Origin of the sequence: Micromonospora profundi, assembly GCF_011927785.1 — a bacterium.
GTDB lineage: Bacteria > Actinomycetota > Actinomycetes > Mycobacteriales > Micromonosporaceae > Micromonospora > Micromonospora profundi.
In genome coordinates this window covers 1,494,350-1,609,692 of the sequence record NZ_JAATJK010000001.1, presented here as the reverse complement: position 1 = coordinate 1,609,692, position 115,343 = coordinate 1,494,350, and the positions used below count along the sequence as shown (strand labels likewise).

The window sequence follows — 115,343 nt, the reverse complement described above, 5'->3', positions numbered from 1 at the left end:
ACACGACGAAGTTGCGGCTGCCGTTGTTGATCGCTGTCGACCAGTCCTGGCCGCAGCCGATGCAGAGGTCCGTGGCGATGATCCAGTACCTGTCGCCGCCGGGCGAGCGGACCAGGACAGGGTCGCGGACACCGCGGGTGCCGATGGGGGAACGCAGGACGAGGCCACCGTTGTTGAGGTCCGTCCAGCGAAGGCCGTCGGCGCTGTGGGCGAGGTAGATCTGTTGGTCGGTCGACGACTCTCCGGTGAAGTGCGCCATCAGGTATCCGACGGTCGGGTCGAGCGCGGACGCCTCCTTCGGGGTCGCCGCCGACCATGTGGTGAACAGCAGACACGCGGCGACCGCCACCGCACACAGCCGGGAGAGGGCTCTCGACATGGTGTTTCTCCTTCGCGGATGGCCATACGAGTCAGCTGGAGGAGCGCACGAGCATCCCGTCTCGGATGATCATCAATGTTAGCGTTAACAAGATCAACCTGTTCGAGGTCGAGGACCATCGGGATCTGGAACCATGACGACCGATGCGGAGCGGTTGCCGTTTCGCACATCACGCGAAATGCGGCGCAATGTTTTGTGCTTGTTACCCTCGCGTTGCGAACAGTGTTAGCGATCGCATCGGTGAGTGTCAAGGAATCGACATGCCGGCATGGAGCAGGGCCGCGAGGCCGCTGCTGGAGGCCACCGACACCCCTCGGCCGCATCGCCCCGGGGCACCGAGCGCGCCGGGACGCATCGACCCGCAACCCGCCGGACACAGCATTGACACACTTCTCTGCCTGATCTAGCGTCTGGCCGAACCGATTCGACCACCGACTGGTCCCGCGTGGGCGGCGAGACCGGTGGCGGGATCTGGTGCCGATGAGCCGGCCGGACGCCGTGCACAACGCGTCTTCTCGGGCTCCGCTGCGGCGAGTGGTCAGCGGGGGCACCCGGACGCGACGCCGCGCGGTCGCCGCGCTTCTTCTACCTGTGGATCGATCCGTGCCGAGTGGCGGGAGCCCCATCATGACAAAACGTAGACCCCTCCTTCGTTCTCTCGCGACGGCCGCGGCTGTCGTCGTGGCCGTGGGCGCGACCGCACTGGCCGGCGGTGTGGGCGGCACCGCGTCGGCCGCGAACGTCGCGGTGGCCGCCGCCACCGCCGGGTGCGGCAAGGCACCCACGTTGACAAGCGGGCAACGGTCCATCCAGAGCAGCGGCCAGAACCGCAGTTTCATCCTGAGGATCCCCGACAACTACGACCGCAACCACGCCTACCGATTGATCTTCGGATTCCACTGGAACGGCGGCACCGCCAACGACGTCGATTCCGGTGGGTCGGACGGGGCTGCCTGGTCCTACTACGGGCTGCGGCAGCAGGCGAACAACAGCACCATTTTCGTCGCCCCCCAGGGCAACGGCAACGGCTGGGCCAACCCCGGAGGCCAGGACGTCACCTTCGTCGACGACATGATCAGGCTGATCGACGCAGACCTCTGTGTCGACACGACGCAGCGCTTCGCGCTCGGCTTCAGCTACGGCGGAGGCATGAGCTTCTCGCTCGCCTGTTCCCGAGCCGGTGTCTTCCGCGCTGTCGCGGTCTACTCGGGCGGGCAGCTCAGCGGGTGCAGCGGCGGCACCGAGCCGATCGCGTACATGGGAATCCACGGCCTTGGGGACTCGGTGCTCAACATCTCCGCCGGACGTTCTCTCCGGGACAGGTTCGTGCGGAACAACGGGTGCACCGCACAGAACCCACCCGAGCCGAGGGCGGGCAGCCTGACCCACATCACCACCACCTACTCCGGTTGCCGGGCCGGCTATCCGGTGGTGTGGGCCGCCTTCGACGGCGGGCACACCCCCGGCCCGGTGGACGGCGGTGGGGACAGCGGAGCCAGGACCTGGACCAAGGGCGAGGTGTGGAGGTTCTTCACCCAGTTCGGCAGCACCGACCCCACGCCGGGCCCGACCACCCCGCCCCCGACCACCCCGCCCCCGAGCGGCACGTCGATCCTGCGCAACACGTCCTCCGGACGGTGCCTGGACGTCAACGGCGCCTCGCAGACCAACGGGACCACGGCGATCATCTGGGACTGCCACGGCCAGACCAACCAGAGCTGGACCTCGACCGCCTCGCAGGAGCTGCGGGTCTTCGGCGGCAAGTGCCTCGACGTCAGCGGCGCCGGCACCGCGAACGGCAGCCCGGTGATCATCTGGGACTGCAACGGCCAGTCCAACCAGAAGTGGCGGCTCAATGCTGACGGCTCAATCACCGGAGTTGGTTCGGGCCGGTGCCTGGACGTCGTCAGCGGCGGCACTGCCAACGGGACACGAATCCAGATCTGGGACTGCACCGGCGCGGCCAGCCAACGATGGAGCCGAGGCTGACCCCTGCCGAGCGCCTCGGTAGGGCAACGATCCCGCGGAGTTTTCTTCGCCCCATAGGGAGGCTCAACTGTGTTAGTTCGCAAACTCTCCACCCCCTGGATAGGGGCAGCACTGGCGCTCATGACGCTGGTCGCCGTCGGAGCGTACGTCCTCACGACCGCCGCGTCGGCGGCCGCGGCCACCACTGCCGGCTGCGGCAGGGCGCCCGGGCTGAACAGCGGCACCCACACCATCCAGAGCAGTGGGAAGAGCCGCAGCTTCATCCTTCGGCTGCCCGACAACTACAACAACACCTATGCCCACCGGCTGGCCTTCGGGTTCCACTGGTTGGGAGGCACGGCCGAGCAGGTGGCGTCGGGCGGAACCGACGGAGCAGCGTGGGCCTACTACGGCATGCAGTCGCAGGCGAACAACACCACGATCTTCGTCGCCCCGCAGGGCATCGGTAACGGCTGGGGCAATTCCAATGGTGAGGACGTGACCTTCACCGACGACATGATCCGCCTGATCGACAACGCGCTCTGCGTCGATACCACACAACGTTTCTCGGTCGGTTTCAGCTACGGCGGCGCGATGAGCTACTCGTTGGCGTGTTCCCGACCCACTGTGTTCCGGGCGGTCGCGGCAATCGCGGCTCCCGGGCCGATCAGCGGGTGCAGCGGCGGCACGCAGCCGGTGGCGTACCTGGGGATCCACGGCATCAACGACAACATCTCCAGCGGACGGGCTCTGCGCGACAGGTTCGTCCGGAACAACGGCTGCGCCGCGCAGAACCCACCCGAGCCCGCACCGGGCAGCCGGACCCACATCACCACCGCCTACTCGTGCCAGAGCGGTTATCCGGTGGTCTGGGCCGCGTTCGACGGCGGCCACCAGCAGGGCCCGGTGGACGGGTGCGCCGGCTGTGAGAGCGGCGCGCGGAGCTGGGTCAAGCAGGAGGTGTGGCGGTTCTTCACCCAGTTCGGGTCCACTCCGCCGCCCACCACTCCCCCGCCGTCGACCCCGCCATCGAGCCCGCCACCAGCCCGGCAGAACGTGCTGATCGCGGGCAGCCAGTCCGGCCGGTGCATCGACATCCCCAATTCCAGCACCAGCAACGGCGCGCGGGCGCAGTTGTGGGACTGTCACGGCGGGACCAACCAGCGCTGGACCCATACCGCCAACCGCACCCTTACCGTGTACGGCAACAAATGCCTGGACGCCAGCGGAGCCGGCAGCGCCAACGGCACCGCGGTCATCATCTGGGACTGCAACGGCCAGGCGAACCAGCAGTGGAACCTGAACTCCAACGGCACCATCACCGCGGCGCAGTCGGGGCTCTGCCTCGATGCCGTCGGCGCCGGCACTGCCAACGGGACGCAACTTCACCTCTGGGCCTGCCACGGTGGCGCCAACCAGCAGTGGAGCACGCGCACCTAGCACCGCATCAGGCAGCGCCGACCACGCGCTGCCCGGCCTCTGTGCTGGGCGGCGCGTGGTCGTCAGGCCACGTCGTCGATCGCGAACTGCCACCCCGGCCGCCGCCCGTCGACCGGGATGAGGAATTCGGTAGTGCGTTGCCTCAGAACGGAGGCGCGTCCTCGCCCATCAGCGCCAGCACGGTGCCGCCCTTGCCCTGTTTGAGGCTCTGGACCACGACAGTGCCGGTGCTGCCGTCGGGCAACTCCAGACTGAAGGTCTTTCCGACTGCGTTCTTGGGGCCGTTACCGGCGCTGTTGGCAGGCCGGAAGTCGCCTGCCCACGGCGCGATCCCACCCCTGCGGGCAGGCTCGGCGAAGAGCGCGACGGTGCCGGGGGTCCTGGTGCCGTCCGACGAGAGAAGCACTGAGGTGCTGCGATAGGTAGCCATATACGGTAAGGCTATCCCGGACTGCGCTCGTTTGCGCCATGACATCCGCGCCGCCGTGCGGACGGCAGCGGAGAGCGGCCCCGCGGCGCCATCCGCCGACAGCCCGTCACCACTCGGGATGCCGGCGTCAGGTAACGAGGGCCGTGCTCCGCGGAGGGGCGGCACCCCTGACCAGGCACAACCGGCCAGGGGTGCCACCTGCGGTCAGTGCGGGCAGAGGCTGGGTACGCACCTCTGCCCGACCTGGCGCAGGACGGGCGTCACCGTCTCGCCGGCGCTTTGCCTGCGCGTCGCGAACTGACGTGCTGGTGTGTCGACCGGTTGCTCGACTCCCCCACCTGCTCGGCCTCGTGATGTGAGGTGTCCGGAGCGGTCATCCGGGCAGCGTCGCTTGTCGTTCCCCGCGACCGGTGTGACCCCGACGGCTCTGGTGCGGACGTCTCGTGCGACCCGCGCTCGCCGCCGACGTCGGTGGGCGTGGCCGCAGCTCTCCGATTCTCCATACCGGCCAGATAGGAACCTGCCCCGTACGCGGCAACGGACGTAAAGTTCAGGTAGCCCGCCGCTCGGATATTGGGCCTGTTGATCGCCAGGTAGTCGTCCGTTGACGCTTGCCGGTTCACACCCGAGACCACTGTGTAACCGGCCGCGACTCCGGCGGCGAGACCGGCGATGTCGGCGACGTCTCGGCCCAGTCGCGGAAGGTTGACCGGTGGGTTGGTGAGGTTCTCGTAGATGCTCTGCCCTCTGTTGTAGATGTCGGCACCGAGAATCGTCGCGTTGCCTGTCGCGATGGCCATCGAGACCGCAGCGGTCCGCCCGATCCCCTCGAGTGTGCTGCCGAGCGCATACAAGATCCGGGTCCGGATCTCCTCGTCTCGGCCGACCTCCCGCCAACCACCACCGGTGTTCTGCGCGACCCCCAGTTCCCCTCGATCCGTCTCGGTGATCCGGAACGAATCCGCCCGCCCCGGCTCCCGGCCGTCCCCGTCGCGGATCGAACCGGTCGGGGAACCGCCCCGGGAGTGGCCGGGGCTGGCGAGCGGGGAGCCGTTGGAGACGATCAGTTCGCTCGGGATCCCCTGGTGGGTTCCGAGCTGGAACTCCGCCCCCGACGCGGCATCGTTGACACCGCGGAGGATCTCCTCAGCGGCGCTCTGCCACGCGGCCGTGCTCTCGTCCATCTCGCCGAAGGTAGGCGGCGGCGCCACCGGGACCGCCGCGGACGCCCAGTAATCAGCGGCCGACGAGGCGAACGCGTCCTGCGCCTCCAGCACGTCCTGCTGGAGGGGGCCGTAGTCGTCGGAGAGGTGCTGACGCTGCATCAGAGTGGTGAGGTCATCGACCTCACCACTCTGCGCCCACTCGGTCGGGTGGGAGTAACTCACCGGCATCGAGGAGGACGCAACAGCCGCGAGCGGCTGCGGTGCGACGTCGACACCGCTGTTCGCATACTGCGAGGTGTTCGCGTAGTACAGCGATGTGTCCGCGTAGTACTGCGACGTGTCTGGGACGGGGGCGGTTTCCGCCCACGGGCTTACGTCGTACGTCGAGCCGTTGTCGTAGGCGTAGGGATAGGGGTTGTCGTAGGTGTAGGCGTTGTCGTCGCCCTGGTCGCTGGCGCTGCGGCTGGAGCCCTGGTAGCCGCTTCCGTGGTCGTAGGGTTGTCTGGAGTTCTGACTACGTTCCATTTCATCGTCTCCTGACGACGGCGGACGTGGATTCCCGCTCTACGCGGCACCCGGCGCGCCGGTTCAGTCCGGATCGGAGATCTTTTTTGGATGGCCCGCCGACCGTGACCAGCCGTACCCAGAACAGACCACGGCCTGCACGCGAGCGCGGCGGCACCGTGCTCGTCGCACGCCCTCTGTCGCCAGCACTACTGTGGAGGACAGTGCGCGGTGCACCTCGTAACGGGAGATTTGATCGCGTCCCGATGAGGCTGCCGAATCCCTACGACCACCCCGTGCCGAGCTTGGCGGTGGCCCGCTCGGTAATGGCCGCGACCTCCTGCTTGGCGAGCGCCGAGATCCGTCCCGCGTCCGGCTCCTTGTACCAGGGGCGCAATTTGATCACCGCCGGTCGGACGCCGGTGGCCAGCAACAGGGCTGTCCCCTTCGGCAGGGCGCGGATCCGGTCGGCAGGCAGGACGTGCTCCTGCCGGTACGAGACCGACCGCGACGAGCCGTCCCGGCTGCGCGAGACGCTGACGGTGCTCACGTCGTGCTGACCGACCAGCTTGGAGATCTTCTCCACGAAGTCGGCGTCGTCGAGCCCCGCGCCGAGCAGCTTGATTGTGGCCGCGCCCCACATCGCGTCCATGCCCGCCTCGCCCCAGACCCGGGACCCCTGCCGATAGCTCTGCAACAGGGTCACCACGTTGATCCCGCGCGAGCCGAGGTGCGAGTAGAGGTCGGGCAGGTCCGAGATCCGGCACACGTTCGCCGCCTCGTCGAGCACCGCCGTCATCGGCGGGTCCAACCGCCCGCCCATCCGCTCGGCGGCGACCACCCCGGCCCGCAGCGTCGCGTCGGCGAGTCCGGCGATCACCCCTGCGGCGGAGCCGCCGCCGTCCTTGGAGAGCAGGTAGAGGGTGTCCCGGCCGAGCACGTGCCGGTCCGGACGGAACTGCGGCAGGTACGGGTCCGGGCTTACCCACGCCAGGATGTCCGGGTCGAGCAGGCACGCCACACACTGCCGGGCGGTCTCGTAGATGCCGTCGCGGGTCTCCACGGCCCCGCGTACGGTGCCCTGCAACTGCTCGGCCATCGCCTGCATGTTCGCGTCGCGCAGCAGGTCGATCGGAGTGCGGTCGGCCGGGTCGGCCAGCCAGCCGAGCAGATCGGTGACCGAGGCCCGCCCCCGGGCGGCGGCCAGGAAGAGCGCGGTCAGGGTGTTCTGCGCCGCCGAGATCCAGAAGTCCTTCTTCGAGCTGTCGTCGTTGACCGAGGCGACGAAGTGCCCGGCCAGTCGCCGCGCGCCCTCGATCGTGACGCAGTCGGCGAGGATGTCCCACCACATCTCCCGAGGCGCGTGCGCGATGCCCTGCGGGTCGAACGTCCAGACGGTGCCGACGCGTTCCCGTTCGGCGCGGGTCACCGCGTACACGTCGGACTTGTTTGACGTCAGCAGGACCGCGCCGCGGGCACGCAGCACCCGGGGTATGGCGATGCCCGTGGATTTGCCGGCCCGGGGCGCCATCAGGTCCAGCTCCACGTCCTCGTAGGAGGAGCGCAGCTCCGGGCCGTTCGGGGACAGGTCGCCGAGCAGGTTGCCGGTCTCGTCCGGCGGCAGGTGCTTCATCCCGGCCAGCGAGGGACGCAGTTCCCGGGCGCGGGCGGCGATGCCGGCCGGGGCCAACGACGCGAGGTCGCTGCGGCGGGCCAGCCCGACGCCCTGGTTGCGCCTGTCGAGCAGCCAGCGCCCGGCCACCACTACCGGCACGACGAGGAGCGCGGCCACCACGACCATCCCGCCGTAGACCGCGTACGGGGACGCGCCGGGCCAGAGCGTGTCGAGGTCGCCGGAGACCAGGGCAAAGTACGAGCCCATTGTGAACGGCGGCGGCCGCCAGCCGTGCCCGGTCACGCCGGCGCCGAGCGTGCCGCCGGTCCAGGCGACGATGAAGAGCCCGAGGTTGGCGAGGACCACCAGGCTGAAGGCCCAGAAGAACAGGTCCGCCCCGCGTGGCGGACCGGAGGACATCTTTCCGCTCACGCCTGAAACCTCCGGCCGGCTTCGTCGCTCACCTGGGCGTACTCCGGTCGGGTGGCCAGGTTGCCCAACTCGGCCTCGGCCTCGAATACCGCCTTGCGGGCAGCCGCCCGCTCGGCGGCCTGCTGTTCGGCGTACCCGTTCTGCACCCAGCGCAGGTTGGTGTCGTGCAGGCGGCGCTCGGTGTCGGTGATGGACACCCGGATCGGGATGCCGGGCCGACCACCCACCTTGATCAGGAACCGGCCCCGGCCGGGTGGCTCCTCGTTGCTGCCGCTGCTCGCCCAGCCCGGCGGGGACGACCAGGAGGAGACCAGCTCGATCTCTCGCCGGGACAGGCCGATCACCCGGCCCAGCTCGGTCATCTCGGCGGCCGGCAGTCCGGCGCAGGCGACGATCCCGGCCCGCTCCACGAAACCGCGCGCCTTGGCCCGGTCGGCATCGGTGCCGAGTGCCTCGGCGTCCTTGAGGGTGTGGGTGATCTTCGCGTCGCCGAGGCCGAGTGAACGGTTGAGCCGGGTCAGCGCGTCGATCCGGTCGACGATGCCGGAGGCCGCCCGCAGCGGGCGCCACAACTCGTCAAGGATCGTGAAGAACCAGCGGCGCGGTGCCATGCCGGCGTCGGCCAGGGCGTGCGCGGCTGCGACCGTACCCAGCCCGTCAGACCAGGCGGCGAGCATCGCCGCCGCGGTGAGCTGGGTGTCCGACTCGCCGATCCGGGAGATGTCGATGCAGACGGCGGGGGCGTCCAGGTTGATCCGGGTCGAGGTGGCCGAGCCGAACGTGTCACCGAGCGCGCCGTCGAGGATGCCGAGCAGCGAGCGGTGCAGCGGGTCCACCGCGTCGCGGTACCGGGTCTCCTGCCCCCGGTCCAGGGTCACCGCCCGGACCCGGTCCGGGCCCTCCTCCAACACCCGCAGCAGATCCGGAAGGACCGGGGCACGACCGTTCGGGGTACGTTCCCGCAGGTGCCGCAGGCAGGCGGAGAGCACCGCCTGCTCGTGATCGTCCAGGGGCCGGCCCCGCACGATTGTCAGCAGCGCCGCCACCATGTTGAGCACCCGGCCGTGGGTCTCGGCCGCCAGCGCCTGACCGGCCTTGCCACCGATCCGTTCGGCGGCAAGCCCCATCGCTCCCGGGTCCAGCACGTTTATGCCACCGACCCCGCGACCGATCGAGATGACCTGCCCACCGAGGGCGCGGACCGTGTCTGCGTAGTCAGGCTTCAGGTCGCCGAGGACCAGCGGCACCACACCGGTGGCGGCCAGCCCCACCGCCATCCGGTTGATCAGGGTCGACTTGCCCAGGCCGGGCATGCCGAGCATGAACAGCGACGGGTTGGAGATGTACTTCGCCCGGGTGAACCACGAGATCGGGTCGCCGCACACCGTCGCGCCGGTGAAGAGATGCTGACCGAGCGGCACCCCCGACATCGGCGCGCCGGAGCCCGCCGAAAATGGCCAGAGCCCGCACGCCTGCACGGTGGTGGCCCGCCACATCGTCGGGGCGTCGAGGTAGCCGACCTTGCCGCCGCCCGGTCCGTCCCAGCCCCGTGCCGAGACCGGGACATCCCGGCGGGGCTTCGGTGGCGTGGCCTTGGCCGGCTTCGGGGCCTCGTCGTCCGGCTCACCGACCAGGCCCGTGAGCGCCGTGGACGCCCCGGCGTGCCCGACCGGCCAGCCGGCCCCGAGTTGGGTACTCACATCGCCTCCTGGAGTTCGTGCGGCAGCATGGTCTGTTCCCAGGGCAGAATTCCGGTCGGCAGGGTGCAGCTGAACGCGGCGGCCTGCATCCGGTTGGCCGGCCGCATGGAGATCCGGGCGGCACCGGTCAGGTTGCGCACCACCACCGACGCGTCGTCGAGCTGGTCGGGGCGGTCGACGGTGATGGTGAGCATCAGGGAGAACTCGACGAGCCCGGCGCCGGTGGCCTCCTCGGAGGCGGCCTGTTCGGCGGCGCGTACCTCGGCGGCGGCCCGCGCCTGCACCATGCCGCGACCCGAGGTCGCCATGAACTGGGCGGTCCGCCGGTCCGCCTCGACGATCCGGGCGGAGGTGGCCGGGTCGATCGGCCGGTAGAGCAGCGCCACGCGCTTGCGGCGGGTGCCGGCGGAGGCGTCAAGCATGGTCCGCAGCACACTGGAGCGGACCGTGCCCCGAGGTGCCAGGGTGAGCAGCCAGGTCCGCGACACCCCGGAGTCATGCTGGTACGCGTCGACCGTCTCCATGGCCGCCACCGGCCCCGCGTCGATCCACTCCAACCCGGTGCGGCCGTGCTCCGCGCGCACGCTGAGCACGTCGGCGGCGCACGCCGGGTCGTACGCGACTCGGACCACCTCGGCGATCTGCTCGACGTCGAGCGGCTCGGCCACCCCACCGCCTGCGCTGACAAGCCCGGTCAGCAGGCTCGGCACCCGGATGGCCAGGTCGGTGACGACGTCCTCCGGGTCGCGGCGAGGTCCACCCACAGGCGCGTACGTCAGGGTGATGTACGAGTTCATCTCCGACGACGCCGACGGGTAGTCGTCGACCACCTCCTGCATCACCGCGCGGGCGGCGGGCGGGGCGTCGGCGTCGAGCCGGGGAAGCACCTCGGTCGCCAGTCGAGTGCCCGGGTCGGGCGCGGTCTCCACCACCACCGACGCCCCGCGCAGCCCCGGCTCGTGGGCGAGGCGGGACAGCCACTCGCCCCAGAGCGCCACCCAGGTGTCGACCTGGTCCGGGTCGACAAGCGACCCGCCGTCGGGCTCACAGCGCAGCACGATCGTGTAGAGGTTGCGACGGCGGTGGTGCAGCACCCCGAACGGCCTGTCGTAGGCGTCCCGCCCTTCCAGGGCAACCACCCCGCTGAGCATGCCGGGCGGGGCGAACCGACCCTCGGGACGGGCCGACAGCGGCCCCGAGACGTACAGGTGCTCGCCGCGGGCCCGGCGCCGGGACCAGCCGATCCGCAGCGTCACGAGCTGATACAGGTTGCGGCCGTCCGGGGTGCGCACGGCCATGGGAACAAGGCCCAGCACGAACGGCGTACCGATCACCATCGCCGCCTGGAGCGATGCCAGGGACGCCAGCAGCACCACCACCAGCCCGCCGAAGACCCCGACAGTGCCGAGCAGGCCGAACGGTCCCAGCCCGGCGCGGCGTGGCCGGCGCCAGTTCCCGTACGTCGGTTCGATGGCGGCTTCCGTCGACATGGACCTCTCCCTCGTCTCTTCTGGTCGGCGGTCGACCGCCGACCCACTGTCAGTTGTGGCCCGCGTCGCCGTCAGCGCGCTCCACCGCGCCGGACACCATGCGCCGGCCGACCTGAGCCGCCTGGTACGTCGCGCCGATCACGGCGGCGGCGGGCCCGGCGGCGGCCGCTGCTGCGCCGGAGGCGCTCGTCGCGGCACCGGCCTGGCTCGGGGCGGGCCGTGCGCCAGCGCCGTCGCGGCCAGGCGCACCGTCGCGGCCTCCACTCCCGGAACCCCCTCCCTGGCCGTCTCTGCCGGCAGGGCCGGAGGCACCGCTGGGTGCCCGTGACCCGGACGGCCCGACACTGCCGCCGGACGACGACGCGGCGGAACTGACGACCTTCTTCGCACCTGAGGCGATCGCGCCACCGGCCGCGGAGATGGCGGTGCCGGCCGGGTCACCGGTGCCTAGCGCCGCCGTGGCCGGGACCACGAGCTTGAGCAGGGCGGGGAGCGCGATCGCCGACAGCAGCAGTACGCCGACCCCGGCTATTCGGCTGTGGATGCCGTTCTCGTAGTTGTTCCCCTGGGCGATCATCTGCGAGCCGGCGTACATGATCAGGCCGACCGCCGGTTTGTAGAGCAGCCAGGCGACCGTCCAGCCGATGTGCTTGCGCCACCAGCCGGCACCCCAGCTCGTCATGGATGCGGCGGCGGCCAGCGGAAGGGTGCCGAGCAGGAGGATCATCACGCCGAGGCGGACGTAGAGCAGCAGGACGTGCACGATGGCCGAGATCAGCAGCAGGAAGGCCAGGACCAGGAGGAGGAACGCCTCCATCCCGGAGCCGTCGTCGATGCACGGCACGCTCTTGATGATGTTCAGGGAAGCCGTGGAGAAGAGGTGCCGGGTGTAGTCGTCCGAGATGGCGGCGGCCTTGATCGCTATCCACGAGCCAGCCCCGGCCACCAGGATCACCCGGAGGAAACCGCGCAGCGCCACCTTGCCGGCCTCGGCGCGCCGATCCATCGCCATCTTGGCGGCGGCGAAGAGGATCGAGCCGATCGCCAGGTAGACGATGAGCCACTCGATCTGGTCGCTGATCATCCCGGGGACGGCCATGGAGGGCTCGCCGTCCGCCTCCGCCGAGAGGGTGGGCACCTCGTCGGTCAACTCACCGAAGATCGAGATCGCCCCGGCGAGGATCAGGTTGGCGATGATCCGGACGAACATTCCGACCGGGTTGATGATGAGCTCGAAGATGTCCTTCAGGCTGTTCAGCGGATTCGTGTCACACACGTCTCACTGCCTCCACACACTGAAGCCACGGCTGCTGGCGATCGTGCCGATCGACTCGAACACCACGCCGACCCGCGACGGCGCGAGCTTCCAGTCGCCGTCGTCCCAGCGCAGCTCGATCCGGCTCGCCATGTACGACCCGGCGCCGTGCACGAGCAGCTGCACGGTGGCAGCCTCCGGCGTGTACGCGTCGACCGCGTAGCCGGCGTAGTTGCCCCCGCCCCGGCGGTTGTTGTTGACCACCCGGTCGAGCCGGGCGGTCAACACCTCCCGGCCCTGGCCTGGCAGAACCTGGAGGTCGGCCACGGTCCGCCAGTCGGGACCGTCCAACTTCACAGGGATGATGTGCGCCGCCAGCACCGCACCGATCGGAGTGTGCGCGAAGCAACGCAGCACACCGCCCTCGATGCGCAGCGGTCCCTGGCTGGCCGAAACCGGCACCTGGTAGCCGATGTCGACGGCCCGCCAGGACACGTCAGTGGGTGGTTTCGTCGGGGCCGACGCCACAGTGGAGGTTCCCGGGCAGGGCGTGACCGGTTGCCTCGCGGACTCCGCTGCCGCCCGATCGCTCCGGCTGGACCTGTCGTCCCCACCCAGCCCGGCGATCCAGACCATCCCGGAGAGCAGTACCGCTCCGGCGAGGAAGACCGCCGAGACGATCCACCCCCGTTCCGTCCAGAAGGGCGGTTTGCCGCCCTCGGACCACCCTCGGTCGGCGCCGGTCACTGGGCTCCACCCTGGGTGGCGCCCCCACCGCCGCCGCTGCCGAGGAAGTAGTTCGCGACCGGACCGGCGACGGCGATGAGGATGCATCCGCCGAGGACGAGGCCGAGCCGGGACATGTGCTCGGAACTCTCGCCGCGCTTCACCGAGATCGCCATCATCGTGCCGGTGATCAGCACTCCGGCCACCCCGGCGGCGGTACCGCCCCAGGCGATCAACCCGAGCAGCTTGTTGACCAGGTTGGAGAGTGCGGTGGGGGCGGCAGGCGTCGGGTTGACCACGCCACCGCCTCCGGGCGCCGGCTCCATCGGCAGCCGGGTGAGCACGTGAACGGCGACGGACTGGGCGAGGCTGGTGATCGACATCGGAACAACTCCTTGTGGAGAACTAGCGGATCAGGACGATCGGCGATCCGGGAACTCCCGGTCGACCGGCGGCGACTGGTCAGAGACCGAGGTCGCCGAAGAACGAGACGAGCGGACCGGCCGAGGCGCCGAGTACGCAGGCGAGCGCGACGACGGCCAGGCCACGGAAGTGCTCGGCGCCTTCGCCCGGCGTACCCCGGTTGAGCTGCAAGGCCATCTGGATGCCGACGATGATGAGACCTGCGATCGCGGCCGCCGTCACACACCAGGCGAGCAGGCCGAGCAGGTCGTTCGCCTCGGTGACCGGGGTGTAGCCGGGCGGCGGCACGAACGGGCTCGGATCCGCCGCGCGGATAGATTCGAAATCGAGGTTCACGACGGTCTCCCCCGCGTGTCCGAACGGAGACCGGCCGCCGCGGCCAGCCGCAGCACCGCCTTCGGCGTCGTACGCGCCTGGCGGCCCAGACGCCATTCCGGCACCCACGGCACCCTGTGCACCGGGGCGACCGAGCGCAGCACCCGGATTCGGCGGGACAGCGCCATCGGAAGCCGGCCCGGGGCGTCGGCGAGCAGCACCAGGCCCGTCAACCGCATGCCCGGTGGGTGCCGACCCTCGCGCAGCGCGTTGAGGGCCCGCGAGAGGGCCCGGATCCCCTCCGCGTTGGTCCTGCCGACGAGCATGACCGTGGCGGGTTCGGCCAACGCCGCGTCCGGCCATCGACAGCCGAGGTCGGTGCCACCGAGGAGCCGGGCCAGTGTCGTCGTGCCGGCGCCTCCGTGCGCCGCGATCCAGCCGATCCCCTCGTCGGACAGGTAGCGGCGGGGCTGCGGCTCGGGGCTGTGACCGGGTGTGCGCGCGGACACCGATCCCGGTGGCACACGCGATGCCGGCCCGGCCATCGTCGCGGGCATCATGCCATCCACCTCCTCCTCGTGAATCCCGATCTGATCTGTCGCGACCGGGGTTGAACCGATCAGCCCTCGGCCCCGTTGTGCGGCCGTCCGGCTCGTTGACGGACGCCTCTACGGGGCGCCCGACGCCCCGGTTCAAGAGGAGTTCCAGATTTTTCAAGCGATCCGAGGACGGGAGGCGACGTGAGTGGTTCCAGTGCGGGTGGGGAGAGCAGCGGCACCCGGATCGCCCTGATCAGCGCGGCAATCGGTGGCGGCATGGCGTTGATGTCCAGCCCGATCGCGCTGGCCCTCGGCGGCGCCCTGGTCGTCGTGGTCGGCGCGCTCTACATCCTGCTGCTCCCGTTGATCCTGCTCATCTGGCTCTTCGGTGGGTTCAGCGGAAGCGGCGGCGGGCCGGACATCGACGTCCAGGACGCCGCCCGACAGTCCATCGAGGCGGGACGGGGAGACGGCAAGGGCGAACTGGACACTGAGCAGGTGCCGGCGTCCCTGTCGGAGACCATCGAGGACGCCGGCAAGGAGTGCACCCAGATCGGTCCGGTGGTCATCGCCGCCCAGATCCAGGTGGGTTCCGGGTGGTACACGGCGAAGGTCGGCGAGGACGGGAAGGTGGGCATCTCCCAGCTCGACCCCGAGATCTTCGAGAAGTACGGCGAGGACACCGACGACAACGACAAGGCCCGCCCGGAGGACCCGAAAGACTCGATCATGGCGCAGGCGAAGTACATGTGCGCGCTCGCCAAGGAGGTGCAGACCCTGCTGGACGAGGGGAAGGTGATCGGCAACATTCTCGACCTGACCCTGTCCGCGTACCAGGACGGAATCGACGCGGTACGCGAGGCCGGCGGGGTCAGCCCGAGCACGAACACCCGGGCCTACGTCGCCAAGGTACGAGCGTACTTCGGCCAGTACATGGGGCTCCTCGGCGAGCCGTACAGCACGCCGCAGACCACCGGCCCCAGTCCGGAGGCGACCACCGACGAGGACGACGACTCAGGCGACGCGGACGACGACGCCGATGACGACTCCGACGGTGCGGGCGGTGGCGACAGCGCCGCCGCCGCGGGCCGGGTCCTCGAACTCGTCAACGCCCGGCGGGCAGAGGCCGGCTGCGCGCCGGTCCAGAGCGATCCGGAGCTGACAACCGCGGCGCAGCGGCACAGCCAGGACCAGGCCGAGCACCGGAGCATGTCGCACACCGGCAGCGACGGCAGCGACGTGGGCCAGCGGCTGGACCGGGCCGGCTACGCGTGGCGCACCTACGGGGAGAACGTCGCGTACAACCAGTCGACGCCGGAGGCGGTGATGACTGCCTGGATGGACAGCCCGGGCCACCGGGCGAACATCCTCAACTGCGCGTTCACCGAGATCGGGATCGGTCGGGCCGACACCGGGGACGGCCCGTACTGGACGCAGAACTTCGCCGCGCCGAGCTGACAGTGAGCACACCGACCAACCGAGAAGGAGAGGACATGCTGTCACCACAGGAGCAGCAGCGGGTCGCCGAGCCCGCGCAGCCGGCCGGGCAACCGGGTCCGCCGGACACTGACACGTCAGGCCCACCCGCGCCGAGGAAGCCGCCGTTCATCCTCTACCTGGAAGGGGACGAGTACGCCGAGGCGCTGCGCATGCTGACGATGTGGGTACGGCACCTGCTCGTGCCGGTCTACGCCCGGGAGGTCGCCTCCACAGCACCTTGGTGTTCCCGGTGGTGGCTGCACCCCGAGGCGATCGCCCAGCTGTACGGGTTGTGGTTGGCGTGGCAGGAACTCACCGGCCCGAACGCCGGGCTGAGTGGGCCGGCGAACTGGCACCGGGACCACCTCGGTCCGGTGATGAGCACGCTGCGCGACCCGTCCGGCCCGTTCGCCGGGTGTAAGCCGGGCGCCCACCGGGCCAAGGAGATCCCGCACGTCGAGCCGTACTGAGTCCCGCCGGTGGCCTCCCGGCCGAGGGGGACGGGAGGCCGCAGGACGGCGTGGGCAGTGCCCCGACAAGAGCGTGTCAACAAACACCGTGCACGGTTGTGGTCAGGCACTAGATCATGCGGCGCCGTACCCGCCACACCACCACGCCGATCAGGACCGCCGCGACGGCGACGAACAGGGCCGTCTCGATGAGCTGGAACGTCCAGAACCTGTCGGCCGGGTGGTAGACCCCGAACTGCTGGATGCCCCGCGCATGCAGGAACTGGTTGACGTTGGTGCCGGCCCGGTTGGCAGCGTCCTCCAGCTCGTAGTACTCGGTCCCGCTCAGCCTGCGCCCGGTGGCGTCCGCGTAGCCGCGTTCGATCACCCAGTCGGCGAAGCTGTGCACGGGCCGGTGCCCCGCCTGGTCCGTCGAGCCGCCGACGGGGACCGGCTCCATTGTGGTGAGCGGCGTGGCATACGCGGGACGGGCCAACAACGCCACCGACATCCGGGCGGCGAGGAACGCCCCGAACGCGACGCCGAACGCGGGCAGGCTGCGCCGCAGGATCGCCCCGGCCACGGTGGCGACGCCGAACGCGAACAGCGCGTACGCCACCGGAACAAGTCCCTCCAGGTCGAAGGCGTCGTACTGGAACCGCCCTTCCCACGCGTCGAATGGCTGACGGAACCAGGTGAGCACAGCGGTGAACATCCCGGTGAGCGTGACGGTGACGCCGGCCAGTGCCGCGAGCTTGGCCGCCAGCCAGCGCATCCGCGGCACGGCCTGCGTCCAGGCGAGCTGCCAGGTGCCGTCCTCCAGTTCGCGCGCGAGCAGCGGCGCACCGAGGAACGCACCGATGACGACGGGGACCAGATAGAAGGCCGCCAGGAGGTTCTCGACGTACCCGTACTCCTCGTCGAGACGTCGGAAGGAGGCCGCGCAGGCCTCGTTGATGCCGGCCTCTCCCGCACACCGGGCGGGACCGCCGGGGAACAGGTCGTGGGCCTGCGTCCCGAGCACGAGCAGGACAATGCCGAACATGCCGACGAGCAGACCCAGGACGCAGACCTCGGTCCGGTGCTGGCGCCAGATCAACCACGTCATACCGCCACCCCCGACTTGACCGCGACGCTCGGCTCGGACGGCCGGCGCAGGTACGCCAACACCAGGTCCTCCAGCGCGACCGGCTGGGCCTGCCACCCGGGCGCGGCCGGTAGCGCGCCGTCGCGTACCAGCACTGTTGTGTGCCGGTCGCTGTGGACGGCCTGGACGACGGTGCCGGCCCGGTCGAGGTCGGTGGCCGTGCGCGGGCCGACGAGCAGCCGATGCTCGGCGAGGAGGGTGTCGATGTCACCGGTGAGTGTGACCCGGCCCTGGTTCAGCACGACCAGGTGGTCGCAGACGCGCTCCAACTCGTGCACGACGTGGGAAGAAAACAGGACCGTCACCCCGCCTTCGGCCACCGCGCCCATGAGGACCTGCATGAACTCGTGCCGGGCCAGCGGGTCGAGGCTGGCCACCGGCTCGTCGAGGACAAGCAGGTCCGGCCGCTTCGCCAGGGCCAGCGCCAGCGCGACCTGGGCCTGCTGCCCGCCGGAGAGCGTGCCGACCCTGCTGTCGAGCGGGATGCCCAGCTTCGCCAGCCGGCGCTCGGCCAGCCCCTTGTCGAACCGCAGGTTGCAGGCCCGGCCGAAGCGGAGCATCTCGGCGACTGTGAAGCGCTTGTACAGCGGGTGGTCCTGGGCCAGGAACCCGACCCGGGACAACGTTTGCGGGGTGCTGGCGGTGACGTCGTGGCCGAGGACCTCCACCGTGCCGGTGCTCGGTGCCAGCAACCCGACGGCCAGGCGCAGCAGCGTGGTCTTGCCCGCGCCATTGGGCCCGACCAGGGCGATCACGCCGCCCGCCGGCAGGGACAGCGTGCAGTCGCGCAGCGCCCAGCCCTTCCGGTACCGCTTGCCCACACCGTCGGTGCGCAGCGCGAACTCGGTCTCTGTCACGCCACGTCCTCGTTCCTCGTCTGCTGGTGGACGGAGGTAAACAGCGCGTTGACCGCCTGCTCGTCGAGGCCTGCCGCGTAGGCGCGGCGCAGCCACGTCGCCAGGCCGCGGCGCAGCGACGTGTACGTCGATGCCGACATCGCGGCCGACTGCTGTTCGTTGACGAACGTGCCCTGGCCGGGCCGCCCGGTGACGAGGTTCTCCTGCTCCATCTGCCGGTACGCCTTGGCGACGGTGTTCGGATTGATCGCCAGGTCCTCGACCACCTCGCGGATGAGCGGGAGGCGATCACCGGGTTGGAGGAAGCCCAGCAGCACCGCCTGGCGGACCTGCTGGACGAGTTGCAGGTACGGCGGCACGCCGGAGTGGGTGTCGAGCCGGAAGACGAACACGGTTGCCCCTTACTGCTTTACTAGGACCCTAGTAAAGCAGTAATTTGCCGGTCAAGGGAGCCGCGACGTCCGCAGGTATCGGTACAGCGTGTCAACGAACAGCCTGCACGTTCGCGGTCAGGGCACTAGCCACGCGCCAGGCGCCGGCCCGGCGTGGCGATGCTCGGCTGCCGGCTGCTCGGCGAGACCGCAGGCGTTGCCCGCGTGATGTCCGGGGACGACCGGAGAGAGGCCACACTCGCGACCGACACCTCCGACCCACTCCGGGAGGAGTGCGACCGGCCGAGGTTCGGGCTGGTGAGCGCTGCCATGTCGGCGACCGTCGGCTCGGCCGGCGTCCGGTCGAGCCCTGTCTCGGCCCGCTCCGGCGTCGCCTCGACCCCGTCCGCGCGGCCCTTGAGGAGTTGGGACACAGTGGGCAGGTCGACCCGGTCGTACAGCTCGCGCAGCGCGGGGCTCTCCTTCAGCATCGAGTCGACCGCTTCGGTGAGCTGGCTGCGCAGCATCGCCTCGTCGAGTTCGGACGTGAGTTGCCCGCCGATCGGCGAATCGTGCAGAGGCAGTCCGTACGGCGTAGCGGTCGGGACCGGAGCCGGTGCCGCCTGCCACGGCCCCGGTGCCGCCTGCCATGGTCCGGGGGTCGCCTGTGGTGGACCCTGCCACGCCGGCTGGGTCGCCGTCCGGTCCACTGACGACCCGTCGATCAGCTGCCACAGCTCCCGTATGAGCCTTCCGAAGCTGCTCTCCACGCCCTGGTGGTGGGCGGGCTCCGGCTGCCACTGCGCCTGCGACGGGTCCAGGTCGTCATCCGGTGCCGGCTCCCGGTCGCGCCGCCTCCCCCCGCCGGGCGGGAGCGGGCCTCCACGGTCGAGCTTGCGCTGTTTGTCGTCGACGAAGATCCTCGCGTCGCTCCACTTGTCGGCCAGGTGGGGCGAGCGGGCGTGAGCCTCCCGCGCGATCCGGTTCAGGTCCTGTTCGACGATCTTCAGCGCCAGCCGCTCGACGTGTGGGTTGGTCGCTCGCTTCTGCTCGGGCACGGACACCTCCGGTGGGCCTCGGTCATCGCCGTCGGAGGCCCTACGGCTGCCACCGGCGTTCGGTTCAGCCCGATCCGTGGAGCCGCCCCGAACGCCGGTCAGCGGGAGATCGGGGCGGTGACGATCGCCGTGCCGTCGGCAAGCCCCACCGTGACGAACGCGAGGTCGTTCACGGGCAGCGACAGCTCGGCGCTCACCTCCTGCGGCCCGGACGACGCCGTCCAGTCACGTATCACGTGGGTGGCGCCGTCCCGGGTCACGCCGAAGAGGCGGTACCGCAGACCCTGACGCAGACCGATGGCGGTGACCTTGATGCTCGACCTGTCCTCGTCGGTGGTGATCGTGACGGCGAGACTCACACCCTGGGCGGGCGCCTCCCCGTTCGCGGTGAGCACCACGTCGCTGTTCGTGAGGCCCAGGCCGGCCACGACACCACCGCCGGCAAGGACGACGGCCAGCACCGCGGCGGCCACCCCGGCCCAGAGCTTGAGCCGGCGACGCCGTGGGTCGCCCGGCGGCCGACCCGGGCGGCTGTCGGACCCCGCCGGCGGCCCCGGTCGGCTCCCGGACGGCCGGTCCGATCCGACGGTACGTGGACCGGCGCCGCCGCGGTTGCCCCTACGGCGGGCCACGTCAGCCCCGCCGCTGGCCTGCGTCGAAACTGTCACCCCTGCCGGAGGGCCGTCCGAAGGCGGCTCAGCCGGGACGGCTGGGGCCTCGACCGGGTCGACGACGGCGCGGGCCGAGTCGGCTGCGGCATCGGCCGGGTCAGCTGCGGCGCCGACCGGGTCAGCTCCGGCGCCGACCGCTAGGCCATCGGGCGGCAGGGCCGAACCGGTGGCCGGCGGCACGACCATTGACGTAGCGGGCTCGGTCGGGAGCACGGCCTCCGGCGGCAGGGCAGCGAACGCCTCCCAGTCGGCGGCATCCAACTCGGGGAGGGCGCTGGTCACGCTCCCCATGTCCCCCGCCGCGGACAGACACTCCCAGCAGCCCGCGAGGTGCGCCTCGAACGCGACGCGCTCGGGCTCGTCCAGGGCACCGAGCAGATAGCGGGCAAGCGTGGCGTGCTCGGCGGTCGGGTTCTCCTCGCCGGTTCGCATCACGCCCCCCATCTCGGACCCAGAGCACCGCGAACGGCGGAATGCCACACGCGACAACCTCCGTGCCGGAGGTCTGGCGAGGACACGGGGCGACGAGGCATCAGGAGAGATGACATCAGGACGACTCGATCGGACCAATTGCCGCGTGCAGCGCGCGCACCGCATAGTACGTCCTGGACTTTACCGTACCCTCCGGAATTCCTAGTCTCTCCGCGGCTTCGGCGACCGAAGCGCCCTTGTAGTACATCTCGATCAGCACCGCGCGATGCTCCGGGGAGATCCGCTGTATCGCCAGCCGGACGGTGTGTGCGGACGCCACCCGGTCCATGTCGTCGGTCGCGACGGAGAGCCGGTTCAGGTCGGGGATGGCGACCTCGGGCGGACGGGCCTGCCGGGCACGCATCGCGTCGATCGCCACGTGTCGGGCGACGGTGTAGAGCCACGGGGCGATCCGCCGCGGATCGGCGGCCAGCGTCTCCAAATTGCGCCAGGTGCGCAGAAATGTCTCCTGCACCAGATCCTCGGCCAGCTCGTGCTGGCCGAGGACGAGCCGGGTGAGAAACCGCAGCAAGGGCGCCCGGTACTGCTCGTGGATCCACCGCATCAGGGCATCCGGAGAGGTCTGCCCGCTCACGGTGTCGCTGACGACCTCAGATCCCAGCGCTTCGTTGGGCACCGCCGACACAGAACGCCTCCCCCTCACGTACGGGGTGTGCCCGTACGGTCGCGCCGACGTGTCAACGTCGATCACAGCCTGAGGGGAAGGATAGCCGGATGCCGGAGACGCCCACTGTGGACGCCGTCCGACGGGCTCACGCGGTCGTGGATCGACACTGCCGATTGCGGGCCGCCGCCCGCCGCCGGTGCGCTCGTCTGTCCGGTCGGCGTCGATGAGGGCGGTGGCGCTCACGTGCCGAACCGCAGCCAGCGGACGTTCGCGTACTCCTGCGGTTGTCCACTGACGAACGCCAGGTAGACGTCGTGTGTGCCGGTGACCGGGGCGAGGGTGCCGGGCACCGTCGTCCAGCTCTGCCAGCCGCCGGTGTCTGCCACCGCGATCGAGCCCACCGGCGGACCGTCCGGGGCGTCGAGGCGTACCTCGATCAGGCCGGAGACGCCGTGCGGCGCCCCGGAGGCGACCCGCACCTGGAACTGCGTGACCGGCTTACCGCCGAACTCGACCCCTCGGTAGCCGGCCCAGTCACCGTTGGCGAGGAAGCCGATGTGCTCGCCACCCTCGCTGGACGCCTCGGTCTGGACCCCGTGCTGCCGATCGAAGCTCGCGGCGGCGATTTCCTTGCCCACCTCCCTGGCGCCCTGCGTGGCGCCCGCGGCCGCCACCACCGGCGGTACGACGATCGTCTCGTTGACCTGCGGCTGCGGCTGCGGCACGTTCACCTGTCCTCCGCCGAACGGAGTGAGCGTGATGGTCATCTCCTGGGGCGAGGTGTCCTGGATGTAGGAAGCGTCATCGATCACGTCATCGAACGGAAACCCGTACGCCTTACCGTCGGCGGCGTTCCGGTGCAGGATCCGCGAGTAGTGGTTGGTGATCGGATGCTGGTAGAAGGCGCTGCGGTTGGTGGTGGGATGGTCGCTCTGGCCCAGGCTGGAGCGGTTGAAGCCGGCACCGAGGACTCGCGCCACCTGGTTGGATGCCTCGTCACCCGTCATCCCGAGAGCACCGGCACAGTAGAAGACATCAAGCGTCGAGGGCCTGTCGAACGCTCGGATGCCGCCGTCGAATGCAAATCGCCCGTCGACCACGCGGCCTCGGCGGGTGCCCGACGGCGTGTGCACCCGCAGCTCGGTACGGCTGTAGCGGTCCCACACCTCGTTGACGTAGCTGTCGTAGTAGCGCGGGTCGAACCGGCCTGTCTCGATGCCCTTGCCCGGCCCGATGATCCGCAGCCCGTCGCCGATGACGAGGCGCTCGTAGCCGGGCTGGCGGGACAACTCCGCGAAGATCGCCTCGCGTCCACCGTCGACGAGTTTGCCGGTGACCTGCTCGTCGTTGCCGCGCAGCCGGATCGCCATCGGGATGCTGAACATGTCCACTGTCGTGGTGTTGCAGGCCAGCACGGAGGAGTTGTAGGTGAACTCGCAGCAGTCGTGCAGCACTCCGAACGCCGGGTCGCCCTCCGCCCAGCCCACCGGGTACTGCAACCCCGGCTGGCCGTCACCGCCGCCGGTCACAGTGAACGGCAGTCGTCCGTCGATCGCGAAGTAGATCCGTCCGGACATCCTGGGCAGCACGAACCGGGTCGTGCCGGAGGCGTCAAGCCGTACCCCGATGTCGGCGAAGCCGTCCGGGCCGTTGTGCGCAGGGTTGGCGGGGGTGAACCGGCCGCTCTCGCGGACGTACCCCAGCCGGCCTGTCGCCTGGTCGGTGCCGACGACGTACATGGTGATCGCGGCGCTGTCGAAACGGCCGGTGCTGTTCACAATTGTCAACGGCAGCCCGTCCGCGGCGTGTGCCCGGGAGATCAGCGGTGCGGCCGCCAGGGGTGCCCCGACCACGGCAGCCCCGGCAAGTCCGATCCGGAGCATCCTGCGCCGAGTCAGCATTCATCAACTCCGATCAAAGGTTCTGACGGTCAGCCGTCGGCGGTGTTGCGGTGTGACACACAACGCGGGCCGGCGGTTGCTGCGTTGACGGCTCGGCATGCCCCTCGGTTCAATACCCCAGCAGAAAAAAGATTTTCGTTAGATCCGCACACGAGCCGGTGAACCGAGGGCATCGCCCGCCCGTCGAGACAGCGATGCCAACACCGGAAGGGATACCCCGTGGAATCCGATCAGCCCTCCCCCCTGCGCCGACTGGGCCCGATCTCGCGACGCGCGGCCGCCGGTGTGGTCGCCGGCCTGGCGGTGCTGTCCGCGGTCGTCGCCACCGTCAGCTGGGGAGTCGCCTCGGCTCAGGACGACGACTTCGTCGGCCGTGCCGTGACCGACGAGCAGCTGACCACGATCCGATCCGCCGCCCGGTCCTGCCCGGCCCTGACACCGGCCCGGCTCGCCGGCCAGCTCATGGCCGAGTCAGGGCTCGACGGTCGCGCCCGGAAGACCGCCTCCGGCGGCCGGGGCATCGCCGGCCTGGACGACGCCGCATGGGAAGCCTGGGTGCCGTGGCCAGGTGCGCGACGCTCGGACAGCGCGGCGAACATCCTCGCCCTGGCTCACAAGATGTGCGATCTGAGCGGCCAGGTCCGGGTGACCAAGATCGACGGCGACCCGTGGCGGCTCTCGCTGGCGGCGTTCAACGCCGGCATCGACGAGGTACGCAAGGCCAAGGGGGTCCCGTCCAGCGCCGTCGACTATGTCGACCACGCCAGCGGGTACGCCGCCTTCTACGCGGACCTTGTGCCGTTCGGTGGGGCCGGCGAGCCCCGACCGAACAACAAGCCGCAGCAGCCCAGGGCGGTCCCGGAGGAGTACGTCCCGCTCGTCGTCCGCGCCGGGGCGGCCTGTCCCGAGGTCCCGCCCGCGGCGGTCGCCGGCCAGGTGATGGCGCTGTCCGGCTTCGACCCGAACATGCTCGGCGACGAGGGGCAGCGCGGGATCGCGCAGTTCCTGCCCGAGGTGTGGCAGGAACACGGCCCGGCCCGAGGGTCGGTCTGGGACCCGCAGGTGGCCGTACCTGCTGTCGGCACCGTGATGTGCGCGCTGCGCAACGAGCTGAGCGGCATCGAAGGTGACCCCTACCTGCTGGCGCTTGCCGCGTTCCGCAACGGGCCCACCACAGTGCGGCAGACCGGCGGGGAGTTCGACGGCCCGACCCAGGTGTTCCTGCGCACCGTCCGGGAGAACACCGAGTTCTACGCCCTCGACTCCCGACTGAAGCCGACGGCACCCACCAAGCCGGTCGTGCCGCCGAAGCCCAGCGGTTCACCGTCCCTGTCACCCTCCCCCACCGCCACCGCTGCCAACCCCCGGCCCCCGGTGCCGCCCGCGCAGCCGGAGCGGCCCGACGAGCCCACCAAGGCACCGGCACCGCCGGTCCGACCCGCCGGTGCCAAGCAGATCGTCGGCAAGGAGACCGGACTCTGCCTCAGCGGCGGCGAGGGCGACGGCGTTCGGGCCACTGTGCGCAAGTGCCAGGAGGTACGGAACCAGTGGTGGTCCTTCTCGTCCGACGGCACCATCCGGGCGAACGGCCTCTGCCTGGACGTCGCCTGGGGCGAGAAGCGCGACGGCGCTCCCGTGCAGTCGGCCCACTGCACGGCCGTGCCCGCCCAGAAGTGGGAGTGGATCGAGAACAATGGACGCCGCTCACTCTTCAACCGGGCGACCGACAAGTGCCTGGACGTCGACGGCCACGCGCCGGGCGCACCCATGATGATCTGGATCTGCGTGTTCAACCCGAAGCAGACGTTCAGCCAGAGGTAGCCCCGCCCCAGCAGGGGTTGTTCGTAACAGCCGGTGCCCGGCGGTCCGTCCCGAAAGGGCGGCCGCCGGGCACCGGCGTCTGCGGCGAGACGATCAGCCGGCGAAGCGTCGTCGGCGCATCCGAAGGCCGAAGACCACACCAACTCCGCACACCAGCGCCAGGCCCAGCAGGACGATGATCGCCGCGCCTGAGCCTCGCCCCTCCTGCCCGGTGGACACCGGGCCCTTGTTGTCCAGAGCTCCCGCCACCGACGTCGCCAGGTTGATCATCCCGGCGCCGAACGCGGGGTGCGGGTCCTGTCCACCGAGCGGGTCGGCGGTGCCGAGAATCCGCTCCTTGACCTGGGCCGCCGTGAGGTCGGGCTCGGCCGCCCGGATCAGTGCCGCCTGCCCCGCCACGAAGGCGACAGCGAGTCCGGTACCGGTCCGGCCGGTCACCCTGCCACCGGTGCCGAGGCTCGCCACGTCGACACCAGGTGCGACGACCTCGACGGTCCCCTCCAGATATTCGTCGGCGAACTGGTCGGCCGGTCCCACCCCGCCGGTGAGCAGCAGCGCGCCACCGGCGGCCCCAGTGCCCGGGGACGGCAGCGGCGCCGGTTTGGTAGGTGCGCCCGCCACCACGAGCACGTCGTGGTTGAGGGCCGTGGTCAGCGAGGCCGCCACTGCGGGAGCGGCCAGGTCCACGTGGGAGCCGAGCGCGACGACTGACGCACCGGCGCTCACCGCCACCTCGATGGCGGTCGCCGCGTCGGCCGCCCGGGCAGCCCCGGAACCCACCATCCGGACCGGCAGGATCGTGGCGTCCGGGGCGATCCCGACCGGGCTGCCGTCGACACTGCTGTCAGCGGCGATGATGCCCGCCATCGCGGTGCCGGAACCGACGCAGTCGGTGTCGCCGCGACCGTTGCCGACGGTCACGTCCGCCCCGACGGCGACCCGGCCGCTCAACTGCTGGAGGCTCGCGTCGACGCCGGTGTCGACCACCGCGATCTTCACCCCGTTGCCCCGGGTAAGGGTCCACGCGCTGTCGGCGGCCATCCGCAGCTGCGCCCAGTCCGAGCGGCTGCTGGACCCGGCGGCGGCGGTGCACTTCTGGGTGCCGCCAGTGGCTCCGGGTCCGGGGCTGCCCCTGGTCGGGCTCGCCGCGGGCGACGGGCTGCCGCTGGGCTTCGGAGTGCCACCGGGCTTCGTGGTGCCTCCGGGACGTGCCGTCCGTGTCGGCGCCGGTGCGGGCGGAAGCTGGCCGTACTTGACCCCCTCACCGGCGGCGTCCCAGGGCAGCACCAGATACCAGCCGGCGGTCAGGACTCCCGGGTCGGTCAGCCGGAGACCGTCCGGCTGCACCCGTCCGGTGTTGAGGTGATAAATCTCATCGGATCGTTCGCCGCTGCCGAGCAGCCGCCACGCGATGTCGGTCAGATTCTCCGGCTGGCCCTGAAACTGGGCCGCGACCACGTAGTACTTCACGTACGGCCGGTTGTCGGGTGTGGGGTTCGCCGCCGACAGCCGGGGTACGGCCAACAGCACGCAACCGGTCATCACCACCACGAGCAGGCGGGCAAGGATGGGGTGCTTCGCCAGCACTGGGTGTCCTCCTTCAGTCACCACGGCCATGAACGTCGCCGCGTTCCACCGTCTATTGCGGATTCGCGCCGCGTTAGTTCAAATCAATTTGAACCAGGCCCCGACGAACCTCGTCATGAGGTCGGCCGAGCGTACCGGCGAGGGCTGAGAGACGATCTTCTCAGGACTTGCGTTGACGGCGCGTTTCGCCGGGTGTGCACAGTGGTCACATCACGACGATGATCCAGTGGGGACGAAGGCGGGGCGGCGGTGACAGCACTCGGACGGACCGCCAGGGCGGTGGCGAGCAGGGATATCGACCGGGTTCCGGCGACCCGGCGTTTCGACCCGCGCCGGCACCGGCGGGTCGCCGGACTCTTCGACCTGTGGCTCGCCCCAGGTCCGAAGGGCCGTCTCATGGTGCCCACCGATCCCAACCGGTTGCTCGACGCCCGATCCATCGCCGACCTCGTACGGCGCACCGGTGACGCCGCCGACGACGTCCGGATCCTCACCGACGACGGCGCCCGACACGCCGACCTCTTCACCGAGGTGGCCGGGCTGCTCGGTCACGACGTGCTGGTCAGCCCGGAGGGCACCGACATCCGGCACACCGCCCACCGGGTCAACGGCGCCGACACCGCGAGCGCGAGCAGCGCCGGTCCCCTGCACGCCGTGCCGCTGCACCGGGTCACCCGACAGCCGATGGACTGGCTCGTACTCCAGCCACCCGACCTCGCCACCCACCTGCCCGGCTGGTTCGCCCTCGACGAGGGCCTGGTTCGCCCCCGCACCGGCGTCGTACGCCTGCCGCTCGCCGACGGGCTCGCCCTGGCGACCCGGGCCGACTTCGTGGCCCGTCGGGCCACCGCGCACCGGCTCGGCCTGGTCTCCGAGGGCATCGTCACCATCGCCGTCACGGCCCGCGCCGACGGCTTCCTGGTGGGCAACTACAGCGGTACCCAGGGCGTGCACAGCGGCCGGCAGCTCGCCGCCCTCGTGGGCGACCTTCCCCTCTACGGTGCCGACCTGCGGCTCTGGCTGACCTGGCCCTCCGATGCCGGCGAGCAGGCCCGGCTCGCCGAGCAGGCGATCGAGCTGGCCGAGACGACCGGCGCCACGGTCTGGACCCCGCCGCCGGGAGGGCGCGCGGAGCTGATCGACGACCACCGGGACCTGCGTGCGCTCGACGCGGCGGGCGCCGTCGCGCCGTGGCGGGCGTACCGGCCCAGGTACGCCGACGGCCCGGCGACCCTCGACGCCACCCCCGACGGGCTGCTGGTGTCCCGGCTCAGCCGGGAGCGGGTCACGCTGACCGTCGCGAATGGTGTCGCCGCTGGTTTGGCCGTCACCGCGCCGAACGACCCGGCGTCCGGCGTGGTCGGCTCGGCGTCGCCGGGCGTCGGCGGGTCGCCGGCAGACGTCGACAGGTCGGCGCAGGACCCCGGCGGGTCGCCGGCGGGCGTCGACGGCTCGCCGGAGGCGGGCCGGAAGGCTGCGGACGGAACGCCGGCGAACGGCCGCGTGACGGACGCGGCACCGACGAAACAGACGACGATCGGCACGTCGAAGGAACCGACTGCGCCAGATCCGCCCGCCGTCGCACCCACCGCGGTGCTGACCCCGCCGCTGTCCCGCCCCGCGCTCGTCACCGAGCGGAGGCGCGCGTCGGACTACGGTCCGCCGTGGCTGCGCCGTGGCCAGCAGGTCAACGCGGAGACGTTCGAGGCGTTCGTCCGGACACCGGGCGACCCCGCCGAGGTGGTCGCCGACGGCATGCCCAGCACCGAACTGTTCCTGATCGCCTTCCTCGACCCCCGGTCCGCGCCCGAGGGCTGCGACCTGCTGCGGGTACGGATCGAGCCGGGCGGCGCGATAGCGGTCGCCACGCTGCGATCACACGTGCCGGCCCGCTTGCAGTACCTCCTCGGCACCTCGGACACCTACCTGCTGCCGGCGGCCCGACTGGATCGGGTACGCGCCGTCGGAGGGTTCCGCACGGAGGGCATCGGCTGGCTCCTGCCGCTCGGCGACGCGTACGACGCGACGGTGCGGATCCGGTCAGCGCCCACCGCCCGCTCGACAGCCGGCCTGCCCAACGACGTACGCCGCTGGCCCGAATTCGGCACTCGGAAGGCGTACGCCCTCCTGCCGGTGCGGTCACGCGGTCTCCCCAAGGGCTGGCTGCGGCTGTACCGGCAACCACCACCGGCGCGACAGGGCCGACTGCTTGTCGACGTGCGGGTGCCCCGGAGCCGCACCGTCGACGTCGGCGCCACCGCCGCGATGCTCGCCCCGCTCACCTCGGTGCGGACCCGGGCGGACGCGCTGCACCGGGCCGGGGTGGAGCTGATCCTGGGCAGCCGCTCCTACGACCGGATCCAGGTACGGCGCGTCCACCACGCCCGCGACGGCGCCTGGCAGCGCAGCCCAGGCGTAGCCCTCGGGCCGCTGCCAGCCACGCTGCGCCGGCTTCAGTCCGGCGCCACCACCCCGGCATCCGACCCGACCTGAATCGACCACCGGCCGCCGGGGACCGGGCCGATCACCACGGGGACGCACCGTCCGCCCGTCGTGGCGGCGAGGCTCCGCGCGCCGGCCGCGTCACCGGCGGCCAACCCGGCGGTGAACACGACGTACGGCTTCGGCAACTCCTCCTCCGGCGTGGGCGGCTGCGGCAGGGCGTCCAGGACCCGGCTGCCGCCGGGGGCCTGCGTGCCGAGCGCCGCGCCGACCACCGCCACACCGATCCCGGCGGCATGCAGCCTCCGGGCGAGGAGCACCGCCGCACGCCGGCAGGCGCCGACAGGCCCCACGAGAGTGAGTACGTCCGGAGCACGACCGAGGTCGACGTGCAGCCGCCACGGACCCTTGTGGCCCAACACCAGCGGGAGGATGGCCGGTGGGGCGGGCTCCCGCTCGCCGAGCCAGGCGTACGCGGGCGCTGCACCACGGCCCGTCGCCACCCCTGCCAACCGGACCCGCATCGGACCGGCCTCGCTGTCCAGATCGGCGCTCAGGTAGGGAACGTCGTCGCCACTCGGCACCGTCGGTCGTGGCACCTCCGGCACCGGTGCCTGCGTTGGCCTCTGCTCGTTCGATGGCCCCACCGCCACGGGGCCCGGCACCTGACGCTCGGGATTCGTCGCCGGCGCTGGAGTGGACGGTGACACGGAAGCTTCACCTGGTCGCGTACCGCTCTGGATCGGGGTCGGGGGCGCGGACGGCGTCGGCGTCGTGATGACGGGCACCGTGGTCTCGGAACGCTCCTGTTCCGTGGACGCCGAGACGGCAGACGACGAGGGCTGGGCGACGGGAGACAGCGGAGCGCCAGCGGACGGCCGCGAGGCGGCGGACGACGGCGCTGCGGTGGACGGCGCTGTGGTGGACGACTGTTGGGCGCCGGGCGGCGGGGAGTGACCGTTGCCCGAATCGGTGGCGAGCTCGGCGGGGGTCGGGGTGTGGTGCCGCTGCGGCGGCCACGGCCCGTCGTCGGTGAGGGCGAGCGCACCCCGGCGTGATCCCGCACGGCGTAGCAGCATCAGCGCCACCACCGCGAAGATAACCGCCAGTACGCCTGCACCACCTCGCACCAGCAGCGGGTTGACGGGATCAGTGGTGACCTCCCGCTCGTCCCACGGCCGGGCAATCGTTTCGGTGTCCGTGGCCGCCACCGCAGGGGCCGAGGGTGGCGGCGGGGCAGCCGTGGACGGGGCAGCCGTCGAAGGGGCCGGTGTGGACGGCGCGACCGACCGGGGAGCCGGCCTCGACGGAACGGCGCTCGGCGTCAGCGTGCTCGGCGACGGTCGCGGCGATCGAGCGGCGATCGTCGGCATCCGGCCGATGCGTACCCCTTGGCCCTTAGCGTCCGCGGGCAGCACCAACATCCAGCCTGGTTCGAGCACCAGGCCGTCGGTGAACGTCGCGCCGTCAGGCTGTTTCCGCCCCACGTTGAGTTCGACGATCTCCCGGTACCGGTTGCCGTTACCGAGGGTGCGCAGGGCAATCGCGTACAGGTACTCCTTCTGGCCGTCGACCGCCGGCCCCACCACGTAGTACCGGCCGGTCTCAGCGGGGGCCGCACGCGCCTGCCCCGCTGGGGCACCCACGACGAGCCCGACCAGCACCAGTGCCGCCGCCACGGCTCGCCGTATCAGCACCATCGCCTCCGTACCCTCGGTCCATCCCTATCCTGCCGTTCCGGTCCTGTAATACGAGCCGGGGTCACGACGGTTCAACGCGACAGTGATCGGTTCTGGAGCACTGCAACTGGCGGTCGTCGTTCCCTGCCGCCATGTCGACTACCGCGGGTCCGTGAACCTCGTGCGCCCGCCTGCGTCGTCTAACTCGTGGACGATGAAGAATTCACTGTTCTCCGACCTGGGCAGTTCCTGTCGCTGGGGACGCTCGTGTCCGCCAACGAGGCGTTCGCGCTGGAGCACCGCCATACCGGCGGCCTCGTTCTGCGCGATCGGACGCGCGCCGAGAACGTCTGGACGATCGGCGGCGGCGTTGGCGGGCCCGGCCGGTTGGAGCTGACGCCCGAAGGTTACCTGTGGCTGGTGGATGGAAACGGCCGGCCGCTCTGGCGCTCGGGCGACGTCGACCGTCGGGTGGATGCCGCAGTGGTCACCAACGACGGCCGGTTGGTCCTGACGGATCCGGACGGCTTTCAGCGCTGGAGCAGGGATCTCCTCTCGGACGCCGCGCTGGCGGATTTCCTGCCGGCCTCCGGCGACCGCCTGACCCGCGGGCAGCGCCTGACCAAGCCCCTCGTCTCACCGAATGGCAGGTACGAGCTCGCACACCGCACGACAGAGGCGGAAACTGTGCTCTTCCGCGACCAGACCGCTCAGCTGTGGTCACGGAAGGCCGGCGTTCCCGGCGAGGAGCTGGCCCTCGGGCACGACGGAATCCTGCGGACCGGCGCCGACTCCACGGTGCTGTCCAAGTGGACCGGATTGCGCCTGGATCCGATGGCCCACACGGTGTCGGCGCTGGTCGTCGACGATGACGGTGACGTCGTGTTGATGGCGGAGGACGGCTCGGCGGTCTATCGCAGCGGCAGCGCCGCCGAGGCAGCCAGGCTCGACAAGCTACAGCGAGAATGGACCCTGCGCGAGCGTGCCGACCTCGCGAAACCCGTGCGGCCGCACGGGAGCGGGTTGCCCGCCGACTGGTTCAACCTCGTCTACGCCGACGACGAAGACTCGCCGCCCTACTCCATCACGCTGGTGCGGGGAATCTCGGCCGGTGAAGCGTTGTCGCGGCTGGAGGTCGAGGACGACCGTGTCGCGCCGATGACGCTCCGGGAACTCGGTGACACGTCGACAGGCGAGCAACAGCGGATTTTCACGGCGCAGATCGACGACTGGGTGATGGTCGTCGGACTCGATGCGATGGTCGGCGCCGACCAGTTGGTACCGATGTCGCGCGGCACCCAGGCGGTGGTTTGCGGACGAGATCACGACGGCGAGAGCTACCTCGGCTGGGCCGTCGACGGCATCCCGTCGGCGATCTACTGGGATGACGAGGCGCTGGAGCGCGGCGAACCGGCAGCGGAGGGAGAGCAGCCCGACGCCGTCGTTCCGTTCATGCGGACAATCGGGCTCGGACGCTACCGCGACACCGACGATGACAGGCATTTCCTGCCGCCACCGGTCGAGATCGCCTGCCTGATCGCGGGCGTACGTCCCCGGCCCGAGCACTTCGCGGGCAAACACCTCAGCTCCATCAGCAGCTGGTGACCCTTCATCGGGACGGAGCAGATCATCATGACCGGCGCCGCTGACAGCCGCCTACTGGAACTCCACTACCTGTTGCTGCGCGTGGCGGGCTGGATGCCCGACGCGGCCGTCGCCGCAGCGCGCAGCCACCTCGCCGGGCGACGGCTCGCCGAGGCGGCCGACGCGGTGCTGACGAGCACGGCTACCCCTCGAATGTCGTTGCGCGAGACGGACCTGGACCTGCTGTCCACGCTCGTGCCTGACGACCGGGTTGCGGCGTGGCGTGCCGCCGCTGCGCCGAACGCCGGCACGGCACCGCCGGAGCCCGAATTCGCCCCGGAACGGTCCGATCCGATAGGCGTCACACCGCTGGTCCTCGACCTGACCGGGGCCGTCGAGCGTATGGACGAGCCGGATTCGGCCGCCGTCGATGCCGCGCGCGGGGTCGCCGACGGGGTTGCCCTCTGGCGGGCATGGCGTCGGGACTCACCGGATCAGGACCAGCAGGTCCCGATCTATCTGCTGCTCGTCGGCGGCGATCCCAACGGCCTACCGGCAGCCTGCGCACAGGTGCAGGACGCCGTCGCCCGCAGCGGAGTCGCCCATCCTCAGGTCGAGGCGTTCCACAATCGGACGGTCCTACCGCGCTACCAGCAACTCGCCCGGGGCCGGTCAGCGCTTCTCTGGGCCGCGGCAGACGCCCAGCCGGTCTCGACCGCCCGGGTCTTCGACGCCTACCACCCCACCACCGGCGGGCAGTTCTCCGCCGACCGCCCGACGATCACCGACGGCGACGAGATGCGGCGCGTGCTGGACTACCTGGAGGGCGGGGCCGTGCTGCTCGCCACCGAGGCGCGCGAGACCGACCCCTTCGACGAGAGCGCCGGCCCGGTGGTGCCGCTGAGCTTCCGCACCGACGGACGGTGGATCTGGACGGACGCGGTCGCGTACTTCCTGCGTACCTACGCGGTGAGCCCCGACGACAAGCTGCTGACTCACATCCGCGCCCGCGACTATCTGGTGCCCGAATCAGACCCGGTCGCCGAACACCGCGCCCTGTCCAGCCTCCTGTCCTGAGCGTCCGGCCGGAGGATCCGCACCGGCCTCATTGCGCGCGAGCCCTCAGATCAAACCCGCGCGCACCGCGTACGCGACCGCATGTGACCGGCTACGGAGCTCGTACCGGTCCATCACCCCGTAGATGATCGTCTTGACTGTCCGTACGGAGTACCGGATCTCCTCGGCGATCTCGGTGGTGTCCAATCCGTCGGCCATCAGCCGCAGCACCTCGATCTCGCGGGAGGTCAGCCCGGTGAGGGTCAGGCCGTTGGGCAGCAGCACCTCCCGCTGCAGCCGCCGGAAGTGCTCGAGCAGGCTGCCGATGAGGTGCGGCGGCATGATCCCACCGCCGGCCTCGGCGGCATGAACACTCCGGACGAGGCGTTCCTGGTTGACCGAAGCACGGGGAAGGATGGCAACCACCCCGCATTCCACCGCCGTGATCAGCTGCAGATCGTCGATGTCGGGGATGACGAGCACCACGGGCCGCGCCGCAGTCACTGCCGTCAGGCGAAGCATCCTGATCGTCGCGGCCGTGAAGCCCTCGGCCCCCACGACAGCAACATCGAACGAGTCCGGGTCATTCGCCTCCACCACTGTGATGTCGGGATGCATCGCCAGGTAGCTCGACAGCCCGACCGCCAGAAGCGGGTCGGTCGCCTGTACCAGAACACGCGTCTCCGCCACGACCAGCAACCCCCAACGGGAAGATAGGTTCCATCCCCTCTGAGGACGCTCGTACGCGGCCAAAGTTCAGCGACATCCGCCCACGGCCGCGAACCCGACACCGCCGAGCGAGCACCGGGGCCCTCGCGGCCCTGCTGGCCTGACCGTCAGGTCGCCGACGCCCGCTCCAGCGCGGCCGCCATCATGGTGTCCAGGACCAGCCGGCGGCCGGCCTCGAAGGCGGAGCGGAGCGCCTCCGCAAAGGCCGCCTCCAGGGCGGTCACGTCCTCAAGGTCCAGCGCGCGCGGCTCCACGCGCACGGCACGGACGTCGCCGAGGCCGCCCACCACGATGGTGACCAGGCCGTCCGCCGACCGGCCGGTGGCCGTCGCGCCGGCCAGCCGCGCCTCCATCGCGGTGGCGTTCTGATCGAGCCGAGGTTGCATGGTGATCTCCTTCGTCAGGTCAGCCGACCGCGGACAGGCCGCCGGACATCGACGCAGGCGCGGAGCCGGTGAGGTCGGCCGGCGCGAGGGTCCGCGATGCGGCGGTGCGGGTCAGGGCGTACGAGAATCGGTGGGCCGCGTGGACCGTCTGTGCGGGCAGATTCGTTGCCAGCTCGACGATGGCGGCCCGCACGTCGTCGGGGACGATGTGCCCGCGACGCAGCAGGTGCCGTACCGCGATCTCGCCGAGTTCGGCCGGGGAGTAGGCGGGCACGGACCACTCCTGGCCGAACGTCTCCGGGATGCCGGGTACCGCGGAGTGAAGTGCGGCCAGGCCGGCGGGTTCGCCGACAAGGACGACGACGGGTCCCCCCGGGGCGGCCCGGACCTGCTCGACAAGCGCGTGGACGACCTCCGCGTCCTGTTCCTCCCCGGTGGCCTCCACGACCAGGCCCCCGCCGGTTGCCTCCTGGAGCGCTGCCCGGATCAGGTCGTCGGCCTGCCCGGCCCACTGCGGCGCGAGCTGGTCCCGGGTGGACATCCGTACCTGCTGGCCGATGGGGATCAGATTCAGCTCCGACAGGAGCATCACGTACAGCCGGGCGAACTCGCTGCGGCCAGTGCCCCGCTGGCCGGAGATGATGATGTTCCCGGCTCGTCCGAACGCCCGGCGGCGACCGTGTAGATCGCAGAGTCCCACCACGGCCTGCCCGAGGGCCTCGCGTACGGACGGGGCACCGACCAGGTTGGCGACACGCGCCCACGTCCGGGAGGCTGCTACGGCCTCTCGCGGGTGGGTGGCGACATCCAGCTGTGCGGTCTGCTCCATCGGCAGCTCGGCGAGGGAGGCCAGCTCCGGCTCGATGTCGGCGGCGGTGAGCCGGTTGAGCTGGATCTCCGTGGACGGCGGTTCGGCGGCGAGGCGGGACGCCTGATTGTTGATCATCGCCTCGAAGAGTTTGCGCGCCACCCGGCCGTTGCCGAACGTCGAGTTCTTCGGGATGCGCTCGAAGTACGTGGTGAGGGCTCCCACCGCGTCGTCGGTCAGCTCGTAGTAATGCTTCCCGCACAGGTTGGAGGTGATTGTGACAAGTTCCTCGACGGAGTAGTTGGGGAACTCGACGGTGCGCGTGAAGCGGGAGGCCAGACCGGGGTTCGAGGCGAGGAACTGCTCCATCAACTCGGAGTACCCGGCGACGATGACGACCAGTTCGTCGCGGTGGTCCTCCATCATCTTCATCAACGCGTCGATGGCCTCCTGGCCGAAATCCGGCCCCGAGCCGCCGGAGCCGGCCGACAGCGTGTACGCCTCGTCGATGAAGAGCACCCCGCCGAGCGCCTTGGTGACCAGCTCGGTGGTCTTGATCGCGGTCGACCCGATGTACTGCCCCACCAGGTCGGCGCGCGCCGCCTCGACCATGTGCCCCTTCGACAGGATGCCGAGTTCGGCCAGCACCGAGCCGTACAGGCGTGCGACGGTGGTCTTGCCGGTACCCGGCGGTCCGGCGAAGACCAGGTGCCGGCTCATCGGCGGCATCGGCAGCCCCCGCTGCTGTCGCACCTGCGCCATCTTCATCAGGTTGATCAGCGCGGTCACCTCCTGCTTGACGCCGCGCAGACCGATCAGGCTGTTGAGCTCCTGCAGCGGGCCGCTCAGTTCGTCGGATCCCTGATCCTGCTGCGGCTCCGCATCGGTGTCGTCCCGGACAGCCTGTTCCCGCACGGGCTGACCGACCGGCGGCCCGCCACTGGTGAGCGACTCCACCGTCAGGTGGGAGCCCTCGGCCCGGCGCAGGTCGCTCTTGCCGCTGTTGCGGACGACCGATCGCACCAGCGACACCGGTTCGGCGGTGTCCACGTTGAAGCCGGTGACAGCGCTGTCAAGGATCTCGCAGTCGGTGAAGTCACCGCCGCCGCCGCTTGTCAACCGGACACCGTCGCTGCCGGCCCGTCGCACCCGCAGCCGGGTCGCGGTGACCGTGGCCCGGTCCTGCACCAGCAGACCGTCCCGCGCCGCCTCGCGGATCTCGGTGTCGGTCACCTCCAACTCGGCGTTGTCCACCCGCAGGCCCCCGCCCGTCAGCACCGCCGACCGCAGATCCAGGCGGGAACTGCCGGTAGCTGTCACCGCGTCCGGCCCGGCGGCGGTCACCTGGACATCGCGCAGGACTGCCCGGGACCCGTCCGCGAGCGTCAGCACCGGCATGGCGACGCCGTCCAGGACCAGGTCGACGCCGTCGACGGTGGCTCCGTCCCGCACCGCGACGCCGCCCGTCGAATTCGCTCGCAGGCGCCGCAGCCTGACGGCGCTCTCCCCGGTCACGATGACGGCGTGCTCGCTCGTGCCGCGCACTGTCACGCCGTTCAGGTGCGGGCTGGCGTTCTCCGCGTGAACTCCCACCGGGGTGTCGGTGACGGTGCACTCGGTGAACTCCGGCCGCGCCCCGCCGCCGACGTGGATCGCGGTGTGACCGGCTTCGCTGAACGCGCAGCGGGTGAATCGAGGGGCGGCGCCGTCGGTGATGTGCGCCGACTGCACCGCGGCCCCGCTGAATGTGGAATCGCTTATCGTCACGTCGATCGCGCCACGAAGGAACAGGTCCACGTTGGCGCTGCCGGTCACCGTCAGGTGCCGGATCTGGGCTGTGGCACGCTGCTCGACGACGATCGCCGGCTTCGCCGAGGCGTCGACCTCGCACTGCTCCATGACAAGTCGAGCATCACCGTTGGCGCACACGCCGTTCGCCGCAGCACCTCGGACGACGCAGCGCCGCAGGGTCAGGGACCCGTGCTCGCTTACCACCACGCCGGAGGTGCCAACGTCGTGCACAAGCGTGTCCTCGACGGTGCTGACGCCCGCGGACATCACCACGATCCCCGCGCCCGACGGGGCTCGGACGTCACAGCCGCGCAGGGCCAGGGAGCCGTCCATCCGGGCGAGCAACGCCGTCCACGCCGCGCCGGTCACCCGGCAGTCGTCGAGCGCCACCTCGCCTGCGTAGACGTCCAGGGCTGCCAGCTGCGAGTCTTCGCTGATCAACGTGACGCCCCGCAATTGGGCACCCTGGCCACGTACGACCAGCACGCTGCCCTCTTCGACGTGCACCTCCACGGGGCCGCCCGGCGCCGCACTGATCGTCACCCTCTTGTCGAGCACCAACCGTTCCGCGTACCGGCCGGGATGCACAATGATCGTCGCGTCGGGATCGGCCCGTGCGACGGCGGCACCGATCGTCGCGAAGGCACCCGGCTCCGCCCCTCCCACTGTCAACACCTGTCGGCTCATCGGCCCTCACCTTCTCCGTCCAAGCCGGGCAGGACCCGGAAACAGCCACGTGTCGTGGCGGTGACCGGCGACGGCGACGGCGTCGGCGTCGGCGTCGGCGTCCCCCAGCGTTCCAGGCTGCGGTGCAGCGCGGTGTTCGCCAACTCGTCCAGGGACGCACCGTTCTGGTGGAGCCGGCCGTCCGCGTCGATCTCGTTGGTGCCGATCTCGCGCAGCAGAATCGCTCCGCGTTGACCGTCAGCAGGCGGCCGCGCCTCGAGAATCTTGAAACTCGTTCCCGGCAGGAACAGCACGCGGTCCTCGATCCGGTCCTCGCCCTCCGGTTCGAGCAGCGCCGTACGTCGGGCCGTCATCGACCAGATCAGCAGGTCGGTGTCACCCTCCTGGCCCTCGTGCGGACGCGTCAGCGCGTTGACCAGCGACCAGTCCGTGACCAGCTTGCGGCCGCGGTACAACGCCCACTCCCGTTCGTCCGGCGAGATGCGGAACATCGTGCTCCCGCGAAACGACGGAAGCCGCGACAGACCGGCAACCACGCACCGGGCGAACGGCACGTGCGGGCCGGCCACGCCGGTCCGCAGGGCCGCGTTGACGCGTTCGCCACGGCGGGTGAGGTACAGCCGTACGGCGACCGAGTCGGCGAGCAGGTCGCCGGCCGGGGTGCCGCCGGCCTGCAAACCGGGGTGCTCGGAGATGATCCGCGACACCGAGGACGCCATGTGGTCGAATTCCCGGCTCAGCGTACGGCGCAGCCAGCCGCGTTCCTCGTCCAGCGGCCGGGAGGGCAGCAGCGCGCTCGCCGACGCGGTGGGAACCGGCTGCACCCGCACGATGCCGGCGGTAGTGCGAGGTGGGGTTTCCTCGGATGCCGCCTCGGTGGGTGGTTTCGTCGCCTCGGCTGACCGCGCCGGCACCGGGGTGTCAGCCGCCGTTTCGACGTCGACGGGCAGGACGACCCCGGTCGGCATGGATGGCGGGGCCACCGCCGGCGCGGGGTCCACCGCAGGCGACGGCAACGCAGGCGGCACAACCGCCGGCGCGGGCGGCACGAACGCCGCAGGTGGCGGCAGCGCAGGCGGCTCGACGTCCGGGGTCGGCGCCTCGAGCGCCGCAGGTGGCGGCAGCGCAGGCGGCATGACGTCCGGGGTCGGCGGCGCGTCGGACGCAGCGGGTGGCGGCGGCGCAGGCGGCACGACGGGCGGCACGGGCAGCATGAACGCCGCAGGTGGCGGCGGCACGGACGCCGCAGGCCGCAAAAACGCTGTGGGCGGAGGCGGCACCGGTTGATCAACACGGTCGATCGAGGCCACACCTCGGGCGGGCCGGGGCTCGCCGATCGGCGGCGACGCGGCGGGCATACGGAGCGCGAGCGTCCGCTCGGAGAGGGGCTCCACGGCCGGTGACTCGACCACCGCTGCCACCGCCACGGCCGGCGGCGCCTCGACGGCCGGTGCTGCCTTGATCTCCACCGGAACACCGTTCAGGGCGGCGATCGGGGTGACGTCGAGGGTAGCGTCCGCCCGGCCTGCCGACTTGCTACCCGGAGTGAGCACCGACGCGGCCATCAGGGTCCCGCCCTCGCGCTCCGGCAGCCGGGCCGCCAGGTCCGCGGCCAGCCCCCGCAGGCGGTCGACGCGCTTGGGCTCCGAGTCGTCGAAGATCAGCGTCACCCCTGAGGTGTCCAGTGTCGCCGCGCGCACCCGCTCGGCGTTGCCCGGCTCGTCCACCGCACGCACCCACAGGCCCGCCTCGACCACCTCGACGACGGCGTCGGGGGCGTACCAGTAGACGCGGGGGTCGATCTCCTCGGTCCAGCGCAGCGGCGGCCGGTGGCTGAGGATGACCGGCCGGGCGGCGCGGGAGTTCTCGTGCGCCCGCGGGGTGTAGCCGAGTTCGATGGCGAACGGCGGCCACCCGCGGGTTCCGTCCGCGCGTACCGTGCGGACCTGCCGTTCCCGTTGGGTGCCGACCGGCACGCCGGTGTAACAGATCACCGAGGTGCCGAACAGGTCCGCCAGTGCCTGCCCCAGCGCCTCGCCCTCGGGGAGCCGGACCTCGCCGTACTGCACGAAACGGGCCCGCGCCTGCACGTCCGGCTCCAGCTCACGCCAGAACCGCACCACGTCGTCCAGCGACAACGGCGGCGTTCCCGGGCATCCCAGCAGCACCGTCATCGTCTCCGGGTCGCACGGGACGTCGTCGGTCAGCTGCCGCCGGTGCTGGGCGATGATCTGCGGGGACTGGCTGTCGTGGATCCACACACCACCGGGCAGCGGCTGGATGCCGGCGGTGGCGCTGGTCGCCCGGTTCTCGATGACCGCGCCGTCCCACACCGGCGCGGGGTACCGCTTGGCGTCCCAGCTCGGCGGCCGACCGGGCCGGAAACGCACCCAGCCGCTTCGCCGGTTGGAGTGCACCAGGAGCGCACCGCCGGCTCCGCGCACCAGGTCGCCGTCGGGTGCGATGACAGTACGGTTCAGCCGCTCGGACAGCCACTGCCCGGCCATCGCCGCGGAGTCCCGGTGCCGGCCGCACGCCATCAGCCGGATGCCGCGGCGGCGCCGGGGCAGCACGTTGGCCATCGACTCCCACGAGTCGATGGCGAGGCCCTCGACCAGGTCGAGTACCACCACGTCGTTGTCGGCGTCCTCGGTGACCGCCAGGGCGAGCGACTGCGCCTCCGCGCTGATCGAGTCGGGGGCGTGCAGAACCATCGCGTTGCCCACCATGTGCTGGACGATGGGCTCGTCGTCCCGGCGGCGGCGCCGTTTCTGCCAGATCGCGGATGCCATGTCGGCCTACCCTTCTGCGAGAAAAGTGACGGCCTCGCGGCTCAGCGTCGGTCCCTGCCGGAGGGTGGCCAGCAGTTCGCGGGGGAACGGGACCGGTCGTACCTGGTTGATCTTCAGTGCCGCCGCGGCCTGCGCGTCCTTCAGCGCGAAGGCGACCCCGCCGGAGGAGACGAAGACGACCGGCGGTGTGGTGCCGGGGGCGACCGGTACGCCGTACACGGCCATCCCGCCGCCGGCTGGACCGAACACCACGCCCCGGCCGTTCGCGTCGACGGCCATCGTCCGGGGCGCCTCGACCAGGACGCTGTAGACAGCGTTCGCCGCAGTGGGTGTCTGGCGCAGGCAGAGGATCCGGTCGTCGAGCCGGTGCTCCGCCGCACCGGCCAGGTCGGGCAGCCGGTCGAGCAGCGTCCGGTCCGCCGACCGGGGCGCGTCCAGCAGATCGGCGCCGGCCAGCGTGACCGGCGCGGACCGGCTGCGTACGCCGGCGAAGAGGAACTCGGTCTCGCTCAGCGCCGCCAGCCCGTCCTTGCGCAGCACGAAGAACTGCTCGCCGGCGGCGCCGGCGTTCTGCCGGAACAGGGTCCCGACGTCGTAGGACCGGCCGGCGATCCGCGGCCCGTCGCGGCCCTCGCCGTCGATCCCGGCGGGGGCCAGGTCCGGTCCGGCGGGAAGCTGGCTCAGCCAGGGCTCGGTGGCCGGGATCGCGTCGCCCGCGCTGATGCCGAGCGCGACCAGAACGGCGTCGTCGGTCACCCGGAACCGGCTGCCCTGAGCGATCAGGTGGATCTTGCCGTCCGGGTCCCGCACCACGATGAGCCGTTCCGGCGGGATCGGGGTGGCCGGTGCGCGGGGGTCGAGATTCATGCCCAGCCCGCCCCGACCCGAGTCGCCCGGCCGTCCAGACAGGCAGGCCAGCCACGGACCGGCCACGAAGGACTGCGGCGCCGGGATCTCCCGCGGCCCGTCCGGGATGCCCAGCACGTCACCTCGCGGCACATCGGCCAGAGAGGCCTGCGAGATCAGCTTCACCTTCGCCGACGGGCCCTGCCAGAGCATCGCCGCAGGCCGGTCGATCACCGGATGCAGCAGGCCGTCGGCGTAGACGTAACGGCTGCCGGTCTCCTTTTCCACCAGGATCAGGCCGGGCTGCCGGTAGGCCGTGCTGCCGCCGGGGACGATCCAGCCGTACACCCCGAAACCGGCCACCACCAGCACCGCGATGAGTACGCCGAACACCAGGCCGGTGAGGGCCCGGCGGCCGGGCACCTCGGCGCCGGACGGGTCGCCGAGCACCAGGGCCGAGCTGAGCCGGCCCATCATGAACTGGTGGGCGTGGACGTGGTCGCGCTGAGTCTGCACGGCGCGCCTACCCGAACAGTCCGCGGGCCCAGCCGTACAGGCCGAGCACCTGGGCGAGCACCGGCAGCACGGCCAGCGCGGTCACCACGTCGAAGAACGTCGCGGCGTACTCCCAGAACGGGAGCATCCGCCGCGGCCAGGGCCGCACCGCCGCCATCACCAACGGCACCAGCAGCGCGACCAGACCGGCGAGCAGGACGTAACGCCCTCCGATCGACAGGGAGCCGGAGAGCTGCGCGACCACCAGCAGGCAGCCCGTGGTCCCGGCGGTCACCAGCGCGATCCGGTGCCAGACCCCGAAGTACGAGCGGGCCCGCAGCAGGACCGCCGCGGAGATCAGGGCGACCAGCGTCGAGCCCGACCAGCCGGGCGTACGCATGGTGAAGGCGAACAGGAACGGCAGCAGCAGCGCGGCCGAGCCGAGCCCGGCGGTCAGGTAGGTGTCCGCGTCAGCGGTCCGCTCCCGGACCAGGCCGGAGTCCGTCGGCTCGATGTCGTACTGCAGGTCGGCGCCGGTCTTGGGCAGCTGCGGGCCGCGCAGCCGGGCGAACTTCACCGCGGCGCGGGGGGCGAGCACCACGATCGCCAGGATCACCGCGGCGGCGACGGCCGAGACCTGGGCGGCTGTCATCCCGGCGAGCTGACCGGACACCAGCACGAGCACCACCGTCGCGGCGCTGACCCCGACCAGCAGCAACGGGGTGAACGGCAGCCGCGGCGTGACAGTACGCTGGCAGACCAGCAGGACCCCGGTCACGACGACGACCGCGGACGCCGCGGCCAGCGTCGCCAGCCCGGTCCAGGACATGCCGTCCGGGTCACCGTCCACCGCGCTGACCGCGGCCATCCCCGCGAAGAGGGCCGCAGCACCGCCGAACAGCAGGCCGAACGCCTCGTCGGTCAGCTTGCGGGCGGCGACAAGCGCCGCGACCAGCATCGCGGCGGCGAGCACGCCGGCCGACAGGATCTGCCCGGCCACCGGGCCACGGTCGGTGATCACCAACGCGACGGTGGTCATCGCCACCGCCGACAGCACCAGGAACAACACCCGGCGGTACTCCGGCTGCCAACGGTCGGACCGCCGGTTGACGGACGTCGCCACGCCCTCAGCCAGGTCGTCGAAGTCCAGCTCGGGCAGCGGGTCCTCGGCCCGGCGCAGGTGGATCTCCTCGCCGTCCAGCCACTCCAGCGTCTCCGGGGTGCCGGTCAGCTCGAACGGCGCACCACCCAGCCGTTGCAGCACCCAGCCGCTGCCGGTGGCGTCGTCCTGCTGGTGTGCCGGTACGGCGTGGCCGACCAGGACCGGCAGCAGACCGGCGACCGTGGTGGTGACCGGGACCGCCAGGTCGATCCGACGCTCCGGCCCGACCACTGTGATGCGGCACTTGTCCGCCTGAACAACGGCGCTCATCCGCGTCGTCCTCTCCTCTGCCGGTCCCGCCTCATCCGGCGGCCCGGCCCAGCGCGTTGCCTGTCTGCATCAGCCGCACCCCGCGGCGAGTGACCAGTTGAGCCCGTCCGGCGGGCAGCCGGCGCGGCGCGGCCTCGCCGAGGAACTTGCCCTCCTCCTTGGGGTAGGAGAACAACATCGCCGGGGTGCCCAGCTCCCACATCCGGCGGATGACCGGGTCCATCATCGCCCGCATCGCGCCGGAGGTGCTCCGGGCCACGATCACGTGCAGACCGATGTACACGCCTTGGGCCAGAAGCGGCAACAGTGGCTCCAACGTGGAGCCGACGCCGGTGCCGCGGGTCAGCAGGTCGTAGTCGTCGACCACCACGAACAGTTCTGGACCCTCCCACCAGTCCCGGCGGCGCATCCGCTCGGACGAGATGTCCGCGCCCGGCACCCGGCGGTTGACCGACACCGACGCCTTGCCTGCCAGCTCGAACAGCCCGTCGCCGGTGAAGCTGGATCCGACCTGGTACTCCTGGCCGATCGCGGTGTCCAGGTCCCGCCGCGAGTCGCCGAGCACCACCTTCGCCTGCTCCGGCGTGTACCGCCGCTGAATGGCGCGCAGGATCAGGGTCAGCATGTTCGTCTTGCCGGTCTCGTTGTCGCCGAAAACCAGCAGGTGCGGCGTGACCATGAAGTCGTGCCACACGGGCGCCAGCCGCTGCTCGTCGAGACCGAGGCAGATCCGCAGCTCCGGCTCCGGGTCGGGCAGGTACGCCGCGGGCAGCTGGGTGGGCAGCAGGCGCACCGGCGGTGCGGGCGGGCCGCTCCAGAACGTCGCGGCCTCCTCGGTGACCGACTTGGTGGCCTCGGCCAGGTCGGCGGTCGCCGCATGGCCGTCGATCCGGGGCAGCGCGCCGAGGAAGTGCAGCCCGTCCGGGGTGAGGCCGCGGCCCGGCTGGTTGGGCACTGTCGCCGCCTTGCGGGAGCCGAACTCCGACTCCATCGAGTCGGCCAGCCGCAGCTCCAGCTTCGTGCCCAGCAGGTCGCGCAGCCAGGTGCGCAGCTCCGACCAGCGGGTGGTGGTCACCACGATGTGTACGCCGAACGACAGCCCGCGCGAGGCGATCTCCTGGACGCGGCTCTCCAGGTCGGGGAAGTCCTGCTTCATCGTGTACCAGCCGTCGACGACCAGGAACACGTGGCCGTGCGGGTCCTCGAGTTCACCCCGACTGCGGGCCGCCAGGTACGACGTCATGGAGTCCAGCCCACGCTCGGTGAACTCGACCTCCCGCCGCTCCATGACCTGGCTGATCTCCTCAAGCGTGCGCACCACCCGGTCACGCTCCAGCCGGGTGGCGATCGAGCCGACGTGCGGCAGACCGGCGACCGAGGTGAGCCCACCGCCGCCGAAGTCCAGGCCGTAGAACTGCACCTCGGCCGGCGTGTTGGTCAGCGCCAGGGCGAGCATCATCGACCGCAGCAGGGTCGACTTGCCGCTCTGCGGCGCACCGGCGATGCCCACGTGGCCGTCGGCCGTCGCCAGGTCCACGACCAGCAGTTCCCGCAGCTGATCCTGCGGCTTGTCGACCACGCCCACCGGCACCCGCAGCCGCCCGCGGACCGACAGGTCCTCGACGGACATGCCGAAGACCGGATGGGGTACGACACTGGGCAGCAGCGAGTCCAGGGTGGGCGCCGTGGACAGCGGCGGCAGCCAGATCTGCCGCGCCGGCGGCCCGGCCCCGGTCAGTCGCTTGAGCAGCACCTCGACCAGGGTGGGACCGCTCGCCTCGGCCGGCGCGTCGTCCGCCGGTGCGGCGGCGCCCTCAGCCGGTGCCGTCAGGCGCTCGACCGGCTCGGGCAACGGGACGTTCCGGGTGGTGAACGGCACCACGTCGGCGGCCACCACGTCGACGTCCGTGCCCGCCTCCAGGCGCGCCCCAGTGCCGGTGTACGGCCCGGAGACGTACGCCGACTTGAACCGCACCAGGTTGGTGGTGTCCACCTTGAGGTAGCCGTTGCCCGGCTCGGACGGCAGCTCGTAGGCGGCGCCGACGCCGATCACCGCACGCGACTCCATCGAGGAGAACGTGCGCAGTGCCAGTCGGTACGACAGGTGGCCCTCGACCCGGTTGATCCGGCCCTCGTCCAGCCGCTGCGAGGCGAGCAGCAGGTGGACGCCGAGGCTGCGGCCCAGCCGGCCGATGGACACGAACAGGTCCATGAACTCGGACTTGCTGGACAGCAGCTCGGAGAACTCGTCCACGACGATCAGCAGCGTCGGGAACGGCACCAGCTGCGCACCGGACGCGCGCGCCTTCTCGTAGTCGAACAGGGACGCGTACCCGCTGGCCCGCAGCATCTCCTGGCGCCGGGTCATCTCGCCGTTGAGCGCGTCCTGCATCCGGTCGACCAGTGGAAGCTCGTCGGCCAGGTTGGTGATCACCGCGGAGGTGTGCGGCAGGTGTTCCATGCCGATGAACGTGGCGCCGCCCTTGAAGTCCACCAGCACCAGGTTGAGGATCTCCGAGGAGTGCGTCGCGGCGAGCGCGACGACGAGCGTACGCAGCAGCTCGCTCTTGCCCGACCCGGTCGCACCGATGAGCAGGCCGTGCGGACCCATGCCGCCCTGGGCCGACTCCTTCAGGTCGAGCTCGATCACCTCGCCGTCCTCGGTGACCCCGATCGGCACCTGCAGCCGGTTGCGCTGCGGCTGCCGGGTCCGCCACAGGGCCGGCACGTCGAAGGTGTTCGCATCCCGGATGCCGAGCAGCGCGGTCAGCTCGAAGCTGGTCTCCAGCGGCTCCTCGACGATGTCCAAGGTGCCGCTGGTCCGCTTCGGAGCGATGATCCGGGCCAGCGCGAGCGCCTGCGCCTCGGCCAACTCGTCACGCACCGCCGAACCGGTGACCTCGCCGGCCGGGTAGCGCACCTCGGCGCCGTCCGCGGTCAGCCGCAGCACCTTCGGCCCGCCCGGCATCGCCCCGGTCAGGTCGAGCAGCACCACGTTGCGCAGGCCGGCGCCGAGCAGCCGGGAGTGGTCCGGCAGTTCGGTCAGGTGAGCGACGATCACCAGGAACGGCTCGGTCGACGAGGGACGGGCCGTCCGGTCGTGGTCACCGCGGTCGGTGACGTCGGTGCCGAGCAGGTCCATCAGCGCGTCGTGCGTGCCGGCGAAGAGCCGGGCCGGCCCGGCGGCGTCGGCACTACCCGCGTGCGCGTTGTGCGGCAGCCATTTGACCCACTCCCACGGCCCCCGGTGCACCTCCGGCGCCAGGACCGCGACCCGCAGCTCGTCCGGCGCGTGCAGCGTGACCAGCTGGGCGACCATGGCCCTGGCCAGCGCGACCGCCGGCCCGGCCGCGCCCTCGAACTCGATGCTTGTGAAACTGCGCAGGTTCACCGAGATCGGAATTCCGGAGACCGTCCGGTACGCCTCGGCGAACCGGCGCAACGCGATCGACGACAGCGGTTCCAGGTCTTCCACCGGTTTGGTGGTCGGCGGGGTGAAGGCACGCATCGCGTTCTGCCGTCCGAGGCCGATGCGTACCCGGGCGAAGTCGTCGTGGGTCGGCCGGCGCTCCCACAGTCGGCTGCTCATCGCGACCGACCACAGCCAGTCCGGTTGCGGGTTGTCCCACAGCACGTGCCGGCGCTGCTCGTCGGCCGAGGCGCGGGCCTCCTTGCGCAGCTGGGCGATGTAGCGCAGGAAGTCGCGTCGCTCACCGAGCATCTTGCGCTTACGCTCGGCGGCGCCCCGGCCCACCTGTACCACGCCCATCAGGAGCATACCGGCGGCCATCGCGCCGCCCATCACGTACATGATCGGGGCCCGGCTGTAGAGGCCGAACATCGCCATCATGGCGCCCATGCCGAGGCCCATCGGCACAACCATCGCGAAGGACCGGAAGTCGAGCGGGGCCTCCTCCGCCATCAGCGGGGGCTCCTGCAGGTTCACCTCGCCCTCGGGCGCGTCGGGACCGGTGGCGCGCGGCGGACGCTTGACGGTGACCGTACTCATCCGAGAGTCCCCGACAGGGAGGGCCCGTCACCCCAGGCGGTGGTGTCCTGGCGCAGCAGCTTGACCGCGTACCGGTCGTTGCGGAACCGATCGACGGCGGCCTGGTCGTCCGCGTCGTCCTTCTTCTTGTCCGTACGCTCCGATTCGGCTTCGGCCTTCTGCCGTTCGCGCTCTTCGTCCCACTGCCGCTTGCGCTCGCGCATCTCCTCGAAGATCTCGTCGACGGTGCGATCCGGCCCGCCGCAGAACAGCTTCGGCTCGTCGGCGGGGGCGGCGGCCCGTTCGGTGGATCGCCGCCACACCCGCAGGGGCGCCTCGTCCGTGCCGTTCCGATCAGCCATCGGTGTCTCTCCCTTCGCCCGGCTCGTCGGCCAGCAGCCAACTCCCGTCCGTGTCGTCCCAAGCCGCCACGTCCGCGTCGGCGTCGTCGAGGCGGAGCAGTGGCACCACCTCGTCGGCCGGAACCTCCGGTGCGGTGGCGCCCCAGGCGCCGGCCGCCTCGACCAGCAACGCGGCGGCCTCGGGCCGGACGGCGGCCGCCGCCTCCAACACGCCGGCGCCCGGGACGTGCGGCAGCGCGCCCACCGTCCGTTCCCGCTCCCGTTCGCTGGTCGGCGGGTCGATCACGCCGAAGACCGGCATCGGCACGGAGACCGGCCCGCCCGTGGTCGGCCCGATCCCGCCGGCCGGGATTTCGCCTGGCTGGCCGTCGATGCCGGCCGCCGGGGTGGTCGGCGTCCACTCGGTGTCCTCCCCTGCGACCAGGCTGGACGCGTCCGGGCGGTCCGGCACCGCACCAGCGCCTCCAGCCGGGGAGCCGGACGGTCCGCCTGGCATGCCTGGCATCATCGGCATCATCGGCATCCCGGCCGGCCCGGCCTGAGCGAGCTGCGGGCCGCGGTCGCCCGCCATTGCCGGATCCGAGTCGATGGCGTCCAGGCCGAGACCGATGCCCTGGGCCGCACCGGCCGGCGCCTCCGGTCCGTCCACAGCATCGACAGCGCCGGCCGCCCAGTCGGCGGCGTCACCCTCGACCAGCCCGGCAGCGTCCGGCCGGTCCGGCACACCAGCGCCGTTGCCACCGGGGGCCCCGGGGGACGGGCTGCCCGGCATCGTCGGCATGCCGCCCGGAGCGGCGGCGCCCGAGGCCGGCTTGCTCGTCTGCAGGCCGGCGCCGCCCGGTGGGGTGAACGAGCCGACGTCCGGCGGACGCGGCGCCGGGTCGCCGACCGGTTTCCATGCCTCCGCGTCGCCCTCCAGCAGGCCGCTGGCATCCGGGCGGTCGGGCACACCCGAGCCGCTGCCGGCGCCACCCGGCGAGCCGGGCGGGGCGCCCGGCGGGATCCCGCCGGCGTTGTTGCCTGAGGTTCCGGTCAGCCCGGGAACGTTGACCCCGCTGCCGATGGCACCGGCGTTCGGCAGTGCCGGCGGACGCACTGCGGGGGCCACCGGCGCCGGCGGAGCGACCGGAGCCCTCGGCGCTGTCGGCGACGTGATCCCGGATCCGATGCCCCCGCCCGACCCGCCGGGTCGACCGATGCCGGGCGCGTTCACCCCGGCGCCGTTGGGCCGCGGCAGGACCGGCGGCACCGGCAGGTTCAGGTTCGGAACGTTCGGCCTCGGGACGTTCGGATTCGGCACGTTCAGGTTCGGCGCGTTCGGGTTCGGGACGGTCGGCCTCGGGACGTTCGGGTTCGGCACGTTCGGCAGATTGAGGGCGGGTCCGTTCGGGCCGGTCGTCGCGTTGCCGTTCGGCCGGGGAGTGGGGGGCGGATTCGGCAACGACAGGTTCGGGCCGTTCGACCCGTTGCCGTTGGAGGCATTGTTGAAGTTCGGGGGCCGGACGTTCGGTCCACCGGGCGGAGGCGGGGCGGACGGAGGCGGGGCGGACGGAGGCGGGGCGGACGGAGGCGGGGCGGACGGAGGCGCAGGCGGTGCGGGCGGAGGCGCAGGCGGGGGCGGGGACACCGTGCTCGGGTTGTCGCGGCGGACCGGCACCACCGCTTCGTGCGTGAAACCTTCGTACTGATTTGCCAGTACGTCGATCACGCCCTCCATGCGCTGGGCCATCGGGGTCTCCAGCGGCGACCCGGTGATCGACACCAGACCGTCGCCTCCCACCGCGTTGCCGGCCTGGCGGGCAAGGTTGGCGAACGCGTGGTCGTAGTACTCCATCGCATACTGCGCGTAGGCGAGGGCGTTGGCGTCGTTGTAGAGCTGCTGAGGGATGGACCGGCTGCCGCCGGTCCCGGGAGGACCCGTGATCCGTTCACTCTGGGCGTCGAGAATCTTGGCGAGATACTCCATCTGACCGAGGAACGCGTCGGCGGCCGGACCCTGCCACGGCTTGCCCTCACCCGCGATCGCCCGTGCATGGGTCAGCAAGTAGGGCCCCAGCTCACCGAAAGTGCGGCCGGCCAGATCGAAGGCAGCGCCGGCATCCATCACCGACTGCGCGTTGACGAGTGTTTCCGCGTGCTGCCGGCCCTCGTCGGTTGACATGGCCGCACCACCGGTGACCGCGGTGCGGAGCTTCCGCCACCCCCCTCTCTCCCGCGCCCACTTCTTGTAGTCGTCCGGGTCGGAGGGCGAGATGGTCACCGGCGGGAAAGTGGCGCCCTCCTCGATCGGGTGGTTCCACTGTTCCTCGGGGCCGGAGGACTTCTCGTTCTCGTCAGGCATGACTGGACCTCGGGTGGGGCGAAGGAGCGGTTATCGAGGGTTCGGAGGGGTGCCCCTGCCGCCCTAGGTCTTCTCCTTGGTCGCCGGTGCACCCAGCGCATCGATGCGGGTGTTGCTCCCGGTCATCACGTCGCCGAATTGCTTGACGGTGAGGCCGTTCAGCTCCTCGGCAGTGTCGTACTCCTTGACCAGCGCCCGCAGTTCGGTCTGAGTCACCGCGAAAACGGCCTGAAGGTCGACCACCGTCTTGGTCGTCTCGCCCTGCAGGCCGGACGATTCCTCCGCGGGCACCAGAATCCTGCGATACACCTCGGCCTTCGCGAAGGCGCCTGGGCGCGGATTGATCTCATTGAGAACGTTGACAACGGTCTGCAACGGCCCGTTCCCGCCGGCTATCGGAGCGATCGATTCCAGCACGTTCGCGAAGTAGAGGATCGCTTCGGTGCTGACCGCGACCGCACCCGCACGCCCGCCCTGCCCGTCGAACGGCTTGCGGTTCAGACCTTCGACGGCGTGCATCGGCTTCTCGCGGTAATTCCGGTCCGGATTGAATTCCTCGGGCGGTTCGACCTGCTCCCGCGCGTCCTTCTGCCGGTGTTCGAAGACCAGTTCCTTCCAGCGGCCCGGCTCGGTCTGCGACCTGTACCAGTCGTAGGCGGCAAGCTCCTCCGCTGTGTACTTGCTCCGGTCGATCCCACCGAGCATCTGCAGATCGGAGCTGCGGGCGCCGGTGTGGCGGTGAGCCTGATCCTCGATGATCTTCGTGACCACCGCGCGAGTCCAGCTGTCTCCCTCGGCGGGATGGCCTTTCTGCGCGTCGTAGGTCCGGAACAGGTCGATCTCGTCGGCAGCCTCGATGCTTGGGCGGTCCAGGTCGATGCTCATGTTTCCCGATCTCTACGTGCGGTGTCGTGGCCCTCGCCGAGGAGCCTGCGGAACGGTGCGGCGAAGGCCAACGTCAGGACCAGCGGGCGGCGTTGCTGCGCTCCGTCGCCCCGTAGTTGTCGGAGACGCTGGTCAGGGTCAGCCGCGCGCGCTCCAGGAAGGCGTTCATCTGCTTGGCGGACTGGTCCCAGCGTCGCTTCGTGTCCTGATAGATCGTCTTGACCTCTTCGCTCTCCCAGGCGTCCAGGTTGCGCTCGACGTTGTTCTCCAGCTCGTCGAGAGCCTGGTTGATCCGCTGGTTGATCCGGGCCACGTCGTCAAGAACGGCGTCGGCTTGGGCGAAGTTGAAGGTGAAGTTGGACAAGGTGATGACCTCTCTGCGAGGTAGGGATCAGAAACCGGGCAGCGCGGAGTTGAGGGAGCTGGTGTACGTCGACGCCTCGTCCTCGCCCCGGGAATAGCCCGCGAGGGTCGCCTCCATCTGGGTCTGCATTTCCTGCAACGCGCGGATCACCTCGTTGAACGACTGGCCCCACGAGTCCATCGCGCTCTGGAAGCCCATCGCCGCCTGGCCCGTCCACGAGGCCATCAGGATGTCGACCTGACCATCGACGTTCTGGTTGGCCGAGCTGAACTCACTGGCTTTCGCCGCGAACTCCTGCGCCGCGGCACGCATGCCCTCTTCGGTGGTGGAGATGTTCCTCGATGCCACAGTCATGCTCCTCGGTAGACAGACGTCAGCAGCGTCGCCGGGACCGGTCAGCGACGCAGCGGCAAGTGTGCGGCGACGCGTCGATGGTCTGCCAACTCCCCGCGCAAGGCATGCACCAACGTCCGTCGAAATTGCACGCGGATCCGTCCGAGCCGTTGCGGCACACGAAAGCGCATGCAGAGCCGCTGCACGAACGGCCCTTCCTGCGGCCGGTCCCTTCCGTCCGGGCCAAGCCCGGCATTCACTTGGCGCCGCAGGAAGGGAGCCGCCGGCGATGGACTTCACCACCCGAATCGAGAGCCTGTTCCAGGAGTACGAGCGCCAGCGCAGCAGCCTCGGCGAGATGCAGCAGAAGATGCGTGCCATCTCGGCGACCGCGACGTCGCAGCGCCGTGAGGTCGCCGTCACCGTCGGGCAGAACGGTGTGCTGACCGACGTCCAGTTCCCTACCAGCGCCTACAAGCGGATGACGCCCGCCGAGCTCCGGTCGGCCCTGCTGGCCGCCTACGGCGACGCCAAGGAGCAGGCCATGGCTCAGGCCACGGACGTGCTCAAGCCCCTCCTCCCGGACGGAATGGATGCGGGTGCGCTGGTCCGCGGCACCGCCGGACCCGAGGCTTACTTCCCGGCCGAGCCGCGCATGACCACCAGCGTGCGAGAGATGCTCGGCATCCGCCGGGAACAGCGATGACCCAATTCAACACCGAGATCTACGTCGATCCGGACGGCGTGACCTCGACCGGCGCCAGGTATGGCGAGCACGCCCGGACCTACGAAAGCTATCTGGCGTACGTCCAGAATCTGCGCGTGCAGTACGGCGGCAGCTGGGGCGACGACGAGATAGGCAAGGAGTTCGGTGCCAGCTTCAACGGGGGCATGGACGCCGTGGAGCAGATCGTCAAGGCTGCCATCAGTCTGATCCGGTACACGTCCGACGGCCTCCTAACCGGCGGCCGGGAGTACCGGACCGCCGACGAGAATGCCCGTGAGGCCGGCCTGCTGCTGGCCCGCCAGGCAGACCAGCACCTGACCACCGAGGGCACGCCGGCCGGCACGGTGGCCTCCAGCCTGCCGTCCGGATCGTTTGCGATGCCGCCGACCCCGGCCCTGCCCGCGACACTCGCCGCCACCCTGCCTTCCGGAGCCGCCGCCACCGAGCAGACCCCGGCCCTGCCCGCGACACTCGCCGTCGACGAATCCGGCCGGCCGATCCCCGCCCCCGCGACGTCACCCGTCGAGCCGGCCACCTGGCACCTCACCGCGTCCACCCCGGGTTTCTCCGCCTACGACGCGAGCGACCTGTCCAGCGCGAAGGTCGACGGACGACCAATGTCGGAGGGAGAGCGCCTCGTCGCCTTCGTCCCGCTGCCCGACGGCACCGTGCAGGTCGACGCAAACCTCTACGAGACCCTCACGCCAGTCACCAGCGGGGTGGTGACCGGTCCCGACGGACAGCCGATCGACCCCGACGGACGGTGCTTCTTCGTCGTCCGCGACGCCTCCGAGGTGGATCCCTCCGCCCCCGGATACCGGCCGCTGCACGTCTCGTTCCCGGCCGGTGGCAACCGGCCGGCCGCCTGACCCGCCGAGGTCGGAAGCGCCGTGCCCGATTTCCACATTCCCAACGATCCCGAGTGGCAGTGGGTCTACGACCTGATCCTCTACACCGTCGGTGAGGAGTTCCCGGAGGCCGATCCGACAGCGCTGCGGGCGATGTCGCAGGAACTGCTGACCGCCGGCGGCCTTCTGCTGAGCAAGGTGGACTCGACCGCCTCGCTGAGCACGGCCCTGCAGAGCAGCCTGGACGGGCCGGCCGCGGAGGCGTTCGCCGGATTCGCCGTGAACATCACCAACGGCCTGCCGATGGGTGGCGACATCACCACGATGCTCGCCGGCGCGGCCGACGACTTCGCCCTCGACTCCGAGGCTACACAGTACGGCATCGTCATCGCCGCCTTCACCATCGTGGTGGAGATCGCGTTCGCCATGGCCACCGGCTTCGGCGCCGCGGCCGTCCCGGGCCTCATCAAGATCGGTCAGCAGATCGTCCGGCAGCTGCTCGACCTGTTCAAGGACCGGCTGCGCAACCGGCTCGTCCGAATCGGCATCGACGCCATCCAAGAGGGCGTCCAGGAGATGCTGGAGCAGACTCTCGCTCACGTCGTGCAGATCGTCGAGAACAAACGCACCTCGGTCGACGGCAAGGAAGTCCTGATGGCCGGCGCCGCCGGCGCTGCGATCGGCGGTTTCGTCTCCGCCGGCATGGGCCTGATCAACAAGTGGTTCCCGAACCTCAACCACCACCTGTTCACCCGGGAAGTCCTCGCGGCCAAGCTGGAGATGGTCGGCGAGGGTCTCCTCATGCTGGCGCTGACCGGCAACTTCAACCCGTTCGCCACCTTCGTCTCGAGCCTGGTGACCGGTTACTCGATCACGAGGATGGACCTCTGGGCCGACGGCGTGGTGGCGGACATGCAGCGCCGGCATCGGGAGGCAGGAGGCGCAGACATTCCGCCGCCGTACAGCCCGGTGGATCCCTTACGCGACAGCTCGGCGGACCCGCCGCCGCCGTACAGCCCCACCGACCCCTTGGCCGGCCGCCCGGCCGGTGCGCCGCCGTCCGACGGCCCCGCCACCGGCAACGCCGGCTCCCCGGCTGCAGCGCCCGCCATCGGCTCCCCTTCGCCGGCCCCCGATACCAGCGGCTCCGCCACGCCGGCAACCGGCGGCTCCGCCACGCCGGCAACCAGCGGCTCGACCGCCCCCGCTGGCGGAGGCTCTACTGCCCCCACCGCCGGCGGGCCGACGTCGACGGACGCGCCGGTCGCCGCGGCGCCTCCCCGCGGCAATGACAGCACGCCGGCCTCGACCACCCCGTCCGCTCCGGCCACCGGCAGTCCCGCGCCCACGGCCTCCACCTCGAGCAACATCGCACCATCAGGGCCTACCTCGAACAACAGCACCTCGCCCACGACGAGCGGCCCGAACCCCACCACGGGCACACCAGCCCTTGCCGCCGACAGCGGTACACCCGCATCCGACCGGAACACACCAACCGGCACCGGTTCGACCAGCCCGAACGCCGACGATCACGCCGGCCGCTCCGCCCCCACTGCACCGAGCTCTGGCGTGGCCGGACGCAGCGAGTTCGCGGCAGGGCTGTCCGCACCGACAGTTCACGCGGTGGGCCTGCCAGACCTGGACACCGCGCACCGTCAACCCGCCGAAACCGCCTCCACCCCGCAGGCCGGGATACCACCCCTGTCCGCCGCTCCCCCCACGACCACAAGCGGCGCGGCCGGCGGCCCCACCCTGACCACAAGCAGCGCCGTCAACCCGACAACGCCCGCCAGCACGACTTCGAACAGCACGGCAGCCACCGACCAGACGGCCACCACCGTCGGGACAAGCCGTCGGAGCGGCCGCGCCCCGACACCCACACCACCACCGGCGACGCAGGCGCTACTGCCCGACGGCCTCACGCTGATGACGAACCCGCCCCAGCCGACAGTTTCTCCAGCGGCGGCCACAATGGGCGGACTGCCGGGCCTGGAGCCCGTCGAGCTCTCTGCCGCCCTGGACGGGTCAAGCCCTGACCGACCGGATCCACGCGTGGCAACGGCCGCCTTCCGCGTCGAGACCGTCGTTGCGGATGCCGTCGATCAGCCCCAAGAGTCCACAGTCCTCGACGGTATGCGCCACGCCCCAGAGCCTGCTGGGAGGGCAAGGAGCCGCGCAGATCTCCTTGTCGCCCTGAAGGAGGTGGTTGATGCGGTCTCCGATCGCCACCGTGCGGACGACCCGGAGATCTGCCTGATCTTGTTGGATGGGCTACGGGAGAAGCTGCATTCCCGTGGTGTGCGGGCGACCGGGACGCGCGACGACCTGGAGATCGGGACCCGACGCGGCCGGGAACGCTTCGGAGGCGTGGACGGGTGGACCCGCGTCGGCTCCTGGCGGCAGGTACTCGACCAGGTACGCCGGGCGGGCCCGGGAGCGACGGCCTACCTGCACCTGCGGCGGTTGCGGGGGCCGGGACACGCGTTCGCGATTCACCTGCTTGACGACGGCGAGCTCGTCTTCGTCGATCTGCGGGCGGATCCGTCGATGAAGCCGGAACAGTGGCTCACCACGGTGGTGGACGACGAGGTCGATCTCGTCGGTCGACGGGTTGGTCCGGCCGAGTCCCCGTTCGACACCTCCGCGCTGGTGGTGGCCGGAGACGGGCAGGTACGGCCGTTCACGCCCACGCTCGACTCCGGATCGACGGCGCTGGCGATGGTCGACCCGCCCACGAGCAGGCGGTACGGCCGCGGCGGCGCCGAATTCGAGCTGCACAGCGGTTATCTCCGGTTCCCACACAACGTCGACCCGGACTCTCTGGAGTGGATCGCCCGGCATGACGCGCAGGGCCTCGCCGTGACGCTGGACGCCGGTCTGTTCCGAGAAATGGCAGACGGATCACGGCAGCAGAATCGCATCGACTTTCCCGTCTCTCAGGCTGTTCGTTCAATCCAGAAGGACATCCTGGAGGTCGTCAACGATCGGGATCCGTTTGCCGTACTGCCCGGCGAGACCGGCCCGTCGTCGCAGGCTGCCTTCGACGTGGTACGCCACCTGCTCAATCGCATCGAACTGCGATCGGCAGCGATACCCGGCACGGGTGACCGACTTCGCACGGTGCCGCTGCGGGACATCTTCACCGATCGGCATGGTTGGAGGTTGAATGCGGCGGCATTGAATGCGGAATACGTTCCTACGTACCCCGGTGGGATTCCCGATCTTCAGATGCACTACACGTTCGGCGTTCCACTGCGGGCGCTGAAGCCCTTCATTGCCGGTGTCGCCGCCGGCACGTTCGTCACTGCCCAGCAGAGCATGATGGTACGCGAGTACGCCGAGGATGCCGTCGCCTTCTCCGAGGCCGTCGCGGACCGGCTGTCGCAGCGCCACCGGTTCTCCGCAGCGGACCGTGCGGAGATCGAGGGTGTCCTCGCGCTTGCCTACGTCCAGGTGGCCGCCGTGGCCATGACAACCACCATGAGAATTTCCGGGAAGTCGTACGCCGCAGTGGTCTCGCGGACGCCTATGCACGTGGTACGCCAAGGGCTGAGCGATCGGGCTCGTGCTCTCCTGGGCCGCAACGCGGCCGACATCCACTACATGTTCGAAACAGTCTTCCTGGCACGCTTCCCGGACTTCGCCGCCGCTTACGAGGATTACACCGGAATTCGGCAGGACGTGCGGCCGCTGGGCGTCGCCGGCGCCCGCAACTATCTCGACAACGTGTTGCTCGATGCCTCCGCTGTAACTCCGGTCAACCAAGGAAGCATGCTCGGCGTCAACTCGCAGATTCCGAACCTTGACCGCTCCCGCCCGGGCCGGCCGCCGCTGGTGCCGATCGAGGTACGGGCCTTCGGCCAGTACATGATGACGATGCTGCAGGCGGAGGACGGGTACCGGCGTCTGGAGAGTTTGGTCCGGCAGGCCGTCGCGGAGGCCGAGGGTATGACAGTGCCGGTGGTCCGGTTCCCGCCGGGCGGCACGCCGCCGTCAGCTGGTCCATCGGGGCGCCATCCCATCGGCCATGTGCCTTACTTCGGCGGCACTCCGCCATACGGCAGCCCGCCGTGGTACGTCAGCGGCACCGAGTCCACCTCGGCCGACAAGAACGTCGGCCTGGCGTACTGGTCCGGCACGCCGGAGGAATTCGACGTCCGGTACGGCTGGCTGACGACCGTCAACGATGGCGGCCGAAGCCAGGCCTCGGGCACCACGGACGTCGGCTGGCTCCGCAACTGCTTGCTGACCGCTATCGCCACTCACATGGGCGTACAGGATCCCGACAACCGGTACGAGGCGCCGCCAGTGGAGCTGCCCGCCGACGTACCGGGAATGCCCACCAACGACCTCGTCACCTACGCCAACGACACCCGGGCAGAGACAGTCGAACGCCAGCAACCACGGCGATTGGCCGAGGTGACGTCGCTCGACGAGGTGGCGGAGGCGATCGATGCCGCCGGACCGGGCGCGCACGGGTTCGTCGTGGTCAGTCCGGGCCACGTGTTCAACGTCTTCCGAGACGAATTTGGCGTGATCTTCGCCGACGGTCAGACAGGGCGGCCTGCGGCGTTGCCCAACGGAAGCACAGGGCTCTTCTTTATCCCGGTCGGCCCGGTTGAGGTTCCACCGGTGGGCAGAACGGTATCTTCCGACAGCGTCGAAGGAGCGCCACACGACTCAGAGACGTCCTCTTCGCCAGTCCTGTGGTCGGAAGAGGTACGTGATGAGGACGCTTTCGAAGTCCTGGCTAAACGGCTCAGTCCGTTGGCGGACTTTCTGCGGGGATTGGAGCCGGCAGCAGGGGCGGACATCGACCTGGTGATCGTGGCGGCCTCGACGCCCGAGCGGGTCTGGTTGGCGGTCCGTGTCCCGGGTCGGGACGAGCCGGTGAACCTGGGGCCGGCTCACGCCGGGAGGTCCGTTCTCGACCCGTCGCTGGCCGTCGTGGCCGTGCTCCGGGCCCGATCGAAGGACCATCTGAACGACGCTGTCGCCTTCGCACAGTTGCATGCGGAGCTGTGGGCCCACTCGCTGCGTGCTGGCAACTCGGAGTTCGTCAGGAGGTTCGCCAAGTTTGCTGTCGGGCACCAGATCACCGACGCGCCGATGACAGCGAGCGTCCCGCAATTCGTCGAGGCGATGGCGGCCCATTCGAGTCGGACCTGGGCTGAGGCAGCAGACCCGGTGACCGACCTGGATCCTGAGATCGACATGCTCGATCTGTCGGACGCCGACGAATATCTACACGCCGTCTCGGACAGCGCGCTCAAGGACTCGGCGATGACCTGGGCGCACTACCAGGTGGCCCTGGATCACCAGCGCCCGCTGTCAACCGGCGGGACGTCTGGTCCCACCCAGCAACGGCAGTTGCGGTTCATGGAGGACCTGGCCACCCTGATCGCGGCGAGCAGCCTCCGCGACGGCCGGGGTACCGCCGCTGAGCTCTCATTGACTTTGGGTCGCACCTACGGCACGCTTCGCAACTTCACTCCCTACACCCCGGCGGCATCCGAGCGCGTCAACACCGACGTGTCGCTGGACAGGATCGTCGAGCTCATCAGGCCACTGCAGAAATATGCCGAGGCGGCACAGGGTATTTCGGCACGCGACATCGAACTCGTACTGATGGCAGCACCGTCCCGTATCGCAGCTGCCGATACCCCCTTCAGCGCGGGACACGTCGTCGTGGCCTTCAGACTCCCCAACGGCGAACGGGTCACCCTCGGGTTCTACCCCGACAAGGGCCTGCTGGGCGCTCCCGGCACCATCAAGGACGACAGCGCCTACATCGCGGCCCCCAAGACACGGGTTCTCGGCAGGTACGACACCGACGTGGAAGGCCTAACCGCGGCATACCTATACGCCCTTGAACGGTCCCAGACCGACTACCACCTACTGACGGACAACTGTGTGGTCTTCGCCGTCGAACTGGTCTCAAGAGCGGTAAAGCAGAGCCTCCTCGACGCGCCAGTCACCACACCGGACAGCTTGATCGCGACGCTCGGCAGGAACACCGACTGGTCCTGGGCTGACGGCACGACCGGCACCATAGACCTGGACCAGCGGCACCAGGATGGGCTCCTCGCTGCGAGGCGACACCTCGACCTCCTCGGCTCGCGAACCTCGGCCTTTGCCGACGCGTTGGCCTGGGCGCAGTTCCAGATCGCCATCGACCACCAGCGCCCCATAATCACCCACACCCCCACCCCTCACCAGGCTCGGCAACTCACGTTGCTCGACGCCTTCCTGACAATGGTGGCGGCCGCCTACGACACCGATGGCAGAACAGCGGCGACCACCCTGTCCCGCCAACTCGGCACCGTACATCGCACCCTGCGCGATCCTGGCCTCGCCGACCGGCTTCTGGTGACCGAGCCACCGACCTCCCCCCAACCAACCGACGAAGACAGCACCTCGACCTCCACAGCAGGTCAAGAGCCACTCCCCCTGGCCGAAACAACCGACCAGACCACCACGGGTGAAGTCCTCTTCGACGCGGGCACCGCATTCGACGACCCAACTGCCGCGGACCTGCGCCGAAACTTGTGGCCGTTCACGACGCCCGCACAGCCCCTGGACCGTGCTGCCCTCGGCACGGCCGTCGAACTGATCACAGCAACGTCACCCGGCAACGACCCCAACGCCTGCCTCAACCGTCTCATCGTCCTCCGCGACGAGCTATTTCCCTTCATCCGTCGCACCAGCACCCGTGACGACTCCGCAATTGGCACTGAGAAGGCCGACAACCCGTTCGGCGCCAGCACAGCGTGGGCCCGGACCGAGAACTGGAAGTCGTTGCTGCCGGCGATGAGCGAGCTACCCGCCGGCTCGATCGCTTTCGTTCTCCTGCACACCCTCAACACGGGCAAGCGTCGCGCCGGCGCTGACCTGGGACATGCCGTCGCGTTGTACAACCTTGCCGCGGACCCGACCGCTGCGAGTCCTGTCACCACTGTGCTTGTCGACCTCAATCCGGAAGGTGATGGCGCGTATATCACCGACGTCGACAGTGCGGCCGACCGGCCGGACGGCCCCCTGGCCGGGCCGACGAGGCCGGCGATCGAGACCCGCGCACTCATCGTCGACAACACCGGGACCGTCCGCGACGTTGTCCCCGCAGTCGAAGCCTCCGCGTCCCAGGTCCAAGCCCTCATCGACCCACCGACAAGCCGGAGGTACGGCGGCTCGGGCATCGAGGCCGAATTCACCGAAATCATGCACCTGTTCGGCGTCCCCGACCCCGCCAGACAACGCGGTCGAGACCTGGTTGTCTGGAAGACGCCCGACAAGGCGACCGGATTCAAGATCACGGTCGAGACGAAGGTCTACTATCCGGGCGCCGACGGCATGCTCTACCGCACTAAAGAGCAGGCGATCGCTGCGGGCGGCACTGGCGAGGGGGAGACCACAGCCATCCCGGAGTTCGTCAGCGGCGTGCTGGCCGACCACCCGCTCGAGAACGGCCGGCTGCGGCCCAGCCCGGTCTGGGACCACCTGGAGCGGTTGGAGCGACAGCTCGCAGATCTTCCCGGCGATCAGGGATCGGACAATCCCGAGACCGACCTCGAAGACCTCTTCACCGCCGAGGGCTTCCACGTTACCGAACTCGGTAAGGCCACGACGATCGGCAAGCGTCCGATCGGCGACTGGAACGGTGCCCATTTCCACACGACGATCGGCGTCGTCCAGAGCGGCCTTTACGACCTACTCGACCATGTTGCCAAAAGGACGTGGCGGAACGTCGGATTGGGATACAACACCCAGGCACACCTGCTCGACGCTCTGACACTGGGCAGGGAGACAGCGGCGCGGTACTTCGCCGTCCGCGAGCTGGGCAAGGAGACGCTGTGGGGCATATCCGACGACGTCAGCGCGTCGCTGCCCGTCCCTTTCCACGACCGGTCGGTAGCCATCGTCGCCGGCCACGTCGCACTGCTCGCATCGAACGCCGCAGCCCTCGCGGAGATGCAGGTGCACGACGGACTAGGAAAGGAACTCCTGGCGGTTGCCTCCCGGGTGACCCTGCACGACGCCTTGCTCAACATAGATACGGACATACAAGAATATCTCAGGAGCGACGTCGAATTCATCTGGCGGCGGTTCGAGCAGCTATTTCGCAACCGGGTTTCCGGTTTCGATAGCCGCCTACGCTCCACACGCAATCTCCCTGGCGACCAGGCCATCAACCTCAGGACCGTCAGGTACACGCCATCTCGGATCGGAGGCGAAAGCGCTGCGGAAACCGAAAAGCACGCCCGGTCAATTTATTTCTATCTCCAAAGCGGCCTGATCCGAAGTGCCGAAAGAATCGATCAGTACCGCAGCGTCAATGTCGGGACCACGCTTGAGGATCTGGACTGGGAGATCGCCGAGGCTCTGGTGGTGTTGGAGATCCGCTCGTACGGACAGCGGCATGCGTCGGTCCGAACCGCCCGAGAGGATCACGAGCGTCTCGTCGGTGTGGCCGTCAACGCCTACGACCGCGAGCAGTCCTGGCCCGGCGGACCGGAAGTCGAAAGAGAGACGACGCAGGCCAAGCACCGCGCCGAGGAGGTACTGAACGCACAGCGCAGACCGAGGCTCAGGCGTCCCGGAGGAGTCCTGCCGCCAGCAGCCCCGCCGCCGTCAGCCTCGCTGCCACCACCCCCGGCTGGAGAGACGGCACCACGACGCCAGCTAGCGCAACCCCCGGCTGCGCCGGAACCGCCCGTGGTGCCGCAGGATCGGCACACCGGACAGGACGCGACGCTCGGGAACACTCAGGGGCCGGCCGTACTGACCGACGAGGACCGTGCAGCGGCCGACAGCTTCGACAGGTGGCTGGAGAAACGACCTGAGGATTCCGATGCGCCTGCCCATTTGCTGGCTGCCATCAGAATTGTTCGCGATGTCGGGTTGCCTCTCCGACCTCCTCTTGAGGACGGCACTGCCTCGCACGGGTCGCGGGTGGTCTCCGTTGTCGCTCACCATCTGAGCAACCACCCTGACGACACGGAGGGCGCGCGCGGCATCGCGATCAGGTTGGCCGTCGGCCATCCACGCACCGGCAGCCTGGGCGGCGGCAGCAGTCGTCGCGACGTCCGGCCGCCAGGGACATTGGTGAATCCTCGCGACGAGCTTTCCACAACCGCGACGGACATCACCGCCAGCATGGACTTCCAGCGTCCCTCCACGTCGGCAAGCGCTGCGGGTATGTCCGGCGCGCCGTTCACGACGGCGATGGTCACCTCGGACTACGTCGATATGTATCTCGGCTCCCTCCGACCTCTATCCGCCGGTGTCGTGGAGCAGCCGATGTCGGTGGCCTTCGCAAGAAGGCAGAAGGCTCTGACCGCGAATGCGCGGCAGCACGTAGGTGCACTGGCGCACCAAATCGTTCGGAACGCGGCGCGGGCCTGGTTCGCCCGTGGGGTCCGCACCCGCGTGGTGGTCGAAGGTGGCGGCAACAACGCACAGTCAGCGGCCAGCGGCCAGCGCGCGCAGGTGGTGTCGGAGGCCCTGGAGGACGCCACCAGAAAGCTCGTGAACGACGTCCAAGAGCTTCGGCCGAACGATGCCACCTTGCCGGACGATCTCATTGAACTGAAGCAGCGGGACAGAGGCAGCAACCGCTTCTCCGGGCACCCCGGTATGGCCGGTCACTATCTCGACACCGCGCAGCGCAGGCAGGTCTTGATCTGGACGGTCGACGCCACGCTGCCCGGCTCCCAGGCTCAGGCCGTGATCGACCGACCGACGAGCCGAGAGTACGGCGACTCCCGCATCGAGGGCGACACTGTTGCGTCCCCGCCGCCCGGCCACCCCAGCGGCGGCATCCGACCGGAACAGTCTCACGTGACCGTGCCCCGGCACCACAATCCCGCAGCCGAGCCACTGCTGGAAGCGCTACATCGTGCTCAGCAGGACCCCGCGCCGACGCATCCCGACGATCAGCATTACGGACCGGACCTGTTCGGCCTCCTGGAGGGGGCACCACCGCCGGACTTCCTGAAGGACGTCTCGTATCAGGACCTGCACACCGAGCAACTGCATGCCTTCTTCTCACAACTCGACCTGGCCGTGCCGGCGGTACCTCGTCCCAACGCCTTGCATCCGGACCGGCTAGCGTCCTATCCCGATACCGTCTGGGTCGACGAGCGCGACGAGGACCGCCAGGACTGGTCACCGGACAGTTCAGCGGTGCCCGAGCACCGACAGCGCCTCCATCCCTCGACGGAGATGCCGAAACTGCTACACAGCATCTGGCTCGGCGGCCCACTTGCCGGCCAGGGCGCGCCCGACGAGTTCCGGCGAAATGTGCAGAAGATGGCAGACCAGGCCCAAGAGCAGGGCTTCAAGGTCAACCTCTGGACCGACGTCAGCCGCGAGGAGTTCGCTGCGGCGGAACGGTCCGGGTCCGTTCAGTCGACAGATGATCCGGAGGGTGCTCGCCTCGATCAGGTCCGCGACATGCTCCGCTGGGCACGAAAGCACCATGTTCGGCTGCTCAACGTTGACGAGATGTTCCACGCCGATCTGGACATGCCGCTGATCCGCGAGTCCCGCATGGAGCGGAACAAACAACAGGGCCGGGGCTACGCGGCGGCGAGCGACAACCTGCGGGTAGTGATTCTGGCCCTGTTCGGCGGCGTCTACACCGACGGCGACAACTCGTTCGGGCGCCACAGGCCGGGCCGTGAACCTCAGTGGTTAGCGGACTTCACACGGCACTTCCACGATCGAGGCTTTGCCTTTCACCACGGCGGCGGCGGTAACGTCGGCAACTCAGCGATTCTCGCCGCGCGAAACCATCCTGCCCTATGGCTTCTCGTGGACCAGTTGCAGGGAAACTACGCCAAGACGCAGTTCCAGCTCCTGGGTCGCCCAGGCGACCGGACTCGCGAGTTTAGCGAGATTTTGACCAAGAACCCTGTCCTGCGTGCCCGGCGGCACTCGGTGATGGGCCGTACTGGTCCGGATAATTTGGTGCCCTTTGCCAAATCTGCTGGCTTCGCCGGAGGGGTCGCCAGCCTGCCCAGGCTGTCGGGGATCAGGATGGGGCACGCGAACAGTTGGCTGAGCTGGGAGCCGTTCGCGGCACACCGGCAGTACAACAAGGACGAGACCGAGCGGATCGTGCTGCCACGGGTCGCTGCGACCCTGGTCCGCAGCTTGTACAACCGGGACGGAGACCTCCATCTGACGGCGGTGGCGTCGGTGATCGACGGAACGCCAGACCCGGAGGCCTCCTGGGAGGCGGTGGTCGAGTTCATTCTTCAGCAACCAGACCTCGCGGCTCGACTACGGACAGTGACATACCGGACAATGGTGCCGGCGACGCTCGGCGGAGAAGTCGCCGAAGTTGAGGTCCCGCTACCGGCCATCGTGAAGCTCTGGCTCGGCATGAACGACCAGGTCAACGACGAGACGTGGTGGCTGGGCGAACTGATGCGCCCGACGCGAGGCAAGGGCTATGCCACGCCCTCCTCTGAGGCGAGGGCGCCGGCCCCGGCCGCCTCCGAAACCTCCCCCCGGGCCGTTCGATCCCATCAGGGATCTGCCGATCGGGGCCGCTTCGATTCTGGGTACTCCGGCGCGATCGATCCGGAACGACGATTTGTCCCGGCGGACTCGACACGACTGCGAGAGGAGGCGGATGCTGCTGCCTACCCGCCCACCGCCGCACTCACCGTCTCCCCGTCCCGGGCGGTTGCCGCTGTTGTCGGAACACTCCCGGCTTGGGACGGTGTGACGCCGGACTGCGTGCCGCGGGTCGTATCCGCCCTGATCCACCTGGGCGGCAACGCACGCACCCGCGACGACGGTGCCACCGATGCCTCGGCGATCGCCGCCGCGCTGGGCGCGGAACAGTTCCAGCCGGCTTCCCTCGGCACGCTGACGCATCTGCAGCCGGGCGCCATCACCGCCGTCCGGGTCCACCGACCGAACGACCCCATGCACGTCGTGCTGGTCGAGCGTCTGACGAACGGCGACCTCGTCCTGATCGAGACCCAGGAGAGCGACAGCCGACGGTACGCCCGCATCGACCCGACGCTCCGCGAGGTCAACCCAGCCCTCACCGGCCCGATCCTGATGCCGGTGACTGCCACGGGGCAGCTCGCCCAACTGGATCCCGACCGAGGGTTGGTGCCCCACGGCGCTGTCACCGCCGACGGGACGCTTGATGCGCTGCTCGACCCGTCCGCGTCCCCGCGTCCCGGTATGCGTCGGTCGGAAAGGGCCACGAGGAACTGGAGGCAGGCGCAACCAGAGTCGGGCCAGCGGTACAAAGGGCTGGACGAGGCCCAGCAGCCCACCGAGTTCACCCTGAGATCCGTGGCGGCCAATCCCCTCTGGGATCGTTCGGGCCGACGCTACGGCGTTTCATTCGCCACCAACCTGTCGACCGAATTCCTTGCTCCGTGGTTCAGGCGCGGCTCCCCCCGCGACATGACCATGTGGGAGGTGGGCGCCGGGACCAGCGGGCTGGACGGCCGTTCGATGAGTGTGACGCCGCCGTGGGTCTCGGACGGCGAGACGGTCGTAGTCGCGGTGCATGGCGATTCGACCGAAGCGGAGCTGGAGCGGCAGGGCGGCGAGACTGTGCTGATCAACGGGCGGACCCTGGCCGATGTGGTGATCGAGGAGGGCTTCCTCGTCGGCCGCTACGAGGCGGGCGTCCGGTCGGTCACCCTCATCTCGTGTGACTTTGGCGCGTTGACACGGCGAGGCGGCGGTGCCCATGACTTCTGGGCCCGGCTGCGCGAGCGCGGTTACGATGTCCGGGTCTACGCGACCTCGACGGCGTCGTACGTGACACGCGATGAGGTCGATAGCGACGATGCCAGCGACGTCTTGATCGACCCGCCTGACCTGGGGGTGCACCACGGCGGGCATTGGAACGTCTTCGGCGGCTTGCTTCCCGCGCACGAGGACGCGATCGTCAAAGAACTGACCGCGGCCTACCACCAGAACTGGGCCTACGCGCCGGCGAGAGCCACGAGCACCCCGATCCCGCTGTCCGATCGCCGCGAGACACTCGCTCGGGTGCGGGCCGCTGTCGATACGCTCGCCGCAGCGCTTGACCGCGATGGCGTCCTGGATCTGGCGGCTGTCGAGCCGGCGGTCCGCAGCCACGCACGGCCCGACCTGATCTGGCGGGCCGCGCTGCAGGGCCTGACCGAGTCGGAGGTGGACGACCGTATCCGATTCGTCCGCGACCTGTACGAGGCGCCGGACGGCTGGCGGGCCATCCACCTGCCCGCACCGGCGCGGCGTGCGTTCACGGTCGTCGGGCACGCCACGTCTCACGGCTCTGTGGTGGTCAGACCAGCCCACCGCAACGAACTCGACGGGGACCAGGTCTTGCACAGCGGCGCGGCGCGGCGTGAGCCGCCTCCCGTGACGGTCACGTTCGCACACCGGCACTCCTCGGCGGCCGACGTGCCCCGTTCGCAGGATCTGATGGCGCTCGCGCAGTGGCTGATAGACGTGGCTGCGGTAGCCCGGGCGTCGAACGGGCCACTGCCGACCGTGGCAATCACCGGGTACGGCAACGGAAGCTTCGGGTTCCGCCGCGAGGAGACGGCTCAACGGACCGGGCTCGCTCGGGCCGAGGCAGTCCACGCGGTCCTCAGCGGGGAGTTGGTGGCTGCCGGCCTCGACCCCGAAACGGTCACCAACATGCTGCCTCCAGCCATGATGTCGGGCGAGTTGAGCGAGCACAGAGGACAGGGCAGCCGCAACGTCGTGGTCACCGTCCTCCCGGCAGAGCCGGCTCGCCAGGAGTCCGGATCGGTGCACCCCGCCACCAGGCCAGGTGCCGATGGACCTCGGGGCGGTGCCGGCTCGGGCGGCGATCAGCGGCGCGGCGGCGCTCGTGACAGCTCAGGCAGGGGCGACCGGAGCCCATCGGTGGTGGACGGGTCGGATGGTCACCGCAGCCAGGCCGGGCGGGGTGGCGTCCAGCTCGCCGCGGCGGGTACCCGTGCGGTGCCGCTGTGGCCGGTGTCGCCGCCGGCACGTCGGCCCGGTGCCGTGCGGCGTGGGCGGCTGGTGCTGCCTCGGATCGGCGCGCGACCGCAGGACAGCGGTCCGGTGCCGGTGCAGCGGCGGATGTCGGCCGAGCGTGCGCGCTGGCGTCGCAATGCCCGCGTCGGTCGGGCAGGGCGCCTGGGCACGTCGTACCGCCTCGGCGGTCAGGACCCGGCGACGCAGCAGCTGTGGGGCCCGGTGCCGCGCCAGATCATCCAGGTTTACATGTACCGGTCGGGCGGGCAGCCGGCCGGGGTGCAGGGATCCGCGGGACCGACGCTGGAGCAGCGGTCGGCGGCCCTTGCCGCACGGTTGCGGTCCTCGGCGGACCGGGTCGCCCTGTCGCGGCGTTCGCCGGTCGGCCCGCCTCATCCGTTGATCGGGCCGGATCTGTTCAATACGCGGCGACCGCCGGCCCCATGGCCGGGCATGCCTTCGATTGACGTTCGCCAGGTGCGGACGTCGCAGGTTCAGGCGCTCTTCGAGCAATTCGACCTGCGTAACGTCTGGCCGCCGCATGCCGGCCTGACGGTCGACCATCTGGAGTCCCGGGGGCAGAGCGTGTGGAGCGAGCCGCCTCAGCCAGGCCGGCAGTATCCGCACCTACCGGGTCAGTTGGCACAGTGGCGGCAGAATCTCGACAACCAGAACGCTCCGATGGAGTTGTCGACGACCGCGTTCGCAATCTGGTTGGGCGGTCCGTTCGCTGGGCCCCGCGTTCAGGCGCGGCGAATCAACCTGGCCGACCTCGCCCGTCAGGTCGGCCCGCAAGGCTGGCGTGTCGCGCTCTTCACCGATGTGCCACGGGTCCTGTTCGAGCAGGCCCGCCAGCGGCCCGACGATTTTCCGCATATCCACGAGATGCTGGGATGGGCGACACAAGCGAACGTGACGCTCCTCAACGTGTACGAGATCTTCGGCCACGGCTCCTCGCTCTGGGACACCGAGTTCTTCATGCTGGAGATGAACAGGCAGACGACGCTCGGCTACGTGGCGGCCAGCGATATCCTTCGCCTTCACCTGCTGTGGAACTTCGGCGGCATCTACATCGATTCGGACAATCGTCTCCTCCACCTCGGCCCATTCCACGCCCTGTTCACCTCGTCCGGATTCGGAATGCGGACGAACAACGATCTGATGATGGCCGCCCGGGCTCACCCCTTCGCGAGCAACTACATCACCAGCGTCGGCGAAGGTTACTCGTTGACCCAGCCGCAGCTGTACCAGCGGGAGGCAACCAACTACGACAACGTCTGGGCGCAGACGTCCGCGCAGCACAGTCGTGAGCTGGTCCTGGGGCACCGGGCACATCGCCGGTACTCGGTGCACGCCCGCACCGGCCCACAGAACCTCGTGCCGGTCACCCGGCGGATGGGGTATGGCCTCGACCGGCCGGTCGCGGCGATCGGGCCGAGCATCGTCACCGCCGGCGCCGAGAACACCTGGCTCCACCCCGGCCGCTCACCTCTGCTTCCCCAGCGCCGGTACGGGGCTGCCGAGGTCGACGTGGTGCTGCAACGGGTCGTCGCGACCCTGTTGCGCGAGTTGCGCAACCGCGAGGGGGATCTGCACCTGACCGCTGTGGCGTCGGTGATCGCAGGGCTACCGGATCCGGACGCGGCCTGGCACGCCATCCTGACCTTCATCCTCGAGCGTCCCGAGGTGAGAGGAACGATCCGCACCGTCACCCACCGGACGATGTATGCGACCGGGCGGCCGGCGGAGACCGCCGTGGATCAGGTGCCTCCTGCCGTCGTGCACAGATTGGGCGTGTACACCGACGGCGGCGGGCACTGGCGCCTGGCCGAGTTCACCAGCCCGGTGCCCGACCCCACCGCCTCGCAAGGCCCGGGCGCTCCGAGTGGCTGGGGCGGCTCGGGCGGTAATGGCTCCTGGGACGTCGTGGGGCAGTCGTCCGCCACGTGGTCCACCGCCGGCGGTGCCACGCTCGGCGCGCCGGTCGCGGGATACACCCCGGATGGCCATCCTCTGCCGCCGGGTTGGCACGCCGGGAGGCAGACGTGATGGAGTTCGATGACGCCGCCGAGACAGCCTGCGAGATCCTGATCGTGCGGTCCGGCGCCGACAGTCTGTCCGCGGTACGCGCGACAGCCGCTATCCTGCGCAGCCAACCGGAACGCACGACCGTGCTGACCACCTCGGCAGCCACTCCCGCTGCCCGTCCCGGGGCTCCCCCACCACCGGGTAGCGGACTGGCGCAGGGCTGGCCGGGGCCGCGGAGGCGGGCAGCGGAGGACGGCCCTGCCCGAGTAGCAGGTTCAACCCACGACGGCGCCCGGGCGATCACATGCCTCCGCCTGTGGGGCGGCCAGGCTGATGGCGACGATCACCGGAGGTCGGAGCGGTGATCGCCCGGGCGTCACACCCCCGGTCAGTACGCCCGGAAGGACTGGAACCTCTCAGGCGTGAAGGTCCGGCGCTCTCTTGCTCATGGTGATGCCTCCTGTGGTCTGCTGTGGGGACGGTCGGTCCGGAGCCTGGACGACCCGACCAGGCACGCCGTAACTTTCGCTCGGTGGGTTTTCGCAGACCACCCAGATCAGCCGTGATGATGTAGGCAGATTTCGATGGCCAGCGCGCTGAACTCCGGGGTTCGGCATCCGTTATGCGGTTCCCCACCCACGTCGCCGCACCGCGACGAGCCGCCTGACAGTGCCCGGCGTCGCCGACGACTCCGGCCGTCACTGCGACGGCCAACCCATCCCGCGGAGCTTCGGCATCTCGACGATGCCGGTTGCGAGCGCCTCGCTGATCTCCCTCAGGGCCACTTGTTGATCTCGGGTAAGGCGGTCGAACAGCAGTGATCGCACCTGCTCGACGTGACCGCCGGCGGCCTGCCGGACCTTGTCCATGCCCTCGTCGGTGAGTTCCGCGAGCTGACCTCGGGCATCCGAGGTGGAGGGTGCCCGGCGGACCCAGCCGCTGCGCACCAGTCGGTCGACCGCGTGACTCAGCCGACTGCGGTCGAACACACACGCGGCTGCGAGGTCGGCCATCCGCATCGAGCGCCCTGGGGCCTGGGAGAGCCGGGTGAGGATCTCGTAATAGGCGAACGAGAGATCCGCGTCCTGCTTCAGGTCCCGCTCCAACCGGTCAAACAGCAGACGACTGGCCAGCAGGAAGCTGCGCCACGTCCGCTGCTCCTCCTCGTCCAGCCACCGGATCTCCGTCATGAAGTGCCCTCACAAAGTAGTTGAAGTTTCAGCGACTCATGCTACCGTAAACCTCGATGATGAAATTTCAACTACTTGTGAGAGGGGCTCTCAATGGGTCGTCTGGAAGGCAAGGTTGCCGTCGTCACCGGTGCGGCCGGTGTCCTCGGCTTCGCAGGAGTGCGCGCCATGGCGGCAGAGGGTGCGCGGGTCGTGATGATGGACCTGTCTCCGACCGTTCACGAGCGAGCAAAGGAGCTCACCGAAAACGGCTTCGACGTCACGCCGTACACCGGTGACGTGAGCGTCGAGGCGCACATCGCCGCCGCCGTCGCGCTCGCCACCGAGACCTATGGGCGGCTCGACGTGCTGTGGAGTAACGCCGGGTTGGTGAGCGCCGACTGGGTTCTCCAGGACTCCGACGTGCTGGGCATCAGCCGTGACTACCTGTTGCGGACCATCGAGGTGAACACCGGCAGCGTCTTCCTCGGCAGCAAGTACGCCGTTCCCGCGATGGCCGAGTCCGGTGGCGGATCGATCATCAACACATCATCGATCCAGGCCGCAGGTGGTGACCTGGCGTTGATCGCCTACGGCACGAGCAAAGCGGCGATCAACTACCTGACCCAGTCGGTAGCCACGTCCTTCGGTCATCTCGGCATCCGCAGCAACGCGTTGGCTCCTGGGCTGATCCCGCCCATGCCGCCGAGCGCCGGCGGGAACCACCGGCTCGAGGAGGTGTCGCCGACCCAACTGATCCTGAACTCCCAGATGCTCAAGGACTTCGGGGAACCAGCTGACGTCGCCAACGCGGTCGTGTTCCTCGCATCGGACGAGTCGAAGTTCATCACAGGCCAGCTGATCTACGTCGACGGCGGAGTGACCGGTCACCTGCCGACGCTCTCCGATCGTCGCCGGCTGGCCGACGTCTGAGTAGGCAATCCATCACAGTAGGGAGACCGTTCCCTGCGGTGCTGCCGCTGCCGAACGGATTCTCGCCCGAGGGCATCGCGATCTCCGGCAAGGAGGCGTGGTAGCGATTCACCTGCCGTAGGGCCGGCGTCCCCTTCCGTGACAGCGGCTGGTTGGCCGCTGCCGCGGGCCAGCAGTGCTCGACCAACGGTTGGCTGCCGCCCGCTGTCCGCTCCATCCATGGACAGCCGGCGACACCGCCGGAGCCATCTCCTCAGGAAAGAGAGCCACCATGTCCCACAACGTCAATCTCGCCATCGTCTACTACTCCTCGACGGGCACCGGCACAGCGATCGCCACCGAAATGGCTCATGCGGCGGAGGCAGCCGGCGCGGAGGTTCGAATCCGTAAGGCCGCCGAGCTGGCACCCCAGGCCGCGATCGACTCAAACCCAATCTGGGCCGCCCACCACGCCGCGACGGCCGACGTGCCGGCTCCCAGCGCCGACGATCTGATCTGGGCGGACGCGGTCATCTTCGGATCACCCACCCGGTTCGGGAACATCACCGCCCAGCTGAAGCAGTTCATCGACACGCTGTCGGGGCCGTGGCAGGCGAACCATCTGTCGGACAAGGTCTACAGCGGCTTCACCTCTACCGGCACCCGGCACGGCGGACACGAAACCACGCTGCTCGCCCTCTACAACAGCATCCACCACTTCGGCGGCATCATCGTCCCGCCCGGATACACCGACCCGATCAAGTACGTCGACGGCAACCCCTACGGCACCTCACACCACGCCGTGTTCGGCCCCGACCTCGGCTCCATCGACGACGACACCCGCAACGCCGCCCGCCACCAGGCCGAGCGGGTCGTGCGTATCGCCGGCGCCCTCAAGCGGGGCAATGCGGTCTGACATACGGCACCGCCAACCGCCAAACCCCACCAGCAGGTGGCAGGCCGTGCCTACGCCCTCACTGAACACCGTGAGCATGGATACGGCTACCTTGCCGATCTGGTCGACCCGGTGGGGCCAGCAAACACCCGGGTAGAGCCCATGCGGGAGGGCTCTACCCGGGTGTTGTATCCGGAAGCGGGTGTTCGTTCAGCGCGCCGGGGATGCCCCTGTCGGCGGCCACCCGGCGGCGGGCGCCTCAGCGGTGCTGCCTGTCGCGTATCTCGCGGCCACAGCGTCAGGCTCGGTATGTGATGCGCAACAGGCGGTCGTCGGTGCCGTTGGACGTGGTGATGTAGAGGGCGCCGTCCGGGCCGGTGCGTACGCCGCGCAGGCGGCCGTAGGCGTCGTTGAGCTCGGTGGGCAGCGCCAGGTCGACAACCTTCTCGCCAGCGTCGTCGAGCTGGAACAGCAGTGTCTTCTGTCCGCGCAGCGCGACCACGGCCAGCCGGCCGTTCAACGGGCCCCACTGCGTACCGTCGAGAAACGCGGCCCCGGACGGCGCCTCGGTCGAGGTCGCTCCGGAGGTCCACAGCGGGAGAACGGCGTCGGGAAAGCGGTCGCGGTCGGTCATCGGGACACTTTCGTCGTACGTCTGGACGGTACCGCCACGTGCGGGATCCCAGCCGTAGTTACCGCCGGGCTGGATGCGGTTCATCTCGTCGAAGCCGCTGGGCCCGTGCTCGGCGGTGAACACCTGGCCGGAGCCGGGACGCACGGCGACGCCCTGAATGTTGCGATGGCCGTAGCTGTAGATGCGCCGCTCGTTGGCGTCGGACGATGACGCGAACGGGTTGTCCGGCAGGCCCTCACCGGTGTGCAGGTCGAGACGCAGCACCTTGCCGCCCAGGCTACGTCGGTCCTGGGGGTGCGAGGGCCGGGCCACGTCGCCGGTGCCGACCAGGAGCGCCCCGTCTGCGGCGATCGTCGGGCGGCAGCCGGAGTGCCGGCCGGTGCTGATCGGGAGCCCGGTGAGCAGGTCGCGTACCCGGGTGGCGCTTGTCGCGTCCGGCGACAGGCGCCAGGTGACCAGGCGTACGTCCACCGGCTGACCACCGTCCTGGTGTGTCTGGCAGGTGGTGAACTCACGGGTCCGGTCGAAGTCGGGATGAATCACCAGGCCCATCAGGCCGCCCTCGCCGCTGACGAACACATCGGTGAGGTCGGCCCGCACGTCGCCGGCCGTGCCGCCGTCGACGATGCGGAAACTGGCGGGCCGTTCGGTGAGCAGGATGCGGCCGTCGGGCAGAAAGCCGATGTCCCATGGGTGTTCCAGGCCGGCCACGACGTTCTCCACGGCCAGGCCAGCGGCTCGGGGCTGGGGCTTCACATCGGCGGCTTCCGGCGTGCCGCTCGAACATCCGGCCACGAGGCCGGCGGCCAGGAACGCGGTCAGTGACCGACGCCAATGCGTGATCGTCACGGTTTCCTCCGAACGTCGAGACCGGGGCCTGAACCATTGTCGGCACGGCGGGCGGTGTGGTGCATGCGGCAGCGCGTTGCCACCGGTGCTGTCAGATCATCGCCTGCCGAGCGGCGAGTCATGGAATCACTGCGGGAACGACATCATGTGGTAGTGCGCGACCGTCTTGGCGCCCATGCGCCGGTAGACGGGCTCACCCTGGGCGGTGGCCTGCAGGGTGGCAACGCGCATGCCCAGGTCGTATCCGGCGCGCAGGGCGGCAAGAGTCATGGCTGTCGCGATTCCCCGCCTCTGATACGTGGCCTGGGTGGCGACGGTATAGATCCCAGCAACGCCGTGGCCGACCGACAGCATCGATGTGGCGACCGGGCGATCGTCGATCCAGCCGATGAAACGGATCTCGGCGTCCGACCGGCTGGCGCGCGCGAACTCGTTCTCGGTGGTGGCCTGCAGCCCTTCCTGCGGCACCCCCAGGGCGGGCCCGTACGCCCGGACGAACGTCGCGATGCCCTGCGGCGTCGCTTCGGCCACGCTGATACGCAGGCCGGTCGTACCGGGAACGTCGGGCAGGGCGGTGAGGTCGAACGCCATCACCGGCATGGTCAGCGCCTCGACGGCACCGGCCTCGACGAGGGCCTCTCGCACACCGGCGTCGCTGTCCGGGGCGACCCGCCAGTACCAGGGGCAGCCGTCGAAGTATCGCCGAACCTCGTCGACGACCGATGCGACGTCGGTGTTCCGGCTTCGCATGACCCCGTTCAGCAACGGGTCGGGCAGGTCACTGCGGTACATGGCGAGGTCGTCGTCCTCGCCGTCACCCCAACCCAACCAATACTCGCGGCTGTTGGCCAGCTGCGGCGCGAGATCGTCGATCGAGCGGACTACAGCTGTCGTACGGTCCATACCCGGGACGACGCGCAGGATCTCCGAAAGTTCAAAGGCCGTCGCGGACTCGTCACAGGCCACACTCGGTTGGCGCTTTCCGAGCCCGACCTACGGCGGGACCGGCCGACGCGCCGTCACCCACCCGTGAACCGGGCAACCTTCTGACCGGGCAAACCCTCGGCGATGCCGATCTCAGGCGCTCACGCCCGCGAACAACGCCTCCACAAGCGCCTGGAGCGAGGCCGGTCGAACCGCTCCGGCGATCAGGATGACGGGATCGGTACGGCGCTGTCCGGCCGTACCAGGGATGGGTTGTGTTGCCTGATTTTTGGGTGGGCAGGCTGCGGACGATAATGCGCGGCATGCGGAGTGCCTCGGGCCGGGAGCGGCCGATCGGGTCGCCGGGTTTCGGGGCTGGGGCCGGCAGCGCGGGCCGGCGCCCGGTGGTGCGGGTGGTCAAAGGTGTGGGGCTGGCGTTTTCGGTAGTCCTGGCGCTGCTGGCCGTCGACGGGCTCACCGGAACGGTTTACCGCACCGGTACGGCGGCGACCGTGCACGTCACAGCCAGCAGGGCTGGGGCGGCTCGGCAGGCTGTGGTCGTGTTTCCCGGGTACATCATGTCGGGTGCCCAGCTCAGCCGGGCCTTCGCGCCGTTTCTCGGGCCGGGCGACGCCATGGTGGTGGCCGACTACGCCGAGCGGGCAGTGGATGTAGACGGGCTCTACCGGCAGGTCATGGCGGCCCTGGAGGTGATCCGGCCAGGCAACGTCCGGGTGTACGGCGCTTCAATGGGTGGGCTCTGTGCCAGGCAGTTCCTCGACCGGTACGCCGAGGATGGGTCGCCGTACGGGCAGGCGGTGCTCGTGCTGGACACGGCGCCCGACAGCGCGGCACGCATCAAGCGGCCGGACTGGCTGTTCGGGCTCGCCTCCTGGTATCGGGGTGGGCCGCTGACCAGCCTCGGCTGGGCACTGCTGAACCAGTTCGGGGATCAGCCGGAACCGGAACCGGGCGCAGATCCACGCATTGTCAAAGCCGGACGGCGGCACTCCACGTGGGTGGGGATGCCGGCGCTGACCAGTCAGGCCGAGTTCATCGCCTCCTCCCCTGCCCTGCGCGACGGGGAACTGACCGGGCGTGCCGCGCGGGTCGTCTACCTTCAAGCGCGGGAACCGGCGGATGATCCGCTCGTGTTGGTCGCCGACTCGGTCGATCAGTGGCGGCGGGCGTTTCCAGGGCTCGTCGAGGTCACCATCGACGGACGGGCGGGCGTCTGGCACATTCCGCTGATCGAGCGTCCGCAGGAGACCTTGCGGGCCATTCTGGCCGCCTGACGGCCGGCTCTCAGTCGGACCAGAATCTGGTACGACTACTTGCCGCGTACCTCGCCGCCACGGTGTCCCGGAGCAGGGCGTGGCGGAACTCGTAGAACGCGCCCCGCTGGCGGAGCAGACCTCGCTCCTGGGCGTCCTCCAGGAACCTCCACACCTTCCGGAACGGGAGACGGCCGGTCAGCGGCAGCCAGACCCGGCCGATGATGAGCCAGCGTCCCCAGGCGTGCGCGCCGACGCCGAAGGCGGCACCGATGGCGCAGCCGAACACGAAGCCGTTCACGATGCCGGTGAAGATGCCGATCGCCAGACCGAACGTGATCGTCACCATGATCGTCTGGAGGACGGCGTAGCGGCGGTTGGACCGCAACAGTGCGGTGGGGGTGACGGCGACCTCGACCTCGGGTTCGGCCAGGAGTCCGGCGCCGGGCGTGAAGGCCACTCCGACGATGAGGCCGGCCAGCAGCCACAGGGGCAGATTCTGGCCGGTAGGCGCGTGGGAGAGCGCGCCGATCGCGCCCACCGTGGACGCGCCTGCAGCGCCGCCGCAGGCTCCCAGGCCCACCTCCTTGAGGATCGGCTTCGCGCTGTCGTTCCAGGCCCGGTGCCGGGCCCAGCCGGTGAGGCCGCCGCCCACCGCGTTGCCGAGCGCGCCGGCGACGCCCAGCGTCCACCAACCCCACTGCCCGACCAGGAAGAACCCGACGATCCCGACGATCAGGCCGCCGACCACCCCGGGCACCACCTGCGCCAGGGCGTGCTTCGCCCTACCCGAGAGCTTGAGGTCCATACGCTCCGGTTCGGGGCCCTGCGACCAGCCGATCAGCGCGCCCAACACCCCGACGATCAACGCGCCCAGGACCAGGCCGGTCCACCCCAGCCGGAGTCCCCCGGCGGCCGCACCGAGAACGGCGCCCAGCACGAGGAACGCACCAACCCGATGGCGGCGGGGCACCGAGTCGACGAGCTTCCACCAGGCGAAGTCGCCAGGACCGTTCGTCCGGGCCAGGTAGCCCAGCCAGCGCTCGGCGTTCTCCGGCCGCCACGGCGACTGCCGGCGGTAGACGGTGGAGACGAACCTGGCCAGCAGTCGGGATTTCAACTCCTCCGCATCCCGGAGACGCCGGCCGGAGGACTCCAGCATGTCGGCCGGGTTCTCGCCGGGCTCTTCGTAGACCGCGCGGGCGAGACTGACCATCAGCGGGCTCGCCAACGCCGAGACACCGCCGGCATCACCGGATTCGCTCAGCGGGTCGAGGACCACGTCCCACTTCGCCCTACCGGCCTCCGTCCGCGTGTCGGTGGGCAGAGCCCTGCGGAGATCCCGCAGGGTGAGGTCATCCAGAGCGATGACGTCGGCACGGCGCAGGGCGACTCCCTCCTTGACCAATTCGGCGTACGTCTCCGTGCGACTGAGAAGGACGAGCGGCATCGGCGCGTGATTCAGTTCGCGGAGGGCGTCCCTGAGCCTTCGTTGCGGGATCTCGTCGAAGCGGTCGAGAATCGGCAGGATGTGCCCGTGCTCGACGAGCGCGGCGGCAACATTCGTCCCGCCCGGACCTTCCCGCTTCAGACCGTTGAAGTCGCGCATGAGGCACTGCGCCAGCCACTGTTCGAACTCGACGTCCGGATCCCAGGTGTGCACGGGGAACACCACGGGAATCCGTACCTCGTCCGGCTTGCGCGTCTCCATCAGGCGGACGACCAGGTGCCGGGCGAGGACGGACTTGCCAGCCCCCGGCCCGCCGAGCACCACCAGCCATCCGGTGGACTGCCGGTACACGTCGGCGATGTCGTCGAGCCGGCCGTCCAGCTTTGTCGTCGGAAAGGCGCCGGCGTAGGCCGAGACGCGCACGTTCGGCAACTGACCGACAACCTTTGCGGGCGCCAGGCGGAACCGCAGTTGCAGGAGCGAGCTGCCGTACCGGGCCCGCTGCGCGCTCCCCCTGCGCTCCACCTCGGAAGCCAACCGGGCGGCTTCCGCCTCGACCGTGTTGTCCCAGTCCGCCAGCGAGCCGGAATCCGTCTGAAAGTAGGTGACAGCCACCAGCACAACGAGAAGAACCACGGCGGCGACGGTCAGCCACCATTTCCGGTCGGCCACGTCGAACCCGCTGGTGGCCAGGTTCACCACGGCCCCGAAAATGCCGGTTAGGACGACGCCGACCACCGCGTACCAACGCTGGCTCCGACCCACCCGGCCCCCCATCGCGCGCATCGCCGGAGGGATCGTCGCACGCACTGACCGTGAATGGATAGACACAAGGACAGCCGCTGCGTCTGCTGTGGATGGTCGACAGCCGGCAGGGTGTGGTCGGCAACTCCATGACCGCCGGTGCCGCCCCCGAACAACGGACGTGCGCAACCGCGACAAGCATGCAGTGGTAACGCGTCTGAGGCAGCACTCTGCGGTCTGGAAGCCGGTGTAGGCGTACCTTCCGCGACCACGGCGGTCGCGGAAGGTACGCCTCGGTCGGCAACGCCCCGGCCGCCTCCCGGTGGCTGGGTGGGCGCGCTGTCGGCGAGGGCCTGCGCCCGGTGAGAGCACGCGGTGGAACGCGACGAACGACGTCAGCAGCCGAGCCGCTTGGTGGAGAGAGCGATGTCGTCGATCCAGATGTCGAACTCGCCCGGCGTGGTGCCGCCCTGGTAGAGCTGCCAGCCGATCTTCACGGTGTTCACCGTCGGCAGGATGAACGGCACGTCGTTGCCGCCGTGTTGCGTGGTGGAGGCGGTCAGCTCCGGGTTTGCCACCCCGTCGATCCACACCACGACGCGGTTGTCTTTCGGGTCGAGTTGCCACTCGAAGCACTGCCAGGTGTCCTCGACCACGGGCGCCGACTCCCGCCAGTTGGTCCAGTCGCCGGTCGGGCCGCCGTCGGCGCCCACGCCCCAGAAGATGCCGGGGACTGTGGGCGCGTACTGGCCGCCGATCGGACGGACGACCTCCGGGCTGCCGGTGCCTGTCGCCTCCACAAGCGTGAAGTGCGCCCAGTCGGGGGCGGTGGGGAACGCGTCGACGCGCAGGCGCATCCGGCCGTAGAAGCGGTTGCCCGGCGCGGCGAAATCGTCGACGCGCAGGAAGGCCCTGCCGTTGTCGACGGTGTGCACGTGCAACACCTGGTTGCCGTGGCGGGCGCGCTCGACGGTGAGTGTGCCGTTGCGGGTGTCGATGCCCCAGTCCAACGTGCTGGCGCCGCCTCGCGGCAAACGTTCGAAGTCTTCACAGAAGAGCAGGTCGCGGGTGCACGTGCGGTGGGAGGCACCCGACGCCCCGGCGGGGACGCTGCCGGCTGTGGTGCCGAGGATCAGGGCGGCGGTGAACACCGCGAGGGAACGGCGCATGGTCATCCTTCATGACGTTGGGCCCCTACCGTGGCAGGGACCGGATCAGTGCTCCGGGCATCGCGATCGCTGCTCACCTCGTCACCGGTTCAGGTGCGTCGACGTGACGCATCGGACGCCTCCGGCGTGCCAGAGGTCGAGCGATGTGGTGTCGTGGGAACACGAGACGTACGGCGGACACCTGCACGTCGTCGTGGAGATGGTGTGGCGGTGCGGCGCGCGTCCGCCGAAGCGGCGCTGTGCCAACACTGCGATGCTCCCGCGCTGACCGTTCCCAGCGCGGTTGCCTCCGCGCTGCAGCGATGTTCGCCATTCCAGCACACCCGCGACCGTTCGGGCAACATCGACGTGCATCAGTGGCCGAGGTGCCGAGTACGCCGTGGGCGCCGCTGGCGGTCAGTGCGAGAGCGCCACTGCGTGCTGCGGACCTGCTGCGGCAGTCAGTGACCTCGGTTCTGACCGAGGAAGCACGACAGCAGTTGCCGGAACTCGTGCGGGTGCTCGATCGCCGGCACGTGCCCGCACCGGCCGAACACGTGCAGACGGACATCGGCCAGGTGGTCGAGCAAGGGCTGGGCTGCCGTCCCGAGCGGGGTGACCCGGTCCTGGGCACCGTGAACGAGCAGTACGGGCGCGCGGATCGCTGCCAGCGTCTGCGCCGAGAGGGTGAGGTCGTCGGCCCATCGTGCCCTGGGCGCAGGGAACAACGACGCGAACGCGGTCGCCCCCGCTCGCATCGCAGTCGCTCGGGCATCGACTGCCGAATCGGTCACGAGCGTCTTGTCGAAGACAAGGCGACTCAGCATGTCTCGCGCTCCGAGCAGGCCAGCGGGGACGGCCCAGATCGCGTCGAGATCGGCGGACAGCGGCGCCCCGGGGGCGCCCATCGTCGAGACCGCAACGACACGGGTGACCTGCTGAGGGCGCGCGGCCGCCAGCGCCAGCGCCACGGCGCCGCCCATCGAGTGGCCCACCACTGCGTAGTTGTCGATGCCGAGGGCATCCATCAGGCCGGCGGCCTGCTCCGTCCACAGCTGGAGCCCACCCGTGGAGCCTGCCGGGAGCGGTGTACGGCCGAACCCGGCCTGGTCAGGAGCCACCACGCGCCAGGACTCGCCCAGCGCCTGCGCCGTCGTTGCCCAGGCTCCGGACCCGGTCGTGCCGGGTCCGGAGCCGTGCAGCATCAGCACCGCGGGTCCGGTGCCGCTCTCCAGGACGCGGACGGGGGAACCGTCGACCGCGACCGTCCGAAGTGGTGTCATCGGGGCAGGCCAGGTGCGCTCACGCCGCCCCGGAGCTGACGGACTTCGAGAAGACGTCCATCATCGCCCTGCCGAATTGCGGCATGTCTGGCCATCCCCGGCAGGAGACGAGGTTGCCGTCCACGACATCCGGGGCGTCGATGACCGTCGCGCCCGCGTTCTCCATGTCACCGGTGATGGGCGGGAAGCACGCTGTCTTGCGACCCTTCAGCAGCCCGTACACCGCTGGGACCTGCGCGCCGTGGCACACCAGCGCGATGGGGAGGTTGCGGGCGAAGAAGTGCTCGGTGATTCGCCTGACGTCGGCGTCGACCCGGATCCATTCGGGGGCACGGCCCCCGGGGATGATGAGGGCGTCGTAGCGCTCGACGTCGACCTCGGCCCAGGGCACGTCGACAGGCAGCTTCCGGCCGTTCTTCTCCACATAGGCGTCGGAGTTGGGGTCGAACTCGTGGATGACCAGTTGCACGTCACGCATCGTCCGGGACGAGACGTCGACGTCCCAACCGCCCTCCTGCACGCGGTAGTAGGGATACATGGTGTCGAGTTCCTCGGCGGCGTCGCCGGTCAGGAGCAGTGCTCTGGGCATCTGCTTCTCCTCGCATCTGGTGGTGGGTGAGGTAGATCCAATCCGATCCGATCCGGTTGAGCAAGCATTCCCCGGCCCATCTGCACCCGTCAAGCCTCTGCCGCCATCGCCTCCGCATCCTTGACCTCGTCGAACAATCGACGGAAACGCTCGCCGGACCGCAGGATGTGCCGTCGCATCGCGTACGCGGCGGCGTCGGGATCGCGCGCGGCGATCGCGGCCACGATGTCCTCGTGCTCGGCCATTGCCAGGTGGGTGACCTGGGCGTCGCGGTGCAGCCGGAAGAGATGCACGTGGCTGTGCAGGCGGGCGAGCGCTTCGCGGATGACCTGGTTCTCCGCGCTCAGGGCGACGAGATCGTGGAAAGCGGCGTCGCGCAGCCCGAAGGCGCCATAGGCGCTGGGCCCGCTGCCTCCCTCCAACTCCGCCATCTCCTCCAGCATCCGTCGCAGACCGGCCACCTGCTCCGACGATGCGCGCTCGGCGGATCGGCGCGCCGCCGCAGGCTCAAGGAGCAGGCGGACCTCGAGCATGTCCTCGAATCGGTGGCGGGTGATCTGGGGCGGAATCCGGTAGCCGGCATGCGGCACGCGGACGACCAGACCCTCGGCCTCCATGCGGTTCAGAGCGTCTCGGATCGGCGTCTGCGATACGCCCAGCTCTCGCGCCAGGACATCGATCGTGACGCGGGAGCCAGGCTCGATCCGTAGCGACATCAGCTGTTCGAGCAGCGTGTCGTACACCTCGTCAGCAAGCCGGCCGCGCGCTCTTCCCGGCGGCATTCCGCCCGTCGCGGCCCTACGGCCCCGCACGATCATCGCTTCGTCGTCCATCGTGACCTGAGGTCCTCTCGTGCGCCTTCGGGAACCTATTGACATCAGTTACAACGCTGCGACATGCTGACGCCCCCAACCGGATCGTATAGGAAAAGTGGCGGATGATCTTCCTCCACATCGCGGCGTACTCGTGACGCCGGGCCGCAGGTCGGCCCCCGCGACCGCCCGGCAACGCGCGCCTTGGCAACCCAGCAACTGCTCGGCGAAGCACATAGCGAGGCCCTAGAAGTTCCCATCCAGAAAGCAGGCCGGAAGATGCGATACCCGAAGCGAATAGGACGATCGTCCACTCCCGGACGAAAGGTGCAGTTGGCGACGGCGGCCATGCTGCTGGTGGCCACGACAGTGGCGGCGTGCGGCGGTGGCGAGGACGACGGCGGGAAGGCGAGCGCCCCCAAGGCGCCGGCGACCATCCCGGAACTCACGAAGGACCCGCTGACCCTCAGCTTCATCTGGTTCGACTGGCCCCCCGCGCACGCCCTGGAGGACTTCGCGAACGCGGAGTACAAGAAGGAGCGGCCGAACGCGACCATCAAGGTCAACACCGTGCCGAACGCGAACTGGCACGACGCGATGTTCACCCAGTTCGCCGCGCGCAAGACCGACTTCGACATCGCGATCCTGGACTCGCAACACATCGGTGAGGCCGTGACGAACGGCAACATCCTCGACCTCACCGACTTCGTCAAGAACAACATCGACGTCAACGCCTACAACCCGTACCTCCTGGCGGCCTACGGCCAGTTCCCCCAGGCGGAGACCGGTAAGCGCGACGAGAACGCCAGCCTGTACGGGCTACCGCTGCTCGGCGACACCTGGACGATGATCTACCGCAAGGATCTGATCGGCGACAAGCCACCGCAGACCTGGGACCAGATGATCTCAGCCGCCGAGAAGTGCCAGGCGGACAACCCCGGCGTCAGCGGGCTGGCTTTCCACCAGGCAAACGGCTCCGACGCCGCGGCAGTCACCTACAACACCGTCAACGGCGTCTACGGCGGCAACCTCTGGGACGCCAAGACCCGCAAGATCGACGGCGTCCTCAACGACGCTGCGGGCCAGGAGGCGATGGACGTCCTGGTCAACAAGATGAAGCCGCTGACCGCCAAGGGCTCCGGCAACTGGTTCATCGACGAGGTGAACGCGGCGGTCGCCCAGGGCAAGGCCTGCATCGCGTTCAACTGGATCGCCGCGAGCGGCGGCCTGCTCGATCCGAAGCAGTCGACGCTGGGCACTTCGCGTGAGCAGATTCTCGACAAGCTCGGTTTCGCCACCCTCCCTAGCCAGAAGACGAACCTGGTCCCTCTCGGCGGCATGGGAATGCACGTGTCGGCCTACTCCCCCACGGCGAACCAGGCCGAGGCCCTGAACTTCATGAAGTGGTTCCAGCGGGCCGACGTCCAGAAGAAGTGGGCCGCGGCTGGTGGCGTGCCATCGCGTACGGACGCCCTGCAGTCGCCCGAGTTCATCAACGCCGGGCCGTTCAACCAGGTGTACGCCGACTCGGTTCCGCGGATGCGGGACATGTGGAACGTGCCTGAGTACGCGCGCCTCGTCGACATCGAGAACACCAACGTCAACGCGGCTCTCAACGGCGCGAAGGACCCGAAGACCGCGCTGAACGACATCGCCAAGGAGCAGCAGGGCGTGCTCGACTCCAGTGGCCGCAAGGGTGGCGGCGGACTGTGAGCGATCCCGTCCCTCTGACGACCGACCAGCCCGGGCAGGTGGCGTCCGCGACGCCGCCTGCACCGGGCCGGTCCCGCCGGCTGAGCGACCGCGGGCTCGCCGTGGCCTTCATCTCCCCCGCGCTGCTGCTGTTGCTCGCCATGTCGGTGTTCCCGCTGCTGTGGGCGTTGTACCTGTCCTTCACCGACTACTCGGCCACCCGCGGAGGGCCCGCCCATTTCGTCGGGTTCGGGAACTACACGGCCATCCTGACGTCGGCACAGGTCCACCAGAGGGCCCTCACGACGTTGATCTACGTGGTCGGCGCTGTCGGCCTGCAGACCGTGCTCGGTTTCGGCATCGCGTACCTGATCTCACGGCGCACGCACGGACGAGGGGCGCTGACCACCCTGTTCCTGGTTCCGATGATGCTGTCGCCGGTCGTGGTCGGCCTGTTCTGGCGATTCATGCTCGACGCGCAGTTCGGCGTGGTCAACAGCATGCTCGGCTCGCTCGGCCTGGGGCAGGTGGAGTGGCTCACCCGGCAGCGGACGGCATTGGTCTCCCTGATCGTGGTCGACACCTGGCAGTGGACGCCGTTCATCATGCTCATCGCACTCGCGGGCCTCACCGCGGTGCCGAAGTACCTGTACGAAGCCGCCTCGATCGACCGGGCGTCCGAGTGGTTCAAGTTCCGCACCATCACTCTTCCGCTGGTGTGGCCGCTGCTCCTCATCGCCGTGTTGTTCCGGGCCATCGAAGCCTTCCGGCTGTTCGACCTCGTCTACATCCTCACCAGCGGAGGCCCGGGTGTCTCCACCGAGACGTTGTCGTTCCACGTCTACAAGGTCGCGTTCCTCGGCTTCAACACCGGCACCGCCTCGGCGTACGGGATCCTCATGGTCCTCGTCGTCATCGTCCTCACGCAGCTCTACCTGCGCTACCTGAACAAGCTCAAGGAGGACTGATGGCAGTCTCCGTCGACGAGGCAGTGTCAGCGGGTCCTGCCCCGGGTCACACGCCGCCCGCGCGCCGCAGTGGCGGCCGGGGCCGCTCCGCGCTGGAGATCGTGCTGCTGATCGTCCTGGCCGTCGTGATGCTCTTTCCGGTGCTCTGGATGATCGAGACGTCAATCAAGGAGAACCGGGACGTGTACGCCATCCCGGCCAAGTTCTTCGGCTTCACGGTCACCATGGACCACTTCAAGGACGTGTTCGTCGCCCCCGGCGGCGGCCGCTCGGCGCTGTCCGTCGCGTTCCTCAACTCCGTAGTGGTCGCCGGGGTCTCCACGGTGCTGGCCACGGTGCTGGGGGTTCCGGCGGCCTGGGCCTACTCACGCTTCGGCGTGAAGGCCAAGAAGGACCAACTGTTCTTCATCCTGTCCACCCGCTTCATGCCGCCCGTGGTGGTCGTGGTTCCGATCTTCCTCATGTACCGGCAGGTCGGACTCATCGACTCCAAGCTCGGCCTGATCCTGATCTACACCGCGTTCAACGTCCCGTTCACGATCTGGATGATGAAGGGATTCGTCGACGAGGTGCCCGCGGAGTACGAGGACGCCGCCATGCTCGACGGCTACACCCGCTTGCAGGCGTTCTGGAAATACACACTCCCCCTGCTCCTACCCGGCATCGCCGCGACAGCGGTGTTCGCACTCATCTTCTCGTGGAACGAGTTCGTGTTCGCCATCTTCCTCACCTCCAGCGACGACGTACGGACGGCCCCACCCGCCATCGCCGGCCTCATCGGCGGCACCACAGTCGACTGGGGTCTCGTGGCCGCCGCCTCCGTGGTGTTCGCCCTGCCGGTGCTCGTCTTCGCGTACCTGGTGCGCAAGCACCTCGTCGCCGGCGTGACGCTCGGGGCGGTGCGACGCTGATGGCGGGAATCGAGGTCACCGCCCTGCACAAGCGCTACCCGGACGGAACGGTCGCGGTCGACCGCGTGGACCTGTCCATCGACGATGGCGAGCTGTTCGTGATGCTCGGCCCCTCGGGTTGCGGCAAGACGACGACGTTGCGGGCCATAGCCGGTCTGGAGAGGCAGACGACGGGCGACATCCGCATCGGCGACACCCTCGTCAACGACCTGCCGCCCGCCGAGCGCGACATCGCCATGGTGTTCCAGTTCTACGCCCTCTACCCGCATCTGAGGACCCGCGACAATCTGGCGTTCCCGCTGCGGGCCGAGGGACTGCCCAAGTCGGAGGTACACAAGCGGGTCGAGGAAGCCGCCCGACTGATGCGGCTCGGACCGCTGCTGAACCGGCGACCTCGCCAGCTGTCCGGCGGGGAGCAGCAGCGCGTCGCGCTCGCTCGTGCCCTGGTACGACGGCCGCGAGCCTTCCTCATGGACGAACCTCTCACCAATCTGGACGCGGAGCTGAGGGCGGACATGCGCACGGAGATCAAGCACCTACAGGGGGAGCTGGGGGCGACGATGGTCTACGTCACCCACGACCAGGTCGAGGCGATGTCGCTCGGTCACCGGATCGCCATCCTCAACAAGGGCCGCGTCGAGCAGATCGGCACGCCGCTTGAGGTCTACGACCGTCCGGCGAGTCTCTTCTGCGCCGCGTTCATCGGCTCTCCGCCAATGAATCTGATCGAGGTGGAGGTGGAGGACGGGAAGCTGCGCGGTCAGGGCGGACTGGCCCTCACGCCACCGGCAGGCCTGCCGCGCGACCGTCGTCTGGTGGCAGGCGTCCGGCCGGAGGCGCTGGAGGTCACCGAGCCGGGGGCGGACGGTTCGGTGCCGGCCCGCGTGGTCTCGGCGGAATGGCTGGGCGACGAAATCATCTATGTGGTCGACCACAGCGGCCAGCGTGACGTACGGGTCCGGATGCCAACGACCGTCCGTTTCGACGCTGACGCACTGGTCGGGCTGCGCCACACCGGCGGGACCCCGGCAGTCTACGACGTGCGCACGGAAGAGTTGGTGGCCTGATGGGAACCGTGGCAGCGCACGGGCTGCGCAAGTCCTTCGGCAAGGTCCAGGCCCTGGACGGGGTGACGCTGGACGTACCGGACGGCGCGTTCTTCGTCGTGCTCGGACCCTCCGGGGCGGGCAAGACGACGACCCTGCGGGCGATCGCCGGCCTGGAGAAGCTCGACGCAGGGACGGTTCATCTTGATGGCAGGGACGCGACAGGTGACGCCCCGGCCGCACGCGACCTGGCAATGGTCTTCCAGAGCTACGCCCTCTACCCGCGACACACTGTGTACGAGAACATCGCCTCGCCGCTGCGGGCACGCCGCTGTTCTTCGAGCGAGATCGCTGCTGCCGTCGAGCAGATGTCGAGCCTGCTGCACATCGAACGTCTGCTGCAGCGTCGTCCCGCGCAGTTGTCGGGCGGCGAGATGCAGCGTGTCGCCCTGGCCCGGGCGCTGGTCCGTCGCCCGCGCGCGTTCCTCATGGACGAGCCGCTGACGAACCTCGACCTCAAGCTCCGCGTCGAGATGCGTACCGAACTCACCCGCATCCACCGGAGCCTCGGAGCAACCTTCATCTACGTGACGAACGACCAGGTCGAGGCCCTGTCCATGGCCGACCAGGTAGCGGTCCTCAAGGAGGGCAAGGTGCAGCAGGTCGGAACGCCGACCGAGGTGTACGAGCGTCCCGCCAACAAGTGGGTCGCGGGGTTCGTCGGGAGCCCACCGATCAGCCTGCTCCCCTGCCACGCCGAGGGGGATCGCCTGGTCGGCGCGGGCGGCTGGACGCTGCCACGGCCCCGCTGGACCACTGCCGAGGACGGTCGTGCGCTGCTGCTGGGCCTGCGCGCGGAGGACCTGTCCGTCGAGCAGCGTGGGAGCGCGTCGTTGTCGGGGGAACTCTACGGGCTCGAACCGCTCGGCGACCGAACGGTGGTCGACGTCCGAGTGGGGACGGCGATCCTCAAGGTCAAGGCGCGACCTACCGTCGCCGGTACGCCGGGCGAGCGGCTGTCCGTGACTGTCGACCTGGACCGCGCGCACCTGTTCGATGCGGACACCGGGCTGTCGGTGTCCGAGGCCGGGCGGTAGCCGCGCCGGGCAGCGACGGCGCCATTGCGCCCGCACATGGCAGTCCGGCCCGCGAACCGTCACCGGTCAGAAGGCGATCGGTGGCGCGGTGCGTCGCCCTGCACATCACCACGAAGAGCACAGGAGGCGGCGCAATGAGTGACCCGATGAACGTCCTGGCCCCCGAGCACCGACGGCTCCGGATCGGCGACGCCTGGCGTGACGCCGCAAGCGGAGCCACATTCGCCGTCGAGGACCCGGCCACCGGCAAGACCATCGCCGAGGTGGCGGACGCCGGCGTCGCCGACGGGCTCGCCGCTCTGGACGCGGCGACCAGGGCGATGGCGCAGTGGGCTGCGACCCCGCCGCGGAAGCGGTCGGAGTTGTTGACAGCGACGTACCGGGCATTGACCGGGCGATCCGAGGAGGTCGCCCGGCTGATAACGCTCGAGATGGGCAAGCCGCTCGCCGAGGCTCGGGCAGAGGTGGCCTACGGCGCCGAGTTCTTCCGGTGGTTCGCCGAGGAGGCGGTGCGCGTCGAGGGGCGCTACAGCACCGCTCCCGCAGGTGGATACCGCATCCTCACCGTGCCGAAGCCGGTCGGACCGTGCGTCTTCGTGACTCCCTGGAACTTCCCGTTGGCGATGGGTGCCCGCAAGATCGCTCCCGCGTTGGCCGCGGGCTGTACGACGATCACCAAGCCGGCAGCCCAGACGCCACTCACCCTGCTGTTGCTGGCCCGCATCATGGAGGAGGTCGGCGTACCCCCGGGCGTCGTCAACGTGATCACCACCAAGCGTTCCGGCGAGGTGGTCTCCGCACTGCTTGCCGACAGGCGTACCCGCAAGCTGTCGTTCACCGGCTCGACCGAGGTCGGGCGCGTGCTGCTCCGGCAGGCCGCTGACAACGTACTGCGTACCTCGATGGAACTGGGCGGCAACGCGGCCCTGATCGTGTGCGCGGACGCCGACCTGGACGTCGCCGTCGACGGCGCCATGGTGGCCAAGATGCGCAACATCGGTGAGTCGTGCATCGCGGCCAACCGGATCTACGTCGAGGAGCCCGTGCGCGAGGAGTTCACGGCGCGCTTCGCAGAGCGGATGGGCGCGCTGTCGGTGGGCCACGGTCTCGACGACGGCGTGGACGTCGGAGCGTTGATCGACGACCCCTCGGTCACCAAGATCGACGAACTCGTGGCCGACGCTGTCGACCGTGGCGCCCGGGTCCTGGTGGGCGGCGAACGGCCGGACGGGCCGGGCCACTTCTACCCGCCCACGGTCCTCGTCGACGTGCCCGACGACGCGCGGATGTTGCAGGAGGAGATCTTCGGCCCGGTGGCGCCGATCATCTCGTTCACCTCCGACGACGAGGTGCTGGCGAAGGCCAACGACACCGAGTACGGCCTGGTCGGATACGTCTTCACCCGTGACCTCCAGCGGGCGCTCCGGTTCGCCGAAGGGCTGGAGACGGGAATGATCGGCGTCAACCGCGGTCTGATATCGGACCCGTCGGCTCCGTTCGGAGGCGTGAAGCAGTCCGGCATCGGCAAGGAGGGGTCGCACGAGGGGATCCTCGAGTACCTCGACCTCACCTACGCGGCGATCGACCTGCCATGACCGGCCTGCTGCTCCGGCCTCCCGGCGCGCGCGCCACCTGGGCGGCCGGCCTTGCCGACGCCGTCGGGGTCCCGCAGGTGACCCGGACGTCCGCCCCGCACATCGCCGCCGAGGTTCCGGAGAGGCACCGACATGCTTGAGACCGTCCGCGGACCACGCCAACTCATAGTGGGCGAAGGGGTCGCGCAGAACATCCCACGAGTGGTGGCCGAGAGCGGCTCACGAGTCCTCATAGTGACCGACAAGGTTCTTCTGGGGCAGCCGGGCGTGGCCGAGATCGTGGCCGCCGTTCGGGAGAAGGTCCAGGTCGTCGAGGTGTTCTCCGACGCGACTCCGGACGTACCACTCGCCGACGTCGCACTGGCCGTCGCGGCCGCCGCCGCTGTGGACGCCGACGTGATCCTCGCCATCGGGGGTGGCACGGTGATCGACCTCGCCAAGATCGTCGGTGTCATCCGTCGCCACGGCGGGACGCCGCGCGACTTCTACGGCGAGTCGAAGGTGCCAGGGCCGACGATTCCTCTCGTCGCCGTCCCGACGACGTCAGGCACCGGCTCCGAGCTCACACCCGTCTCGGTATTGACCGACCCGGACCGCGAGCTGAAGGTGGGCGTTTCCAGCGTCCACATCGTGCCCGACTTCGCCATCGTCGACCCCGAACTCACCTACACCTGCCCTGCGACCGTCACCGCCCACTCCGGCATCGACGCGTTCTGTCACGCGGTGGAGAGCTACACCGCGCGACGTCGGCCCCACGGGCCGCGCGACCCGGTGGAGCAGGTCTTCCTCGGCCGCAACCCCATCACCGACCACTACGCGCTCCTGGCGGCGGAACGCATCGCCCGTAGCCTGCGTCGTGCTGTCCGGGACGGAGGCGACACGGACGCGCGCGCCGACATGTCCTATGGGGCGGTGCTCGCCGGGCTCGCGTTCTCCCACGCGGGCAACGCAGCCCCGCACGCTCTCCAGTACCCCATCGGCGCCGCCACGCACACGCCGCACGGCCTGGGCGTCGGGCTGCTCCTGCCCTACGCGCTGGACGCCGCCAAGGACGCGATCAGCGACAGGTTGGCCACCCTCGCCAGGGTGTGCGGGCTCGACGTGGCCGGTGCGTCGGATGGCGAGGCCGCAGATGTGTTCCTCACCTGGCTCGACGGGCTCCTTGCCGACATCGGCATCCCTCCCACCTTGGCGGACGTCGGCGTGGCACGCGCCGACCTCCCGCGCTTCGCGGAAATGGCCGGTGGCGTCACCCGCCTGATCCAGAACCATCCGGGACCGACCGACACCGCCAGCCTGACCGCGATCCTCGACGCGGCCTGGACCGGGGACCGGACCCGAAACGCCTGATTCCGATCGGCGATCATAAAAGCCCTGGCCAGCGGAAATTCAGTACCCATAGTCAGCACTCGCGCGCATTCTGGATCGGGTACGCGACCAATCGGGGGTCTTGCCTCCCCCGATGCCGACGGTGAACCTTAATCCACGGGCGGGCGAACGCCAGTCGTCCGCGCCGCACGGCCAGGAGGAGCGCGGTGCATCCGTTGCGGGCAGGCCATCAGCGGGGGGTCTACTGCGTCGTGGCCGCCGCCGGTTATGGCAAGACCACCGCGCTGCACCGTTGGTTTCCCCGAGCGGGCGCCCGTTGGTGCCGGGGGGAGGACGCACCAGTGCGCCAACTCGTCGCCGACGCCGTCGCGGCCGGCGACCGCCTGGTCGTGGTCGACGACCTGCCGCCGACCTCGGCGGAGCAGCTGCACCTACTGCTCAAGGAGGTCGGCCGGTGGGAGGACGACGTCACAGTCGTCCTCGCCTCGCGGTCGCCGCTGTCGGCACCGGCCACTCGCCTGCTGGGCAGCGGCCTCTGGACCGAGCTGGGCCCGGCCGACCTGGCGCTCTCCCCGGAACGGATCGCCGACCTGATCGCCGAGGAGTACGGCCTCTCCATGCCGGACCTTGCCGACCGGGTGTACGCGGCGACCGGTGGCTGGCCGGCGCTCGTCCATCTGTCCGCCGAGACTCTGCGGCTGGGTGGGGTGCCGTCCGGGCCGCTCGCCCCGATCCTCAGCGAGCCCGGTGGGCCGATCGCGCGGTACGTCGCCGACGAGGTGCTGGCCGCGCTGCCGGCGGACGCGAACCGGCTGCTGCGGCAGGTCGGTGCGCTGACGCCGGTGAGTGTGGGGCTGTGCCGTGCGCTCGGCCATCGCGGCGCCCCGCGCATCGTCGACCGGCTACGCCGCACCGGCCTACTGACCCGGCCGGCCTGGGCCGCAGCCGGGCCAGGTGCACCGGCGCCCGAGGAGCATGTCGTGCCGATCATCGTCGAAACCGCCCGGCACGGGCGCCAAGCCCCGACCGCCGATCAGATCCGCGACACGGCCGCCGCCGCAGCAAGCTGGTACGACGAACACGGGCCGCCGGTCGCCGCGGCCCGGGAGTATCTGCGGGCCGGAGACCATGCCGCGGGTGCCCGGGTGCTCGAAGCGTACGGCGATCGGATGATCGCGGCGGGCCGCTCCGTGGCGGTGGCCGAGCTGGTCCGCTTGCTGCCGGAGCGGCATCGCAGGCGGCGGCTGCGCCTGCTGCTCGGCGACGCCCTACGCACCCTCGGCGACCTCGGTGCGGCCACCCACGAGTACGACGCCGCCGCCGAGGAGGCCTGGGACGCCGGCCTGGCCTGGCGGCTGGGTCGAATCCACTACCAGCGAGGTGACGCCCGGACGGCCCTGGCGATCCTCGACCGGCCGCTCCCCCGGTCCGCCCCGCTCGCCGATCAGGCGCTGCTGCTCGCCTGGACCGCACACACGCACCTGCTGACCGGCGACACCAAGGCCGCCATTGCGTACGCGCGGCAGGCGCTCGCCGCCGCGACAAGCGCCGGGCAGGACGACGTACTGGCCTCGACCCACCTCAGCGTCGCCCTGTGCCTCAGCGTGGCCGGTGACATCGCGGGCAGCCAGGAGCACTTCGCCCTGGCGTTGCCGATTGCCGAACGCATCGGTGACGTCCTGCTGCTCACCCGGATCCACACGAACCGCACCCACCAGTTCCTGCGTACCGGCCGGTTCGCCGAGGCGCTGGCGACGGCCGAGCGGTCGGCCCGCTATGCCGCGCTGGCCGGCGCCCCGAGCCTGCGCGCCATCGCGACGAGCAACGAGGCGGAAGCGCTGGCGATGCTCGGCCGTTACGACGAGGCGGTGCAGCGGTACGAGGCGGCGCTGGGGTTCTACCAGCAGAAGGGTTCCCGCCGGTTCATCCATGCGCTGCTCGGACTGGGTGAGCTGTACCGTCGGCGAGGCTGGCGTGAGCAGGCACGCGCCGCCTACGAGGAGACGATCCGGGTCACCGAGGAGACCGGTAACGTGCACGTCCTGGTGTCCGCGCTCGCTGGGCTGGCGCTGGTACGACTGGACGACGACGTGCCGGCCGCCGCGGGGCACGCCGACCGGGCCGCTCGGGACGTCGGGGACGAGATCGTCGTACCGGCACTGCTGGCCCAGGGCTGGGTCGCGCTCCGGATGGCCGCGCCCGACCGGGCCACAGTGCTCGCCGACGAGGCGGCCCGCATCGCCCGCGTTCAGGGCGACCTGGCCGGAATGGCCGACGCGCTCGAGCTGCGGGCCGCCGCCGAGCAGGACCTCGAACGGGCCCGCGAGGCGCTGCGCGAGGGGTACGCCATCTGGACCCGGGCCGGTGCGGCGGTCGAGGCGGCTCGGCTGCTCGTCCTCCTCGGACGGTTGCCCGGGGCCGACATCGACGATCGGCTGGCCGGTCTCCTCGCGGGCGAGCAGGTTGCCCTCGCAGGCGCCCTTGTGGATCGGACGGCGAGCAGCTTCGGCGGGTGGGCGCCGGGCACCGGGCCGGTCTACCAGCGGGTCGTGATTCGGGCCCTCGGCCGCTTCGAGGTGCACCTGGACGGCCACCCGGTTCCGGCCTCGCAGTGGCAGTCCCGCAAGGCGCGTGACCTGGTGCGTGTCCTCGTCGCTCGGCGTGGCCGGCCGGTGCCACGAGGCGAGCTGTGCGAACTGCTCTGGCCGGACGACGACCCGGATCGCACCGGCCACCGGCTGTCGGTCCTGCTCTCGATCGTCCGCGGGGTGTTCGACCCGACGAAGTCGTTCGCGCCCGACCACTTCCTCATCGCCGATCAGGCGTGCATCGCGCTCGACGTCAGCCGGTTGCGGGTGGACGTCGAGGAGTTCCTCGCGCACGTCGCGCACGCGCGACGCCTGCTGGAACGAGGGGCGCTGGCGGAGGCGCGCACGGTGCTGCTGTCCGCCGACCGGCAGTACCGCGCAGACGCGTTCGAAGATGAGCCGTACGCCGACTGGTCCGGCCCACTGCGCGAGGAGGCACGGGCGGCGTACCTCGGCCTGCTGCGCATGCTGGCCCAGGTCAGCCGGGCCACGGCGGGCCCGGCGGCGGCGGTGACGTACCTGCTGCGGCTCCTCGAACGCGACCCGTACGACCAGCCGGCGCACCGGGCGTTGGTTCGCGCGCTGGTCGCCGGCGGCCAGCACGGCGAAGCGCGCCGGGCACTCGCCCGGTACCGCGAGGCGATGCGGGCAATCGGGGTGCACCCGCCGGACGAGCTCATCCTCGCGCCGGCCGGGCCAGGCCCACAACCACAGGCCGCCGTTCGCCAGGTCCCGCCGACCGCTGGCAACGGCCGGCGGGACCCGGCGCCCGATCGCGGGCGTTGACCTGCCGCGGAATGCCGGCGCCCGACCGGTGTCGCCGGCCCGCGAATGGCGACCGGTCAGTGGAAGACGGCCGACTCCAGAGCGGCTACGGCGAGCGAGCCTTCACCGTCGCCTTCGGCATCGTCCCGGGCGGCGGGCGACCCCGGCAACTGGCTCGCACGAACGGCCTCGGCGCCCGCCTGACGCAGGTTCGGGCTGGGAACAAGTGCGCTGAGGAAGAAGGGTCCCGCGCCCGTCACGCGGGCGCCGACGCCGTACACGTGGACGTCCGGACCGGCTTCCGCGGTGACGACAGTCTTCGGCCACGTGCCGTCGTACTCGGTGACGGCCTCGACGCGTTCGCCGGGCGGCCCGGTCGGTTGGGTGGGTTCCTTGCAGATTCCGACGGCGGTGAGACTTTCCGGCTCGGCGCCGCCCGCATGCACCCGCACCGTCCGCAGTCCGGGGCCGAAGCCAACCTCGTCGACGTACGTCTGGTCCACCGGTCCTTCGAAGCGGAAGCCGGTGCCGAACAACCGTGTGCTGCCCGGGCAGCTCACCTCCACAGTTGACGCCGATTCGACGGTGGACGTCGCCCGCACCGGTGGGCTCGTCGACAAGTCGCACGTGGCATACGCCACCACCGACCACGCGCTCGCGTATCCCGTGCGGGCTGTCGCGGTGACTGTCACCGTGTTCAGTTCCGCGTCAGGCTCCATCGCGGTCAGCACGACCCCGCCGTTCCCATCCACGATCCGGGCGCCCGCCGCGAAGACGGATCGCGCCCCCGGGCAGGTCGCGGTGACGACCTTCGTCCCGCTCCCGTCGCTCTCGCTGGCCTCCACGACCCGTACCGGTGCGAACCCTCCCGCGTGGGCCTGCCGGTCCGGTGCGGCCGCACCGGCCGCCGTACCCAGCACGACAACGACCGCGCCTGCCGCGGTCCGCCGCGCCATGTCCATTGTGCGCATCGTGCTCCTTCACTTCTGCCGACCCGTCCGGGTCAGGCGATGGCCGGTTTCGCCGGCTCACTCGGGCCGGGCGATGGTCGATCTCGCCGGCCCACTCGGGCCGGGCAGCACCCATGGTCCGGTCGGACCTCAGGGTGGCGTCATGGTTCGCCCGCCCGAGCCGCCACCCGGAGCGGATCGTGACGTGACCCTGACGTCCCTGCCGAGACTCGATGACGAACGCCGCGCAAAGGCCGCGGCGCGATCGAGGAGGAAAGACATGCGATTCAGCAAAACGGCGACCCGGCTCCTGATGTTGCCCATGGTGTGCGCACTCGCGCTGATCGGGGCGAGCCCGGCGCAGGCCGCGGTGCAGCGGACCGACCGGTTCTCCATCACCCAGCCGCACTTCGACTTCGGCGACGGCGACCTGGGCAACATCTCCGGAGATCCCAAGGCTGACGGGCGGCTGGAGTGGGATCTGGTCAACGGCGCCTGGGAGCCCCGGCTGCTCGGACGTATCTACATCAACAACGCGTCCGGCGAGTGTGTCCGGGTCCAGATGGTCATCACCTACCAGAACGGCGTGGTGGTGCCCTACACCGACAGCGCGTCGGACTTCTGCGCCCCGAACGGGAGGACCTGGTACAGCGACGTTGATTTCAGCCCGGTCAGCTCGCCCTACGTCGCGAACGTCGTCGTCAGGCTGCAGAGCGCGCCGGCGGGCGGGTGGTCCTTCTCGAACGAGGGAGCGTCGGCGCCGTACTTCGCACCGTGGTGGCTGCCGTAGGCGTACCCCGACACCCGGGTGGTCCGGTGGTCAGCGACCAAGGCGAGGGAGTGCCCCTGCATCCAGGATGGAAGCAGGGGCACTCCCCGTCGTCAGCGTCGAACGAGTCCGTGCCGGTATCGACCCGTTCGTTGTACAGGTGGAACGGTTCGTCGGCTGTTTCGCACCGGGTGGGGCGGGGCGGCGCGTCAGCACCAGCCGTTGACCGGGTTGGCCGCTCCGGTGTAGTGGTACGCGTCGGGGATCCAGGTGCCGTCGGTGAGCTGGTTCCACAGGGCGGTGGTGCCCCAGCGGCCGGTGTGGGTGGTGCCGTTCGCCGAGCAGGCCACGGCCGCCGTGGCGCCGTCCGCGATCGTGCCGACGACGCCGTACCCGGTGCCTGGCCCGGACCGCCGGCTGATCGACGTGCCGCCGTTGCTGTCGACGATGCCCTCGGTGAAGCCGAGCGCGCCGTAGTTGTAGAGCGTGCCCTTGACGTTCACGCGCGTCGAGCCGTGCAGCGCGTAGCCCTCGTAGGCCGTGCTGCCCTCTCGCGGCACCCACTTGCCGAGGTTGTGGGTGGCGACCGCGACGTACGCGCTGTTCTGCCGCAGCCCGAGGTGCACGTGCCGGCTGCTGGCGGAGCCGCCGCAGGTGATGTCGGTGCCGGTGTTGCCGAGGAAGGTGCCCGCCGAGACGGAGGCACCGTCGACGTTGATGTTGTTCCAGAGGTGGTAGTAGTCCGTGGCGTACCCCCGGTCGTGGACCACCCGGATCCAGCCCTTGCACATCGTGTACGCGGTGCCGGCGCGCACGGCCAGCACCCGCTCGTCACCGCCGTAGAGGTCGATGGAGCTGAACGGTCGCGGGGAGCCGGACCAGCCGTGTGGGCCGCCCCGGAGGATCCAGGACTGGCCAACGGTGAACGGCAGGCGCATGCCGGTGCGGAAGTCCCCGTTGGCGGACATCGTCTTCGGGGCGGTGAAGGTGTCCCTCTCCTGCTCAGCGACGACGGAGGCGGGCGCGGCCGCAGTCAGTTCGGCGAAGGTGGCTTCGCCTTCGAAGGCGACCTGCCAGCCGCCGCGCTGCTGACGGGCGACGAAGAGCCAACCGGACGGGTGGAGATCCTCTCCCTGCGGGGCGACGAGCACGGCGGTGCCGAAGGCCCAGGCCCGGCCGTCCTTGCGGGTGACGTTCACCCGGGTGTCCGCCACATCGGCGGTCCGGAACGCCTGGTCCGCCGCGACTGCGGCCTCCGCGAGCAGCTTCTGCTGTACGGCGGTGGTGACGTCGTTGGCCGGCGCGGCGTGGGCGCCGCTCGGCACGGTGCTGGTCATGGTGGCAACGAGCAGGACCGCCGTGGCGGTACCGAGCCAGCGTCGCGTACTCATCATGTCCGCTCCAGAGAGGGCTGAGAGGCTGACATATACCCGAAGGACGATATACCAGAGATCGATACACGTATATGAAAAGTCGATCGTCGTGCCGTCGGAACGGCCATGCTCGGGCTCCCACCAGGACGTTCGCCACGGGCGGGATCTCCGAACGGGGTCGGGATCGCGGCGGCCAGGGCGGGACGTGCGTGCGACGGTGGATCAATGGCTGCGGAACGCCTCCTCCAGCCACCGATACTGGCCAGGCGATGGTCCTCGCCCAGCGCACTGCCGGACTTCTCCGGTGGCCTCGCACCGCCAGCTGGCCAACCAGGTCACGCGTACCGTGACTTGCGGTCGGGTGGCGGCAGGGTCAGCGGCGGCCGTGTTCGGTGTGGTGGCGGGCGCGGGCGCGGGCGGCGGCGGCCGGGGTCGAGCCGGTGGCGCGGGCGGTGCGCAGGATGTCGGTGAGGGTGTCGGCGATGCCGTGGACCCGAACGGTGGCCTGGGCGGACGTTTCCCGGTGCAGTTCGACGGCGGTGGCGTGGACGATGCCGCCGGCGCTGACGATGATGTCCGGTGCCCAGAGGATGCCGTGCTGGTGCAGCAGGTCGGCGGTGGCCGGGGTGTCGAGTTGGTGCAGGCACGGGACTCCATCGGTCACGAAGCGTAAAGACTCCGCTGATCAATGGACCCGTGCCTGCTTGCTACCTCGGGGTCCCCTCCGTCCAGACGCCCTACCTACTGCCGGTCGCTCTTAGTTCAAGCTTGCGGTGCAGGTGGCGGTGGCGCCGTTGCCGTTTCCGGTGCCCTGGAATCCGAAACTGGTGGTCTGGCCTGCGGCCAGCCGTCCGTTGTAGCTCTGGTTCGCGACGGTGATCGTCCCGCTGGTGCCGCTGGTGACAGCGTTCCAGAGCGAGGTGACCGAGGCGCCGCCCGGCAGGTTGAGGGTAACCCGCCAGCCGGTGAGCGGGGTGGCTCCTGCCGTGACGTTGACGTTGGCGACGAACCCACCGTTCCACTGGTCCTGTACGGAGTAGACGGCGGTGCAGGCGGGGCTCCCACCGGGGGGCGGGGTGGTGGGCGGCGGTGTGGTGGGCGGCGGCGTCGTTGGAGGCGGTGTGGTGGGGGGAGGCGTCGTCGGCGGTGGCGTGGTGGGCGGTGGCGTGGTGGGGGGAGGCGTCGTCGGCGGCGGCGTGGTGGGCGGTGGCGTCGTGCCGCCGTCGAGGGTCAGCTTCCAGCCTTCGAACATGCCTTCATAGTCGGCGACGTTCTCGACCCGCAGTTTCCAGGTGCCGGCTGTGGGCTTGCTCGACAGATCGGTGATGAAGGTTTCGCGGACGTTTGCTCGGTACGACCCCACGTAGGCATCCTTGAGCAGGATTGCCTGCCCGTCCGGCGCGATGAGGGAGACTCGAAGGTCTCGGCCGTACTGGTGACGGATGTTGGGCTCGATGTAGCTCTTGGTCGACGGCGCCAGGCCGCAGGCGGCCACGCTGATTGACGATTCGACAGTGCCGGCGGCCGGTATCCGTAGGTTGGTGGTGGTGCGGCCACCACATGCTGGTGCCGGCAGGTCGGCGCCCGCGAGGTTGATCCGCCACGAGTCGAGGAACCCGGTGCCCGAGTGCAGGAGGTCGTTGAGCCACAGCATCCAGGTGCCGTTCGCGGTCTCGGACGACAGGTCGTGGGTGAAGGTGTAGTCGATGTCGTCGCTGTCGCCGCCGGTGCGGTCCAGCAGGTAATACCAGGTGCCGTCGGGTGAGAGCAGCCGTATGTCGAGGTCACCGATGCCGGAATGGTCGATGTGCAGCTCGATGGTGCTGTTGCGAGCGGCGGCGCCGGGACAGTCGGTGATCGTGATGGGGACCAGAGGGCTATCGCCCTGGGTGATCGCCGTGTCGGTGCCGTTCGAGCCGACGCAACCGGCCGGGTCGTTGACGTGTAGCTGGAATGCCGTCGCGCGGGTCGCACCCGTTCCGGTGCCAATCACTGTGATGGTGTAGTCGCCGGCCATGGTTGTCGACGCTGTGTTGATGGTGAGAGTCGTGCTGCCGTTGGAAGAGACGGTCGCGGGCTGGAACGTGGCGGTGGCGCCGTCGGGTAGGCCGCGGGCCACCAGGGAGACCGGTTGGGCCGCGCCGTTTGTGACGGTCGCGGCGATGGTGGTGGAGATGGTGCCGCCGGCGGTGACGGTGCCGCTGGCGGGAGTAGCGGTCAGTGCGAAGTCGTTGGCCGGGGTGGTGGCGCTGACGTGGAGCAGCCGGTTCGGCGAGCCGACGCCCGGATTGGTCACCACGCCGGGGGTGCTGTCGGCCAGGAGTGCCTGGGTCACCTGCGCCGGGGTGTAGGTGGGGTTGTTTGCCAGGATCAACGCCGCCGCTCCGGTGACGTGCGGGGTGGCCATCGAGGTTCCGGAGGCGGTGCGGGTTGCGGTGTTGCTGCCGATGTAGGCAGAGGTGATGTCGGCGCCCGGCGCGAACAGGTCCACGCACGTACCGATGTTGGAAAACGATGCGCGGGCGTCGGCGGCGTCGGTGGCGGCGACGGTGATCGCCTCCGGGACGGAGGCCGGGGTGTAGGAGCACGCGTCGGCGCCGCTCTCGTTGCCCGCGGCCACCACGTAGGTGACGCCGTCCGCGATCGACCGTCGCACGGCGTCGACCATTGGTGCGTACGGCGGGCCGCCGAGGCTCATGTTCGCCACGGCCAACTCACCCGGATCATGGTCGCCGGTCACCCAGTCGACGCCGGCAAGAACGTTCGAGGTGGTGCCGCGGCCGTCGCAGTTGAAGACGCGTACGGCCACCAGTTGGACGTTCTTGGCCACCCCGTAGGTGGTGCCGCCGACCGTGCCGGCGACGTGGGTGCCGTGCCCCATACAGTCGGTGGCGTCGGCGTCGTTGTCGATGAAGTCCCAGCCGGACACCGCCCGCCCGGCGAACTCGGTGTGGGTCAGGTTGATCCCGGAGTCGATGACGTACGCCCGCACGCCCGGTGACACGCGCGGGTAGGTGAACGAGTTGTCCAGCGGCAACGCGCGCTGGTCGATCCGGTCCAGGCCCCAGGACGGTGTCGGGCTCTGCACGCCTGCCACGTTCACCGTGTGGTTCTGCGTCACGGAGGCGACGGCCGGATGGGCGGCGAGGCGACGGGCGCCGCGCTCGGAGAGTCGGGCCTCGAAGCCGCGCAGGGCGTGCCGGTAGACCCGGCCGACGCCGCCGCCCTGCTGTGCGGCGAGGTCACGGGCGGTGGTGTCCACGGCGGTGGCTCTGACGGCGGAGTCCCGCAACACGACGATGTAGGAGCCGGCCACGGCGGTCGGGCCGCCTGTGGCGAGGATGTCACCTTCGGCAGGGGCGGCCATCACGGACACGGTGCTCGCGGCAAGAGTCAGCGCGGTTGCTGCGGCCGCGATGCCGGACCGGAGCAGGGCGGGCCTGCGTGGTCCCGTCGGTGTCATGAGTACCTCCCTGTCGAGAGCGACGCGCCCGGGACCGGCCGACCCCGTCGAGCACGTCATCCGACAGGGCGGGCGGATCTCCGGGCAGCCGTACCGCCAACATCATGAACACACGACTACTCCCAATGCCAGAGATGAACGTCGAATTTTTGACTCAGCAACAAAAATCTCCGTACGTCGCAAGGCCTCGAGGTGGCCCGCCTCGAATCCAAGGGCAGGAGGGCCGCTCTCGGCCCGCTCAACCCCGGGGAGGACGGCCGGCGAACCCGCGACCGGCAGTGCAAACCTGATGGCGCGTGGCCATACGGCTCTGGCACCCTGCCGAACATGCCCGACACCACCTCCTCGCCGCGCAGCCTGCCCGAGCTGCGGGCGTTCGCCGCTGCGGGCGGGCGGGTCAAGTACCTGTTCTTCTGGGGGCACCAGCCCCAACCGGACGGCAGCGTCGGACCGGGTTGCCTGAGCCAATGGTGGCCGGCCCCGTTCGTCGTGGACGGGATCCTGTACGCCACCGCCGAGCACTACATGATGATCGGCAAGGCTCGCCTGTTCGGCGACGAAGCGATCGCCGCGCAAATGCTCACGGCGCCGCACCCGGGCGCGGTTAAGGCCCTGGGCCGGCAGGTCCGCGACTTCGACCAGGCCACCTGGGATGCGTACAGCTTCGACCTGGTCGCCGCCGGCAATGTGGCCAAGTTCAGCCAGCACCCTGACCTCGGGCGGTACCTGTCCCGCACGGGCAATCGGGTACTGGTGGAAGCCAGCCCGATGGATCGGGTCTGGGGCATCGGTCTTTCCGCGACGGACCCACGCGCCCACGATCCGGCCCAATGGCGCGGCCGCAACCTCCTCGGGTTCGCGCTGATGCACGCCCGCGCGCAGCTCGCCACCGCATGAACCTCAGGATCCGCGTACATCAGGGACGGCTCGGCGCCGATCAGTACCGCCTCGTCCGCCGGCCGAACCGGTGACCGGCGCGGTGCTGATCGACAACAATCCCTGGTTCGTCTTGGAACTCAACGCCGAGGCCGCGTTCACCATCACGGGCCTGTGGATGCTGGCAGCCCGGTCGCGCCGCACACTGATCCATCTGCCGCTACGGGCAAGCCGCCACCGGAGCCCTCCCTCGCCACCGTGCCCGTCGGTGAGCTCGATCTGGTACTCAGTCACTACGACCTGCAGTTCGCCCCGAATCGGTGGAAGCAGCTACGCCACCGCCTGGGAGCCGGGGCTCCGCACACCATCTCCTGGAACCTGAACGACGTTCCCGCCTGGGACGAGGTCCACGAACTCAATCGCCAAGCCCGTCGGCGTTCCTTTAACAGGGACAGGTTCCACCAACGCCTGCACGCTCACACCCTGTTCATGGCCGGCAACGCGGTCGCGTTCCGGCGCACAGCCCGGTACGTCCTCGACATGGCGCTTCAGCGACCCGTGCGGCGGAAGGGATGGCGGCGGTTTCCGGCGGAGCATCGGGGCGCGTACCTGGTGGATGTGGCGCGGGCCTACCTGCGCGTGGGTGATGTGCGTGCGGCGGCGCGGGCGTTGGTGGACGCGGACAGTGTCGCGCCGGCTGAGGCTCGGTGCCGGCCGTGGCGCGTACTGAAACTACCTCAATCGTCATCAGACTCAGGCGGACGCCAGCTTCCGAGTGACCCGCCCGGACTACGTCGCTTCAGGTGCTTGACCTGTCAATTTTCCGCCGGTAGGTTAAATTCGCAACGATAAGCATCTATCTGTGAAAGGGTGAACCGTGCTGTTGAAATCCATCGCCATCGCCATCGCCGCGTCCGTCGCAGGCCTGCTGGCCACCGCCCCCGCCGCCTCGGCGGCAGCACCCGGAGTGTCGATACAAGGCTGGGGGTCCGGGAACTGCCCGCAGGGCATGCTCTGCATCTGGCCCAACTGGAATCACCCGCCGCAGGGTCCCGTCGAGACGCCGTCTCTGACGACCAACAGCGAGTGGACCGGCAGCATCCAGGGATTCAACTTCTACAACGGCACAGGCCGCGACGCCGTGATATCCGGGTTCACTTTCGGCTCGTCGATTCCCTTCAAGAACTGCGCTCCTGCCGGCGGGACCGGGGGCGACCTGTATATACCGGTCAACGTGACGAAGGTGACTTGGCAGCTGACCCCCTGCTGATCCTCCACTGGGCCTTTCCGAGTAAGCGGCACGGTCGCCCTGGTGTCCCAGCTACGGGGATCACCGTCAGAACAGGCCACGGGAGTAGCCGCTGGTCGAGCCTTGCGCCGCCACGGTCAGGGCGTTGAGCTGCGACTGCGCCGTCGCCTTCGACGGGATCCCGGGAGGTGCGGCCGAGGCGGGCTGCCCGCTGATGCCGACGTGTGGATCTCGGGTTTACGGCGCGCTGGCGGACGCGCGGCCCCGGACCGGTGGGGGCCCAGGACCGTGCGCGGCGGAGCCGCCGATGCCTACCCGTTGCAGGGCCGCGACGAGTGGCTCCTGCTTCTTTCCGCCACCCGGCGCGAGCCCCCGTGACGCGGGTGCCGGACCGTCACTTCTTGCGGACGTTCGGCTTTTGTCCGGCCACGTACGTCATCCAGGACGGACGCTGGCTGCTGCCGCCCCTGTTACGGGGCTGACGCTCGCGCTCCTGCGGTTCGACCGCCGTATACGAGGCTGCCGCCGCTACGGAGGTGTTGTTGCCGCTGGACGCCTGCGAGCCGGTGGGACCAGACGGTGGCGTGGTGGGAAGGTCCGGAGCCGCACTCGAGCTGCCGTAATTGCCGTAGCTCATGCCGCTGACGACTGGCCCTGGAGCGACGTTGTGCACCGGCGCGGGAGTCACGGCGTACGGCAATGCGGGCGCCGTGGAGACGTAGGGCATCGGAGGCTCCGTAGCGGCGAACTCTCCCTCCGCGTAGTCCAGCGGTTGATCGCCGTAGCTGTACGGGCGCGGGCCGATGGTCAGGCCGTCCATTTGCTCGTCGAGCGAGCGCGTGGGCGAGGAGTTCGTCGTCTGACCCGGTGCTGGCCTCGGGTATACACCCGACGGAATGGACGGATCGCTGAGGTCGGGCATGCGGGTCATGTCGTAGGCGGTGACGAACTGCTTCTCAGCGTCCGATACCCGGTCACGCCAGCTGTTGCGGGAGTGGTGGAGCAGGTTTCCGCCGACTTGCCAGTTCGAGGCTCCGCTGACCTGGCCCGGGCCGGTATACGCCTCGTTTACCGGAACCGTCGTGTCGGCGAGGGTCTTCGGCGCCACGCTGTAACTCAAGGGGTTGCCCGGCGTATACCCGGACTGCGCCGGCGGCGCGTAATTCTGGATGTACGCCTCGGCGATCGCATGCATGATGGTGCCGCCGATGAGCTGCTGCCGCCTGTCGTTGTGCTCGCGGTGATCGAGCCAGTGCGCGGTGGGGAAGTCGTTGTTGTTCGGGTCGATTGCCTCGAGAGCGAAGGGCTCATTGGCGCGCAGGCGGATGTTGCCGGCGTCCAGGTCCTTCTGCACGACGCTGTGAGCGTAGCCCAGCTGGTTGGCGGTGACCTCGGCGAAGAACGCGCGCCCTCGGCTGCCCTTGGACCCCATGACGAAGGCGTCCAGATGAGGGGCTGAGACGTGGCCAGGCTGCGCGTGGTCGAATCGGTGCGGGCTCGACTCGCCTGGCACGTGGCTGATCCGTCGGTGGACGAAGTTGGGCAGCAGGATGCCTGTGGATTTCTTGATGTGCAGGTCTGCCTGGATGCCTCGGGGGCCGATGACGCGGTTGATCGCGCTGTTGAGGAAGGCGTTGTCGCTGCGGCGCTGCGGTGCGCCGGGGATCACGTCCGCGCCGAGGTCGAAGTAGACCATCTTTTCGGCGAAATCCTTGTGGCCGCTGCTCAGGATGCCGGTCGCGGCGATGTCCTTCACCGCGCTGTAGTTTCTGTTCTCCATATGCATCCGCACGTAGCCCGCAAACCAGCTGGCGTCGTAGCTGGAACCCACTGCCGCCATCTCCCGGCCGGCCAGCTCAGCGACGCGCGTGCTCACCCGCATGGTGTCGATGTCGAGCTTCTCCGCCTCGGCGAGTGCCTCGGACCAGTCCTTGGAGATGCCGGGTCGCATCTGGTCCTTACCGTCGCGGTACCAGATGGTCCGCGGCTCATACATGAAGTGCAGATCGTAGTGGCTGCCGAAGTTCTTCTGCAGGTTCTTGTAGCCCTCCTTGCCCCACTCGGGCGGCGCGTCCCCAGCCCAGATGAAGAAGAGATCGTGTTTGGGCATCCGCTGCTCCTTACCGTGGTGGTCCCGTCTCAACGGGGGTACACCAGAGCAGGTTCACCAAAGTGGGCTGCGTCACATGGCGCGTCACGTGTTTGGCGTGCGATCAGCGACGACGACTCGTGGCTTCGCCGTCCACACCGGACCCACTCGTAGCCGCGCTGCCCGTAACCCGCGGCCGCAGACCGGTTCGGCTTCGGCCTCGGCGGACTCAGTCGTCGCGCAGCACACTCCTCCGCTCGACTTCGCCGTCTCGAAGGATCGCGCGACGGCTGCCTCCCATCTGCGCAATTAGTCCATCACGGGCAAGTCGCACACCACCTCCACGGAGTCAACCCGTGACCCGATGCATGGCAGTTATTAATATCGATATAGATCGTCGCTTAACTGTTCCCGGCGAGCCGATGTTGACCCCTTGACGAGGGGCTTCTGCCGCAGTCTAATTTGGTGTCCATATAGGGGAGGCCGACTTGCGGGAGAGTTCCAGTTCGCCGTTCCGACGTTCATGCGTCGGCCCGCGCGGCAGTCGGGATCCCGAACAAAGCCAACAACATTCGCTGCTTGATAAAGGCGGCAGGATTGCGCCCCCGCCCGCTGGAGATCGACCCTTCGGAAGGAATCGGAGATGAGTATGAGTTTCTTGAGTCGGCGGGATTTACTGCGTCGAGTGGGAGGCACCTTTATTGCCGGCGCAGGCATCGCCTTGTTTCCGGCCGGGTTCGCCTCGGCATCGCCCAAGGCCGGCCTGACATCAACCCCCGGCAGTACAGCCGGCGGACCGGCGTATCCGGGAGACCCCGGTTTTGTCGCCAGGACGCCGGGGGAACTGGGTGCTGCCAAAGCCAGTTGGGAGACGCCGGAGTATGGCTACTACACCGGCCACAATCCTGCCAACCCTGGCACAGCGATCGACTCCCCATGGCAGCTCGTCGCGGTAAACGCGTCCACCGCCTTCGCCCTCGGGTACCGCGGGCAGGGCGTCGCGCTGGGCATGATGGACTCGGGCTACCGGCCTACCCACGAAGGATTCCAGACCGGGTTGATCGTTCCGGTGAGAGCGGAGGGTATCTACGGCACCTCCGGCTTCGGGTACCGGAACTCAGCAACCCCGGCGAACCCGTTTGTTGCGGGCCAGCGCTTCACTGTGGCCGGTGACCAGCCGAGGACAAGTGACTGGAGTCACGGGACCGGCATGCTTGGCGTCACCTCTGGCATTCGCGATGGCAAACAGCAGCACGGCATCGCTTTTGGCTCGACGATGTACGTCGCCATGACCGGCGGTTCCGACACCCAGTCCCACGGTCCCTTCCACGATTACGTGTACTGGCGCACGGCGAACCAGGCACTGGTCGACGCGGGCGCCCAGGTCATCAACAGCAGTTGGGGCTCTTATGTCCAGACACTTGACAGGAGCCGCTTTGACGGCCTGGGTAACGACCTTGGGGTCGGTGGAAACCTCGCCAACGCTTACCAACTGCGCGGCAAAGACAGCGCCAGCGCCACGGCGATGGCGATCATCCTCCCCAACGAGCACCTGAAGGATCTGGAGTACCAGTTCTTCCTCTTCAAGAAGAGCTATTCGGAAGACGGTATTCAGTACAACCCGAACCACCCCGGACGCTCCTTCATGGATGCCATCTGGGACGCCATCAAGGACAGCGGCACCGTAAACGTCCGGTCGGCCGGCAACAACGACTGGAGCAACCCGTTCTTCCGCCCGGCGTACCCCTTCTTCAATCCCGCGGCGGAAGCGCAGTGGGTATGCGTCGGCGGGGTGCAGCCTCCCACCGCGGACAACCCCGAATACACGAAGCAGTTCGGGTACAACGAGGCGGGGCTCGCCAAATGGTGGACCGTGTCCACCCCGTCGAACAGTGTTCGGACCACGAACAGCGGTGGCGACACCAACTATTCGAACTCGAGCGGAACGTCTCCGGCGACGCCCGTTGCGACTGCGGTGATGGGGGTTCTGCTCTCCCGCTATCCGAACATGGACGCCAAGCAGGTCCGTGATCTGATGTTCACCACGGCGAACAACAAGATGTCCGACGGGGTGCGGTTCCTCGGCACCGGGCAGACCTCCCCCTCCGGGGCATCCATCGCGTGGACCGCTCCCGACGGAGTTCCGGACGCGCGCTGGGGCTGGGGCATCCCCAATCTGGACAAGGGCATGTACGGCCCCGGCCAGTTCCTGCGCCCCATGACCTACAACATGGACAAGGCGCCCCTGGACGTCTGGTCGAACGACATCAGCCAGATCGCGATCAAGGCAAGGGAGCGGGAGGATCGGGAGTGGCTGGCGGCCTACAAGAAGCAGGGCACTGCCTTCGCCGGTGAATTCAGCCCCAACGTACTGAGCCCGGACGGCACGCTCAGCGAGAACGCCTTCATGCTTCAGGGCATTTTGGCTGATCCTTACGTCCAAGCCATCACCAACGGCCGCCCGGAACTGTACGACAAGATCAGCTATGGGGACGCTACCAACTGGCGCAAGGAATGGATGGACGCGCGCGCGGCCTACATTCAGAACAACATCGACAACAACCTCTACACGGCGTCTCTGACCAAGCAGGGCTCCGGGATGCTGATCATGTCGGGCCGCGCCACCTACGAGGGCGGCACGACGGTTGAAGGCGGCAAGCTTTCGATCGCCGGCTCGCACGCGAGCTCGGTCGCCGTGAAGGGCGGCACGCTCGGCGGCAGCGGTTTCGTGGGAGGCAGCATCCGCGTCACCAGCGGCGTGCTGCAGCCCGGCCTGTCGGCCGCGGAAGCGGCGTCCGCTCTGTCCGTCAGTCTCACCGATGTCGCACAGGGCAACGTCCTGAAGGTCGGCGGCGACGTGACCATCAGCCGAGCGGGTCGCGTCGCCATCACCATTTCCGGCGACCGTGACTACACGAGCGTGCGGGCCACGGGTGCCCTGGTGCTGGACGGCGAACTCACCCTCGACGTTCGCGCGCCCATCACTCCGGGCACGGTTCTGACGATCATGAGCGGGGCCTCGATCAAGGGCAACTTCCACTCCATGCCGGAACGGCGGGTCCTGAACGTGGGCGGCCACATGTTCCGGGTGTCCTACAAGGGCGGCGCCATGACGCTGACCGCCGAGCGGACGCTGCCGAAGGCACGGTCCGGCAACGCCTAGCCACACGTGGCCTGGTCAGCCAGGCTCAGGTTCGCCTGAGCCTGGCTGGCCAGGCCCTTGCCCGACCTGGCCGCGTTGACGAAGCTGCCACCACTGAGCAAGCGCAAGTGGCTCGCGCCCTTCTGGGCTTGACCCGTTTCGACGGACAGGGTCGATGTGTTGATCTTAGTCAGGCTGCCTGGACCGGGTCTGCTGCACCGATAGGTGACATCTGAGATGGCTTGCCCTGACGGCGAGTTGGAAGGATGTCGCTGTGCCCAAGCCCTACCCCCGAGAGTTCCGCGATGACGTCGTGCGTGTGGCTCGTGACCGCGAGCCAGGCGTGACCGTCGAGCAGATCGCCAAGGACTTCGGAGTCCACCCGATGACCTTGTTCAAGTGGCTGCGCCAAGCCGACATCGACGCCGGCGCCACCCCCGCGACGACCGGCACCGAGTCGGCCGAGCTGCGCGAGGCCCGCAAGCGGATCCGGTTGTTGGAGCAGGAGAACGAGGTTCTGCGCCGGGCGGCGGCGTACTTGTCGCAGGCGCATCTGCCGGGAAAAGGCTCTACCCGCTCGTGAGCGAGCTGGCCGCCGACGGAATCCCCGTCGCGGTGACGTGCCGGGTATTGAACATCGCTGGAGCAGGAGGTCGACAAGGCCGGCGGTCCGCGCCTGGGTGAGGTCGTGCATCGAGCCTGGCCGAGTCTCGCCGCAGAACAACAGCCGACCAGCCGGATCGCAGATCACCAGCGCTTTCATCGTGTTCAGCCGGGCCTTGCCAGATACGAACCGGTCCCTACCCGCCCGCCCCTCGACCGGGCGGCGGACCCGCACCTCGGTGGCGTCCATCAACGCTCGCGGGTGCTGACCCAGGTATCCGACCACGTCGGCGAGAGTGCGCAGCCGGACGCCGTTATGCACCCGGCAACCCCGCTCGGCCAGCAGCGGCCGCACTTCGGCGATGCTGCGGGAGACCGTCGAACGGTGCACTCCGAACCAGGCTGCCACCACGTCATGGGTCAACCCGTGCCGCAGGTGCACCAGCGTGGCCAGCAGCCGGTCGGCGAACCCGAATCGGTGCTTCGCACCCGCGCCGACGCGGCGACGGCGCGTTCGCGTCGTGAGCCGATCACGGTGGCGGGCCTGCCACCGTGGTCCCAGTTCCGCGACCAGGCCCGCTATCACCTGCCGGGACAGACCTGTCATCCGAGGGTTCATCATGATCGCAGCACCAACCATGACGCCAACAACGATCATCGATGCTCAAGGACTCGCAACCGTGCACGAGGTCGTTAGTGCCTCGTCATGCGGCCTTGAACGGGTAATCGGGATGGCGGATCTTGGAGTTGATCGCGTATCCGGTTTTGGGTTGGGCGTGTTGGTTGCGCCAGCGGATGTAGGCGCCGATGGCGGTGTCTTGCTCGGCGTGGGTGCGGTGGTCGGTGCCGTTGAGGGCGAAGTAGCGTACGGCGGCGAATTCGGCCTCGATCCAGTTCAGCCAGGAGGCGTAGGTCGGTAGGAACACCAGGTCGATCTGGTTGGCGGTGCACCAGGCGCGGACCTCGGGGTGCTTGTGTGGGGAGAAGTTGTCCAGGATCAGGTAGAGCCGGTCATCGGGCCACCGGGCGCGCAGTGTCTTGAGGAAGCTGAGGAACTCCCGCCATCGTTTCCGGTCGCGGATGCGGTAGTGCAGCTTGCCGGTGGTCAGGTCCAGGGCGGCGATCATGTGTCGTACGCCCTGGTCGCGGGTGTAGGTGGCCCGCAGTCGCACCGGGTGTGCGACGGGCCGCCAGGCCCGTCCGGGTCGGGGTTGCAGGTTCAGCGGCCCGAACTCGTCGACGGACAACACCCGACCATCTGCTGGTGGGTGGTCGTAGAGGTCCAGGATCCGGCGCATCTTCGTGGTGAAGTCGGGGTCGGTGCTGGCCTTCCACGTCTTGGTGGCCTGCCACGTCACGCCGCGTTCGTGCAGGATCCGGCGGACGGTCTCGACGCTGATGGTCGTGACGTGGCCGGCGGCGATGAGGTAGTCGCGCAGCTTGGTCAGGGACCAGCAGGAGAAGGGTCGGCCGAGGAAACGGGGGTCGCACCGGGCGATGACGCAGATCCAGTCGCGGGTCTGCTCATCGATCCGTCTCGGTGCGCCCCCGCTCCATTTTGGGTCCAGGGCGTCGAACCCCCGATCGTTGAACGCGTGGATCACGTCGCGGACGTAGTCCTCGCTGGCCTTGAGCAGATGAGCGATGTCCGGGGCCGGCTGTCCCTGGGCGGACATCAGCACCACGATCGCCCGCCGCAGCTTCACCGGGTCCTTCGCCGTCCGAGTGATCCGCTGCAACCGTTGACCCTCGACCATCGACACCTGCCGGACGAACACCTCCGGGCGCCTACCCACGCCACCACCTCCCAGACCAGAAACGATGGGAGACAGCCTGCCCGACACATCCTCAGAACCCACGGATTACACGATCAACGTTCAAAGACGAGGCACTAGTTAGTCGTGCGGCCCTGGCCAGTAGAGATCCTCAGCTGCTAGTACGAGGACTGGCGCTGTCGTCATGGACCGTCTGAAGTACGCCGAGCAGCGACGGTCCGGTCCCGCGCGCCCCCTGTGGCGGGGAGCCACCGGGGGCAAGGTCGATCAGCCGCCGGGACGCAGCACCCGGCCGGGGCCGGCGGCGTTGTCACTGGCGGCCTGGGTCCGCTGCGATCCGGTGACGCAGACGTCGTCCCCGATGAACGCCTCCCGCCACACGTAGCCGGCGACGCAGGTGTGCGGGCCGTACGGGCCGCTGACCCAGCGACTCGCGGCGACCGCGTTGTCGGCGAGCACCTGGGACCGGGTGGTGCCGGTCACGCAGACGTAGTCGGACTGGTCGGCGTCGCGCCAGACGTACCCGCTGACGCAGGTGTTCGGGCCGGTGACCAGCCGGGCCGGGTTACGCCGGGACGCGGCAGCGGCGTTGTCGCTGGCGGCCTGGGTGCGTTGCGCGCCGGTGACGCAGACGTCGTCCCCCGCGTACGCCTCCCGCCACACATAGCCGGCGACGCAGGTGTGCGGGCCGTACGGGCCGTTCACCCAGCGACTCGCCGCCGCCGCGTTGTCCGCCCACACCTGGCTGCGGGTGGCGCCGGTGACGCAGACCAGGTCGCCCGCGCGGGCCTCGCGCCAGACGTACCCTTGCAGGCAGCGGTTGACCACGTCGGTGGTCACGGTCACCGAGGCGGCGTTGCCGGAGAGCCAGTTCACGCCGATCTGCACGCCGTTGGCGTTGACTGACTGGGCCGGACCGCCACCGGGGCCGGTACGCAGCAGGGTGGGGGTGCCGTTGCGGACCTCGTGCAGTAGCACCGTGTCCGCCGGGATGCCGGCGCTCCAGCCGGTCTTGCGGCGGAACTCGACCGTGTAGTAGTGGAACAGGTCGGCCGGGTCGAACGGAATCCGGATCAGCTGCGGGCCGCTGGCGGCGGGCACCTCAAGCGGGGCCAGGGTGAGGGTACGCGAGGCGACCCCGTCGGCGGCCATCGTGAAGATCCGGTTCTTCGGCAGCCAGCCCAACTCGTCACGGTTGGGGCCGTTGAGCCCGACCGCGCTGGTGCCGTAGTTCGCGGTGCCGAAGGCGTAGATGTGCATCGCGCTCATCTCGTCCCACGGGTCGTCGTACTCGCCCGGCTGCGACCACGGCGCGTTCTGGTAGGTGGTGTCGTTGGAGAACGAGTGGCCCAGGTTGTAGCCGTGCAGCATCTCGTGCGCGGCGAAGCCGACGTTCCACGCGCCCGGGTCGAGCAACACCCGACCGCCGGCCGCGCCGGAGTCCACCCAGTCATTGAGCATGACCGCGACCCGGTTGCCGGCGGGCACCGTGTACCCGGCGGACGCCGCGGTGTCCACACAGCGTTGGGTCCGGGTCCACCGGTCGATCGACTGGAACTGCGCCAGCGTGTACGGCATCGGGTACCAGCCCCGGACCACCGAGCCGGCCAGCGACACCCGTCAGCCGGACTGGTCGGCCAGGTAGTCCGCCACCCCGCCGGTGCCGACGCCCGCCGCGGTGAGGAAGTTGGCGAAATGCGACGGTGGCTGTGGCTCTGCCGGCTTGTCGCTGAACTTGCACAGCAGCACCGACCACGGGGTGGCGTTGCGAATCGGGCTGGCGGCCGCCGGAGCGGCCGGCAACGCCACCGCGCCGAGCACGGCGCAGGCGAGCGCCACGGCCGACGCGGCGATCCAACGGAGGACTCTGGGTTTCACGCGTGCGCTCCCCTCGCTGCGGCCCACCGGGCGCGGGCCCTGCGGCCCACATCGGAGCACCGATCGTGACCGGGTGAACGCGTTCAGTCGCGTTGGCGACGGGCTGGAATCCGACTGCGCTGGTCAGCGCGACTGTCGACCGGATGCGCGCCGAGGCCCCGCGCTCCCCGACCAGCACCCGGTCGGCCAGACGATCCGAAGGCGCTGCCTACGCGATCCGGCCGCCGCGTCCCCGGTGGCGGTCCTGGTGGTCGCGCTGAACGCCTTCCTGCTCTGCCAGCCGCCGGGTGGGTAGGCCGATCACGCGTGCACGCCTCGCAGAAGGGCGATGATGTCTCCGGCCGTCCGACGGCCCTCAGGAGTCGGCATGATCGGCCAGTCATGAATCATCCCCTCGCCGGTGTGCAGGTGGAGATCGGTCCCGGCCATTTGTCGGCCCGGTCCCGGAGCAGAACGGCATCGGGGAAGAGGACATCGCGTGTGCCCGCGTACACGTGGACGAGTCCGAGGTGGTCCAGGTGGCCGTTCAGCGGGCTGGTCCGCGGGTGCGAAGGATCGGCTGGGGCTGCCCAAAGGCCCGCGAGAACTCGGATGTGCTCGAGATTCAGCAACGGTGCCGGTGAACCGCTGGCGCAACGCGGCGTGCGCGGGAGCGGTGATGGCCCAGGGCTTCCCCGGTTCGGCGCGCCCGTAGAGCAGCCCGTAGAACGACGGGTGCTCCAGCCCGAACCGCACGTGCTTGTCCCAGCCCTCGCGCAGGTCCTCCAGCGGGTCGCCGGAGCTCTCGACTGCCGTGTACTGGGTGAAGCCATGGTTCACCGCGGCGCTGCTCTCGGCGAGCGGCACCCTCCCACAGTTCCACCGCGAGATCCCCTGGACGTCACCGGTGATCAGCCGAGCCAAGGACCTCGAGCGCGGCGACTGGGGCGCCGAGGCCGCCGCAGCAGCCGTGACCCGCACCGTGACGGCCACCGTAGTCGTGATCGTGATCGCGATCGCGCATCGGGTCAGCAGCGCGTGGTGGTGCGCCAGTGAGTAGCCGCAGGTCGTACCGGTGCTGTCGCAGCCCTTGCAGCAGTCCCCGAACGCGGAGTGAAATACATGAGTGACGGTCGATCGATCAACCGTCACCTCTCCCCACGTTGCGACGCGGACGCGATTCGCCTAACACGGGAATCGCACCTCGCTATGCGGCGATCGGGGCGGCGTTGGGTTGGTCGTTGTCGTGTTGGGCGGGCTGGACGAGGATGAGCCGGGCTTTGGCCAGTAGTTCCCGGCCAATCCAGCAGCGATCTTCGATCTATTCGTCGGTATGCTCGCCGGGACCACGCCGACGAGACGGATTGTCGACGGGCGGTCGGGAGAGATCCCGGCGGCGTCGGTGCAGCCTCAGCCGGGCGCGCATCAGCGGGGAGGTCTCCCGCAGCCGGCCACAGCCCGGCCACGTCGTTCGCCGGCAGTGGCTGCTCGAGGACCGTGACATCGTACTCGGCGAGCCGGCGGGCCATCCGCCGCGCGGCGTCGGCGGTGCAGGCATGCCCGGTACTGCCCATTGTCATTTCCGGTTCAGGCGCAACGATCCGTCATTTCCGGTTCAGGCGCAACGATCCGCGATCAGCCGGTCGAGCATTGTCAGTGCACCGCCGTGGGTGGTGACGTCCAAAGTGCGGTCGCAGCAGAGAATTGCCTGGTGGAGTCGTTCCAATTTGATTGAGGGCTCCAAGCCGAGTTCCTCTGCCAGAGCGGTGCGGAGTCTTCGGTAAGATGCGAGAGCAGACGACCTTCGCCCGGCGCGGTAAAGGGCGAGCATCAATTGCGCATGCAGATTCTCATGGAGGTGATGTTCTGCGGTGAGCTCGATGAGCTCAGGGAGTATTTCGTGGTGGCGACCCATTCGCACATCCGCCTCGATGCGCTGTTCGAGCGCGCTCAGCCGCGATTCCTGTAGGCGCATGATCTGCACTTCGAGCAGACGGCCCGGCTTGATATCCACCAATGGGGCGTCTCGCCAGAGGTCGAGGGCCTCACGCAGGAGCGTCGCGGCCCCCTCGTTGTCGCCGGCCGCGAGCGTGGTCCGCCCCTCGGCCAGAAGCGACTCGTACCGGTGCAGGTCCAGCGCGCCCGGCGGCACGTGCCACTGGTAGCCACCGGGCTTGGTGATGAGCACGTCACGGGCGACGCGGCTCGACGAGGTGCCCAGCGCGGAGGCGAGCGTCTTGCGGATCTGCAGGATGTAGGTCTGCAGGGTGGTGGCGACACTCTGCGGCGGATTATCGCTCCACAACTCCCGGGTCAGCGACTGCACACTGACGACCCGGTTGGCGTTCAACAACAGCAGGGCGACGATCTGACGGGGCTTGGGAGCCGACGGTATTGCGGATTCGCCATTCTCCTGCACCAGCAGAGACCCTATCACCTTGAATTCCATTCCTCCCCCTTTGTTTCACAGTGGAACCCGTGCGGAAATATGCACCACCTACTCACGGGCCCACTGCGGCTTCTCTTTCACAGAGGGCTGAATGACAGGAGGTCAACCTCAATTTACCGTCCCCCCATGAAGCTGAATGCCTGCTTCACGTAATCATATTTATCGGCGTGTGTCAACTACGCTACAAAGAGTCACTAGCGCCTCGACTTTGAAGGTTGGCCGTGTAATCCGTCGGTTCTGAGGATCTAACGGGCACGCTGCCACCCCGACACTCGTGGTGGGAGGTCGTGGCTGGTGGGCAGACGGCCGGAGGTGTTCCTCCGGCGGGTGCCGATGGTCGAGGGCCAGCGGTTGCGGGAGCTCGCCCGGACCGCGAAGGGCCAGGTCAGGCTACGCGATAGGGGTGCCGACGTCCGCCGGGGACAGCCGGCCCCGGAAATTGACCCCGGGAGCGGGCCGCGGACTATTCACGGACGTGATTCACACATTCAACAATCGGGTTCGACCCGCTGGACCCAAAATGGCGCGGGGACACACCGAGACGGATCGAGGAGCAGATTCTCCTGCTGGTGCGCGAGCGTGAGGTGTCCTGGCAGGCCACCAAGACCCGAAGGCCAGCACGCACCTCGACCTGACGGTCAGGACGCGCCGGGTCCA

General features: G+C 69.6%; 76 protein-coding genes and 3 pseudogenes (1 of these 79 cut by a window edge). 28 read left to right on the top strand and 51 right to left on the bottom strand.

Annotated elements, in window-relative coordinates:
- On the bottom strand, positions 1–379 hold the start of the coding sequence (locus F4558_RS06985; protein WP_167943557.1) for a glycoside hydrolase family 43 protein. It extends 1,061 nt beyond the left edge of the window; 379 of the gene's 1,440 nt are visible here — the first part of the coding sequence; the start codon lies at positions 377–379; its stop codon lies beyond the left edge, outside the window.
- 627 nt (positions 380–1,006) lie between these two features.
- On the opposite strand from F4558_RS06985, the gene F4558_RS06980 reads away from it, so the two are divergent.
- Both F4558_RS06980 and F4558_RS06975 read left to right on the top strand, forming a co-directional pair.
- Positions 1,007–2,368, top strand: coding sequence for a lectin (locus F4558_RS06980; RefSeq protein WP_053656525.1), 1,362 nt, complete (start codon positions 1,007–1,009; stop codon positions 2,366–2,368).
- A 69-nt stretch (positions 2,369–2,437) separates the two neighbouring features.
- Complete coding sequence (locus F4558_RS06975; RefSeq protein ID WP_376767495.1) at positions 2,438–3,787, top strand: ricin-type beta-trefoil lectin domain protein; 1,350 nt, start codon at positions 2,438–2,440, stop codon at positions 3,785–3,787.
- Positions 3,788–3,929: 142 nt separating this feature from the next.
- Here F4558_RS06975 and F4558_RS06970 read toward each other — a convergent pair whose 3' ends face one another.
- From F4558_RS06970 to F4558_RS06925, 10 genes are all read right to left on the bottom strand, one after another.
- On the bottom strand, positions 3,930–4,217 hold the full coding sequence (locus F4558_RS06970; protein WP_209273209.1) for a hypothetical protein: 288 nt from the start codon (positions 4,215–4,217) through the stop codon (positions 3,930–3,932).
- A gap of 260 nt (positions 4,218–4,477) precedes the next feature.
- Positions 4,478–5,908, bottom strand: a complete 1,431-nt coding sequence (locus F4558_RS06965; protein ID WP_167943556.1) for a hypothetical protein — start codon at positions 5,906–5,908, stop codon at positions 4,478–4,480.
- Between the two features lie 262 nt (positions 5,909–6,170).
- Positions 6,171–7,934, bottom strand: a complete 1,764-nt coding sequence (locus F4558_RS06960; protein WP_312877282.1) for a type IV secretory system conjugative DNA transfer family protein — start codon at positions 7,932–7,934, stop codon at positions 6,171–6,173.
- Positions 7,931–9,634, bottom strand: coding sequence for a putative type IV secretion/conjugal transfer ATPase (locus F4558_RS06955; protein WP_312877281.1), 1,704 nt, complete (start codon positions 9,632–9,634; stop codon positions 7,931–7,933). The genes F4558_RS06960 and F4558_RS06955 overlap by 4 nt, the downstream gene beginning before the upstream one ends.
- Positions 9,631–11,124: an SCO6880 family protein gene (locus F4558_RS06950; RefSeq protein WP_167943555.1), complete on the bottom strand. Its 1,494-nt coding sequence runs from the start codon at positions 11,122–11,124 to the stop codon at positions 9,631–9,633. Before F4558_RS06950 ends, F4558_RS06955 begins: the two co-directional genes overlap by 4 nt.
- Positions 11,125–11,173: 49 nt before the next feature.
- Positions 11,174–12,400 carry a TrbL/VirB6 family protein gene (locus F4558_RS06945; protein ID WP_167943554.1) on the bottom strand — a complete coding sequence of 409 codons (1,227 nt, stop codon included), beginning with the start codon at positions 12,398–12,400 and terminating at the stop codon, positions 11,174–11,176.
- A 3-nt stretch (positions 12,401–12,403) separates the two neighbouring features.
- Positions 12,404–13,126, bottom strand: a complete 723-nt coding sequence (locus tag F4558_RS06940; RefSeq protein WP_167943553.1) for a DUF8175 domain-containg protein — start codon at positions 13,124–13,126, stop codon at positions 12,404–12,406.
- Positions 13,123–13,488, bottom strand: coding sequence for a hypothetical protein (locus F4558_RS31460; RefSeq protein WP_231640073.1), 366 nt, complete (start codon positions 13,486–13,488; stop codon positions 13,123–13,125). The genes F4558_RS06940 and F4558_RS31460 overlap by 4 nt, the downstream gene beginning before the upstream one ends.
- Before the next feature lie 79 nt (positions 13,489–13,567).
- On the bottom strand, positions 13,568–13,864 hold the full coding sequence (locus F4558_RS06930) for a hypothetical protein (RefSeq protein WP_197281554.1): 297 nt from the start codon (positions 13,862–13,864) through the stop codon (positions 13,568–13,570).
- A complete protein-coding gene (locus tag F4558_RS06925) occupies positions 13,861–14,352 on the bottom strand; it encodes a hypothetical protein (RefSeq protein ID WP_082377506.1) in 492 nt (163 codons plus the stop codon). Before F4558_RS06925 ends, F4558_RS06930 begins: the two co-directional genes overlap by 4 nt.
- Positions 14,353–14,583: 231 nt before the next feature.
- Between F4558_RS06925 and F4558_RS06920 the strand changes: the two genes are divergently transcribed.
- Positions 14,584–15,840, top strand: coding sequence for a CAP domain-containing protein (locus F4558_RS06920; RefSeq protein WP_167943552.1), 1,257 nt, complete (start codon positions 14,584–14,586; stop codon positions 15,838–15,840).
- 35 nt (positions 15,841–15,875) lie between these two features.
- Positions 15,876–16,331 (top strand): DUF4913 domain-containing protein, encoded by a 456-nt coding sequence (locus F4558_RS06915; RefSeq protein ID WP_167943551.1) that lies wholly within the window; start codon positions 15,876–15,878, stop codon positions 16,329–16,331.
- A gap of 109 nt (positions 16,332–16,440) precedes the next feature.
- Here F4558_RS06915 and F4558_RS06910 read toward each other — a convergent pair whose 3' ends face one another.
- From F4558_RS06910 to F4558_RS06880, 7 genes are all read right to left on the bottom strand, one after another.
- Positions 16,441–17,418: an ABC-2 membrane transporter-related protein gene (locus F4558_RS06910; RefSeq protein ID WP_167943550.1), complete on the bottom strand. Its 978-nt coding sequence runs from the start codon at positions 17,416–17,418 to the stop codon at positions 16,441–16,443.
- Entirely contained in the window at positions 17,415–18,314 is a 900-nt protein-coding gene (locus tag F4558_RS06905) for an ABC transporter ATP-binding protein (RefSeq protein ID WP_167943549.1), read from the bottom strand. Before F4558_RS06905 ends, F4558_RS06910 begins: the two co-directional genes overlap by 4 nt.
- Positions 18,311–18,706, bottom strand: a complete 396-nt coding sequence (locus F4558_RS06900; RefSeq protein WP_053656509.1) for a GntR family transcriptional regulator — start codon at positions 18,704–18,706, stop codon at positions 18,311–18,313. The genes F4558_RS06905 and F4558_RS06900 overlap by 4 nt, the downstream gene beginning before the upstream one ends.
- 125 nt (positions 18,707–18,831) lie before the next feature.
- A complete protein-coding gene (locus F4558_RS06895) occupies positions 18,832–19,743 on the bottom strand; it encodes a hypothetical protein (RefSeq protein ID WP_167943548.1) in 912 nt (303 codons plus the stop codon).
- 98 nt (positions 19,744–19,841) lie between these two features.
- On the bottom strand, positions 19,842–20,846 hold the full coding sequence (locus tag F4558_RS06890; protein WP_167943547.1) for an anti-sigma factor family protein: 1,005 nt from the start codon (positions 20,844–20,846) through the stop codon (positions 19,842–19,844).
- 115 nt (positions 20,847–20,961) lie between these two features.
- Positions 20,962–21,522 carry a sigma-70 family RNA polymerase sigma factor gene (locus tag F4558_RS06885; RefSeq protein WP_231640072.1) on the bottom strand — a complete coding sequence of 187 codons (561 nt, stop codon included), beginning with the start codon at positions 21,520–21,522 and terminating at the stop codon, positions 20,962–20,964.
- Positions 21,523–21,752: 230 nt separating this feature from the next.
- A complete protein-coding gene (locus tag F4558_RS06880; RefSeq protein WP_209273207.1) occupies positions 21,753–23,396 on the bottom strand; it encodes a beta-1,3-glucanase family protein in 1,644 nt (547 codons plus the stop codon).
- 237 nt (positions 23,397–23,633) lie between these two features.
- Here F4558_RS06880 and F4558_RS06875 point away from each other — a divergent pair, with 237 nt between their 5' ends.
- Positions 23,634–25,235, top strand: coding sequence for a ricin-type beta-trefoil lectin domain protein (locus F4558_RS06875; RefSeq protein WP_167943544.1), 1,602 nt, complete (start codon positions 23,634–23,636; stop codon positions 25,233–25,235).
- A 93-nt stretch (positions 25,236–25,328) separates the two neighbouring features.
- Here F4558_RS06875 and F4558_RS06870 read toward each other — a convergent pair whose 3' ends face one another.
- Positions 25,329–26,822 (bottom strand): S8 family serine peptidase, encoded by a 1,494-nt coding sequence (locus F4558_RS06870; RefSeq protein ID WP_167943543.1) that lies wholly within the window; start codon positions 26,820–26,822, stop codon positions 25,329–25,331.
- 249 nt (positions 26,823–27,071) lie between these two features.
- On the opposite strand from F4558_RS06870, the gene F4558_RS31215 reads away from it, so the two are divergent.
- Positions 27,072–29,315: a hypothetical protein gene (locus F4558_RS31215; protein WP_209273205.1), complete on the top strand. Its 2,244-nt coding sequence runs from the start codon at positions 27,072–27,074 to the stop codon at positions 29,313–29,315.
- Here the strand turns inward: F4558_RS31215 and F4558_RS06860 are convergent.
- Positions 29,276–30,961, bottom strand: coding sequence for a hypothetical protein (locus tag F4558_RS06860; RefSeq protein WP_167943542.1), 1,686 nt, complete (start codon positions 30,959–30,961; stop codon positions 29,276–29,278). The genes F4558_RS31215 and F4558_RS06860 overlap by 40 nt on opposite strands.
- Before the next feature lie 189 nt (positions 30,962–31,150).
- Here F4558_RS06860 and F4558_RS32095 point away from each other — a divergent pair, with 189 nt between their 5' ends.
- Both F4558_RS32095 and F4558_RS06850 read left to right on the top strand, forming a co-directional pair.
- Entirely contained in the window at positions 31,151–32,548 is a 1,398-nt protein-coding gene (locus F4558_RS32095; protein WP_167943541.1) for a DUF6461 domain-containing protein, read from the top strand.
- A 27-nt stretch (positions 32,549–32,575) separates the two neighbouring features.
- Entirely contained in the window at positions 32,576–33,604 is a 1,029-nt protein-coding gene (locus F4558_RS06850) for a hypothetical protein (RefSeq protein WP_167943540.1), read from the top strand.
- 45 nt (positions 33,605–33,649) lie between these two features.
- Here the strand turns inward: F4558_RS06850 and F4558_RS06845 are convergent, their stop codons facing one another.
- From F4558_RS06845 to F4558_RS06790, 13 genes and pseudogenes are all read right to left on the bottom strand, one after another.
- A complete protein-coding gene (locus F4558_RS06845; protein WP_167947286.1) occupies positions 33,650–34,273 on the bottom strand; it encodes a response regulator transcription factor in 624 nt (207 codons plus the stop codon).
- A gap of 146 nt (positions 34,274–34,419) precedes the next feature.
- Positions 34,420–34,698 (bottom strand): YbaB/EbfC family nucleoid-associated protein, encoded by a 279-nt coding sequence (locus tag F4558_RS06840; RefSeq protein ID WP_053656492.1) that lies wholly within the window; start codon positions 34,696–34,698, stop codon positions 34,420–34,422.
- Between the two features lie 19 nt (positions 34,699–34,717).
- Positions 34,718–37,984 carry a right-handed parallel beta-helix repeat-containing protein gene (locus F4558_RS06835; protein WP_167943539.1) on the bottom strand — a complete coding sequence of 1,089 codons (3,267 nt, stop codon included), beginning with the start codon at positions 37,982–37,984 and terminating at the stop codon, positions 34,718–34,720.
- Positions 37,981–40,776 carry a hypothetical protein gene (locus tag F4558_RS06830; protein WP_053656488.1) on the bottom strand — a complete coding sequence of 932 codons (2,796 nt, stop codon included), beginning with the start codon at positions 40,774–40,776 and terminating at the stop codon, positions 37,981–37,983. The genes F4558_RS06835 and F4558_RS06830 overlap by 4 nt, the downstream gene beginning before the upstream one ends.
- A gap of 6 nt (positions 40,777–40,782) precedes the next feature.
- A complete protein-coding gene (gene eccB, locus F4558_RS06825) occupies positions 40,783–42,138 on the bottom strand; it encodes a type VII secretion protein EccB (RefSeq protein ID WP_167943538.1) in 1,356 nt (451 codons plus the stop codon).
- A 7-nt stretch (positions 42,139–42,145) separates the two neighbouring features.
- Positions 42,146–43,549: a type VII secretion integral membrane protein EccD gene (eccD, locus tag F4558_RS06820; protein ID WP_053656484.1), complete on the bottom strand. Its 1,404-nt coding sequence runs from the start codon at positions 43,547–43,549 to the stop codon at positions 42,146–42,148.
- Between the two features lie 31 nt (positions 43,550–43,580).
- A pseudogene (eccCb, locus tag F4558_RS32325) lies at positions 43,581–45,323 on the bottom strand (type VII secretion protein EccCb); the annotation flags it as partial.
- 86 nt (positions 45,324–45,409) lie between these two features.
- Positions 45,410–47,558, bottom strand: a pseudogene (eccCa, locus tag F4558_RS32320) (type VII secretion protein EccCa); the annotation flags it as partial.
- Positions 47,555–47,899, bottom strand: coding sequence for a hypothetical protein (locus F4558_RS06810; protein ID WP_053656480.1), 345 nt, complete (start codon positions 47,897–47,899; stop codon positions 47,555–47,557). The gene F4558_RS06810 and the pseudogene eccCa, both read right to left, overlap by 4 nt.
- Complete coding sequence (locus F4558_RS31880; RefSeq protein ID WP_167943537.1) at positions 47,892–50,240, bottom strand: hypothetical protein; 2,349 nt, start codon at positions 50,238–50,240, stop codon at positions 47,892–47,894. Before F4558_RS31880 ends, F4558_RS06810 begins: the two co-directional genes overlap by 8 nt.
- Positions 50,241–50,303: 63 nt before the next feature.
- Entirely contained in the window at positions 50,304–51,125 is an 822-nt protein-coding gene (locus F4558_RS06800) for a hypothetical protein (RefSeq protein WP_053656476.1), read from the bottom strand.
- 73 nt (positions 51,126–51,198) lie between these two features.
- Positions 51,199–51,489 carry a WXG100 family type VII secretion target gene (locus tag F4558_RS06795; protein ID WP_053656475.1) on the bottom strand — a complete coding sequence of 97 codons (291 nt, stop codon included), beginning with the start codon at positions 51,487–51,489 and terminating at the stop codon, positions 51,199–51,201.
- Positions 51,490–51,516: 27 nt separating this feature from the next.
- Positions 51,517–51,843: a WXG100 family type VII secretion target gene (locus tag F4558_RS06790; RefSeq protein WP_082377503.1), complete on the bottom strand. Its 327-nt coding sequence runs from the start codon at positions 51,841–51,843 to the stop codon at positions 51,517–51,519.
- A gap of 268 nt (positions 51,844–52,111) precedes the next feature.
- On the opposite strand from F4558_RS06790, the gene F4558_RS06785 reads away from it, so the two are divergent.
- From F4558_RS06785 to F4558_RS06775, 3 genes are read left to right on the top strand one after another with little or no spacing between them, the layout of a single operon-like run.
- Positions 52,112–52,528: a YbaB/EbfC family nucleoid-associated protein gene (locus F4558_RS06785; RefSeq protein ID WP_053656473.1), complete on the top strand. Its 417-nt coding sequence runs from the start codon at positions 52,112–52,114 to the stop codon at positions 52,526–52,528.
- The gene (locus F4558_RS06780) at positions 52,525–53,418 is read left to right on the top strand and encodes a WXG100 family type VII secretion target (RefSeq protein WP_053656471.1); all 894 of its coding nucleotides are present in this window, start codon (positions 52,525–52,527) and stop codon (positions 53,416–53,418) included. The genes F4558_RS06785 and F4558_RS06780 overlap by 4 nt, the downstream gene beginning before the upstream one ends.
- Positions 53,419–53,439: 21 nt before the next feature.
- Positions 53,440–69,438: a toxin glutamine deamidase domain-containing protein gene (locus F4558_RS06775; RefSeq protein WP_053656469.1), complete on the top strand. Its 15,999-nt coding sequence runs from the start codon at positions 53,440–53,442 to the stop codon at positions 69,436–69,438.
- 677 nt (positions 69,439–70,115) lie between these two features.
- Here F4558_RS06775 and F4558_RS06770 read toward each other — a convergent pair.
- The gene (locus F4558_RS06770; protein ID WP_053656467.1) at positions 70,116–70,607 is read right to left on the bottom strand and encodes a MarR family winged helix-turn-helix transcriptional regulator; all 492 of its coding nucleotides are present in this window, start codon (positions 70,605–70,607) and stop codon (positions 70,116–70,118) included.
- Positions 70,608–70,700: 93 nt separating this feature from the next.
- Here F4558_RS06770 and F4558_RS06765 point away from each other — a divergent pair, with 93 nt between their 5' ends.
- Both F4558_RS06765 and F4558_RS06760 read left to right on the top strand, forming a co-directional pair.
- A complete protein-coding gene (locus tag F4558_RS06765) occupies positions 70,701–71,519 on the top strand; it encodes an SDR family NAD(P)-dependent oxidoreductase (RefSeq protein ID WP_167943536.1) in 819 nt (272 codons plus the stop codon).
- A gap of 271 nt (positions 71,520–71,790) precedes the next feature.
- Positions 71,791–72,414, top strand: coding sequence for a flavodoxin family protein (locus tag F4558_RS06760; RefSeq protein WP_053656457.1), 624 nt, complete (start codon positions 71,791–71,793; stop codon positions 72,412–72,414).
- 277 nt (positions 72,415–72,691) lie between these two features.
- On the opposite strand, the gene F4558_RS06755 is transcribed toward F4558_RS06760, so the two are convergent.
- Positions 72,692–73,876 carry a PQQ-dependent sugar dehydrogenase gene (locus F4558_RS06755; protein WP_157552596.1) on the bottom strand — a complete coding sequence of 395 codons (1,185 nt, stop codon included), beginning with the start codon at positions 73,874–73,876 and terminating at the stop codon, positions 72,692–72,694.
- A gap of 126 nt (positions 73,877–74,002) precedes the next feature.
- Positions 74,003–74,842 (bottom strand): GNAT family N-acetyltransferase, encoded by an 840-nt coding sequence (locus tag F4558_RS32090; RefSeq protein WP_157552593.1) that lies wholly within the window; start codon positions 74,840–74,842, stop codon positions 74,003–74,005.
- Positions 74,843–75,123: 281 nt separating this feature from the next.
- Here F4558_RS32090 and F4558_RS06745 point away from each other — a divergent pair, with 281 nt between their 5' ends.
- Positions 75,124–76,095, top strand: coding sequence for an alpha/beta hydrolase family protein (locus F4558_RS06745; protein ID WP_157552590.1), 972 nt, complete (start codon positions 75,124–75,126; stop codon positions 76,093–76,095).
- Positions 76,096–76,105: 10 nt separating this feature from the next.
- Here the strand turns inward: F4558_RS06745 and F4558_RS06740 are convergent, their stop codons facing one another.
- From F4558_RS06740 to F4558_RS06720, 5 genes are all read right to left on the bottom strand, one after another.
- The gene (locus F4558_RS06740) at positions 76,106–78,310 is read right to left on the bottom strand and encodes an NACHT domain-containing protein (RefSeq protein ID WP_157552587.1); all 2,205 of its coding nucleotides are present in this window, start codon (positions 78,308–78,310) and stop codon (positions 76,106–76,108) included.
- Positions 78,311–78,663: 353 nt separating this feature from the next.
- The gene (locus F4558_RS06735) at positions 78,664–79,437 is read right to left on the bottom strand and encodes a hypothetical protein (protein WP_209273204.1); all 774 of its coding nucleotides are present in this window, start codon (positions 79,435–79,437) and stop codon (positions 78,664–78,666) included.
- Between the two features lie 440 nt (positions 79,438–79,877).
- Complete coding sequence (locus F4558_RS06730) at positions 79,878–80,699, bottom strand: alpha/beta fold hydrolase (RefSeq protein WP_167943533.1); 822 nt, start codon at positions 80,697–80,699, stop codon at positions 79,878–79,880.
- 19 nt (positions 80,700–80,718) lie between these two features.
- The gene (locus F4558_RS06725; RefSeq protein WP_167943532.1) at positions 80,719–81,288 is read right to left on the bottom strand and encodes a DJ-1/PfpI family protein; all 570 of its coding nucleotides are present in this window, start codon (positions 81,286–81,288) and stop codon (positions 80,719–80,721) included.
- A gap of 89 nt (positions 81,289–81,377) precedes the next feature.
- Entirely contained in the window at positions 81,378–82,121 is a 744-nt protein-coding gene (locus F4558_RS06720) for a GntR family transcriptional regulator (RefSeq protein WP_167943531.1), read from the bottom strand.
- 306 nt (positions 82,122–82,427) lie between these two features.
- Here F4558_RS06720 and F4558_RS06715 point away from each other — a divergent pair, with 306 nt between their 5' ends.
- The 8 genes from F4558_RS06715 (at position 82,428) to F4558_RS06680 (ending at position 94,112) form a co-directional block, all read left to right on the top strand.
- Positions 82,428–83,813 (top strand): extracellular solute-binding protein, encoded by a 1,386-nt coding sequence (locus F4558_RS06715; protein ID WP_312877280.1) that lies wholly within the window; start codon positions 82,428–82,430, stop codon positions 83,811–83,813.
- A complete protein-coding gene (locus tag F4558_RS06710) occupies positions 83,810–84,760 on the top strand; it encodes a carbohydrate ABC transporter permease (RefSeq protein WP_082377501.1) in 951 nt (316 codons plus the stop codon). Before F4558_RS06715 ends, F4558_RS06710 begins: the two co-directional genes overlap by 4 nt.
- Positions 84,760–85,671 (top strand): carbohydrate ABC transporter permease, encoded by a 912-nt coding sequence (locus tag F4558_RS06705; RefSeq protein ID WP_053656435.1) that lies wholly within the window; start codon positions 84,760–84,762, stop codon positions 85,669–85,671. Before F4558_RS06710 ends, F4558_RS06705 begins: the two co-directional genes overlap by 1 nt.
- A complete protein-coding gene (locus tag F4558_RS06700; protein ID WP_053656433.1) occupies positions 85,671–86,738 on the top strand; it encodes an ABC transporter ATP-binding protein in 1,068 nt (355 codons plus the stop codon). Before F4558_RS06705 ends, F4558_RS06700 begins: the two co-directional genes overlap by 1 nt.
- The gene (locus F4558_RS06695) at positions 86,738–87,814 is read left to right on the top strand and encodes an ABC transporter ATP-binding protein (RefSeq protein ID WP_053656431.1); all 1,077 of its coding nucleotides are present in this window, start codon (positions 86,738–86,740) and stop codon (positions 87,812–87,814) included. The genes F4558_RS06700 and F4558_RS06695 overlap by 1 nt, the downstream gene beginning before the upstream one ends.
- Before the next feature lie 134 nt (positions 87,815–87,948).
- Positions 87,949–89,409 carry an NAD-dependent succinate-semialdehyde dehydrogenase gene (locus tag F4558_RS06690; protein ID WP_167943529.1) on the top strand — a complete coding sequence of 487 codons (1,461 nt, stop codon included), beginning with the start codon at positions 87,949–87,951 and terminating at the stop codon, positions 89,407–89,409.
- 132 nt (positions 89,410–89,541) lie between these two features.
- Positions 89,542–90,759: an iron-containing alcohol dehydrogenase gene (locus F4558_RS06685; RefSeq protein ID WP_167943528.1), complete on the top strand. Its 1,218-nt coding sequence runs from the start codon at positions 89,542–89,544 to the stop codon at positions 90,757–90,759.
- A gap of 185 nt (positions 90,760–90,944) precedes the next feature.
- Entirely contained in the window at positions 90,945–94,112 is a 3,168-nt protein-coding gene (locus tag F4558_RS06680; RefSeq protein WP_167943527.1) for a BTAD domain-containing putative transcriptional regulator, read from the top strand.
- A 56-nt stretch (positions 94,113–94,168) separates the two neighbouring features.
- Here the strand turns inward: F4558_RS06680 and F4558_RS06675 are convergent, their stop codons facing one another.
- Positions 94,169–95,062: a hypothetical protein gene (locus F4558_RS06675; protein ID WP_167943526.1), complete on the bottom strand. Its 894-nt coding sequence runs from the start codon at positions 95,060–95,062 to the stop codon at positions 94,169–94,171.
- Positions 95,063–95,321: 259 nt separating this feature from the next.
- Between F4558_RS06675 and F4558_RS06670 the strand changes: the two genes are divergently transcribed.
- A complete protein-coding gene (locus tag F4558_RS06670; protein WP_053656423.1) occupies positions 95,322–95,831 on the top strand; it encodes a hypothetical protein in 510 nt (169 codons plus the stop codon).
- A gap of 188 nt (positions 95,832–96,019) precedes the next feature.
- Here the strand turns inward: F4558_RS06670 and F4558_RS06665 are convergent, their stop codons facing one another.
- The 3 genes from F4558_RS06665 to F4558_RS06655 all read right to left on the bottom strand — a co-directional run bounded on the left by F4558_RS06665 (position 96,020) and on the right by F4558_RS06655 (position 100,646).
- Positions 96,020–97,204 carry a peptidase M23 gene (locus F4558_RS06665; protein ID WP_209273202.1) on the bottom strand — a complete coding sequence of 395 codons (1,185 nt, stop codon included), beginning with the start codon at positions 97,202–97,204 and terminating at the stop codon, positions 96,020–96,022.
- 352 nt (positions 97,205–97,556) lie between these two features.
- Positions 97,557–97,847 (bottom strand): Rossmann-fold NAD(P)-binding domain-containing protein, encoded by a 291-nt coding sequence (locus F4558_RS31210; protein ID WP_209273201.1) that lies wholly within the window; start codon positions 97,845–97,847, stop codon positions 97,557–97,559.
- A gap of 93 nt (positions 97,848–97,940) precedes the next feature.
- On the bottom strand, positions 97,941–100,646 hold the full coding sequence (locus tag F4558_RS06655; RefSeq protein WP_167943524.1) for a S8 family serine peptidase: 2,706 nt from the start codon (positions 100,644–100,646) through the stop codon (positions 97,941–97,943).
- A gap of 327 nt (positions 100,647–100,973) precedes the next feature.
- On the opposite strand from F4558_RS06655, the gene ybiA reads away from it, so the two are divergent.
- Together ybiA and F4558_RS06645 are read left to right on the top strand one after the other, a co-directional pair.
- Positions 100,974–101,543, top strand: a complete 570-nt coding sequence (gene ybiA, locus F4558_RS06650; protein ID WP_053659548.1) for a riboflavin biosynthesis intermediates N-glycosidase — start codon at positions 100,974–100,976, stop codon at positions 101,541–101,543.
- A gap of 856 nt (positions 101,544–102,399) precedes the next feature.
- Positions 102,400–102,792, top strand: coding sequence for a hypothetical protein (locus tag F4558_RS06645; protein ID WP_053659552.1), 393 nt, complete (start codon positions 102,400–102,402; stop codon positions 102,790–102,792).
- 373 nt (positions 102,793–103,165) lie between these two features.
- Here F4558_RS06645 and F4558_RS06640 read toward each other — a convergent pair whose 3' ends face one another.
- Positions 103,166–104,881 (bottom strand): hypothetical protein, encoded by a 1,716-nt coding sequence (locus F4558_RS06640; RefSeq protein ID WP_053659555.1) that lies wholly within the window; start codon positions 104,879–104,881, stop codon positions 103,166–103,168.
- Between the two features lie 622 nt (positions 104,882–105,503).
- On the opposite strand from F4558_RS06640, the gene F4558_RS06635 reads away from it, so the two are divergent.
- Together F4558_RS06635 and F4558_RS31435 are read left to right on the top strand one after the other, a co-directional pair.
- Positions 105,504–108,023 carry a S8 family serine peptidase gene (locus F4558_RS06635; RefSeq protein WP_082377652.1) on the top strand — a complete coding sequence of 840 codons (2,520 nt, stop codon included), beginning with the start codon at positions 105,504–105,506 and terminating at the stop codon, positions 108,021–108,023.
- 253 nt (positions 108,024–108,276) lie between these two features.
- Positions 108,277–108,585: an IS3 family transposase gene (locus tag F4558_RS31435; protein ID WP_053659558.1), complete on the top strand. Its 309-nt coding sequence runs from the start codon at positions 108,277–108,279 to the stop codon at positions 108,583–108,585.
- 120 nt (positions 108,586–108,705) lie between these two features.
- On the opposite strand, the pseudogene F4558_RS06625 reads toward F4558_RS31435, so the two are convergent.
- From F4558_RS06625 to F4558_RS06610, 4 genes and pseudogenes are all read right to left on the bottom strand, one after another.
- A pseudogene (locus F4558_RS06625) lies at positions 108,706–109,212 on the bottom strand (helix-turn-helix domain-containing protein); the annotation flags it as partial.
- Positions 109,213–109,309: 97 nt separating this feature from the next.
- Positions 109,310–110,401, bottom strand: coding sequence for an IS630 family transposase (locus tag F4558_RS06620; protein WP_312877276.1), 1,092 nt, complete (start codon positions 110,399–110,401; stop codon positions 109,310–109,312).
- 246 nt (positions 110,402–110,647) lie between these two features.
- Positions 110,648–111,958, bottom strand: a complete 1,311-nt coding sequence (locus F4558_RS06615; protein ID WP_167943523.1) for a hypothetical protein — start codon at positions 111,956–111,958, stop codon at positions 110,648–110,650.
- A gap of 42 nt (positions 111,959–112,000) precedes the next feature.
- The gene (locus F4558_RS06610; protein ID WP_167943522.1) at positions 112,001–112,258 is read right to left on the bottom strand and encodes a hypothetical protein; all 258 of its coding nucleotides are present in this window, start codon (positions 112,256–112,258) and stop codon (positions 112,001–112,003) included.
- 802 nt (positions 112,259–113,060) lie between these two features.
- Between F4558_RS06610 and F4558_RS06605 the strand changes: the two genes are divergently transcribed.
- Complete coding sequence (locus F4558_RS06605; RefSeq protein ID WP_209273200.1) at positions 113,061–113,297, top strand: hypothetical protein; 237 nt, start codon at positions 113,061–113,063, stop codon at positions 113,295–113,297.
- Between the two features lie 555 nt (positions 113,298–113,852).
- On the opposite strand, the gene F4558_RS06600 is transcribed toward F4558_RS06605, so the two are convergent.
- The gene (locus F4558_RS06600) at positions 113,853–114,686 is read right to left on the bottom strand and encodes an AfsR/SARP family transcriptional regulator (RefSeq protein WP_167943521.1); all 834 of its coding nucleotides are present in this window, start codon (positions 114,684–114,686) and stop codon (positions 113,853–113,855) included.
- Positions 114,687–115,343 lie beyond the last annotated feature (657 nt).

Bases quoted from the DNA above. Each gene is read 5' to 3' on its own strand.
- F4558_RS06980 (WP_053656525.1), top strand. From the start codon at position 1,007: ATGACAAAACGTAGACCCCTCCTTCGTTCTCTCGCGACGGCCGCGGCT.
- F4558_RS06970 (WP_209273209.1), bottom strand. From the start codon at position 4,217: ATGGCTACCTATCGCAGCACCTCAGTGCTTCTCTCGTCGGACGGCACC.
- F4558_RS06965 (WP_167943556.1), bottom strand. From the start codon at position 5,908: ATGGAACGTAGTCAGAACTCCAGACAACCCTACGACCACGGAAGCGGC.
- F4558_RS06950 (WP_167943555.1), bottom strand. From the start codon at position 11,124: ATGTCGACGGAAGCCGCCATCGAACCGACGTACGGGAACTGGCGCCGG.
- F4558_RS31460 (WP_231640073.1), bottom strand. From the start codon at position 13,488: ATGTCGATCACCAGCCTCGCCCAGTCCGTCGCCGTTCACGTGCTCACC.
- F4558_RS06915 (WP_167943551.1), top strand. From the start codon at position 15,876: ATGCTGTCACCACAGGAGCAGCAGCGGGTCGCCGAGCCCGCGCAGCCG.
- F4558_RS06910 (WP_167943550.1), bottom strand. From the start codon at position 17,418: ATGACGTGGTTGATCTGGCGCCAGCACCGGACCGAGGTCTGCGTCCTG.
- F4558_RS06890 (WP_167943547.1), bottom strand. From the start codon at position 20,846: ATGCGAACCGGCGAGGAGAACCCGACCGCCGAGCACGCCACGCTTGCC.
- F4558_RS06880 (WP_209273207.1), bottom strand. From the start codon at position 23,396: ATGCTCCGGATCGGACTTGCCGGGGCTGCCGTGGTCGGGGCACCCCTG.
- F4558_RS06850 (WP_167943540.1), top strand. From the start codon at position 32,576: ATGACCGGCGCCGCTGACAGCCGCCTACTGGAACTCCACTACCTGTTG.
- F4558_RS06840 (WP_053656492.1), bottom strand. From the start codon at position 34,698: ATGCAACCTCGGCTCGATCAGAACGCCACCGCGATGGAGGCGCGGCTG.
- F4558_RS06835 (WP_167943539.1), bottom strand. From the start codon at position 37,984: ATGAGCCGACAGGTGTTGACAGTGGGAGGGGCGGAGCCGGGTGCCTTC.
- F4558_RS06830 (WP_053656488.1), bottom strand. From the start codon at position 40,776: ATGGCATCCGCGATCTGGCAGAAACGGCGCCGCCGCCGGGACGACGAG.
- eccD (WP_053656484.1), bottom strand. From the start codon at position 43,549: ATGAGCGCCGTTGTTCAGGCGGACAAGTGCCGCATCACAGTGGTCGGG.
- F4558_RS06810 (WP_053656480.1), bottom strand. From the start codon at position 47,899: ATGGCTGATCGGAACGGCACGGACGAGGCGCCCCTGCGGGTGTGGCGG.
- F4558_RS31880 (WP_167943537.1), bottom strand. From the start codon at position 50,240: ATGCCTGACGAGAACGAGAAGTCCTCCGGCCCCGAGGAACAGTGGAAC.
- F4558_RS06800 (WP_053656476.1), bottom strand. From the start codon at position 51,125: ATGAGCATCGACCTGGACCGCCCAAGCATCGAGGCTGCCGACGAGATC.
- F4558_RS06790 (WP_082377503.1), bottom strand. From the start codon at position 51,843: ATGACTGTGGCATCGAGGAACATCTCCACCACCGAAGAGGGCATGCGT.
- F4558_RS06785 (WP_053656473.1), top strand. From the start codon at position 52,112: ATGGACTTCACCACCCGAATCGAGAGCCTGTTCCAGGAGTACGAGCGC.
- F4558_RS06780 (WP_053656471.1), top strand. From the start codon at position 52,525: ATGACCCAATTCAACACCGAGATCTACGTCGATCCGGACGGCGTGACC.
- F4558_RS06770 (WP_053656467.1), bottom strand. From the start codon at position 70,607: ATGACGGAGATCCGGTGGCTGGACGAGGAGGAGCAGCGGACGTGGCGC.
- F4558_RS06765 (WP_167943536.1), top strand. From the start codon at position 70,701: ATGGGTCGTCTGGAAGGCAAGGTTGCCGTCGTCACCGGTGCGGCCGGT.
- F4558_RS06760 (WP_053656457.1), top strand. From the start codon at position 71,791: ATGTCCCACAACGTCAATCTCGCCATCGTCTACTACTCCTCGACGGGC.
- F4558_RS06745 (WP_157552590.1), top strand. From the start codon at position 75,124: ATGCGGAGTGCCTCGGGCCGGGAGCGGCCGATCGGGTCGCCGGGTTTC.
- F4558_RS06740 (WP_157552587.1), bottom strand. From the start codon at position 78,310: ATGCGCGCGATGGGGGGCCGGGTGGGTCGGAGCCAGCGTTGGTACGCG.
- F4558_RS06735 (WP_209273204.1), bottom strand. From the start codon at position 79,437: ATGCGCCGTTCCCTCGCGGTGTTCACCGCCGCCCTGATCCTCGGCACC.
- F4558_RS06730 (WP_167943533.1), bottom strand. From the start codon at position 80,699: ATGACACCACTTCGGACGGTCGCGGTCGACGGTTCCCCCGTCCGCGTC.
- F4558_RS06725 (WP_167943532.1), bottom strand. From the start codon at position 81,288: ATGCCCAGAGCACTGCTCCTGACCGGCGACGCCGCCGAGGAACTCGAC.
- F4558_RS06720 (WP_167943531.1), bottom strand. From the start codon at position 82,121: ATGGACGACGAAGCGATGATCGTGCGGGGCCGTAGGGCCGCGACGGGC.
- F4558_RS06705 (WP_053656435.1), top strand. From the start codon at position 84,760: ATGGCAGTCTCCGTCGACGAGGCAGTGTCAGCGGGTCCTGCCCCGGGT.
- F4558_RS06700 (WP_053656433.1), top strand. From the start codon at position 85,671: ATGGCGGGAATCGAGGTCACCGCCCTGCACAAGCGCTACCCGGACGGA.
- F4558_RS06695 (WP_053656431.1), top strand. From the start codon at position 86,738: ATGGGAACCGTGGCAGCGCACGGGCTGCGCAAGTCCTTCGGCAAGGTC.
- F4558_RS06690 (WP_167943529.1), top strand. From the start codon at position 87,949: ATGAGTGACCCGATGAACGTCCTGGCCCCCGAGCACCGACGGCTCCGG.
- F4558_RS06685 (WP_167943528.1), top strand. From the start codon at position 89,542: ATGCTTGAGACCGTCCGCGGACCACGCCAACTCATAGTGGGCGAAGGG.
- F4558_RS06675 (WP_167943526.1), bottom strand. From the start codon at position 95,062: ATGCGCACAATGGACATGGCGCGGCGGACCGCGGCAGGCGCGGTCGTT.
- F4558_RS06670 (WP_053656423.1), top strand. From the start codon at position 95,322: ATGCGATTCAGCAAAACGGCGACCCGGCTCCTGATGTTGCCCATGGTG.
- F4558_RS06665 (WP_209273202.1), bottom strand. From the start codon at position 97,204: ATGATGAGTACGCGACGCTGGCTCGGTACCGCCACGGCGGTCCTGCTC.
- F4558_RS06655 (WP_167943524.1), bottom strand. From the start codon at position 100,646: ATGACACCGACGGGACCACGCAGGCCCGCCCTGCTCCGGTCCGGCATC.
- ybiA (WP_053659548.1), top strand. From the start codon at position 100,974: ATGCCCGACACCACCTCCTCGCCGCGCAGCCTGCCCGAGCTGCGGGCG.
- F4558_RS06640 (WP_053659555.1), bottom strand. From the start codon at position 104,881: ATGCCCAAACACGATCTCTTCTTCATCTGGGCTGGGGACGCGCCGCCC.
- F4558_RS06635 (WP_082377652.1), top strand. From the start codon at position 105,504: ATGAGTATGAGTTTCTTGAGTCGGCGGGATTTACTGCGTCGAGTGGGA.
- F4558_RS06615 (WP_167943523.1), bottom strand. From the start codon at position 111,958: ATGCCGTACACGCTGGCGCAGTTCCAGTCGATCGACCGGTGGACCCGG.
- F4558_RS06600 (WP_167943521.1), bottom strand. From the start codon at position 114,686: ATGGAATTCAAGGTGATAGGGTCTCTGCTGGTGCAGGAGAATGGCGAA.